At 65.7% G+C, this 113,864-nt stretch carries 110 protein-coding genes (2 of these 110 running past the window's edge); 40 read left to right on the top strand and 70 right to left on the bottom strand.

The features are described 5' to 3' along the window. Positions 1-137: the end of a DUF5319 domain-containing protein gene (locus tag AC4LGL_RS05800; protein WP_003882245.1), read on the top strand. It extends 268 nt beyond the left edge of the window; 137 of the gene's 405 nt are visible here — the last part of the coding sequence; its start codon lies off the left edge, out of view; its stop codon occupies positions 135-137. Here AC4LGL_RS05800 and AC4LGL_RS05795 read toward each other — a convergent pair. From AC4LGL_RS05795 to AC4LGL_RS05785, 3 genes are all read right to left on the bottom strand, one after another. Then, entirely contained in the window at positions 128-1,321 is a 1,194-nt protein-coding gene (locus tag AC4LGL_RS05795) for an anti-sigma-D factor RsdA (protein ID WP_491838016.1), read from the bottom strand. The two genes, AC4LGL_RS05800 and AC4LGL_RS05795, sit on opposite strands and share 10 nt — an antisense overlap. After that, positions 1,314-1,892 (bottom strand): sigma-70 family RNA polymerase sigma factor, encoded by a 579-nt coding sequence (locus AC4LGL_RS05790; RefSeq protein WP_055109741.1) that lies wholly within the window; start codon positions 1,890-1,892, stop codon positions 1,314-1,316. Before AC4LGL_RS05790 ends, AC4LGL_RS05795 begins: the two co-directional genes overlap by 8 nt. Before the next feature lie 100 nt (positions 1,893-1,992). Then, the gene (locus tag AC4LGL_RS05785) at positions 1,993-2,790 is read right to left on the bottom strand and encodes a hypothetical protein (protein WP_491838015.1); all 798 of its coding nucleotides are present in this window, start codon (positions 2,788-2,790) and stop codon (positions 1,993-1,995) included. A 437-nt stretch (positions 2,791-3,227) separates the two neighbouring features. Here AC4LGL_RS05785 and AC4LGL_RS05780 point away from each other — a divergent pair, with 437 nt between their 5' ends. Then, a complete protein-coding gene (locus AC4LGL_RS05780; protein ID WP_055111427.1) occupies positions 3,228-3,518 on the top strand; it encodes a WhiB family transcriptional regulator in 291 nt (96 codons plus the stop codon). Positions 3,519-3,607: 89 nt separating this feature from the next. On the opposite strand, the gene AC4LGL_RS05775 is transcribed toward AC4LGL_RS05780, so the two are convergent. Then, complete coding sequence (locus AC4LGL_RS05775; protein WP_491838014.1) at positions 3,608-3,970, bottom strand: DoxX family protein; 363 nt, start codon at positions 3,968-3,970, stop codon at positions 3,608-3,610. A 77-nt stretch (positions 3,971-4,047) separates the two neighbouring features. Between AC4LGL_RS05775 and AC4LGL_RS05770 the strand changes: the two genes are divergently transcribed. Continuing rightward, positions 4,048-4,914: a sigma-70 family RNA polymerase sigma factor gene (locus tag AC4LGL_RS05770; RefSeq protein ID WP_491838013.1), complete on the top strand. Its 867-nt coding sequence runs from the start codon at positions 4,048-4,050 to the stop codon at positions 4,912-4,914. Positions 4,915-4,921: 7 nt separating this feature from the next. Here the strand turns inward: AC4LGL_RS05770 and AC4LGL_RS05765 are convergent, their stop codons facing one another. Then, the gene (locus AC4LGL_RS05765; RefSeq protein WP_491838012.1) at positions 4,922-6,373 is read right to left on the bottom strand and encodes an amidase; all 1,452 of its coding nucleotides are present in this window, start codon (positions 6,371-6,373) and stop codon (positions 4,922-4,924) included. Between the two features lie 172 nt (positions 6,374-6,545). Between AC4LGL_RS05765 and AC4LGL_RS05760 the strand changes: the two genes are divergently transcribed. Beyond that, positions 6,546-7,010, top strand: a complete 465-nt coding sequence (locus tag AC4LGL_RS05760; protein ID WP_491838011.1) for an OsmC family protein — start codon at positions 6,546-6,548, stop codon at positions 7,008-7,010. A gap of 98 nt (positions 7,011-7,108) precedes the next feature. After that, on the top strand, positions 7,109-7,516 hold the full coding sequence (locus tag AC4LGL_RS05755; RefSeq protein ID WP_491838010.1) for a nitroreductase family deazaflavin-dependent oxidoreductase: 408 nt from the start codon (positions 7,109-7,111) through the stop codon (positions 7,514-7,516). Positions 7,517-7,535: 19 nt separating this feature from the next. Here AC4LGL_RS05755 and AC4LGL_RS05750 read toward each other — a convergent pair whose 3' ends face one another. Then, positions 7,536-8,084, bottom strand: a complete 549-nt coding sequence (locus AC4LGL_RS05750; protein ID WP_491838009.1) for a TetR/AcrR family transcriptional regulator — start codon at positions 8,082-8,084, stop codon at positions 7,536-7,538. Between the two features lie 137 nt (positions 8,085-8,221). Between AC4LGL_RS05750 and AC4LGL_RS05745 the strand changes: the two genes are divergently transcribed. After that, positions 8,222-8,623 carry a hypothetical protein gene (locus AC4LGL_RS05745; RefSeq protein ID WP_491838008.1) on the top strand — a complete coding sequence of 134 codons (402 nt, stop codon included), beginning with the start codon at positions 8,222-8,224 and terminating at the stop codon, positions 8,621-8,623. 13 nt (positions 8,624-8,636) lie between these two features. Here AC4LGL_RS05745 and AC4LGL_RS05740 read toward each other — a convergent pair whose 3' ends face one another. The 5 genes from AC4LGL_RS05740 to AC4LGL_RS05720 form a co-directional block, all read right to left on the bottom strand. After that, a complete protein-coding gene (locus AC4LGL_RS05740; protein ID WP_491838007.1) occupies positions 8,637-9,431 on the bottom strand; it encodes an enoyl-CoA hydratase in 795 nt (264 codons plus the stop codon). Next, the gene (locus AC4LGL_RS05735) at positions 9,428-10,462 is read right to left on the bottom strand and encodes a zinc-binding dehydrogenase (protein WP_491838006.1); all 1,035 of its coding nucleotides are present in this window, start codon (positions 10,460-10,462) and stop codon (positions 9,428-9,430) included. The genes AC4LGL_RS05740 and AC4LGL_RS05735 overlap by 4 nt, the downstream gene beginning before the upstream one ends. Positions 10,463-10,580: 118 nt before the next feature. Beyond that, positions 10,581-11,165 carry an HD domain-containing protein gene (locus tag AC4LGL_RS05730; protein ID WP_491838005.1) on the bottom strand — a complete coding sequence of 195 codons (585 nt, stop codon included), beginning with the start codon at positions 11,163-11,165 and terminating at the stop codon, positions 10,581-10,583. Positions 11,166-11,180: 15 nt separating this feature from the next. Continuing rightward, positions 11,181-12,632: an FAD-dependent oxidoreductase gene (locus AC4LGL_RS05725; RefSeq protein WP_491838004.1), complete on the bottom strand. Its 1,452-nt coding sequence runs from the start codon at positions 12,630-12,632 to the stop codon at positions 11,181-11,183. A 92-nt stretch (positions 12,633-12,724) separates the two neighbouring features. Next, entirely contained in the window at positions 12,725-14,350 is a 1,626-nt protein-coding gene (locus AC4LGL_RS05720) for a BamB-related PQQ repeat family beta-propellar protein (protein WP_491838003.1), read from the bottom strand. Between the two features lie 79 nt (positions 14,351-14,429). Between AC4LGL_RS05720 and AC4LGL_RS05715 the strand changes: the two genes are divergently transcribed. Together AC4LGL_RS05715 and AC4LGL_RS05710 are read left to right on the top strand one after the other, a co-directional pair. Continuing rightward, a complete protein-coding gene (locus AC4LGL_RS05715) occupies positions 14,430-15,095 on the top strand; it encodes a DUF6891 domain-containing protein (protein ID WP_491838002.1) in 666 nt (221 codons plus the stop codon). Positions 15,096-15,185: 90 nt separating this feature from the next. Continuing rightward, positions 15,186-15,707: a hypothetical protein gene (locus AC4LGL_RS05710; protein ID WP_491838001.1), complete on the top strand. Its 522-nt coding sequence runs from the start codon at positions 15,186-15,188 to the stop codon at positions 15,705-15,707. Here the strand turns inward: AC4LGL_RS05710 and AC4LGL_RS05705 are convergent. After that, positions 15,670-16,149 (bottom strand): SRPBCC family protein, encoded by a 480-nt coding sequence (locus AC4LGL_RS05705; protein WP_491838000.1) that lies wholly within the window; start codon positions 16,147-16,149, stop codon positions 15,670-15,672. The two genes, AC4LGL_RS05710 and AC4LGL_RS05705, sit on opposite strands and share 38 nt — an antisense overlap. An 85-nt stretch (positions 16,150-16,234) precedes the next feature. Continuing rightward, positions 16,235-17,731, bottom strand: coding sequence for an adenylate/guanylate cyclase domain-containing protein (locus AC4LGL_RS05700; RefSeq protein ID WP_491837999.1), 1,497 nt, complete (start codon positions 17,729-17,731; stop codon positions 16,235-16,237). A 293-nt stretch (positions 17,732-18,024) separates the two neighbouring features. On the opposite strand from AC4LGL_RS05700, the gene AC4LGL_RS05695 reads away from it, so the two are divergent. Together AC4LGL_RS05695 and AC4LGL_RS05690 are read left to right on the top strand one after the other, a co-directional pair. Next, positions 18,025-18,414: a CDGP domain-containing protein gene (locus AC4LGL_RS05695; RefSeq protein WP_491837998.1), complete on the top strand. Its 390-nt coding sequence runs from the start codon at positions 18,025-18,027 to the stop codon at positions 18,412-18,414. 146 nt (positions 18,415-18,560) lie between these two features. Next, positions 18,561-20,162, top strand: coding sequence for a recombinase family protein (locus AC4LGL_RS05690; RefSeq protein ID WP_491837997.1), 1,602 nt, complete (start codon positions 18,561-18,563; stop codon positions 20,160-20,162). Between the two features lie 598 nt (positions 20,163-20,760). Here the strand turns inward: AC4LGL_RS05690 and AC4LGL_RS05685 are convergent. The 4 genes from AC4LGL_RS05685 to AC4LGL_RS05670 all read right to left on the bottom strand — a co-directional run bounded on the left by AC4LGL_RS05685 (position 20,761) and on the right by AC4LGL_RS05670 (position 27,938). After that, positions 20,761-21,876, bottom strand: a complete 1,116-nt coding sequence (locus AC4LGL_RS05685; protein ID WP_491837996.1) for an SEC-C metal-binding domain-containing protein — start codon at positions 21,874-21,876, stop codon at positions 20,761-20,763. A 179-nt stretch (positions 21,877-22,055) separates the two neighbouring features. Continuing rightward, positions 22,056-25,190, bottom strand: a complete 3,135-nt coding sequence (locus AC4LGL_RS05680; protein ID WP_491837995.1) for a type I restriction endonuclease subunit R — start codon at positions 25,188-25,190, stop codon at positions 22,056-22,058. Continuing rightward, positions 25,187-26,356, bottom strand: a complete 1,170-nt coding sequence (locus tag AC4LGL_RS05675; RefSeq protein WP_491837994.1) for a restriction endonuclease subunit S — start codon at positions 26,354-26,356, stop codon at positions 25,187-25,189. The genes AC4LGL_RS05680 and AC4LGL_RS05675 overlap by 4 nt, the downstream gene beginning before the upstream one ends. After that, on the bottom strand, positions 26,346-27,938 hold the full coding sequence (locus AC4LGL_RS05670) for a class I SAM-dependent DNA methyltransferase (RefSeq protein WP_491837993.1): 1,593 nt from the start codon (positions 27,936-27,938) through the stop codon (positions 26,346-26,348). Before AC4LGL_RS05670 ends, AC4LGL_RS05675 begins: the two co-directional genes overlap by 11 nt. A 184-nt stretch (positions 27,939-28,122) precedes the next feature. Here AC4LGL_RS05670 and AC4LGL_RS05665 point away from each other — a divergent pair, with 184 nt between their 5' ends. Then, on the top strand, positions 28,123-29,088 hold the full coding sequence (locus AC4LGL_RS05665; RefSeq protein WP_491837992.1) for an AAA family ATPase: 966 nt from the start codon (positions 28,123-28,125) through the stop codon (positions 29,086-29,088). 441 nt (positions 29,089-29,529) lie between these two features. Here the strand turns inward: AC4LGL_RS05665 and AC4LGL_RS05660 are convergent, their stop codons facing one another. Next, positions 29,530-30,099 carry a recombinase family protein gene (locus tag AC4LGL_RS05660; RefSeq protein WP_491837991.1) on the bottom strand — a complete coding sequence of 190 codons (570 nt, stop codon included), beginning with the start codon at positions 30,097-30,099 and terminating at the stop codon, positions 29,530-29,532. 731 nt (positions 30,100-30,830) lie between these two features. Between AC4LGL_RS05660 and AC4LGL_RS05655 the strand changes: the two genes are divergently transcribed. From AC4LGL_RS05655 to AC4LGL_RS05635, 5 genes are all read left to right on the top strand, one after another. Continuing rightward, on the top strand, positions 30,831-32,141 hold the full coding sequence (locus AC4LGL_RS05655) for a hypothetical protein (RefSeq protein ID WP_491837990.1): 1,311 nt from the start codon (positions 30,831-30,833) through the stop codon (positions 32,139-32,141). Positions 32,142-33,111: 970 nt separating this feature from the next. Further along, on the top strand, positions 33,112-33,789 hold the full coding sequence (locus AC4LGL_RS05650) for a hypothetical protein (protein WP_491837989.1): 678 nt from the start codon (positions 33,112-33,114) through the stop codon (positions 33,787-33,789). Further along, entirely contained in the window at positions 33,782-34,456 is a 675-nt protein-coding gene (locus AC4LGL_RS05645; RefSeq protein ID WP_491837988.1) for a hypothetical protein, read from the top strand. Before AC4LGL_RS05650 ends, AC4LGL_RS05645 begins: the two co-directional genes overlap by 8 nt. Then, complete coding sequence (locus tag AC4LGL_RS05640; RefSeq protein ID WP_491837987.1) at positions 34,456-34,914, top strand: DUF7689 domain-containing protein; 459 nt, start codon at positions 34,456-34,458, stop codon at positions 34,912-34,914. Before AC4LGL_RS05645 ends, AC4LGL_RS05640 begins: the two co-directional genes overlap by 1 nt. 195 nt (positions 34,915-35,109) lie before the next feature. Continuing rightward, complete coding sequence (locus AC4LGL_RS05635) at positions 35,110-35,472, top strand: hypothetical protein (RefSeq protein WP_491837986.1); 363 nt, start codon at positions 35,110-35,112, stop codon at positions 35,470-35,472. 156 nt (positions 35,473-35,628) lie between these two features. Here AC4LGL_RS05635 and groL read toward each other — a convergent pair whose 3' ends face one another. Together groL and groES are read right to left on the bottom strand one after the other, a co-directional pair. Beyond that, positions 35,629-37,248, bottom strand: a complete 1,620-nt coding sequence (gene groL / locus AC4LGL_RS05630) for a chaperonin GroEL (protein ID WP_491837985.1) — start codon at positions 37,246-37,248, stop codon at positions 35,629-35,631. An 87-nt stretch (positions 37,249-37,335) separates the two neighbouring features. Beyond that, a complete protein-coding gene (gene groES / locus AC4LGL_RS05625; protein WP_036390082.1) occupies positions 37,336-37,638 on the bottom strand; it encodes a co-chaperone GroES in 303 nt (100 codons plus the stop codon). 258 nt (positions 37,639-37,896) lie between these two features. On the opposite strand from groES, the gene AC4LGL_RS05620 reads away from it, so the two are divergent. Continuing rightward, the gene (locus AC4LGL_RS05620) at positions 37,897-39,189 is read left to right on the top strand and encodes an HNH endonuclease signature motif containing protein (protein WP_491837984.1); all 1,293 of its coding nucleotides are present in this window, start codon (positions 37,897-37,899) and stop codon (positions 39,187-39,189) included. On the opposite strand, the gene AC4LGL_RS05615 is transcribed toward AC4LGL_RS05620, so the two are convergent. Genes AC4LGL_RS05615 through AC4LGL_RS05605 form a run of 3 tightly spaced genes read right to left on the bottom strand, consistent with a single transcriptional unit; the run spans position 39,124 to position 43,411 of the window. Further along, positions 39,124-40,791, bottom strand: coding sequence for a diol dehydratase reactivase ATPase-like domain-containing protein (locus tag AC4LGL_RS05615; protein ID WP_491837983.1), 1,668 nt, complete (start codon positions 40,789-40,791; stop codon positions 39,124-39,126). The two genes, AC4LGL_RS05620 and AC4LGL_RS05615, sit on opposite strands and share 66 nt — an antisense overlap. Further along, positions 40,788-41,147, bottom strand: coding sequence for a diol dehydratase small subunit (locus AC4LGL_RS05610; RefSeq protein WP_491837982.1), 360 nt, complete (start codon positions 41,145-41,147; stop codon positions 40,788-40,790). Before AC4LGL_RS05610 ends, AC4LGL_RS05615 begins: the two co-directional genes overlap by 4 nt. After that, a complete protein-coding gene (locus AC4LGL_RS05605; protein WP_491837981.1) occupies positions 41,144-43,411 on the bottom strand; it encodes a propanediol/glycerol family dehydratase large subunit in 2,268 nt (755 codons plus the stop codon). The genes AC4LGL_RS05610 and AC4LGL_RS05605 overlap by 4 nt, the downstream gene beginning before the upstream one ends. Before the next feature lie 263 nt (positions 43,412-43,674). On the opposite strand from AC4LGL_RS05605, the gene AC4LGL_RS05600 reads away from it, so the two are divergent. Both AC4LGL_RS05600 and AC4LGL_RS05595 read left to right on the top strand, forming a co-directional pair. Next, complete coding sequence (locus AC4LGL_RS05600; protein WP_491837980.1) at positions 43,675-45,117, top strand: APC family permease; 1,443 nt, start codon at positions 43,675-43,677, stop codon at positions 45,115-45,117. Between the two features lie 112 nt (positions 45,118-45,229). Continuing rightward, on the top strand, positions 45,230-46,264 hold the full coding sequence (locus AC4LGL_RS05595; RefSeq protein ID WP_491837979.1) for a PucR family transcriptional regulator ligand-binding domain-containing protein: 1,035 nt from the start codon (positions 45,230-45,232) through the stop codon (positions 46,262-46,264). Between the two features lies 1 nt (position 46,265). On the opposite strand, the gene AC4LGL_RS05590 is transcribed toward AC4LGL_RS05595, so the two are convergent. The 10 genes from AC4LGL_RS05590 to AC4LGL_RS05545 all read right to left on the bottom strand — a co-directional run bounded on the left by AC4LGL_RS05590 (position 46,266) and on the right by AC4LGL_RS05545 (position 55,284). Continuing rightward, positions 46,266-46,733 (bottom strand): nuclear transport factor 2 family protein, encoded by a 468-nt coding sequence (locus AC4LGL_RS05590; RefSeq protein WP_491837978.1) that lies wholly within the window; start codon positions 46,731-46,733, stop codon positions 46,266-46,268. Then, entirely contained in the window at positions 46,730-47,752 is a 1,023-nt protein-coding gene (tsaD, locus tag AC4LGL_RS05585) for a tRNA (adenosine(37)-N6)-threonylcarbamoyltransferase complex transferase subunit TsaD (protein WP_491837977.1), read from the bottom strand. The genes AC4LGL_RS05590 and tsaD overlap by 4 nt, the downstream gene beginning before the upstream one ends. Then, on the bottom strand, positions 47,749-48,210 hold the full coding sequence (rimI, locus tag AC4LGL_RS05580) for a ribosomal protein S18-alanine N-acetyltransferase (RefSeq protein ID WP_491837976.1): 462 nt from the start codon (positions 48,208-48,210) through the stop codon (positions 47,749-47,751). The genes tsaD and rimI overlap by 4 nt, the downstream gene beginning before the upstream one ends. Then, entirely contained in the window at positions 48,207-48,851 is a 645-nt protein-coding gene (tsaB, locus tag AC4LGL_RS05575) for a tRNA (adenosine(37)-N6)-threonylcarbamoyltransferase complex dimerization subunit type 1 TsaB (protein WP_491837975.1), read from the bottom strand. Before tsaB ends, rimI begins: the two co-directional genes overlap by 4 nt. After that, complete coding sequence (gene tsaE / locus AC4LGL_RS05570) at positions 48,848-49,315, bottom strand: tRNA (adenosine(37)-N6)-threonylcarbamoyltransferase complex ATPase subunit type 1 TsaE (protein ID WP_055109778.1); 468 nt, start codon at positions 49,313-49,315, stop codon at positions 48,848-48,850. Before tsaE ends, tsaB begins: the two co-directional genes overlap by 4 nt. Further along, positions 49,308-50,396 (bottom strand): alpha/beta fold hydrolase, encoded by a 1,089-nt coding sequence (locus tag AC4LGL_RS05565; protein WP_491837974.1) that lies wholly within the window; start codon positions 50,394-50,396, stop codon positions 49,308-49,310. The genes tsaE and AC4LGL_RS05565 overlap by 8 nt, the downstream gene beginning before the upstream one ends. Continuing rightward, on the bottom strand, positions 50,393-51,562 hold the full coding sequence (gene alr / locus AC4LGL_RS05560) for an alanine racemase (RefSeq protein WP_491837973.1): 1,170 nt from the start codon (positions 51,560-51,562) through the stop codon (positions 50,393-50,395). The genes AC4LGL_RS05565 and alr overlap by 4 nt, the downstream gene beginning before the upstream one ends. A 69-nt stretch (positions 51,563-51,631) precedes the next feature. Next, a complete protein-coding gene (gene gad / locus AC4LGL_RS05555) occupies positions 51,632-53,023 on the bottom strand; it encodes a glutamate decarboxylase (protein ID WP_491837972.1) in 1,392 nt (463 codons plus the stop codon). Between the two features lie 15 nt (positions 53,024-53,038). Then, positions 53,039-54,451 carry an NAD(P)H-hydrate dehydratase gene (locus tag AC4LGL_RS05550; protein WP_491839279.1) on the bottom strand — a complete coding sequence of 471 codons (1,413 nt, stop codon included), beginning with the start codon at positions 54,449-54,451 and terminating at the stop codon, positions 53,039-53,041. Between the two features lie 182 nt (positions 54,452-54,633). Continuing rightward, positions 54,634-55,284 (bottom strand): TetR/AcrR family transcriptional regulator C-terminal domain-containing protein, encoded by a 651-nt coding sequence (locus AC4LGL_RS05545; RefSeq protein WP_491837971.1) that lies wholly within the window; start codon positions 55,282-55,284, stop codon positions 54,634-54,636. A 65-nt stretch (positions 55,285-55,349) separates the two neighbouring features. Here AC4LGL_RS05545 and AC4LGL_RS05540 point away from each other — a divergent pair, with 65 nt between their 5' ends. Beyond that, positions 55,350-56,309 (top strand): PDR/VanB family oxidoreductase, encoded by a 960-nt coding sequence (locus AC4LGL_RS05540; protein WP_491837970.1) that lies wholly within the window; start codon positions 55,350-55,352, stop codon positions 56,307-56,309. Between the two features lie 11 nt (positions 56,310-56,320). Next, positions 56,321-56,989, top strand: coding sequence for an MSMEG_1061 family FMN-dependent PPOX-type flavoprotein (locus tag AC4LGL_RS05535; protein WP_491837969.1), 669 nt, complete (start codon positions 56,321-56,323; stop codon positions 56,987-56,989). 2 nt (positions 56,990-56,991) lie between these two features. On the opposite strand, the gene AC4LGL_RS05530 is transcribed toward AC4LGL_RS05535, so the two are convergent. After that, positions 56,992-58,071, bottom strand: coding sequence for a zinc-dependent dehydrogenase (locus tag AC4LGL_RS05530; RefSeq protein WP_491837968.1), 1,080 nt, complete (start codon positions 58,069-58,071; stop codon positions 56,992-56,994). A gap of 198 nt (positions 58,072-58,269) precedes the next feature. Between AC4LGL_RS05530 and AC4LGL_RS05525 the strand changes: the two genes are divergently transcribed. After that, on the top strand, positions 58,270-60,252 hold the full coding sequence (locus tag AC4LGL_RS05525) for a PTS mannitol transporter subunit IICBA (RefSeq protein WP_491839278.1): 1,983 nt from the start codon (positions 58,270-58,272) through the stop codon (positions 60,250-60,252). A gap of 35 nt (positions 60,253-60,287) precedes the next feature. Continuing rightward, the gene (locus tag AC4LGL_RS05520) at positions 60,288-61,046 is read left to right on the top strand and encodes a DeoR/GlpR family DNA-binding transcription regulator (protein WP_491837967.1); all 759 of its coding nucleotides are present in this window, start codon (positions 60,288-60,290) and stop codon (positions 61,044-61,046) included. Between the two features lie 15 nt (positions 61,047-61,061). Here AC4LGL_RS05520 and AC4LGL_RS05515 read toward each other — a convergent pair whose 3' ends face one another. Together AC4LGL_RS05515 and glmS are read right to left on the bottom strand one after the other, a co-directional pair. Further along, on the bottom strand, positions 61,062-61,982 hold the full coding sequence (locus AC4LGL_RS05515; RefSeq protein ID WP_491837966.1) for an alpha/beta fold hydrolase: 921 nt from the start codon (positions 61,980-61,982) through the stop codon (positions 61,062-61,064). A gap of 16 nt (positions 61,983-61,998) precedes the next feature. Continuing rightward, complete coding sequence (glmS, locus tag AC4LGL_RS05510) at positions 61,999-63,876, bottom strand: glutamine--fructose-6-phosphate transaminase (isomerizing) (RefSeq protein ID WP_491837965.1); 1,878 nt, start codon at positions 63,874-63,876, stop codon at positions 61,999-62,001. Positions 63,877-64,017: 141 nt separating this feature from the next. On the opposite strand from glmS, the gene AC4LGL_RS05505 reads away from it, so the two are divergent. Beyond that, positions 64,018-64,869, top strand: coding sequence for a dienelactone hydrolase family protein (locus AC4LGL_RS05505; RefSeq protein ID WP_491837964.1), 852 nt, complete (start codon positions 64,018-64,020; stop codon positions 64,867-64,869). A gap of 7 nt (positions 64,870-64,876) precedes the next feature. Here the strand turns inward: AC4LGL_RS05505 and AC4LGL_RS05500 are convergent, their stop codons facing one another. Further along, positions 64,877-65,593: an SDR family oxidoreductase gene (locus AC4LGL_RS05500; protein WP_491837963.1), complete on the bottom strand. Its 717-nt coding sequence runs from the start codon at positions 65,591-65,593 to the stop codon at positions 64,877-64,879. Positions 65,594-65,664: 71 nt separating this feature from the next. Here AC4LGL_RS05500 and AC4LGL_RS05495 point away from each other — a divergent pair, with 71 nt between their 5' ends. Together AC4LGL_RS05495 and AC4LGL_RS05490 are read left to right on the top strand one after the other, a co-directional pair. Further along, a complete protein-coding gene (locus tag AC4LGL_RS05495) occupies positions 65,665-66,549 on the top strand; it encodes a LysR family transcriptional regulator (protein WP_491837962.1) in 885 nt (294 codons plus the stop codon). Next, the gene (locus AC4LGL_RS05490; protein ID WP_491837961.1) at positions 66,549-67,160 is read left to right on the top strand and encodes a hypothetical protein; all 612 of its coding nucleotides are present in this window, start codon (positions 66,549-66,551) and stop codon (positions 67,158-67,160) included. The genes AC4LGL_RS05495 and AC4LGL_RS05490 overlap by 1 nt, the downstream gene beginning before the upstream one ends. A 16-nt stretch (positions 67,161-67,176) precedes the next feature. On the opposite strand, the gene AC4LGL_RS05485 is transcribed toward AC4LGL_RS05490, so the two are convergent. The 15 genes from AC4LGL_RS05485 to AC4LGL_RS05415 form a co-directional block, all read right to left on the bottom strand. Further along, complete coding sequence (locus AC4LGL_RS05485; RefSeq protein ID WP_491837960.1) at positions 67,177-67,407, bottom strand: biotin/lipoyl-containing protein; 231 nt, start codon at positions 67,405-67,407, stop codon at positions 67,177-67,179. 23 nt (positions 67,408-67,430) lie between these two features. Next, positions 67,431-67,622, bottom strand: a complete 192-nt coding sequence (locus AC4LGL_RS05480) for a ferredoxin (protein WP_491837959.1) — start codon at positions 67,620-67,622, stop codon at positions 67,431-67,433. 10 nt (positions 67,623-67,632) lie between these two features. Next, the gene (locus AC4LGL_RS05475; protein WP_491837958.1) at positions 67,633-68,778 is read right to left on the bottom strand and encodes a thiolase family protein; all 1,146 of its coding nucleotides are present in this window, start codon (positions 68,776-68,778) and stop codon (positions 67,633-67,635) included. Continuing rightward, positions 68,775-69,206 carry a Zn-ribbon domain-containing OB-fold protein gene (locus AC4LGL_RS05470; protein ID WP_491837957.1) on the bottom strand — a complete coding sequence of 144 codons (432 nt, stop codon included), beginning with the start codon at positions 69,204-69,206 and terminating at the stop codon, positions 68,775-68,777. Before AC4LGL_RS05470 ends, AC4LGL_RS05475 begins: the two co-directional genes overlap by 4 nt. Then, complete coding sequence (locus tag AC4LGL_RS05465; RefSeq protein WP_491837956.1) at positions 69,199-69,555, bottom strand: 2Fe-2S iron-sulfur cluster-binding protein; 357 nt, start codon at positions 69,553-69,555, stop codon at positions 69,199-69,201. Before AC4LGL_RS05465 ends, AC4LGL_RS05470 begins: the two co-directional genes overlap by 8 nt. Position 69,556: 1 nt before the next feature. Further along, positions 69,557-70,756 (bottom strand): acyl-CoA dehydrogenase family protein, encoded by a 1,200-nt coding sequence (locus tag AC4LGL_RS05460; protein WP_491837955.1) that lies wholly within the window; start codon positions 70,754-70,756, stop codon positions 69,557-69,559. A 1-nt stretch (position 70,757) separates the two neighbouring features. Further along, positions 70,758-71,816, bottom strand: a complete 1,059-nt coding sequence (locus AC4LGL_RS05455; RefSeq protein WP_491837954.1) for an acyl-CoA dehydrogenase family protein — start codon at positions 71,814-71,816, stop codon at positions 70,758-70,760. Then, positions 71,816-73,333, bottom strand: a complete 1,518-nt coding sequence (locus AC4LGL_RS05450; protein ID WP_491837953.1) for an AMP-binding protein — start codon at positions 73,331-73,333, stop codon at positions 71,816-71,818. Before AC4LGL_RS05450 ends, AC4LGL_RS05455 begins: the two co-directional genes overlap by 1 nt. 8 nt (positions 73,334-73,341) lie before the next feature. Then, positions 73,342-74,388, bottom strand: coding sequence for an alpha-ketoacid dehydrogenase subunit beta (locus tag AC4LGL_RS05445; RefSeq protein ID WP_491837952.1), 1,047 nt, complete (start codon positions 74,386-74,388; stop codon positions 73,342-73,344). A gap of 3 nt (positions 74,389-74,391) precedes the next feature. After that, positions 74,392-75,357 carry a thiamine pyrophosphate-dependent dehydrogenase E1 component subunit alpha gene (locus AC4LGL_RS05440; protein WP_491837951.1) on the bottom strand — a complete coding sequence of 322 codons (966 nt, stop codon included), beginning with the start codon at positions 75,355-75,357 and terminating at the stop codon, positions 74,392-74,394. A gap of 134 nt (positions 75,358-75,491) precedes the next feature. Continuing rightward, positions 75,492-76,946: a carotenoid oxygenase family protein gene (locus tag AC4LGL_RS05435; protein ID WP_491837950.1), complete on the bottom strand. Its 1,455-nt coding sequence runs from the start codon at positions 76,944-76,946 to the stop codon at positions 75,492-75,494. A gap of 33 nt (positions 76,947-76,979) precedes the next feature. Then, complete coding sequence (locus tag AC4LGL_RS05430) at positions 76,980-78,353, bottom strand: aldehyde dehydrogenase family protein (protein ID WP_491837949.1); 1,374 nt, start codon at positions 78,351-78,353, stop codon at positions 76,980-76,982. 6 nt (positions 78,354-78,359) lie between these two features. After that, the gene (locus tag AC4LGL_RS05425; protein ID WP_491837948.1) at positions 78,360-79,049 is read right to left on the bottom strand and encodes a TetR/AcrR family transcriptional regulator; all 690 of its coding nucleotides are present in this window, start codon (positions 79,047-79,049) and stop codon (positions 78,360-78,362) included. Continuing rightward, entirely contained in the window at positions 79,039-80,448 is a 1,410-nt protein-coding gene (locus tag AC4LGL_RS05420; RefSeq protein ID WP_491837947.1) for an aromatic ring-hydroxylating oxygenase subunit alpha, read from the bottom strand. The genes AC4LGL_RS05425 and AC4LGL_RS05420 overlap by 11 nt, the downstream gene beginning before the upstream one ends. Continuing rightward, positions 80,445-81,248 carry an SDR family NAD(P)-dependent oxidoreductase gene (locus AC4LGL_RS05415; protein WP_491837946.1) on the bottom strand — a complete coding sequence of 268 codons (804 nt, stop codon included), beginning with the start codon at positions 81,246-81,248 and terminating at the stop codon, positions 80,445-80,447. The genes AC4LGL_RS05420 and AC4LGL_RS05415 overlap by 4 nt, the downstream gene beginning before the upstream one ends. A gap of 134 nt (positions 81,249-81,382) precedes the next feature. Here AC4LGL_RS05415 and AC4LGL_RS05410 point away from each other — a divergent pair, with 134 nt between their 5' ends. Genes AC4LGL_RS05410 through AC4LGL_RS05355 form a run of 12 tightly spaced genes read left to right on the top strand, consistent with a single transcriptional unit; the run spans position 81,383 to position 94,199 of the window. Continuing rightward, on the top strand, positions 81,383-82,651 hold the full coding sequence (locus tag AC4LGL_RS05410) for a cytochrome P450 (RefSeq protein ID WP_491837945.1): 1,269 nt from the start codon (positions 81,383-81,385) through the stop codon (positions 82,649-82,651). Positions 82,652-82,710: 59 nt separating this feature from the next. Continuing rightward, positions 82,711-83,517, top strand: coding sequence for an MlaE family ABC transporter permease (locus AC4LGL_RS05405; RefSeq protein ID WP_491839277.1), 807 nt, complete (start codon positions 82,711-82,713; stop codon positions 83,515-83,517). Position 83,518: 1 nt separating this feature from the next. Beyond that, positions 83,519-84,373: an ABC transporter permease gene (locus tag AC4LGL_RS05400; RefSeq protein WP_491837944.1), complete on the top strand. Its 855-nt coding sequence runs from the start codon at positions 83,519-83,521 to the stop codon at positions 84,371-84,373. Next, the gene (locus AC4LGL_RS05395; protein WP_491837943.1) at positions 84,373-85,704 is read left to right on the top strand and encodes an MlaD family protein; all 1,332 of its coding nucleotides are present in this window, start codon (positions 84,373-84,375) and stop codon (positions 85,702-85,704) included. Before AC4LGL_RS05400 ends, AC4LGL_RS05395 begins: the two co-directional genes overlap by 1 nt. Continuing rightward, the gene (locus tag AC4LGL_RS05390) at positions 85,701-86,759 is read left to right on the top strand and encodes an MCE family protein (RefSeq protein WP_491837942.1); all 1,059 of its coding nucleotides are present in this window, start codon (positions 85,701-85,703) and stop codon (positions 86,757-86,759) included. Before AC4LGL_RS05395 ends, AC4LGL_RS05390 begins: the two co-directional genes overlap by 4 nt. Positions 86,760-86,767: 8 nt before the next feature. Continuing rightward, positions 86,768-87,889: an MCE family protein gene (locus AC4LGL_RS05385; RefSeq protein WP_491837941.1), complete on the top strand. Its 1,122-nt coding sequence runs from the start codon at positions 86,768-86,770 to the stop codon at positions 87,887-87,889. 13 nt (positions 87,890-87,902) lie between these two features. Continuing rightward, positions 87,903-89,009, top strand: a complete 1,107-nt coding sequence (locus AC4LGL_RS05380; protein WP_491837940.1) for an MCE family protein — start codon at positions 87,903-87,905, stop codon at positions 89,007-89,009. After that, on the top strand, positions 89,006-90,127 hold the full coding sequence (locus AC4LGL_RS05375; RefSeq protein WP_491837939.1) for an MlaD family protein: 1,122 nt from the start codon (positions 89,006-89,008) through the stop codon (positions 90,125-90,127). The genes AC4LGL_RS05380 and AC4LGL_RS05375 overlap by 4 nt, the downstream gene beginning before the upstream one ends. Beyond that, positions 90,124-91,413 (top strand): MlaD family protein, encoded by a 1,290-nt coding sequence (locus tag AC4LGL_RS05370; protein WP_491837938.1) that lies wholly within the window; start codon positions 90,124-90,126, stop codon positions 91,411-91,413. Before AC4LGL_RS05375 ends, AC4LGL_RS05370 begins: the two co-directional genes overlap by 4 nt. 14 nt (positions 91,414-91,427) lie before the next feature. Beyond that, positions 91,428-92,018 (top strand): Rv1363c family protein, encoded by a 591-nt coding sequence (locus tag AC4LGL_RS05365; RefSeq protein ID WP_491837937.1) that lies wholly within the window; start codon positions 91,428-91,430, stop codon positions 92,016-92,018. Further along, on the top strand, positions 92,015-92,719 hold the full coding sequence (locus tag AC4LGL_RS05360; RefSeq protein ID WP_491837936.1) for a hypothetical protein: 705 nt from the start codon (positions 92,015-92,017) through the stop codon (positions 92,717-92,719). Before AC4LGL_RS05365 ends, AC4LGL_RS05360 begins: the two co-directional genes overlap by 4 nt. 22 nt (positions 92,720-92,741) lie before the next feature. Next, complete coding sequence (locus AC4LGL_RS05355) at positions 92,742-94,199, top strand: carotenoid oxygenase family protein (protein WP_491837935.1); 1,458 nt, start codon at positions 92,742-92,744, stop codon at positions 94,197-94,199. Here AC4LGL_RS05355 and AC4LGL_RS05350 read toward each other — a convergent pair. Then, the gene (locus tag AC4LGL_RS05350; RefSeq protein WP_491837934.1) at positions 94,189-94,866 is read right to left on the bottom strand and encodes a DUF3298 domain-containing protein; all 678 of its coding nucleotides are present in this window, start codon (positions 94,864-94,866) and stop codon (positions 94,189-94,191) included. The two genes, AC4LGL_RS05355 and AC4LGL_RS05350, sit on opposite strands and share 11 nt — an antisense overlap. Positions 94,867-95,064: 198 nt before the next feature. Between AC4LGL_RS05350 and AC4LGL_RS05345 the strand changes: the two genes are divergently transcribed. Then, positions 95,065-96,105 carry an LLM class F420-dependent oxidoreductase gene (locus tag AC4LGL_RS05345; RefSeq protein WP_491837933.1) on the top strand — a complete coding sequence of 347 codons (1,041 nt, stop codon included), beginning with the start codon at positions 95,065-95,067 and terminating at the stop codon, positions 96,103-96,105. A 13-nt stretch (positions 96,106-96,118) separates the two neighbouring features. On the opposite strand, the gene AC4LGL_RS05340 is transcribed toward AC4LGL_RS05345, so the two are convergent. The 16 genes from AC4LGL_RS05340 to AC4LGL_RS05265 form a co-directional block, all read right to left on the bottom strand. Further along, positions 96,119-97,258: a 3-ketosteroid-9-alpha-monooxygenase, oxygenase component gene (locus AC4LGL_RS05340; RefSeq protein ID WP_491837932.1), complete on the bottom strand. Its 1,140-nt coding sequence runs from the start codon at positions 97,256-97,258 to the stop codon at positions 96,119-96,121. Positions 97,259-97,383: 125 nt separating this feature from the next. Beyond that, the gene (locus AC4LGL_RS05335) at positions 97,384-98,814 is read right to left on the bottom strand and encodes a hypothetical protein (protein WP_491837931.1); all 1,431 of its coding nucleotides are present in this window, start codon (positions 98,812-98,814) and stop codon (positions 97,384-97,386) included. 3 nt (positions 98,815-98,817) lie between these two features. Beyond that, positions 98,818-99,123, bottom strand: coding sequence for a type VII secretion target (locus AC4LGL_RS05330; protein ID WP_448445848.1), 306 nt, complete (start codon positions 99,121-99,123; stop codon positions 98,818-98,820). Positions 99,124-99,192: 69 nt separating this feature from the next. Beyond that, positions 99,193-100,533, bottom strand: coding sequence for a phosphoglucosamine mutase (gene glmM, locus AC4LGL_RS05325; protein ID WP_491837930.1), 1,341 nt, complete (start codon positions 100,531-100,533; stop codon positions 99,193-99,195). Positions 100,534-100,688: 155 nt separating this feature from the next. Beyond that, entirely contained in the window at positions 100,689-101,117 is a 429-nt protein-coding gene (locus tag AC4LGL_RS05320) for a hypothetical protein (RefSeq protein ID WP_055109821.1), read from the bottom strand. A 344-nt stretch (positions 101,118-101,461) separates the two neighbouring features. Continuing rightward, a complete protein-coding gene (gene rpsI / locus AC4LGL_RS05315) occupies positions 101,462-101,926 on the bottom strand; it encodes a 30S ribosomal protein S9 (RefSeq protein ID WP_413783679.1) in 465 nt (154 codons plus the stop codon). An 8-nt stretch (positions 101,927-101,934) separates the two neighbouring features. After that, complete coding sequence (gene rplM, locus AC4LGL_RS05310) at positions 101,935-102,378, bottom strand: 50S ribosomal protein L13 (protein ID WP_055109823.1); 444 nt, start codon at positions 102,376-102,378, stop codon at positions 101,935-101,937. Positions 102,379-102,572: 194 nt separating this feature from the next. Beyond that, entirely contained in the window at positions 102,573-103,859 is a 1,287-nt protein-coding gene (locus AC4LGL_RS05305; protein WP_491837929.1) for an HAD family hydrolase, read from the bottom strand. A gap of 13 nt (positions 103,860-103,872) precedes the next feature. After that, entirely contained in the window at positions 103,873-104,646 is a 774-nt protein-coding gene (eutC, locus tag AC4LGL_RS05300; protein ID WP_491837928.1) for an ethanolamine ammonia-lyase subunit EutC, read from the bottom strand. Continuing rightward, positions 104,643-106,058 carry an ethanolamine ammonia-lyase subunit EutB gene (locus AC4LGL_RS05295; RefSeq protein WP_491837927.1) on the bottom strand — a complete coding sequence of 472 codons (1,416 nt, stop codon included), beginning with the start codon at positions 106,056-106,058 and terminating at the stop codon, positions 104,643-104,645. Before AC4LGL_RS05295 ends, eutC begins: the two co-directional genes overlap by 4 nt. After that, positions 106,055-107,470, bottom strand: a complete 1,416-nt coding sequence (gene eat / locus AC4LGL_RS05290; protein ID WP_064933008.1) for an ethanolamine permease — start codon at positions 107,468-107,470, stop codon at positions 106,055-106,057. The genes AC4LGL_RS05295 and eat overlap by 4 nt, the downstream gene beginning before the upstream one ends. Positions 107,471-107,691: 221 nt before the next feature. Further along, complete coding sequence (locus AC4LGL_RS05285) at positions 107,692-108,075, bottom strand: glycerol dehydratase reactivase beta/small subunit family protein (protein ID WP_491837926.1); 384 nt, start codon at positions 108,073-108,075, stop codon at positions 107,692-107,694. Further along, positions 108,041-109,900, bottom strand: coding sequence for a diol dehydratase reactivase subunit alpha (locus AC4LGL_RS05280; protein ID WP_491837925.1), 1,860 nt, complete (start codon positions 109,898-109,900; stop codon positions 108,041-108,043). The genes AC4LGL_RS05285 and AC4LGL_RS05280 overlap by 35 nt, the downstream gene beginning before the upstream one ends. Continuing rightward, positions 109,900-110,496 (bottom strand): propanediol/glycerol family dehydratase medium subunit, encoded by a 597-nt coding sequence (locus AC4LGL_RS05275; protein ID WP_491837924.1) that lies wholly within the window; start codon positions 110,494-110,496, stop codon positions 109,900-109,902. Before AC4LGL_RS05275 ends, AC4LGL_RS05280 begins: the two co-directional genes overlap by 1 nt. A 1-nt stretch (position 110,497) precedes the next feature. Continuing rightward, on the bottom strand, positions 110,498-112,216 hold the full coding sequence (locus AC4LGL_RS05270) for a propanediol/glycerol family dehydratase large subunit (protein ID WP_491837923.1): 1,719 nt from the start codon (positions 112,214-112,216) through the stop codon (positions 110,498-110,500). 9 nt (positions 112,217-112,225) lie between these two features. Beyond that, on the bottom strand, positions 112,226-112,654 hold the full coding sequence (locus AC4LGL_RS05265) for a diol dehydratase small subunit (protein WP_491837922.1): 429 nt from the start codon (positions 112,652-112,654) through the stop codon (positions 112,226-112,228). Between the two features lie 125 nt (positions 112,655-112,779). On the opposite strand from AC4LGL_RS05265, the gene AC4LGL_RS05260 reads away from it, so the two are divergent. Continuing rightward, positions 112,780-113,490 (top strand): (2Fe-2S)-binding protein, encoded by a 711-nt coding sequence (locus AC4LGL_RS05260; protein WP_491837921.1) that lies wholly within the window; start codon positions 112,780-112,782, stop codon positions 113,488-113,490. A 4-nt stretch (positions 113,491-113,494) separates the two neighbouring features. Here AC4LGL_RS05260 and AC4LGL_RS05255 read toward each other — a convergent pair whose 3' ends face one another. Further along, positions 113,495-113,864, bottom strand: the 3' portion of a protein-coding gene (locus AC4LGL_RS05255) for a GlcG/HbpS family heme-binding protein (RefSeq protein ID WP_491837920.1). The gene runs 29 nt beyond the window's last position; the window shows 370 of its 399 coding nt (coding positions 30-399); the start codon falls outside the window, past its right edge; its stop codon occupies positions 113,495-113,497.

Here is a 113,864-nt window from a genome sequence, read left to right as displayed (position 1 = left end):
TCGTCGACGGCACGGTGCGCCCGCACGAGCCGGCCTACGACCCCGAGCCCGATGCCTACGTGACGTGGGACTACTGCCGCGGCTATGCCGACGCGTCCCTCAACGAGGCCACCTCGGACACCGACGGCTACCGCTGACCTCCGCCTAGCCCCGGTACCAGGGGCATTTCGATCCCCGGCACTGCCGGGGCCTCTCCGTTGTGATGTCCGGCCGACGGGCTTTCGTGACCTCCGCCACTGCCGGTCTCTGCTGGTGCGGCCGGTGTCGTGCGCGCCGGCGGCGCTGACGGCACAGATGTCGGCTCCACAGCCGAGACGACGGTCGTGGTGGTCACCGGCGGCGCTTCGGCCGCAGGCGCGGCCGAGGTGGTCGGAGCAGACGACGTGTGGGTCGACGACGGCTGTGAGGCCGGTGACGACGAAGGTGTCGCCGGGGCCGACGCACTCGTCGTCGGCTCGGCACTGCTCGACGGCGTCGGGGCCGTGGTTGACGACGGCGGCGTCGACGGCTGGGTGGTCGTCGGTTGCGACGTCGGGTTCTCCGAAGGGGACGTGGGGGACGTGGACGTCTCCGAACCCGGGCTGGGCTCGGTCGGCGAGGTCGACGGCCCGGTCGTCGGTGTCAAAGGCGTTGTCGGCGTCGTCTCCCCCGGCGTCGACGGGGACTGCGGCGTCGTCGTCACCGTCACCTCGGGTAGCACCACCGGCGGCGCATCGGGCGGCACGGTCGCGTTCGGGTCGCGGTTCTCCACCTTGACCGACAGCTGCTGCCACTGGTCGACGAGTTCCTGCTTGCGCTGCTCGTCGCCGACGGTGGCGACCGTGGTCGTGATGGTCTGCAGCTTCTGCTGGGCCTGCTCCCACTGCCCATCGTCGATCATCTGCTGAACCTGCTTGAGCTCGCTCGACGCCAGTTCGACGCCCACGTCGCGGGTCACCGGCGCGGACCCGAAGACCAGTCCGCGCACGCCGTACAGGGCATCGCCCGGGCCGGAGCCGTACACGGCCGCACCGAACCCGCCGAGGCACAGCACCGCGGCGGCCATGGAACCCACCAGCGCCATCGGGATGCGCACCCGGCCCTGCCCGGTCGCCTTGTCGAGTGCTTTGACGGCCTCACGCGGTGTCGCGATGCCCGTCATCGGCGTTTGTCGTGCGTCGTCGCGCCAACCGGCCAGCAGGACGGCCAGTTCGGCTTCCTCCCGGTCGGTCGCATAGACCTGCCGCTCGAGGGACAGCGCCTCGATGAATTTCTCGGACCGGTTGATCTCGTTGAGGGACGGATCACCACCATTTGAGGTCCAGCGGCCGAAGTCAGGCATGGTCGCGCCCCGTCGCCATGATCTCGTTCTTCAGCCGGGCCAGCGCACGGTGCTGCGCGACACGCACGGCGCCTGCGGTGCTTCCGACGGCCTCCGCGGTCTCCTCGGCGCTCATGCCGACCACGATGCGCAGGATCAGGATCTCGCGCTGCTTCTCGGGCAGCACGGACAGCAGCCTGGCCATCCGTTCGGAAGACTCGGTGTCGAGAGCGGTCTGCTCGGGCCCCGCGTCAAGGGAAAACCGCTCGGGCACCACTTCCGTGGGCTCGGCACGGTTCCTGGCTGCCGCGCGATGCGCGTCAGCAACCTTGTGCGCAGCGATGCCGTAGACAAAGGCCAGGAACGGGCGTCCCTGATCCTTGTAGCGCGGCAGCGCCGTAATGGCGGCCAAGCACACCTCCTGCGCAACGTCATCAGCTGATAGACCACTGCGCTCGGTCGCCCCCACCCTCGCCCGGACATACCGAACGACGATCGGCCGAATGATCTCCAGCACTTCTGAGAGCGCGTTCCGATCACCTGCCACTGCGTCAGCAACGACAATGTCGAGACGGTCTCCCGAACTTGTCATCGTGGGCGATCTCTCCAGCGTTACGTTGCACCGACACTCGGGGCGGATTGGCTCAGCTAAACAATAACGATCGATGAGGCAGGGCCTGCCGGTGCCGGATCTAGGCGCCGGCCCACACCCCGCCTCTGCGACGCACTGTATCGGCGCCGAGGTCCCGGATCCGGTTGATTTGGGCAGCGTCGTGTGAGTCGCTGCCGATGTCAGCCAGTACGCAGGCCAACGCCCAGCGCAGTGGGATCAGTCCGGATTTCTCGGTGGCAGGCAGTGCCGCGTCGGCGACCTCCCGCGCGGCATCGAGTTCGCCGGCACTGCACAGCGCCGCGGCCAGCACGACGTCGGATTTGACGGCGTGGCGCGTCGAACGGTGGCCGGCGGCGGCCGCGACTCCGCATCGGGCGTGTTCGACGGCCTCGGCGCCATGGCCCTGGACCATGGCCAGTTCGGCGCTCACCCAGGACAGCCGGATCCGCTGTCGCGAGTCGCCGGGGGTGTCGATGGCCCGCGCCCGGTCGAGCAGTCGGGCCGACACTCCGAACCGACCCATCCCCAGGGCGTCGGCGGCGAGCCCGACGAGCGCGTCAGAGGCGGCTTCGTCATCGTCACCGCGGTGAGCCCACGCCTGACCGTCGGCGCCGCGAGCGCGCGCGTGCCCGCCCAGCTGGCGAAGAAACGAGGCACGGGTGCTGTGGGCCAGCGACACCAACGGACCGGAGTCCTGGCACCGCAGGATCTCGGCGAGCTCGGTGAGCGCACAGGCGTAGCGTCCCTGCCCGCCGGCAGCGACCGCCCGCAGCCAGCGCTCGTGCGGGGTGGTCGCGCCGGGCAGCGGCCAGCGGCCGGGGTCGGCCCCGAAAGCGGCGTCGGCCAGGGCAGCGGCGGCCCCTGCGATTGCAGTCATCGGTCAGCGACGCTATCAATACCGTCGGTACCGCCGGGTTCGTGGGCAAGCCGGTACCGACAGATACGCCGAAATTCACGTTGCCGGCGACTATTAGTTAACAATTGATGGCTCGAATGTTAATGGCAAGTCAACTAACTATCGACCGGTCGGAATAACGTATGACGGCACCGCCGGTCCGAGCAGGGAAAATCCGAAGAGCTCTAGCAGATCCTTAACACTCATGTCTCGGTCACCGCGTCACAATGATGAACGTGATGTAAATTCTCGACCTGCGGTTATGTCCTTTAGCACATCGGCAAGGTATTGACTCGCTTTATCGGACCCCCCTAGTTTGTGTGCACGAGCGGTCATCGGCGACATGTGCTCAGTTCGGTTCCACCGACTCAAACCCGCCCACTTTTGGCGAAATGGGCGAGCAGAGAGGGGTTTTCCAAATGCCGCAGCCGCAGCAACTTCCCGGACCCAATGCGGATATCTGGGATTGGCAAATGCAGGGACTTTGCCGTGGAGTCGATTCGTCAGTGTTCTTCCATCCCGACGGCGAGCGCGGGCGCGCCCGGGCGCAGCGCGAGGTCCGCGCCAAGGAGATGTGCCGCAGCTGCCCGGTGATCACCCAGTGCCGCACCCACGCGCTCGCTGTCGGCGAGCCCTACGGCATCTGGGGCGGCTTGAGCGAGTCCGAGCGCGAGCTCTTGCTCAAGCGGGGCATCCGCCGCAGCGCCTGAATCCCACAGCAAACTTCACAAGCCGAACTGCAGAGGCTCCATTCCGCGAGGGATGGGGCCTTTGCAGTTCGTGGCAGGCACAGCCCGGATCAGCCCGCCAGGAAGGCGCCCAGCGCCAGGACCGCGAGCACGAGGAAAGCGGCGGGAAAGGCGATGTTGTAGAACACTCCCGCACGGATGTGGGTGAAGATGGCGCCGACAAAGAACGCGACCAGCCCGATCGCGGCGGCGATCCCCAGCGGCGGGAAGGCCAACAGGCCCACGAGCAGTCCGACCGCGCCGGCGCCCTTGAGCAGCCCGAGCGTCGGTACCCAACTCCGCGGGACACCGACCTCGGCGGAGTTCGCGAGGACGAAGCGAACCCCGGCGAGGTCCGCCACAGCCATCGCCGCATTGGCCACGATGGCGATCGCGACGATCACGGCCGCGATCATGCCGAGTTGTAGGGTCATGATGGTCGTCTCCCATGTTCGGTTGCTGCGGTGGTGGTTCACCTTGATGACGTTTCCGACGCACGGAAGGTGACGCTGTGACCGACCTGGAGACCCTGGCCGCCCGGTTCGAGGACGATCGGCACCACCTACGCGCGGTCGCCCACCGACTGCTCGGCTCGGTGCACGACGCCGACGATGCGGTCCAGGCCGCGTGGCTGAAGGTCAGCCGGCGCGGCATCGCCGAGGTGGCCAATCCGACCGGCTGGTTCACCACGGTGACGGCCCACGAATGCCTCGACCGGCTCCGGGAGCGGAAACGCCGCGCGGAAGTGCTCGGCGCCGACGAGCACGTTCCTGCTGCCGTGGCCCCGGCCGCCGACGAACAGGTGGCCATGGCCGAATCGGTGGGCCGCGCCCTGCTGGTGGTGCTCGACCGGCTCTCCCCCGCCCAGCGCGTGGCGTTCGTTCTGCACGACGCCTTCGCCGTGCCCTTCGACGACATCGCCGCGCTGCTCGACCGCACGCCGGCGGCCACCAAGAAACTGGCCAGCCGGGCCCGGGAGCGGGTGCGCGGTGCCAGCAGCGCGGCTCGCCCCACCGCCGAACACCTGGCCGTCGCGCGGGCTTTCCTGGCCGCCTCGCAGGAGGGCGACCTCGATGCCCTGCTGGAGATCCTCGACCCCGGCGTGGTGCGCCGCGTGGACCGCGTGCTCGTCGGCGGGCACATTCCCGTCGAGCTGCGGGGCGCCCGCGAGTTCGTCGAGGAGTCCAAGATGTTCGCCGCGACAGCACGCGGTGGCGAGGTCGCCGTTCTCGACGGTGCCGCGGGCATCGTCGTCGCGCCCGCCGGTCAGCTCAAGTCCCTACTGCGCCTTGATATTCGGGACGGGCGGATCCATGTCATCGACATCATCGGCGATCCGGATCGCTTGGCGTCGATCGACGTGACCCTGGCGGACTGAGCGCCTCCTACTCGGATGCCCGGAAGCCGCCGATCCGCTGTTCGAGCAGTTCGGCCAGCCTCAGCGGGGTGCGGTCCTCGAACATGGGACCGATGAGCTGCACTCCCACCGGCAGTCCCTCGGGAGACCGCCCCGCCGGTATGGCGGTAGCGGGCAGGCCGGGCATGGTGGCCAGACCCGCCCAGACGAGCTGGTCGAAGTACGCGTACTCGACACCGTCGACATCGATCCGCCGTTCCAACAGATCTGGGTTGTGGTCATGCGGGAACGCGGGAGTCGGCGTGATCGGACACACCACGACATCGAACGCACCGAACAACTGTCGCCAGCTCTGACGGTGGAGCTCACGACGGTTGTTCACCTCGATCCAATCGCGGTGGCTCAACACCATCCCGCGCAGCCGCGCAGCGTCGAGGCTCTGGTCGTCTGCGCTCAGACCGGCCGCACGGATCCGCAACTGCTCGTAGGCCTCGACGGGGAATCGCGCCGTGGAGCCCGAGAACAGCAACTGCGTGTACAGCACCGCGGCATCGGCCAGATCGGGAAGCAGCGGACTGTGTCGTTCGACGCGGGCACCACCGGCAAGTAGAGCATCGGCCACCCGGTTGATGCCGGCGCGCACCGCGGCCCCGGTCGCGAGGAACGGGTGCTCGTCGAGGACCAGGACCCGGAAGTCACCGAGGTTCTCGCGGCGCGGGGGCGGCAGCGTCACCCGGTGTGCCACACCGAGAGTCAGCGGGTCCGGTCCGGCCATCACGTCGAGCAGGAGTGCGAGATCGCGGGCAGTGCGCGCCATCGGACCGACGACGGCGAGATCGGCCTCGGTCGGCAAGGCCGGTCCGGGCGGCGGGGTCATACCGCGCGTCGCGGCCAGGCCGACGGTCGGCTTGTGCGCGTAGACGCCGCAGAAGTGTGCGGGGGTCCGCAACGATCCGGCGAGGTCGGAGCCGATGGACAGGGCGCCGAACCCGGAGGCCAGGGCCGCCGCCGAGCCACCGGAGGAGCCGCCCGAGGTGCGATCGGGATCCCACGGATTGTTGGTGGTGCCGTAGATCTCGTTGAAGCTCTGGATGTCTTGAAGTCCCAAGGGGACGTTGGTCTTACCGAGCACGACCGCGCCGGCGGCCTTGAGCCGCGACACCTGTACCGCATCCTCGGCCGGCAGGAAGTCCCGGAACTGCGGCATGCCCCAGGTCGTGGGCAGCCCGGCCATGTTGTAGGACTCCTTGACCGTCACCGGAATGCCCAGCAGCAGCCGATCTTCACCCCGGGCACGTGCCCGGTCAGCGTCCCGCGCAGCCTCCCGTGCCCGGTCGAAGTCGGGCACACAGATCGCGTTGATCACCGGGTCATCCCGCTCGATCCCGGCGATCGCCGCCTCGGTCAGTTCCACCGAGGAAACCTCACCGGCGCGCAACGCGACCGCCAACTCACCGGCCGACTGAAAATTCCACTCCATGAATCCGACGCTAAACGTGCGCCGCGGGAGCCATAAAACTCCGCGTCCCGCAATCACTTGATGAATACGCGAACCTCTCCGCGCGCCTGTCCGCAACCGCGGGTTGCGGGGCGACAACTCATGCGACGATCCGGTCTGGAAAGCCATCGATCGACTTGTTGAGGAGAGTGGGATGACATCTGACGAACCCGGGCGCGACACCGCGTCGCCGGTCGGTGTGGTGACCGTGGCCGAGACGGGCGCCGGTACCTACACCCAGCAGATCACCGCCGGACGCCACCAACTCATCGCCGACGAGCCCCTTCCGGTGGGCGACGATTCCGGCCCGAATCCCTATGACCTGGTACTGGCCGGCCTGGGTGCGTGTACGTCCATGACGGTGCGGATGTATGCCAACCGCAAAGGCTGGCCGCTTCAGCAGGTACGAGTGGCGTTGCGGCACTCCCGTATTCATGCCAAGGACTGTGCCGACTGTGAGACCACCAAGGGCATGATCGACCACATCGATCGCGAGATCGAGTTGGTCGGCGACCTCGACGACGCCCAACGGGAACGGTTGATGGGCATCGCCGAGCGCTGCCCGGTACATCAGACCCTCACCTCGTCGGTCCACATCACCACGACCGCGATTTCATGATCTGCACGAGACTCCGCGACCGTGCACCCAGATCGCGCATTCACGCGATTTTGTGATCTGAGTGCACCGTCGCGCCGCGCAGGCGTAGGAAGGAGGCCATGGCAGACAACTGGAATGACAACATCATCGCCGAGTTTCGCGCCAATGGCGGCAAGGTCGGCGGGCCGTTCGAGGGTGCGCCCCTGCTCCTGCTGCACACCACCGGAGCCAAGTCCGGTAAGGAGCGGGTCAACCCGGTGATGGCGTTCGACCTCGACGGGAAGCTCGCGATCGTCGGTTCCTACGCGGGCGCTGACGTCGACCCCGCGTGGTTGCACAATCTGCGCGCGCATCCCGATGCCCACATCGAGATCGGCACCGACGCCTACGACGTACATGCACGTGAAATGCCGCGGGCGGAGCGCGACGCCGCCTATCCACGCATCGTCGAGAAGGCACCGGGATTCGGGGAATATCAGACCAAGACCGACCGGGTCATCCCGGTCATCGAACTGCAGCGGCGGTAGCCGAAATCAGCGCCGCGGCCTAGTCGGGCGCCCGCACGGTCGGCCAGAAGAGCTGGAACAAGCGTTCGTCCCAGCCGTCCTTGACACCGCCGGTGCGGGCGCTTTCGGCTATGTAGGCACCGACCACTGCATCAATCAGTGTCACGGTGTCGACGTCCGCGCGCATCGAACCATCGGCTTTCGCAGCATCAACCACAACCGCCAGCGCGGCACGTTGGTCGACGAGGATTCGCCTGAAAACGGCAGTGAATTCGGGGTCATCCTCAGTGAGCATCGCCGCCAGCCCACCGAGGCCGATACCGTCCTCGACCATGCCGACCGCCTGGGAGATGAGCCACCGCAGCCGCTCGGGCGCCGTCGCATCGGGATCCACGGGACTCGGGGACGCGAGGCGCGACAGCGCGCTCGCCAGCATGTCGCGTCGATTCGGATGTCGCCGGTAGATCGTCGTTTTCGCGATTCCTGAGTGCGCGGCAACCGCCTCCACGGTCACGGCGCGCGGTCCGCCGCTTCGCAGCAGGTGCAGCGTCGATTCCGCGATACCGTCCTCGACCCGTCCCTGCGCCACCGCCCAGCCTCCTTCGCTCGCCAATTCGCCTGCCGGGAATATCTCAACCCAACTATGCGCTACGCTATACGTAGCGACCGATACGCTCCGCGTAGCGTTTCGTTCGTCGGCACATTCAATTCCTATGAGGTGATCCCATGCTGAAAGCTCTCCGTCGCATTCCGGTTTCCAACGTCGCGTACTTGCTGTTGCTCATCGCGTTCGTCTCACTCGGGCTGCTCGTCACGGCCATGGCTCTCGGTAGCAACCTGGCGCTCGTCGCCGGTATCGCGTTGATCGTGTCTTTCGGCGGCGCCGTCGCCGGCTTCCGAGCGAGCGCCCACAGGTTGAACGAGGCCCGACGCCCCGGGGCTCCGGCTCACAACGTGAGTATGTTCTCGACCCCCATCGCCCAGGACCAGGTGAACCGTTATCGCGAGATGTACCGCGCCACAGATCAAGACCGCACCACGGATCGGGCGGTGGCGGTACTTGGTGGCGGGGAGTCAAGGGATCTGGCGATATCCCAGGCGCGCGCCGACCACCGCCACGCTGCCTGACGCCCTGCCCGCCCTACCCCTGCGCGGCATGAGGTACCGACGCCCAAGCGGGAAGGCGCTTGTCTATGAAGGCCTGCACACCCTCGAGTGCGCTCGGATCCATCATGTTGCAGGCCATCGTCGTGCCCGCGTCGGTGTAGGCGGACTCTATGTCGACCTCGATCTGCCGGTAGAACAACGCTTTTCCCATCGCGACGGCGACCCAGGGCTTCGCGACGATGCTCGCGACCAGCGCTTCGATCTCGTCGTCCAGGGCGTCCGTTGCTGCCACCCGGTTGACCAGACCCAACGACCGGGCCTGCTCGGCAGTAACGAACTCACCGGTTACCAGCATCTCGAAGGCGGCCTTGCGAGGCACGTTGCGCGACAACGCCACTCCCGGAGTCGCACAGAACAGCCCGACATTGACGCCGCTGACCGCCAGCCGCGCATCGTCGCTCGCCACCGCGAGGTCGCACATCGCGACAAGCTGACAGCCCGCTGCGGTGGCAAGCCCGTGGACGCGGGCGATCACCGGCACCGGCAGGCGCTGGATCGACAGCATCACGGTGGTGCACTGTGCGAACAATCGCTCGTAGTACGCCAGCGACGGCTCGGACCGCATTTCCTTGAGGTCATGCCCAGCACAGAAGGCCTTGCCAGAAGCTGCCAGGATCACGGCCCGCACGGTCTGGTCTTCGGCCAGCGCGCCGAACGCGTCACCGAGCGCGGTCAGCATCGCCTCGGACAACGCGTTGAAGGCCTGCGGGCGGTTCAGGGTGAGCGTGACGACGCCGCGCTCGTCGCGGTCCTGGAGCAGCAGTGTCATGGCTCGATCAACACCTTGAGGGCCTCGCGGTCGGCCATGGCGCGATACCCGTCAGGGGTGTCGTCGAGGCCGATGGTCCGGTCGAACACCCGGCCGGGTTCGATGATGCCCTCGAGAACGTCGGGCATGAGTTCCTCGATGTAGGCGCGAGCGGGCGCGACACCGCCGGTGAGGGTCACATTGCGGAAGAACGTGCCGAAACCCATTGGCACTTCGGTGTATTGAGAAACGCCCAACCGGCTGACGCGCCCCCCGGCGCGGACCGCGTCGAGGGCGGTGGCCAGCGATGGTTCGGTCCCGACGCATTCGATCACCGCGCGCGTACCGTCGCCGCCGGTGAGTTCGCGGATCTTCTCGACGGCTTCGTCGCCGCGCTCGGCGACGACATCGGTGGCGCCGAACTCGCGCCCGAGGTCGGTGCGGACCGTGTGCCGGCCGTTCAGGATGATCTGTTCGGCACCCAGCCGCTTGGCGGCCAGCACTGCGCACAACCCCACCGCACCGTCACCGATGACGGTCACCGACGATCCCGGCCCCACCCCGGCCGTCACCACGCCGTGGTGACCGGTGCAGAAAACGTCGGACAACGTCAGCAGGGAGGGCATGAGCGCCGCGTCCTCCGCCACCGGAAGCTTCACCAGCGTGCCCTGCGCCTGCGGAACGCGCACGGCCTCGCCCTGGCCGGCATCGACGCCGGGCGCGCCCCAACCACCGCCGTGACGGCACGACGTCTGCAATCCCTCCTGGCAGAAGTCACACGTGTTGTCCGCCCACACGAAGGGGGCGACCACCAGATCGCCGCGCCGCAAACCGGACACGTCAGCGCCGACGTCATCGACGATGCCGATGAATTCGTGGCCCATCCGCCTGCCACCGTCCTTGTGCGGCATCGACTGGTAGGGCCACAGGTCGCTACCGCAGATGCAGGCCCGGGTGACCCGCACGATCGCGTCGGTGGGTTCCTTCACAACGGGGTCGGGTACGTCCTCGACACGCACGTCGCCGGCCCCATACATCACGGTTGCTCGCATGCTCGGTTCCTTCACTCGTCCGGGTGGCAGGTGAGTCCCAATGTTCCGAGGCTAAGCCCGCGGCAGCTGCTCTGTCTCGGGAGCACCTGATTGTTCGGTTCGTTGCAGCGACGGCGACCTAGGCGTCCATCGGGTTGGCCCGGATGCGTTCGGCGCCATTGTTGGCCACTGATGCGGCAGCGGCGCCACCCGGTTTGCGGCCGGCCTGGTCCTCGAAGCAGGCAATGAACTCGCGCCCGAACGAATGTCTGGGATAGCGCGCGAGGATGTCCGTCCTCACGTCGGCGGGAAACGCCTCCGGCCGGCGTCCGACGACGTCCCAGCCGGTGGCCACCTGCAAGAGGTGCGACTCAGGGTCGGCAGCCGCCGAAATGTCGTCGCGCATGTGCAACACGATGATCTCCGTCGCCCTGCCGGCCCGGTCGGCAGACCACCCGGCCGCCACGCCGAACACCCAGGCCAGGCCCCCACCCGCCTCCTCGAACGACACCCGGTGACTGTCGAACGGGTCGGTGAGACCGATGTCGTGCAGCAGTGCCGAAACGTAGTAAAGCTCGTCGTCGAAGGAGATGCCATGCGCCGCCGCATACGTCGCGCCCCACAGATATGAACGGATGCAGTGGTTGAGCAAAGCGGATGAATAGAAGCGCGTGGCCACCGCCAAGGCCGCTGCGGCCGCCGGCGTCTGCGGAAACTCCTCCATCGAGCCGTCCCTCCCTCAGAAGTTCAAGCCCGAGAACATGATCCGCCCCGGGTCATACTTCTGCCGGGTAGCGGCCAGGCGGGACAAGTTGGCGCCGAAATACCGAGACGCCGGTTGGTTCGTTTCGAGATAGTTGACGTAACCGCCCGCCGAATACGGCGCCACCGCCTGATGGGCGATAGCCAGCCAGTTGGCCGCTGCCGCAGGCGAACCGGAGGTTTCCACGTACCACTGCACCAATGAGGACTGCCGCCGCCACGGAAAGGCGGTGTCACCCGGGCCCACGGTGGCCAGCGCGCCGTCGAGCGCATGCATGATGACGATCGGGCGGCCGGCCCCAGCGGGGAAGGCGTTGAATGCCGCAGCGATGCCCTGAGCCGCGGCCGGGGTGATCGTCGGGAAGACGTCGGATCCGCCGACATAGCCGAGCGGTGACGGGTTGAGATTGTCGGCGGCCAGGAATTTCACCAGATCCAGGTAGTTGAACGTGCGGTTCTCGGTGCTGGCCGGCTGCAGCCCCACTGCCTTGATCACGGCGGCTCCCACGCTGCTGCCCGAGCCGGCCGGGCAGGTCGCCAGGATGCGACAGTGCGCGCCCTGCGGATCGGTGATGGTGTCGGCCAGTGCCCAGCTGCTGCGGTCGGCGGTACGCAGCCAGTTCTGCCAGCCCAGGAGGACCTGCGGGAAAGACTCCAGCGGGAAATGCAGCCCGACGACGTCCACGTCGCTGGTCGGGAACGTGGCGAAGGTCAGCGCCGTCGTCACCCCGAAATTGCCGCCACCACCGCCGCGCAATGCCCAGTACAGATCCGGGTTCTCGGTGGCCGAGGCCGTCACCCCGGCGCCGCCCGGCAGCACCACCGTCGCCGCCACCAATTGATCGCTCAGCAGGCCCGCATGCCGTGATTGGGCGCCCAGCCCACCACCCAGGGCGTGCCCCGCGACGCCGACCGACGGGCAGGTACCCGTCGGGATGCCCCGCCCGGCACCGGCCAGCGCCTGGTGAATCGCGTACAGCGAGGTCGCGGGCGTTACCGTCACACGCCCGGTCGCCGCGTCGTAGTTGATGTCACCGGGCAGTTGGCGCAGGTCCAGCACCATCGTGCCGTTGGCTGTCGACGCGCCCACATAGGAGTGCCCGCCGCCGCGCGGAGCGACCTTGAGGTTGTGCGTCGCAGCGAAGGCCAGCGCCCGTTGCACGTCCGCCGCCGATGCCGGGGTGACGACCGCCGCCGGCGTCAGGCCGTTGAAGTTGGTATTGAAAACACTTTTGGCCGAAGCGAATTGTCCACCGCTGTCCGGAAGTACCACTTTCCCGTTGATGGCAGCCGAGAGGTCACCCCAGCCGGCCGGATCCGCACTGGCCCGGCTCGACCCGAACACCGCGCCGACGGCCAACGCACCCACGGCGCCGCGCAGGAACGTCTGACGCGAGACCCCACGCGGCGACTCCCGCGGTTCCGTCATATCCGCATTGTGAGCTGCCCGGGATCAAAAACCCCGCTCATGCTTGGCGTGTCGCGTCAATGGTCGTTGCCGGGCGGAGCCGATGGCGCGTGTCAAATCACCCGAATCACGATGTTGCGATCGGAGATATACGCTCCGCCCGACACCCAGACTTGGTCAGAGCCATCGTCAAACTTCTTCCGCCACAACTCCTTCCCACTGGCGTCGACACAGATCACATCCCGTTGGTCACGGTACAAGTACCGCGCACCATCGGATCCGAGGAAGAAGGTCATCTGCACATTCGCGGTTGGCGCAACGTTGACATCCTGGCAACTACCAGCCTTCAGCTTGGCATCCGAGGTCTCCTGCACACCGATCACGCACAATTCGCCACTGCCGAATCCCCCGATCATGTTGGCAAGCACCGCATCTGCGCCGGCGGGATACGTCCAGAGAACACGTCCCGACTTCCCGTCGAACGCACGGAAGTCGCCGGTAGATCGGTTGTAGGCCAGCGGATAGTAGAAACCTGACGAGCCGTACCGGGTGTTTCCAGGACGACCCAAGGGAAAGTCGTACTTTCCGGAGCCCACATTGCCCATCAGGGTGTACCCCTCGCTGGCCACGGTGGCGGTGTTTCTGCCGCTGAAGTCAAAGAACTTGAACGAGTTTCCAAATTCCACCGCGAATCCCGATGCAAAAGCGGTATTTGAGGTGCTCGGTTCGCTCACGATGGGCTTTCCGGTGTTGGCGTCAAGCACCTCGTGCTCGGTGATGACGACCCCTTGATCGCCGAACACCGAGACGCCGTCATGCCGAACACGCCATGCTTCATTGCCATCCGCGCCATACGAGACCAGTTCATTGCGAAAAACGACAGCGATGCCGTCACCGCTTCCTTGAAGATTGGTTATCCGGTCCGACGGCAACGAAGGCTGGCTCAATATGCGTCCGGTTGCCACATCGAGGAACACCAGCACTTCGGGATCTCCACAGCAGAGATTCAGATTGAGTCCACATCCCATGGTCTTTGCCGAACGGGTGATGACGCACTTGGCGCTCCCGAAACGGTTGATATTGACCTTGGGCGGCTTGACCCCCTGTGACCAGCGCGGTTCGCCGGTCTCCTTGTCCAGGGCCATCACGCCCTGATCTGACCCGACCACCACGGTGTAGGCGTCGCCGCCGAGCACATACGCGTCAATGCCGGTCTCGTAGGTCCACCGCGGTTCGCTGATCGGTTTCTCCAGCGAGGGCAACGCAACATCGGCCGGCGGCCGTAGGTCACCCAGCGGCGGCACGGACGCCGGCAGCGGTCCTCCGCCCGCCGCAGTCACCTCGCCCGCTCCCCCGCCGCGGTTCAACCACCACAAGAGAGTGCCGATCCCTGCGGACGCGACGACGACGGCAGCCACCACGGTGAGCACCAACCACACCTTCCGCTTCTTGCGCGGCGGTTCTGGCGGTGGCCCCGCCGGTTGATACCCGGCCTGAAAGACCGGAGGAAATTGACCGAACGACGGGTCCGCCGGCGGGAATTGATGGCCACCACCTTGAAACGGACTCGCCGGTGGAGGCTGGTTACCGAAAGGGCTCGAGTAAGGGTTCGGCGCACCACCCGCCGACGAAAACGGGTCGTTCGGATAAGTCACCGTCATTCCGTACCATGCCGCCACGCCGGTAGCAATGTTGCGCCGTTTGCCGCACATGGCTGTCACCGCCCGCTTTTCGTGCACGCGTCGACGCGTAACCGCGGTTACGATCGCCCCGCCGGGCGGATTCGCCCGTCCCGACAACATCTGGAGGCCCAGCGCTGTGAGCGCACCGTCGAACCCGAACGTGATCCCCGCCTACGCCACGCTTCCCGACCTGCCATTGGACGACGAGGACCGCGCCAGTTTGACCTCAGAGATCTGGGGCATGCTGGTCACCGGCAACGACGACGCCGAGGACTTCCTCGACACCTATGCCGAGGACTACGAGCTCACCGAGGAGCAGCTCACGGCAGCCTTCGCGTCGCTACGCGAAGCGAGACTGCGCCAACAGACCGAGATCGGTGACTACCGGTCCCGGACGCAGGCGGCGTTCGAGGAACTCAACGCCAACGGCGTGATCGCCCGCGCCGACTTCTCCTGCTGCGGAACCTGCGCATCGGCCGAGATCGGCGACGAGCGCGACGACAGCCGACACTGGAACGGCTACATCTACTTCCACAGCCAGGACACCGACCGCCTGGTCGAGGACGGCTCCACCTACATCGGCTATGGAGCGTTCGAGCCGGAGAACTTCGACGAGGACGCCTACAACCGGCTGAGTGACCAGGCAAAGGAAGATCTGTACGTCGGCGACGTGACGCGGATGCTCGACGAGGTGGTGTTCCCCATCGTGCGGCGCCACGGCATCGAGCCCGACTGGAACCGCGACCTCGGAACGCGGGTGCTGCTCACCAACGCCGACTGGTATGCGCCGATCGAGAGCTGACGATCTGTAACTCCTGTGGCGGGCGCGCCGACATACAGTTCAGCGCGTCCGAAGGAGGATAGCCCGATGCCGAATCATCGTCGCCGCGCAATGACCGCTGTCGGTGCTGCGGCCGCTGCGCTTGCCGTACCGGCCGTCCTGAACATCCCTCCAGCCCACGCGAACCCGCTGCCCGGCTTCTGCGTTCCACCCAACGTGGTCGACGACGTGTGCACAGCGCGGCTGAAGTCGGTGACGGCCGATGTGATCGACGGGACGATCACCGGGACGCCGGTCGGCGGCAGCACGGCGATCACCCTTGCAGGACAAGCGGATGCGTACCTGAAATCGACCGGATTCGGCGATACACCGCCGGATCCGGTTCAAGAATGGGACACCCAGATCGACAAGGTCGGCAATCTCGACACCTCCCCCTCCAACCCCAATTGGTACGGCAATGCGAAGGCCAGGGTGTTCCTGCCCCGGACTCTGAACGACCTGGCCACCAAGTTTCCTCCCGACAGCCTGATCGTGCGGTTTGTGTCCGACGACGCCCGTCCGGACGCGTTGCGGCTGGTGTCCATTCAGCCGACCGCTACAACCGATCCTGTGCCAACCCGGCCAGGTGCTTGAGCGAGTTGTCCAGGTGCTGCCGGTCGAACGGCGGGAACTCGATCTCTTCGCGAAGTGCGGGCGGCACCGCCGACCAGTCGTACGTCAAGGTGACCTGCGTCCGGTCGTCCCCGCGCGGCTCAAGGTCATAGCGCCAGATCCAGCCGCCGAACTCGATAGTGGCGTCGTCGTCACCCTGGCCAGGCAGCCACGCAATCGCGCGCGAAGGCTCGAAAACCTCCACCCGGTTGGCCATTTCGTAGTGCATGCCGCCAAAGTTGTCGTGGTACATCGCCATCCGGAAGATCTGGCCCACTTCGGTCAGCGGCTTGCCGTCGAGTGACTCCCGGACCCAGCCGGTGCCGTCGATCGCCTGGTGGGTGGTCGGGTCGGCCAGCACCGCGAACACGGTTTCGGCCGGCGCGTTGATGGTGCACGCAGAGCTCATGGTTTCGTCAGACATACCCGTACCGACCATCGGCGGCCCAGAAACTCATCGAGCCTGCGCTCAGGTCGCTATCTCGCCGCTCAGACTCGGCGTGATGGAACTATGCGTCGAGCCCGAAGACCTTCACAGCCGCTGACTTTCCTTTCATCACGTGCGATCCGCGGTCGATCAGTCCGGCCGGTCGAGATTCCAGAGCGTCAACGGCCTGCTGGGTCAGCAGGATCGAATCACCAGTGGTCTTGGTGAGTTGCTCGACACGGGCAGCGACATTGACTGCATCACCGATGAGGGTGAATTCCAGCTTCCCTCCGCCACCGATTGTCCCGGCGATCACCACACCGGTGTTGATGCCGATCCCGATTCGTAGCGCGCCCTCGAAGCGTTCGGCGACCAGTCGCTGCATCGCGACCGAGGCGCTCACCGCCGCATCGGCATGGCCCACAAGGTCGTTCGGAGCGCCGAACACCGCCAGAGCACCGTCGCCGAGGAACTTGTTCACATGCCCGCCGGCGTTGACGACGGCAGGCACAACGATCTCGAATAGCGCGTTGAGGCGGGCGACAACATCCTCTGCGGGGTTCGACTCGGCGAACGGCGTGAAATCGCGTATGTCGACGAACATCACTGTCACCTCACGACGCTCGCCGGTGAACACGTCGTCGCCTTGCTCGAGCAGCCGGGCCGCCAAACCCGGGTCGACGTACGTGCCGAACGCCGCCTGGAGTCGTTGCCGCTCGGTCAATCCCGCTTGCATCCGATTGAACGATGCTGCCAGCGCGCCGAGATCGTCGTCCTGGACCACCGGGATGCGTCGGGTGTAATCGCCTGCCGCAACGCGTTCAGTACCTTCGGCGAGGTCGCGGATCGGCCGCATGTAGGGCGACATCGTCATGACTGCGACCGGCCCGGCAATCAGCGTCAACGCGCACCCGATCAGGACAGAGACGACAGGGTCCTCACGGGCGCGGTCGATCGCGGACGCTACAAGCGCGGTCCCCGTGCCGAACGCGAATGTCATCGCGAGCATGGTGATGTTGGACCACGCGGCGAAAGTGGGATGGGAACGCGGCAGCGTGTCACCAATTCCGGTGTCACCGGCGATCGCGGCCCGCACCGGCCGCAGCGATCCCTCACTGAAACTGTGCACGCCGACCACGCCAATGGCTGCTCCGTATGCGGCACCAAAAATCGCGTACTGGGCCAGTCGCCAACCGGTCGCTCCGGCGATCCCACCGACAATTAGCCCAAGGCAAGGCGCCCAAATCGCATCGGTTGCGAGCACTCGGGCAGTCGTTCTCCGCCCGTACGTGAAGGTGGCGCGCAATGCCTCCATCGGATCGCGTTGGCGGCCCGCCGCCCACCCTTCGATCAGGCGCAGCGGTTTTGAGCCGGGAAGAACCAGCAGGTAAACCCGCAACAACATGGCGATACAGGTGATGACCGCCGCCTCGACGTAGCGATCGGATCCTTCGAAGGCGACGATGACCAACGGGTAGGCGAGGTAGACGGACAGCCCAGCCAGGTAAACCAGGGCGCAGATCGCCCACGAGTACCTCGGCCCGTACCGATCCCACAACCACTGAAAGATCCGGTCCATGCCGAAACAAAACACCCCCCGGCCTGGTGACCGGGGGTGTTTTGCGAACTACTTAGTGAGCGTGGCCGTGGTGATCACCGGCCAGATCTTCTTCCTCGCTGTCGAAAGATGCCGCGTTCGGTTCGGACGCTATTCAACCCGTGGCTTGAAAGGGACAACCCGAGACTGCCGCCGTGGGTAAGCCGGTGGCGGTGGCCGATTTCGTTGCCGAGGTTGCAGCGTCCGGCATATGCGTCCGCAGTGTCGGCGGCATCGTTTACAGTTCCGTCAATTAATTCAGACAGGAGTTTTCCGTGGTTCGTACTTTCCTTGCCGCCGCGACTTTCGTGGCTGCGTTCGGGGCTCTCGCGGCGCCGCCGGCCCAGGCCGACTACAAGGGTGGCTGTGAGGTTATCCACTGGGGCCTCTTTGGCGGCGACCGCAGGATGATCTGCGACGGTCCCAAGCAGGCCGATGGATCGTGGGAGCGGAAGCGGATGTACTTCTCGCCGCCCTACCACCGGAACGCAAGCTCAACGTGCAGCGGAGGTAGGTACTCAAGCTCCTGCACCTACTACGAAGCCGCAGACGTTCCGTTGGAGATCCACGGCACCCCCGAGACGTACCCAGTGCGTGACGACAATGTGTTGCCTGACGAGCCGGGGTGGCTGCCGGCAGGAGCGTTGGTCGGCAACGCAACTTAAGCGGCAACGAAAACACCCCCGGCCCAACAGGACCGGGGGTGTTTTGCGAACTAGTTAGTGAGCGTGGCCGTGATGGCCGTGCCCGTGATCTTCTTCCTCGGCGGGCTTGTCCACGACGGCCGTCTCAGTAGTACATTATTACAGCCATGACCAAGCGAGCCCTGATAGTCACCCGGCTATCTCGTGTCACCGAGGCTACGACCTCCCCCGAACGCCAGCTCGAAGAGTGCCGGGACTATTGCGACCGCCGAGGCTGGGAAGTTGTCGACGTAGCCGAAGACCTCGACGTATCCGGCGCGGTTGATCCGTTCGACCGCAAGAAGCGCCCGAACCTGGCCCGCTGGTTGGCCGGCGAGGCAGAACAGTTCGACGTGATCGTGGCCTACCGCGTCGACCGGCTCACGCGGTCGATCCGGCAGCTACAACGGTTGGTCAACTGGGCCGAGGACAACGACAAGCTGGTGGTCTCAGCGACCGAGTCCCACTTCGATATGACATCACCGTTTGCGGCCGTGTTGATCGCGCTGATCGGCACTGTGGCCGAGATGGAGCTGGAGGCCATTTCCGAGCGCAACGCTTCATCTCAGCGGTTCCGGGTGTCGAAAGGTCACTACCGGGGTTCTACTCCCCCGTGGGGGTACAAGCCCCAGAAAGACGTGGAAGGGACCTGGCGGCTCGTGCAGGACGACGAGCAGACCAAAGTGATCCACGAGGTCGTTGCTCGCGTCCTTGAACAGGAGCCGCTGCAACAGATCGCACGAGATCTCACGGCTCGGGGTGTGCCCACGGTCAAGGATCGGGTAGCCCAGCTCCAAGGCAAGCCGATGAAGGGCACGGCGTGGAATGTCACGCCGTTGCGCCGGTCGCTGACGAGTGACTCGATGCTTGGGTACGCCACCAAGGCCAACGGCTCCGCTGTCCGAGGTGACGACGGGGCCCCGGTGATCAGGGCAACGCCGATTCTTGATCGGCAGATGCTGGAGCAGCTCCGCACAGAGCTTGACAGCCGGAGGCGCCGGGGCGAGCCCACAAAGCGGTCTTCATCGCTATTGCTGCGGGTGGTCCACTGCGGGAAGTGCGAGCAACCTGCCTACCAGTTCAACGGCGGCAGCCATTCCAAGACGCCCCGGTACCGGTGCCGTTCAGTGTCAAACACCAAGACGGGCTCGTGCGGCAACACGACACTGCGGATGGACTACGCAGACTCGACAGTTGAACAGCTGCTTCTAGCTCTCCTCGGTAACTCCGAACGCCTTGAACGCGTGTGGGACTCGGGTTCTGACAACTCGGCAGAGCTGGCCGATATCAGCGCCGAACTCATCGACGTAACCGGCCTCATCGGCTCACCGGCGTATCGGCCGGGTACCCCGCAACGGGCTGCGCTAGACGCCCGCATCGCTGCGTTGGCAGCTCGACAGGAAGTGTTGTCTGCGGAAGAGATCATGCCCTCAGGATGGACCTGGCAGGGCACCGGGGAGAAGTTCTCGGCGTGGTGGGAGCGTCAGGACGTGACGGCCCGCAATACGTGGATGCGCTCGATGGGTGTCCGACTTAGCTGGGTCGGCAAGCATCTCGATTTCGAGCTGGGCGAGGTATTCAAGATGGCCCAGGAACTCAAGGCAGTCGGCCCGTTCGCTGAGATCAACGATCTATTAACCAACATGAAGGCCAACGGGATTCAAGGAATCGAACTGGACGAGAACCACGACATTATGCGAGTCGAGTCGTACGCGTCAGGCGGCGAGTAGGTCATTCTCACTTATGCCAGGGCCATCGCAGGGGCATCCGCAGCGGAAACCACCGGCCTGTAGCCCGGATGATCTTCTCCGCTTCTTTGGGACGCAGATGCGTGATGAACGCAGAGAACCCAAGCCATGCACAAAATGAGAAAGCGGTAGTCGCAGACAAAGCGACTGCGAAGCCCAGAGCGGTCATGCCGCACAACGTAGACCTTGCCAGCGCCGGTTGAAACCACCCCTGTTGGCTAACTGTGGATAACTGGCGCACCACCTTGCTTATCACTGTGGATAACTGGACTGTCAACTACCCGAGTTATATGGATACTGAGCAATTTTGGAGGTGAACAAGGTTGTGGGTTCAACTTTGGAGGTTGTCTCGGCGTGTCGCCGGACGCGACCATCCTCGGAGTGTCACATCTGGCAATAATGCGCTAGCGAATAACTCCAGTTCCCACCGCACTAAATCTATCGCCGCGACCACGCCGGGGTCATCGGGGTCCAGACCATCGGCTCTCAGCGCTTCGCGCTCAATCTCGTCCATATGAGGTTAGACGCTGAGCGACTGCGTTCGGTTCCGGGGTTCTTCGGTCGACAACCCCATCGGCCATTAGCTGAGCGGTATCGCCCGTTCACCCCACCGATGAACGCATCGCTTGAACTTGCGCCCGCTGCCACACGGGCACATCTCATTTCGCTCGGGTGTAGTGCGAGCCAGTGTGACATCGAGCGTCAATGACGTGGCTAGTTCAGCTGTCAGGCAGAGATCTTCGACCACCCATCGGGCGCGAGCGAGGTCATCGCCGAGTACTTCCGTTGCGAGAATAACGGCGTCAGCCGCCTTCTGTGCAACTCTCGGTTGGAGTCCTCGGGATTTCGCCACCAGAGTTTCGAGCGGATACCGTTCATAGCGCTCGAGGATGTGAGTGTTGGCGTTATCGCGGAACGCTGTCGCAACATAGGTCGTTCTCGATCCAAGGCTGGGATGGACTGCGTCACAGAGCCATTCGTACGTATCCATCACATCGATGGATGTCTCACGTTTGGCGAGCTTCTGCATGTAAGTCATGACGTTCTTGCTGAGGATCTGAGGGGGACGTTTCTGAGATTGGCCGATCCGAGATGCGTACTCCAGGCCCGTAACCCTTTTGTTCAGATCGTGAACGAAGCTGTTTAGGCGTTCGATAGATGGGCTTCCCTGGCTTTTGAAGCCATCCCAGAGCTCGACGAGAACCGGCAGTTCTTCCGCTAAATAGGCCGCACCTTCAAGAAGTGATCGGGCGCAGGCAGCAGCTACCAACACGGTCCATTCATCTAACGCGCCACGAGCCGCCTCGGCTAACTCGGCAGCACGCCAGGTTTGAGTGAACCACCACGCTCCAAGTCGCATGAATTGCTCAGAAAGAGTGAAGGTGACGAACCACTCGGGCGAGCCAAGAGGACTTGTACGCCGCATGAATGGGTTGCCTCGGGCAAACTTTCTACCGTCGGGAGCGCCCAGCGTGATGTAGTTCCACTCAACCCTGGGGTCGGGATCAACCAGCTGTTGGATTTCGCTACCGTGAGCAGCTGGATTTGTTGACCTTAGCGGAATTAGAAGATGGGTCAAGCTCTCGGTAAATGCTGGCGCAGTGCGAGCAATTTCCAGAATGCGCTCTGTGCCCTCATGGAGCTGATGCATACGTTGGTCGCCAAGCGCCTTGGCCACGTCAGCAACATTCGACATGACTACTCCTAGTGCAAGTCATTGCTAGTTCCATGTCTGTTGGCTGGTCTTGCTACTTGGGCAGGTGTACTGCGTAGGCACAGAGGGATGCAATGACCAACGTAGTTGGCCCGCAAGCGTATTAATGTTCGCATTCGTTGACCATCGCAAGAAACACGGGAAGCAACGCCTATGCCGGCCTAGGCGTAGGGATCGCCTGCTGCGAATAGCTCTGCCTGCTGGAGCACCAGTTCGACGGCCTTCTCCTCGTGGTCAGGCGGGTAGTCGAAGCGGGCCAAGAGGCGGCGGACCTTCGTCCGCATCTCCGCCTTGACGCTCTCTTTGAGGTTCCAGTCGATCGTGGCACTGGAGCGCACCGCTTCCACCAACTTGTGCGCGATCTTCTTGAGCGTCTCGTCACCCATCTGCAGTACTGCGGCGTCGTTCTGTACGATCGCGTCGTAGAAGGCGATTTCGTCTTCGCGTAGGCCCAATTCCGTATGACGCTTCTTGTCGTCTCGCATCGCTTTGGCCAGTTCGACCAGGCGAGCGATGATCTCGGCGGTGGTCAGCGACCGGTTGGTGTAGCGGTTGATGGCTTCTTCAAGCTGTTCGGAGAACTTCCGGGCCTGCACGATGTTGGTGCGTCGCACGGTTTTGATCTCGTCGTTGAGGAGCCGGCGTAGCAGGCCCATCTGCAGGTTTGGCTTCTCCTTGCCCGCCAGCGTATCTAGGAACTCATCCGACAGCAGGGACAGCTCGGGGGTGTCCACGCCGGCGAGCTTGTAGATGTCCACTACCTCGTTGGCGGAGACGGCCTCGTTGACGAGTTGGGCGATGGCGGTGTCGATTTCGACTCGGCCAGGTCCCGGTGTGGCGTCTGGGTTCTGGATCTTGAGGATCGCCGAGCGCGCGTCGATGAACAGCCGTACATCGTTGCCGATCTCTGCTGCCTCATCTCGTGCCCCGCACAGGGCGAACACCTTGGCCAGTGCCAGCACCTGGTCAACGAACCGTTCCGTGCGATCCGGGTCGGCCATGACGAAGTCGATCACCTTGGCGTGCTGGGTGAGCCGCTCAGAAGCCGGCAGGTCCGGTGAGGAGTCGTAGTCGCAGCCGTGCAGCAGGCCGCACACGATGTCGTGCTTCTCCAACATGACGGCGACTAGATCCTCGATGGGTACGCCGGCCTGGTCACGGTCGCTGGGTGAGTACTCGGCGAGTGCCTTCTGGAGGTTGGAGAACAGCCCGATGTAGTCGACGATCAGCCCACCGGGCTTATCGCGGAATTTGCGGTTCACTCGTGCGATGGCCTGCATGAGGCCGGCGCCCTGCATGGGCTTGTCGACGTACATGGTGTGCAGTGACGGGGCGTCGAACCCGGTGAGCCACATGTCCCGGACGATCACCAACTCCAGCGGATCGTCGGGGTTCTTGGCACGAGCCTTGAGTTGCTTGCGAACGTCGTTGGTGTATACGTGCGGTTGGAAGTTCTCCGGGTCGTCGGTGGAGCCGGTCATGACGACCTTGATCTTGCCCTCGGCGGGATCACCGGAGTGCCAATCGGGGCGCAGGGCGCTGATCTTCTCGTAGAGGCGCACCGCGATGCGTCGCGACATGACCACGATCATGGCCTTGCCGAACAGGGCCGATCGGCGCTTCTCCCAGTGCTGGACGATGTCGGAGGCGATCAAGTCCAGGCGCTCTTCGGCCCCGACGATGGCCTCCAGGCGTGACCACCGTGACTTCGCCTTGGCGGCTTCGGATTCCTCCACCTTCTCGGTGATCTCGTCGGCGGCGGCGTCGAGGGTCTCGTAGTCGCCAGCGCTGAGTTCGACCTTGGCCAGGCGCGACTCGTAGTAGATCTTGACCGTGGCGCCGTCCTCGACGGCACGGGTCAGGTCGTAGATGTCGATGTAGTCCCCGAACACCGCCCGCGTGGACTTATCTGTCGATTCGATGGGTGTACCGGTGAAGCCAAGATAGCTGGCCCCCGGCAGGGCATCCCGAAGATGCTTAGCCAAGCCAGCTTTCAATCGTCCTTGACTGTCCAGGGTCTCGCCGAACCCGTACTGGCTGCGGTGGGCTTCGTCAGCGACGACCACGACGTTGCGGCGGTCGGTCAGGACCGGGTTGCGGTCGCCGTCCTCGCCAGGTGCGAACTTCTGCAGTGTGGTGAAGATGATTCCACCGGAGTTGCGGCGCAACAGGGTTCGTAGTTCGGTTCGGGTGTTGGCCTGCTGCGGTGATTCAGGCAGGATCGTGGCCGGTGCGAAAACCTCAGCGAACAACTGGTCGTCGAGGTCGTTGCGGTCGGTGATGAACACCAGGGTCGGGTTGCTCATCCGGGGGTCACGCATAATCTTGGCGGCATAGAACACCATCTCCAGGCTCTTCCCGGAGCCCTGGGTGTGCCAGACGACCCCGCCACGGCGGTCACCATCGGGTGAGGCAGCGGTGACGGTGGACTCCACTGCAGCGTTGACCGCCCAGTACTGGTGATACTTCGCCACCCGCTTGATTAGGGCACTGGACTTCTGGCCGGTCTTCGGGTCGGTGACGGTCTCGTTGCTGAACACGACGAAGTTGCGGAGGATGTCGAGGAACCGCTTCTGATCGAACACCCCTTTGATCAACACCTCCAGCGCAGGCAGGTTGGTGATCACCTCGCGGCCCTCGATGGTCTTCCACGGGGCGTAGTGCTCGAACCCGCCGGCGAAGCTACTCATCGCCGCGCTGGTGCCATCGGAGATCACCGTGAGCGCATTGGTGGTGAACACCGAGGGGATGTCGGTGCGGTAGTTCTGGATCTTGGTGTACGCCTTCTTCAGCGTGGCGGCCTCAGCAGCAAGATTCTTCAACTCCAACAGTGCCAGCGGCAGTCCGTTGACGAAGACCAACACGTCGGGTCGCCGGTTCTTACCGTTCTCGACGATCGTGTACTGGTTGACCGCCAGCCAGTCATTGTTGGCTGGGTCGTCGAAGTCGATCAGCCACACACTCGTGGTCCGCACCGACCCATCGGCGGCGCGGTACTCAACCGGGACACCCGCTGTCAGCAGCTTGTGTACGCGGGCGTTTTCGTCCACCGGGCTCTGCGACTCAGCCCGGTCCAGGCGCTTGATTGCGGCGTCGACCAGGTCGGGATCGAGGTCGGGGTTGATCTGTCGGACAGCGTCACGCAGACGCCCGTACAGGTACACCTGCTCGAAGGAGTCCCGCTCCGAACTCGACTCTCCCGGTGCTAGATTCGGACCGAACGCTCGCTCGTAGCCGAGGTGGGCAAACCACTCCAGAGCAGCTTCCTCGATCACCGATTCGTCGACGGCAGTCATGCCACGCCTTCCTCAGCTTCAGGCACCCGGATACGGCCCGCGAGCAACTCTGGGAGCAGAGCGTCGCGTAGTTCAGCGAGACCGGCACTCTCTGAACGCAACTGCTCCACTTTTTCTAGTAGCGCCAGCGCCGATGATGTCGTTGACTCAGCGAGCTTTCTGACGTCGGGAACCTCGATGTCCAGAACGTCGTCAGGGCGCACGCGCTGGTGACTGCCGGACGTTCCGGTGACGCGGCGGGGAAGCCCCGATAGGAATAGCTCACTACGAAGCGCGAGCCATGCTGCTGCCAAGGCGTTGTCGTCGCCCGCTGCCATACAGAGAAACTCCGTCGAGGCCAGCGCCGTTGTCGTCGGATCGGGCGTAACCCACCAGGTCCGGTTAAAGCGCGGGTTTAGTCGGGACAACAGTATCGACCGATCGGCCACCTTGAGCTTGTTGCTCATGATCGTCTCGGCGGCAACTCGTTGTGGCCGTGCTCCGGCATCGAAGGCCGGGAGACTGAAATGGTCGACTGCTTCACGTCCGAGCTTCGATGGATTCACCGTGTCTTTAGTAACCACAACAAGATCGCCCAACCTCGCCAAAGGCACGTCTGAAGCGACCTCGGCAGCTATCGCGTCAAGCAGCTCGGACGCGATAGTGACCGCTGACTGGTTCGAAGCGATCTTGTCGTCGAGCGCGGCGAGCGTTGCCGCGATACCACGCTGGGCCTCTATCGGTGGTACAGGAAAGACTTGAGCGCCAAAAGTATCGCGCGTGAGCGAAGGGTTCGAAGTGCCGTCCTTCAGGTGATCGAGGCCGACGTAGAGGATTAGATAGTAAGCGAATCTCAGATCAACATTGGCGATCGGCAACAAGGAATAAGCAGTGTCAATCACCCAGTAATCCCGGTCTACCCACTCGACACCTAAGTGCCCCACACCCTTACGTCCAACAACGACTCCTGGCCCTTCGAACAATGGGGTGTCATGTGTGCCGGTCTGACCATTAGTGCCGTAGACAGGGACGTTGCCCGGACGACGGGTGGATGCGACTAACGCTTTTCCGTACTTCAACTCGAAGAGTTCATCCGACCTTCTGAGTGGCCATCTAATTTCACTCTCCTGTCCAAGTCCACGTGCAATCGAAGCTCCGCGGTATGAATTGGCTTTGTCAGTCGACATTGATTGATTCCAACCGCTCCCGCACCTGATCTTCGAGTTCATTCCCGCGGTCGAACTCAGCAATCAGCGCCTTGGCCAGCCGCTCGATCTTGTCGGCGACTGGTTCATCGTCGACCTCGGCTTCTTCTGTGCCGACGTAGCGACCAGGGGTAAGGACAAAGCCGTGTTGCTTGATCTCTTCCACGGTTGCGGATTTGGCAAATCCGGGTATGTCCTTGTATCCACCGTCGTGGTTGCGCCACGCGTGATAAGTGTCGGTGATCTGGGCAATGTCGGATTCGCTCAGGTCGCGGAGACGACGGGTGACCATGGTCCCGTCGAGCCCGCGAGCGTTAATGAACAACACCTCGCGTTGACGCTGACGGTGTCCGTTGCCCTGCCGGTCCTTGGACACGAACCACAGGCTGACCGGGATACCGGTGTTGAAGAACAGCTTGTCGGGCATTGCCACGATGCAGTCAACTAGGTCGGCTTCGACGAGCTTGCGTCGAATCTCGCCCTCGCCACCGGTCTTGGACGACAGCGCCCCGTTGGCTAACACGAAACCCGCAGTGCCGTTGGGTGCTAGGTGGTAAACGAAGTGCTGAACCCATGCGAAGTTGGCATTGCCCTGAGGCGGGATTCCGTACTTCCAGCGGGGGTCATCTGCGAGCTTGGGGTCCCACCAGTCCGACACGTTGAATGGGGGGTTAGCGAGCACGAAGTCGGCTCTCAGGTCCGAGTGCAGGTCTTGGGTGAAGCTGTCCGATGATCGCTCGCCGAGGTCTGCCTCGATGCCGCGTAGGGCGAGGTTCATCTTGGCCAGTTTCCAGGTGGTGTCGGTGAACTCCTGGCCGTAGACGGCGATGTCGGTGCGTTTGCCGCCGTGGGCTTTGACGAACTCCTCCGACTGCACGAACATGCCGCCGGAACCGCAGGCCGGGTCGAACACCCGGCCCTTGTACGGCTCCAACATCTCGACGAGGGTCTTGACCACCGAACGAGGGGTGTAGAAGGCACCGGCATCCTTGCCGGTCTCCTTGCCGGCGAACTGACCGAGGAAGTACTCGTAGACCCGGCCCAGCACGTCGTCGGAGCCGTGGTCGTCGGTTTCGGTGAACCCGATGCTGCCGATGAGGTCGACCAGCTTGCCGAGTCGGCCCTTGTCCAGACCTTCGCGGGCGTAGTTCCGTGGCAGCACGCCCCGCAGACTCGGGTTCTCCTTCTCGATCAAGTCCATCGCGGTGTCGATGTCCTGGCCGATACTCGGCAGCTTGGCCCGATCCTGGATGTACTGCCAGCGGGCGTTGAGTGGTACCCAGAACACGTTGTGGCTGGCATACTCGTCGCGGTCCTCGATGAACTGTGCCCGCCGCTTCTCGTTGGGGATGTAGTCATCGGAATCCGGGTCTGACAGTGCGGCCTCGATCGCCTGCCGGCGTTCCTCGAACCGGTCGGAGATGTACTTCAAGAACACCAGGCCCAGGACAATGTGCTTGTATTCGGATGGCTCCTGGTTTCCCCGCAGCGCATCTGCGGCCTCCCACAGACGCTGCTCCAACGTCTTGGTCTCAGCCTTTGCCTTCGTCCTCGGACGAGCCATCGCCACCTGCTCTCTCTCATCGCAAAACTCCGGCCAGTATTGCAAGCCAGCGCGTGATCGAACGGCATTCGGCGAGGTAGCGATTCGGAGCGTCTGCAGCTGTCGCCTCGACCACCCGCTGGATCGCGGGTCTCGATCGCTAATCTCGCATCCGACCGGTTAGCGCAGAGCAGGAAATGAGATCTTGAGCCAGAACAACGATCACGAACTGACGCCCGATGAAGAACGGGGTCTGCTCCGATTTCTCGCAGGGGCAGAGAACATCAGCGAGGTGCTGGCATCGAGTGGACCCGATTGGCTAATCGAGGGCTGGCTGGCTTCGTCGGCCACGATGGTGGCTGGTTCGCCCGAGAGCGGGAAATCAACGCTCGTTGCCGGCATGGCGGCGTCGGTCGCAAACGGGGAGACTTGGCTCGATTCCCCGGTCACAACCGATAGGACCGGGCCGGTGGTCATCATCACGACAGACCCATCTGACCGTGGCCAGTGGGCCAGCAAGGGCCGCGACCTCAAGGTTGCTGACGATGCCTGGGAACTAATTGCCTTCACGTCCGAGCGGTGGGGGTATTACGCAGATCTCGCGGATGGGCTGGATTCCCGATTGCTGGTGTTCGACAACATCACTAGCGGCCTGGAGGGGCCGATCAACGAGGCAGACCCATCCTCCATTCTGGGACCATTGGGGCAGATCGTGAGTACTGGGACTCCCGTGGTTGTGATCGCCCACAGTGGTAAGGGTGGCAGCAAGGATCCGATGGGCCCGACCGCCTACAAGGCTTGGCGGCGCCACGGGATTCACGTCTCCGGATTTGGCGAGCGTCGAACACTCACAAGGGCGGGCAATCTAGGTCGCTGGCCCGACGTGGTTGTAAACGGCACACCCGAAGGAGCCGCCGTCCAGTACAAGCTGGCAGAGGAGCAGCCGAGTCAGAAAAGGTCACCAGAACGACTTGACCAGAACGCTGAGATCGCTCGATGGATTGTGGCCAATTGCCAGAACAAGGGTGTCAACGAGGTTGGCAAGCTGGTGGCCGGCGAGTTCGATGGGACCCCAGGTGCGCGTACGACGTCGCTGAAGACCGGTGCGCTGTCCAAGCTATTGAAGCGTCGCGGTGAAGGCGATCGCACCCGATGGACTCTGATCAAATAGCCGCAGTAGGTAGTAGGGCCTGCTACCACCTAGGCCCTGTTTCCGCAGTTCACAGGCGGTAGTGGTAGCCCCCTATAAGAGTCTCTCTATCGTTCGACTCTTACCCCCGCTGAGCAAATGGCATTTTGCGATTGGGCGCGGGGTAAGAGCTCATTACCAAGGGGACCGCTCCGCGGCGGTCCCGACCACGGGTGTGGCATCGGTTCGGCCGATGCCGTCCATCGACCGGCCTGCAACGCCGGTCACGATCACCCATGGGGTTCGCTCAACGGCGAGCCCTAAGGTGGGCCAGCTTCACGGCTGGCCCACAATGAGCCGCTTCGAGGTAGGGCGGCTCCTCACGGTGACCGGCCTACGAGGCCCGGTCAGGACAGACGACAGTTCGGTAGCTGCCGCATTCGGGAGGGGCCGGATCTTCAGGGCCCGGCCTGTCCTCAGACGTCAGGCGTTTTTTGTAGTTCGTAGACCTTTGTAGTTGTAGACCGACTGGCGGCTGATCCCGTATTTACGGGCTAGTCCCGAGACGGACTCGCCCACTGCCAGACGAGCACGAAGCTCGTCAGCCTGCAGGTCAGTGAGGGCCGCTTTCCGGCCCTTGTACTTGCCTGCAGCCTTAGCGAGGGCAATTCCCTCGCGCTGGCGTTCGAGGATCATCGACCGCTCGAACTCAGCGACTGCTCCGAGCATCGAGAGCAGGAGCGTGTTCATCGGCGAGTCATCGCCGGCAAAGGTGAGGTTCTCTTTGGTGAACTCGACTTTGACACCTTGGCCGGTGAGTTCCCGAACGATCCGGCGCAGGTCTTCGAGATTGCGTGCCAGTCGGTCCATCGAGTGGACGACTAGCGTGTCACCCTCCCGGACGTAGTCCAGGCACGCAGCCAACTGTGGCCGGTGGGTGTCCTTGCCGCTGGCCTTGTCGGTGAACACCTTATCCAGCTCGACCCCATCGAGCTGACGATCAGTGTTCTGATCGACGGTGCTCACTCGCTGGTATCCGACGCGCTGCCCCATGTGTTCTGCTCCCCAATCGTCGATCTGTCAATCTGGACTCTAGATAGTTGATTGACATAGTGTCAAACAATTGAACTGAGGCTCTAGTTGGACATCTGACGGCAGTTTTTGAAGTGTCCACTATGGGTGTACCCCAGATGGACATTCGTCGACCCAGGGGCATGCCGGGGGCCAGTACGACGGCCTTCGGACGCCGAATCGCCGGGATCAGGGTGAAGGCCAGGACGTCATGATGTCTGTCTGCTCAGCCGCGATCCGACCCGATCGCGGAACTCGTGGTGTGCCCTGTGAGAGGCCTCAGGAGCCCGTGGGAAAACCGTCTCCGGCCCCTGACACAGGGGGCATGCGGATCGGGCGCCTCCGGGGCAAATAGCGAATCGACCCCTTGAAAAGCACAGGTCAGAGACATCGAGAAAAATGATGTCTATCGAGACTGGGTCTGGGTTTGAGCATGTGCCAGGAACGTTGATCCGGCACCCGGTTGGGCCTCCATCTCGCCACCGGACAGCTGGCCGGCGACCACACGTTCGCCCGCCGAGGGGCGGCCTCCCTATATCCAACGGAGCGTCGGCACGTCGTGTTTGGATGCACCCATGAGTGTGTGCAAGAGGTGTGCGGCAGGTGAGCCCTGCGAATTTGAGCACGGTAGGGCGGGGTATATGCGGCATCGGTGCAGATGCGCGGCCTGCAGCGCGGCGCAGCGCGAGTACAGCACCGGCTATCGGGCGCGGGTGAGCGCGCAGCAGTGTGCGCGCCGTTACGCCGTCGAGAACAACCTGGCTGTCAGCGATGCCGGGGGGATATCGGTCGATACACCCATGCCCACGCCGACCGGATGGACCACAGTGGGGCAGTTGCAATCCGGAGACTTGATCTTCGGATCCGACGGGTCGCCCGTGCGGGTGGTGGACGCGCCCCCAGCGGCGCTTGGCTATGACTGCTACGAGGTCATGTTCGCCGGTGGGCAGCGGGCGGGCCGCGTTGCGACATCAATCGTCGTGAGCGGTGACCACCTGTGGCAGACCGAGGTGGTGGCATCCGACGCCCAGTCGAGGATTAGAACCACCCGCGAAATGGCAGAAGACGGCCGCAAGCTCGCGATTCCGCGCGCGGGTGCCAGACAAACCCCGCCAGTTGAGCTTCCGATCGACCCGTACCTATTGGGGGCATGGCTCGGCGATGGGTCGAGCGGCGATTGCAACGTCACATCCGGCTGGGACGATGTCGAGGAGATGGAGCGTCAACTCACATCTCGGGGAATCCACACCCATCGACTTAGATCTGGGCAAAATGCTGCCCGACTGTCGTTCTCGGGCGCCGTGGGGTATCAGGCGACCAACCGCCCGGATCCGGCGATCCGGTTGCGGAATATGGAATGCTTCCGCAGCAAGCACATCCCAGTTGAGTACTTGCGCGCAGGGACCGAACAACGACTGGAACTCCTCCGCGGACTGATGGACACCGACGGTTGCGCCACGACGAATCAGCAGTGCGTGTTTGTCGGCAGAAAGCGTCTGGCCGAGGGTGTCGTCGAACTCCTTCGCGGTCTGGGGCAATTGCCGACCATCTGCTTCGTGAAAGACGCAAGGAGCCGTGACGGCGGGTCCCATCGGGTGACGTTCGTCCCATGGCGCATACAGCCGTTCGCCTTTGTACGCAAGGCAGTCCGAGTGGGCAGCAGTTCCCGAGACTGGGTCACGATCGCAAGCATTCGTGCAGTCAAGACCGTGCCAACCCGGCGGATAGAAGTGGATGCCACCGATCGCCTATATCAAGCCGGCCCAGTGGGGCATGTCATTCATAACACCGAGGAGGCCGACCATCGCCAGGCGTGGCGAGATGCCGGCGGGCAAACGACGCGCTGGAAGAAGCAATTCACACCCGAGGAGGACGCCGTCATTCTCGACAAGCTCGGCCACCTGAAGCGCTGTCTCGACGAGCCGACCAGCGCCGTCGCGAGTGAGCTTCACCGCTCGGTCAAGTCGATCCGCAATCGCCGACGTCAACTCGTTCGCCAGACGGGCACCCGGTTACTTGCGTAATAGTGACGGTGACTTCGCCCTCGATGCTGAGAACCGGTCCAGACCCTTTTCAACGGTAGGCGGGCCACGCTGCGTTTCCGCTGGTCACGTCCTGCCGTCCCCTGGTCTCGTCGCTGGTCGCCTGCCCTGGCGTGCACCGTGTTCGCGCTGGTGAGATGACATATCGCCGCCCTGGACTGCCTACGCCCCGATATCGGTCACGGAGTGAGCAGCAGATGTTCTCGCACTGTGTCCCCCCGTCGCCTCTCATCCCCTGTGTGTGTCTGCCTTGCCCTGTGGGTGAGCGCATGCCCACGATGTCCTGTGTGCCGTGGTCAGCGCATGGCATTGGTATGCCCTGGTGTGCGTCCACCACGTCCTATGCGCTCTGCCCTGTGCTTGTGGGCAATCAGGTGAGCGCGCGCCGTCAGAGCCCGTGCTCTGCGCGTCTGCCCTGCGACACGCCCTTGGTTGTCGGTCAGGACATTAGCTGCCTGACCTGTCGTCACCGATCAGATACCCCCAGGGGGTTGCCCCCATACCCCCTTCCTGACCGGTCGGTTATGCGGCTGAGCCATCCAGTACGGGTTTTCAAGCTGCAGAAGCCGCAGAGAAGGAAGGTCATCGTCAGAGTTTGCCACAAAACCAAAACCCTGTGTTCATGAATCCTTGGCTCATTTGCCACGTAGCGAATTACAGGATCATTTCATTACTAGCGCCGATCGAGACTCAGACCGGAACTCGCGAAGAGTTGCCTGACGTCCGACTTGATGTCAGGGTGCAGCAAGGAATATTGAGGCCGGGAAACGAGTTGATTACGCGACGGAAGCATTGTCACTGGTCAGCGCGCCGTTCACAGAATTCCCAGGGGCAAGGTCCATGATGGAGGGCATTATGTTTCCGAGAGCGCAGCTCGTGCTAGGGGGCGCGCCCAAGGGCAGGGGCGCCGTGCCATGCTTATGGGCTTGAGGAGCACAAGGAGTTGCCGCACGTGGCTAGCCTGAGATCGATTCGCATCCCGAAATCGGCGGTGCCGGTTCTGACGCAGATCGCTGACCTCGGCGACGAGCCGGCCAAGAATCTCGCCGAACGGTTGGCCGAGGGAAACATCAGCAGCGTAGCCAGTCTCGTGAAGGCTGTCGAAACCTCGACCGGAGAGGTGTGGAGCGAAGAGCAGTCTAACGAATTCGTTACCCACCTCATCTCCTTGTCTACGCTGGCCACGAGTCAAGGTTTCACCGTCGCCGAGCTGGCAGCGACCGTCGCCGAGCAAATCGTCGATGACGTCCAGGATGCGGGGGCACTAGCTGACCGCTTAGCTGGACTACTCGGCGCGCCAGGCTTCGCGGCCCTTGGAAAAGCGATTGACATCGCGCAAGAGTCCGATCGCCTTCTGCATTCGTCGAGGATCGTGACCGACCTTCGGCCGGTTTTTGGTGAAGACACATCCGTCGAACCTTTTGGCGCAGTCGTTGTACACACATTGCGGCTTGAGTATTTCGAGCAGGGCGAAGTGAGGACTCTCAGCTTTGCCCTTAATGCGAGTGATGTTGCGGAGCTAAAGCGGACCGTCGAGCGGGCGCAATCGAAGGAATTGTCGATTTCGAAGTTGTTGGATCGGGTAGAACTGACGGAGTTCGCTCTATCGCAAGGAGATGGCGATGACTAGCGCGGAGACCGATCGGTTGCACATGACACGTTCAAAGGCCCTAGTTGCTTCCAGCTCTGCGGCTCGCGCGGACAATAATCGCGTCGCCTGGATCGAGAACGAGCTTTACATCACGGCTGGCGGGGAAAAATACCTGTGCGGGACGCATCGAACGCAGTCGGACGCGATCCAATATGGTCGCGCCAGCACGTTCCCTGCAATACCTGGGTGTTCGTTCGACGCCATTTATGATGCCGCGATTTCAAACCTCCGTGCTTACGTAGACCGTGGAGCGCGGACGTACAAGATACTCCTCGTGGAGCCCTCGGGTACCTACGAACAGGCTCGTCCTATCCTGAGTTTTCACGATGAGCCGCCCGGCAGCGATCGACGTTCCAGTGATGACCGCCTCCGCGAGGAGTTCGAGGAACTCAAGGCAGCGTGGGAAGACAAGAGCGAAATGATGTCAACCGTTGCTGACATGGTGCTCATTCCCGAGTACCAGAGGATCATTGGTTTGGGTTGGCCAGTAGTTCCGTTGATTATCGAATCGCTCCGCCAGGACGGCGACGACTGGTTCTGGGCTCTGGTGGCTATTACTGGACGCGATCACGCTGCAGGCGCTAAGACTGCGGCGGAAGCAATTGATCGGTGGATCAACTGGTATGAGGCCAATTACGACCGGTGATGAGATCTGACCGGCTCGAACGCACCCTGTCGGTGTTGCGATACGCCAACTACAGCGTCACATCTGATCCTGACAAGTTTTACAACTGTGCTGCCTGGGCTGCAGGTGATAACAAAAACCGTTGGGATCCGGTAGGCATCGCGCCTTACGTGTGGCCTGAGAACGTACCCAAGAACGACTGGACCCCCGCTAACTATGCACGCGCATACCAGACCTTGGGTTACGAATTTTGCAACGATCCCACACATGAAGCGGGAATCGAAAAGATAGCAATCTACTCACTCGAAGGACGATTCACGCACGCAGCCAGACAGTTGCCGGACGGGCGATGGGCGAGCAAATGCGGAAAGTCGCACGACATTGAGCACGATAGCCCTCGTGAGCTCGAGGGGGATGACCGCGGATACGGTGCCGTCCAGTTCTACATGCAGCGCCCGCGATCTGCGTCTGACACCTAGACTCCGGCAAGCGATACGGGCCGATAGTCCCGGTTATTTGGGCAGTAGCCTTCCGTCATCTTTCGTATAATTCGTGCAGGCTGGCAAGTTGCTGGGTGCGTGAATATAGGAGGAGATGAATTGGCAGTACACGAGGGTCTCTGGGTGTTGATAGGCACTGCAGCTCCAGTGATTGCAATCGGAAATACTGTCACCGTGACGCGCGGCATGAAGCTCGTCAATAGCGTCAGAATGGTGCGTAAACAAAAACCTGAGTTATGGCCGATGGCACACAAGTTTAGCTACCTGATGCTGGGGACGGCATTAGTTAGCCTCGTGATTTGTGTTGAGGTTCTCGGCGTATCCGCGCTGTCGCTATCGACAGACCGTGACGTGGCCTCAGCACTAGTCCATGCAATCCTGACGGCAATCGCGCTAGGCTTACTGCTCCCCCAGTTAATCGGTGAGGCGTGGATAAGTGGAATGAACTTCTTTGATGACGAAATCAGCAAGGCGAGAGCGAATCTCGAAAGATCGACCGATAGAACCTATCTGAACGTCGATCCTGATCTTGCCTAGTCGGCTTCAGCGATAAATCGTTGACAAATGGCTCGGCGAGCCAACTCCACTGCCCCCGCGCAGCATGAAGCACCATACGAGATTCAGATAACTACCCACACAGCAGAGAACGCCCCCGGCCTCAGATGACCGGGGGCGTTTTCGCTATTCAGACTGCTAATGAGCGTGGCCGTGATGATGACCGGCATGCTCATCATCTTGGCTTACATTCTCGACAACCGCGGTCTCGGTCGTCAGGATCATGCGCGCCACGGATGCGGCGTTGAGCACCGCCGAGCGGGTCACCTTGGCCGGATCCACGATGCCCTCGGCGACCAGGTCACCATAGGTCAGGGTGGCGGCGTTGAAGCCCTGCCCGTTGGACTGCTCGCTGACCTTGTTCACCACAACGGAGCCGTCCAGGCCGGCGTTGGTGGCGATCCAGTACAGCGGGGCCGACAGTGCCGACGAGAACACCTCGACACCGAGAGCCTCGTCGCCCTTGACCTCGCCGCGCAGCTTGTCGAGGGCCGCACGGGCCTGCACGAGCGCCGCGCCACCACCGGTGACGATGCCCTCCTCGACGGCAGCCTTGGCCGCCGCGACGGCGTCCTCGACCGCTTCCTTGCGCTTCTTCAGGTCGGTCTCGGTGGCCGCGCCGACCTTGATCACCGCGACGCCGCCGGACAGCTTGGCCAGCCGCTCCTGCAGCTTCTCCCGATCCCAGTCGGAATCGGTGGTCTCGATCTCGGCCTTGAGCTGCTTGACGCGGTCGGCGACCGCATCCTTGGATCCGCCACCGTCGACGATCACGGTGCTGTCCTTGGTGACCACGACGCGACGGGCGGAGCCCAGCACGTCCAGGCCGGCCTCGCGCAGCACCAGGCCCACGTCGGGGTTGACGACCTGGCCACCGGTGACGATGGCGAGATCGTCCAGGAACGCCTTGCGACGATCGCCGAAGAACGGCGCCTTGACGGCGACGGCCTTGAGCGTCTTGCGGATGGCGTTGACCACCAGCGTGGACAGGGCCTCGCCCTCGATGTCCTCGGCGATGATCAGCAGCGGCTTGCCCGATTCGGCGACCTTCTCCAGCAACGGCAGCAGGTCGGGCAGCGAGCTGATCTTGTCGCGGTGCAGCAGCACCACCGCATCCTCGAGCACCGCTTCCTGCGAGTCGAAGTCGTTGACGAAGTAGGCCGAGATGAAGCCCTTGTCGAAGCCGACACCCTCGGTGACCTCGAGTTCGGTGCTCAGCGTCGAAGACTCTTCGATCGTGACCACGCCGTCGTGACCGACCTTGGTCATGGCCTCGCCGACCAGCTGACCGATCTGCTCATCGCGCGAGGACACCGTGGCGACCTGGGCGATGGCTTTTTCGTCCGACACCGGGGTGGCCGCGGCCAGCAGGGCCTCGGACACGGCGTCGGCGGCCTTGCTGATGCCCTGACCCAGGGCGATGGGGTTGGCACCGGCCGCGACGTTGCGCAGGCCGGCCTTGACCAGGGCCTGAGCGAGGACGGTAGCGGTGGTGGTGCCGTCGCCTGCGACGTCGTTGGTCTTGGTGGCCACCGACTTCACCAGCTGGGCGCCGAGGTTCTCGAACGGGTCTTCCAGGTCGATCTCGCGCGCGATGGTCACACCGTCATTGGTGACCTGCGGGCCGCCGAAAGCCTTGGCGAGCACCACGTTCCGACCGCGCGGACCCAGCGTCACCTTGACCGCATCGGCGAGCTTGTCGACGCCGGCCTCCATGGCACGGCGCGCAGTCTCGTTGAACTCAATCTGCTTGCTCATAAGTCTCTTTCATGACTCCTAACGCATACCGCCCCGGAAACCGCCCGCACTGAAACGCGGGGATCTCCGGGGCGGACGCACGAGTACTTACTTAGCGACGACAGCCAGCACGTCGCGGGCGGACAGGATCAGGTACTCCTCGCCGTTGTACTTGATCTCGGTGCCGCCGTACTTGCTGTAGATGACGGTGTCGCCCTCGGCAACGTCCAGGGGGATCCGCTTCTCGCCATCCTCATCCCAGCGGCCGGGGCCAACTGCGACGACGGTGCCTTCCTGCGGCTTTTCCTTGGCGGTGTCGGGGATAACCAGACCGGAAGCGGTCGTGGTCTCGGCCGCGTTGGCCTGAACGAGGATCTTGTCCTCGAGTGGCTTGATGTTGACTGCCACGATGGAAGCCCTCCACTTGTTTGGGTATTGAGCTCCGGTGTGCTCCGGGGCCCTCGGGTTAACCAGGTGTTCGGCATGCGCCCGTGCCCCTCGCTCCGTCGTCGCGGGTGCCGGCGCTGGGGGTTGGCCGCGTGCCACCTAGCACTCTATACATGCGAGTGCTAGCACTCAAGGGTGGGTTGTGCGCCGCCCGAGAACTCATCCGTGGGCTGAAACCCTGTCGAAGAGACCGAGTCAGTGAACGGTGCTACACTCGAACACATGTTCGAAGATAGTTGGAACATCGACCCCGACGCCACGGAGGCGGCGTTGGTGGAGCAGCTAGCCGCGATGACCCGCGCGACCGCCGGCATTGCCGCGGCACAGGCCAGAGTGACGACGATGCTGGAGGCCAAGCGCCTCGCCCGTAAGGCCGCTGAGGGTGTGCCCGCCGCAAGACGCGCTCAAGGGCTGGCATCCGAGGTGGGGCTGGCCCGCAAGACCTCCCCTTGGCACGGGGCCAAGTATCTGAAGATGTCCAGGATCCTGGTCGACGACATGCCCTACACGCTCGCGGCTCTGCAGTCCGGCGTGCTTACCGAAGACCGGGCGATGATCATCGCGGACCAGGCCGCCTGCCTCTCACCAGCAGATCGACACGCGATGGACGCCGAACTGTGCGCGGATCCCGCAGTGCTGGATGGTCTTGGGGACAAAAAGGTTGAGGCTGAGGCCGGGCGGGTGGCTTTTCGGCTCGACCACGACGCGGTGATGGCGCGCATCAGCCGCCATCAGTGCGATCGCGCTGTCACGCTGCGTCCGGCCCCGCACGGAATGGCGTACGTGACGGCGCTGCTGACCTCCGCAGAAGGCGTTACGGCCTATCAAGTGCTGCAGGCGGAGGCCGCCGCCGCCAGGGCCGCCTCGATCGCCGCCGGAAGTGGATGCCAGGGGCGAGGCCCGTTGATGGCCGATGCCTTCTACCGACGGGTCACCGGGCGTGAGGTCGAAGCCGCGGTCCCGGTCGCGCTCAATCTGGTGGTCTCCGACGAGAGCTTGTTGGCCCAGGGTTCCGAACCGGCGGTGCTGCAGGGATACGGCCCCATCCCGGCAGAGGTGGCCCGGCAGATGACCTTGGCGGCGCTGCTGGACCGCCAGGCCGAGGCCGCGGTGCGCAAGCTCTACGCCGATCCGGCCACCGGCAACCTGGTCGCCATGGAGTCCACCGCCCGGGCGTTCCCCAAGGGGCTGCGCTGGCTGATCGCCATGCGTGACCAAAAGTGCCGCACGCCGTATTGCGACGCCCCCATCCGGCACATCGACCACATCACCCGGCACGCCGACGGTGGCGCGACCACCTCCGTCAACGGGCAAGGGCTTTGCGAACGCTGCAATTACGCAAAGGAAAGCCCCGGGTGGCAGACCGCGACCACCTACGACGGTTACGGCCGGCACACCACAGAACTCACCACGCCGACCGGTCGGACCTATCGAAGTACCGCCCCGCCGCTACCCACCGGCGCGCGGGTGTTCACCAGCGACATCCACGTCGTGCGCATTCACGCTGCCGCCTGACCGGTCGACCCGGTCCAGCTCTTCATCCCGCGGCTGACCGCCCGGCATCCGCGCCGCCATGGCCACCAGTCCATAGGCCACCGCGAACCGATGCCCCAGCTGACCGGCCACATTTCCCCGGCCCACACTCACGTCGTGGCCGAGCTGCTCACTGACCGCTCGGACCAGTTCGTCGTCACTGGCGCCGCCTCCGACGAGCAGCACTCCGGTTACCCCGGGGGCCGCCCGCTCGATACCCCGCATCACGTTGCCACCGATCACCTGTCGTTTGGCGGCCAGGCGCCAACTGCGCCACTCGGCACCCGACAGCCGCGACGTGAAGGGCAACCACCCGCTGGGGGCCGCGGTCAGCAACCATCCGCTGCACCGGCCGCTGACCGGCGTGTCCAAGAACTGTCGCCGACCGTGTTCGTCCTCGATGATCTGGACGGTGACAGCCGTGACCGCCTCCGCCCGTTTGGCGTATTCGGCGGCGCTTCGGGAGATGTCCAGGGCGGTGGCCGTCGCCGCCGTCAGCAGCTGTCCGGCACCCGGCAGCACGACGCGGGATCCGTCGGACACGACATCGACGGTGCCCCCGCCGACATCCACCACCACGACCTCGGGAGTGATCCCGGGAGTGGTGAGAGCGCCGACGCGGGCCGCTGCAGCCTCCGAGGCAACCCGTGTCACCGGCACGCCCAATGCCTGGGCCAACTCGTCGGCCCCGGCCGGCGGTTCGTGCTCGCCGGCCATGTTCGCCATCACCAGGCTGTCCACGGTGACCGACCCGCGCCGCGAATTGGCTTGCGCCGCGATGTCAGCGAGGTAAACCACGTGGGCGCTCTCCCCCACGGGCCGGACGACGGGTGCGGCAGCCGAGGGTTCGGCATCGCCGAGGCTGACCACCGCACAGGCACTGTCGAAGAGCTGGTCGGCGATCACGCGCGCGTCGGCCCGCTCGGCCTCGCTCAGCCCGAACACATCGGCGAGCCAGAAGGGATCGGTGAGACGTTGCAGAGGCGCGACGCCCTGGCGGACTTCGACGGCGACGCGGGTCGCCGGCAGCAACGACTTGATGTCGACGTCGTCGACGACGGGCAGAGCAGTGTTCAGCCGATTCGACACCAGCACGGCCTCGTCGTTGGCCGTCAACACCGCGGTGACGTTGCATCCCTGGGCTACAGCGTCATTCACTCGCTGCGCGACCTCACGGTATCCCCACTGCGCCGTCGCGCAGGCGACGACCGGGCGGCCGGGATCCACGTCACCGAGGCACTCGACCGGAACCGGCTTCCCCACACCGACCGCATCTCCCGCGGTGGTGGCGGCCGACCGGGTGACGATCGTCAGCCTGCCTGTCCGTCGGGTTTCGAGTTGAACCTGTTCGACGGTGGACTTCACAGGCGGTGTCGGCGCAAACGCTGCCCGGTCGATCACCAGCCCGTGCGACTCGGCCAGGCGCCGCACCAACTGCGCGGCGCCCTGCAGCGCCCGGGGCGATCCCTTGCCACCACGGGTCGGCGTGCGGGCACTGGCCAGCACCGTCAGTTCGGTGTCCATCCGGCAGAGCACCACCTCGGTGGTGGAATTGCCGATGTCGACACCGGCCCAGACGGTCACCGCAGCAGGCCGCGCCGCTGGTAGGCCGTCGCCGCCTCCCGGACCAGTGCCGCGCAGGCGGGCGCATCCCGGTCGGCGAGACGTTGCGCCAGTTCCTCCAGCTCGGCGAAGGTCGACCGGCGGGGCCGCAGCGCCTCGTAGGCGTCGAGCATCTCCTCGGAGCTCAGTGCGGTCATCTCAGCAGCCCGCCGCAGGTTCATCCCCAATTGCAGGGAGCCGGAGCGCTCCGCGATATCTGCTTGGGACAGAAGGGTTTCACGGCTGATCCGGATGTCGTCGAGAACCAGTTCACCGTTGCGGGCGGCCTCGACCGTCACCTCGGTGAGGCTGCGGCCCGAGTGTGCGGTGATCGTCATCGCTTGAGCTCCAATTCCATGTTCGCGCCCTGGTTGTCGCATTCGGACCGCTCGATCGCCACCATCGACACCACTCTGGTGTGGTACCGGGCGGTGATCGCCTCGTCGGTGTACGCGTTGCGCATCGGGGCAGGCGTCGCACCCTTGGCGTGCCGGCCGGCGTTGATGCCGATCAGCCGGTACATCTCTGGGGTGATCAGCGGTGCCACACTGAGCAATTCGAGGTTGGCCAACGGCGGGAGATCGCGGCGGTGGATCAGTGTGGTCCCCTTGGCCTGAAGCCCGACGCCGATCCCGGAACCGGACAGCCGGGCCGCGGACTTGCCGATCACCCCGAGATCCACGGAGTCGGCGATCCGAACCAGGCGCGGCACACACTGCTCCTCTTCCAGCCCGGCCAGGATCTGTTCCAGCGCGTCGTAGACGGTCATCCCCGACAGGGTGCGAAACAGCTTGACGCCGAACGCGGGAGACACACCGATGACAACTTCGCGGGGATCTTCTCCCACGCCCGCGGCCCCACTGACGATCAGCCGGTCCGGATGAGCGAAGGTCGCCTGCTCCTTGACCAGGTCGGTCACCGACCGCGCCTGACGCACGGCGTCGATCTGAGCTTGACGCTCTGGCGTCGGCCGGTACCCGGTGCCGGGACCGCGGTAGTCGTTCGGATCCTGCAGCGCTGACAGCACATTCATCTGTTCGTCGAAGATCGCCGCGGTCTGCAGGTAGTCACCGGTGACGCGGGCCTTCGCCATGTTCAGGACCCGTTCGGCGATGTCGGTGAATCCCGTCTCGGCGAGCGCGGCGACGATGTCGAGCACCGTCAGACCCGACTGCTCGATCATCCGGGCGGCGCTGAGCACCTTGACCCCGTCGGTGGGCGGCAGGTCCTTGGAACCCGCCGCCCCGACAACGGTTTCCACATGCTCGTCGTCGAAATCGGCGAGCCCCAGATATTCGAATACCGCCCGGGTGGCCTCGGCCGCCTGACGGCGCATGGCTTCCAGCGTCGTCGGGTCCACCGACCGCAGCCCGCCGTCGACGCCCCAGTCACGCTGCATCACCAGATAGTCATCGAGGTCGGCGGCATTGAAGTTGGACGGGCCGAACATGTTGTCGTAGGCCACCACCGAACCGAAGCCGGAGAAGATGAAGTCCGATCCCGACAACAGAACCGGCAGCGTCCGGCTGGTTCGGCGCATCGTGGACTCGGAGACCAGCGAGTCGTTGCCGCTGCACGATTCCAGCCCGCGCAACATGACCATCAGGTTCTCGGCGATGAGTTCGCGGACACCGCCGGGCACCGACGCGGTGATCGAGGCGCCGTCGATGCCGCCGTTCTGAACCCCCTGTGCACCAATTCCTTTGGCCAGGGCGACGCAGCGGGACTCCAGGTAGTTCATCGACTTGCGCTCGGCCTGGCCCATCAGGACCTCCGAGCCCGCCCCGCTGGACAACCGCATCTTGATACCGCGGGAGGCGTAGGACGACGTGAGAAACGCCTTCGACCACGGGGTGTCGTCACCGTCGGTGAACACCTGCTCGGTGCCGTACACCGAGACCGTCTCGGCGTAGGACACCAGGCCGCGCACGCCGAGTTCCAGCTCGCGCGCCTCCTCGACCGAGCACTGTGTCAGCGCCCCGGGCGCGGGTACCTGCGACCCGATCAGCAGACCGACCGCGACGGCCGGGGCGTCATCGAGCACCGGGACGGTGGCTTCGAGTTCGCGGAACCCGTAGACGACGGCAGTGGCGGCATCGGCCGCGATGAGCAAGGGGTCGTCGAGGCGGTTGGTGACATGTGCCTGGTTCGCGGGCGTGCGGCGGGCCCGCATCTTCATCATCGCCATCTGGATCTCCACGGGCTGCAGCAGCGCCACCACCCGGGCCATCTTGGCCGGGGTCAATCCGCTGCAGACGCGCAGCACCTCCTCGCGCGGCACACCCGAGTCGACGATCATCCGGGCCAGCTCGACGTCACTCATCGCCATCGATCGCGGTGCCTCCGCGGGATCGACGGCGTAGCGCACGATGAACTCGTCGATGGTGTCGAAGTCGGCGACGGACTTCGAATCCATCTCCACCACGGTGCCGTCGTCGGCCACCTTCCAGGACGGTTCCGGATCGTAGGGCGACAGATGGGAGATCATGCCCAGCTCCGGGTCCGCCTGGGCGAATCCGTCCAGGTTGACGCGCTGCTCATCCAGCAGTCGGATGCGTCCCAGCCGGTGATCCTGCTCGGTTTCGCTGCTGTCCGGGTTCATTGCAGTCGTCGTACCTCTCTGTCGGCGTGACGGGTGTGTCGCGTAACCGGCCAAGCATCGACTGGATGCCGCGGTGGAAACAACATCCTCCCGGCACCTTCCAACAAAGTGTGTGACTGCGGAGCGGCCGATGTGAACTGGCTTACAACAAGGTGTTGGAAAGTGATCAACTGCAGTGGCGAAGCGGCCTGTGATTCTCGCAAACTTGCCCCGGACTTCACCCAGCCGCCAACTGCGGCGGGCAGTTAGGAGGAATCAACCCAATGACCGAGGTTGTCAACGCGGGCCAGAAGACCCCACCTGATACGTCATCGGACGGCCGTCCGGCCAAATTGCGCGGCCACCTCGGCGTGCCCGCGATCGTGCTGATGGTCGTGGCGGCCTCGGCGCCGCTGTCGACCATCGGCGGCAATGTGCCGATCGCGATGGCGTTGGGCAACACCACCGGCATCCCGGTCGCCTTCATCGTCGCTGGCGTCATCTTCGGCCTCTTCGCGGCCAGCTTCGTCGCGATGTCGAAGTACGTCACCGACGCCGGGGCCTTCTACGCCTACATCCGTGAGTCGCTCGGCCGGGCGGCCGGCACCGGTGCGGCCGTGCTCGCGCTCCCGGCCTACATGGCGACTCTGATCGCCGTGGCCGCCTACGACGGCGTCATCCTCAACGAGCTGATCACCCGGTTCGGTGGACCTGATCTGCCCTGGTGGTTGTTGACCGGCGTGGTGCTGGCAGCCGTCGGTTGGCTCGGCTACCGCGACATCGATCTCAGTGCCAAGGTGCTCGGTGTCTTCCTGGTGTCCGAGGTCGCGATCCTCATGGTGGTGGATCTGGTCATCGTGGTGCGCGGCGGCGAGCACGGTCTCACGGGTGACTCGTTCACCCCGCAGGGCATCGCCGGCGGATTCGGCATCGCCCTGCTGTACGCCCTGTGGGGATTCGTCGGCGTCGAAGCGACCGCGGTTTTCCGGGACGAGGCCAAGGACCCTGACCGCACCGTGCCCCGGGCCACCTACTGGGCGGTGGGCATCGTCGCGGTCTTCTACGCCTTCACCAGCTGGGCCCTCGTCGAGGGCAACGGCGGGCACGACGCCATCCAGCTCGCCACCGACGACCCCGACAACTTCATGGTGAACACCGCGGGCAAGTACCTCGGCATGGTCGGACGTGACCTGAACACCATCCTGTGGTCTGTCAGTGTCTTTGCGTGTGCCCTCGCGTTCCACAACATCGCGTCGCGCTACGCGTTCGTGCTCGGACAGAGCGGCGTGTTCTCGAAGAAGATCGGCAAGGTGCACGAGCGTCATGGTTCACCGTCGAACGCCTCGCTGGTCATCACCGTGGCCTCGTTCGTCGTGATGGGTATCTGTGCCGCGCTTCAGCTGGACCCGGTGTTGCAGATCTTCGGACCGGGTGGTGGCCTCGGCATCCTGGCCCTCGCGCTGCTGTGGCTGCTGACCACGATCTCGGTGGTGATTTTCTTTGTCCGGCGTGGCAACTCCACCGGCAAGGTGGTGCTGGCCTCGTTCGCGACGCTCGCCCTGGCAGCGGCCCTGGTGCTGGTGGTGTCCAACCTGACCCTGGTGGTCGGCGGCACTCCCGCGCTGGCGGCGATCTTCGGTGTGATGCCACTGATCTTCTTCGCAGTGGGCATGCTGCTGAGCCGACGGTCCACCGGGGAACTGGCCTCGATCTCGTCCGTCGGCTGACCGAACCCCGACGTCGGTGGCCACCTACCGGGCAGGTGGCCACCGACGTGACTGGTCGCTGATACCGTCGGCTTCGACGCACCGCCGAGCAGTTGATCAGAAGGGAAGCGGCATGTCCGAGGACTCGTCGCTGAGTGTGGCGGCGGTCTTGACGATTCCACCCCTGGACCAGGGTTCAGTGGTCGCGGGCCACCGGGGACTGGCCCGCGAGGTCCGCTGGGTGGACATCATCCACGCACCCGCCGAGGACTTCGTCCGACCCGGCGACCTGGTGCTCACCACCGGCGCCGACCTCAAACAACCCGGTGTGCGCGAATTCCTGGTTTCCCTGGTGGCCTCACCGGCCGCCGGCATCATTCTCAGCCCACCCCCCGATGTGGACGCGCGCGACCTCCTCGAGCTGCTGATCCCGCTCGCCGACCAGCATGCGTGCCCATTTGTCCTGCTGCCCTGGGAAATTGCCTTCGCCGATGTCCAGAAGACCATCCTGCCGCTGATCGGTCCTTCCCCGCCGGACACCGGGGTTCAGATGGTCATCGGGCGCCGCGTGCGTGACGATCCCCAGTGGGGCGAGGCCGCCGACAGGTTCGCCAACGCATTGCACGAATTGGCGCTCGCCGCCGGCCTCACGGTCACGTCATCGGTCACCGATGATCTGGTCATGGGCCATTTCTCTTCGGCCCCAACGGAATCCACGGTGTCCGGATTGGTCGATTCCGCACAGCGACTCAGCAGGCTCCCCGACGACCTCGTGACCTGGGCACTGCTGGCGCCCGCGCCCGGCCATGCGGTCACCGTTGCCGCCCCGGTTTCGCCCGCCCTACCCGAAGGCCCGGTCGGTCCCATGCAGTTCGCCGAGGTGCTGCGTCAGCACCCGCGCAGCATGGCGTCCGTCCTGCAAACGCTTCAGCCGCTCATCGACTACGACAAGACCCGGCGTGGACAACTGGTGCACACCCTGGAGATCCTGCTCGACGAAGCGACGAACACCAGTGCGGCGGCGCGGGCGCTGTTCCTGAACCGCCACTCGCTGCTGTACCGGATCAAACTCATCGAGGAACTCACCGGGCTGTCACTCAAGAACCCCGCCGACCGTTTCCAGCTGGAGGTCAGCGTGCGGGTTCACCACATCAACGAAGCGCGCTGACCTAGCGTTCGTACTGTCGCGGGTCGACGTTCAGGTGCGCCGAGACGTCACCCACCATCTCCACGTCGACCTTGCGTTCGGTGAAGTGCCAGCCCTCGTCATCCCGCGCGAACGTGTCGAAGTACCGCCCGACGACGATGGGCTGTAGCGGAACGGCTTTCGGGCCGTCCGGGACGTGTTGCACGACGCAGAACGTCGAGCGGGCTTCGGCCCGGTCGCCGTCGAGTTCGACGATCGGATTGAGCACCAGGTGACGGGTTCGGGTGCGGTTGCCGTGCTCGGGGAACCGGCGCGTGGTGTGGGCGAACAACTTCGCGATGGTCTGGGCTCCAGAGACGCTGCCGGAAGCCGGGCCGCCGAAGGTGGCCCGGCCCAGTAGCTCCCCGACCCCGTCGAAGTCGCCGGCGTCGATCAGCTCGGCATAGCGGTACAGCAGCTCTGTGACGTCAAGCTTGTCCGCGAAACTCATGCAACCTGTCCCTTCACCACCGGTAGACCCGGGTCACTGGCCGCATCCAGCGGCGACGGTTCTGCCCCGGCCGCGATCAGGTGTGCCGCGAACGAGGCGATCATCGCGCCGTTGTCGGTGCACAACCGCGGCCGCGGCACCCGCAGCGCCAGACCCGCTGCCGCGCAGCGTTCCTCGGCGAGTTCACGCAGCCGCGAGTTGGCCGCCACCCCGCCCGCGATGAGCAGGGTGGAGACCCCGAGATCGGTGGCGGCGCGGACGGCCTTGGCGGTCAGCACGTCGGCAACGGCCTCCTGGAAGCCGGCCGCCACATCGGCCTGGGAGGCCTCCGGATGAGCTTCCACGTAGCGGGCGACCGCGGTCTTCAGTCCCGAGAAGCTGAACACGTACGGGTCGTCACGCGGCCCGGTCATGCCGCGGGGAAAGACGATGGCGTCACGGTCCCCGGTGCGGGCCAGCTCGTCGAGCACCCGTCCACCCGGATAGCCCAGCCCGAGCAGCCGGGCCACCTTGTCGTACGCCTCACCCGCGGCGTCGTCGACGGTGCTGCCCAACTCGATGATCGGCTGCCCCAGCGACCGGACATGCAGCAGATGGGTGTGCCCGCCCGAGACCAGCAGGCCGACACTTTCGGGCAGCGGCCCGTGGTCGTACACGTCGGCGGCCAGGTGCCCGCCGAGGTGATTGACCCCGTAGAAGGGAACGTTCCAGCCGGCGGCGTATGCCTTGGCGGCGGCCACCCCGACCAGCAGCGCCCCGGCCAGACCGGGGCCGATGGTCGCGGCAACGACGTCAGGCCGCTCGATGCCTGCGGCGTCCAGCGCCCGGCGCATGGTCGGGCCCAGCGCTTCCAGGTGCGCGCGCGAGGCGATCTCGGGAACGACGCCGCCGTAGCGGGCGTGCTCGTCGACGCTGGAGGCGACCTCGTCGGCGAGAAGCTTGACGGTTCCGTCTGCGGCGAGATCGGCGATGCCGACTCCCGTTTCGTCACAAGAGCTTTCGATGGCCAGGATGATCACGTCGGGCCCCCTTGGGGAAGGCGTTGCATGGTGTAGGCGTCGGCGCCGCTGGCGCGGTAGTACCGCTTGCGCAGGCCGATGTTGACGAATCCGACGCTCTCGTACAGCGCGATGGCCGGTTCGTTGTCGGTGCGGACCTCCAGGAAAACCGTTCCGCCCGAAGCGTAGTCGAGCAGGCCGTCGAGCAGCCTGCGCCCGATCCCCTGCCCCTGGAACTCGGGATCGACACCGATGGTGTGGATCTCGTACTCGTACGGGCGCATCCGTCCCAGCCGGGAGATCCCGGCATAGCCGACCAGAACGCCGTCGCTGCGGGCCGCGATATACCGATTGTGCTTGGCGTCGAGTTCGGCCAGGAACGCCCGGGCCGGCCATGGGTCGTCGCCGACGAACAGCTTGGCTTCCAGCTCGGCACACCGCGTGGCGTCGGCACGGGTGAGTGCGTCGTACACGGTCACTTCCGCACCGCCGCAGAAGTTTTGGGCACAGAGGGTTTCGCGTCGGGCCGACGCAGATACAGCGGCACCAGCGGCTGCGGATCGCCCCAGTCGCCCACCGCCAGCACCAATCCCGCCGGCGTCGGGTACACCACGTCGAGCCGGGGCAGCGCGAACAGGGCCGCGTGATCGGGTGAACCGGCCACCGCGGCCGAAGGCTCCAGTGCCACATCGGCGGGTGCGTTGACGGCGGGCCCGTCGACCCGAACTCCGTCGCGGTAGCGCGCCCAGTACACCTCGCGCCGCCGCGCGTCGGTGACCACCAGCACGTCGCCGTCGGTGTGAACACCGATGGCGTCCAGGCTGCACACCCCGTGCACCGGAACACCCAGTGCGTGGCCGAAGGCGGCGGCACTGGCCATCCCCACCCGCAGCCCGGTGAACGGACCTGGTCCGCAGCCGACGACGACCGCGTCGAGCTCCGCGACAGTAATACCGGCATCGGACACTGCACCGAGCACGTTGGGCGTGAGCTGCTCGGCGTGGGCCCGGGCATCCAACGTCACCCGTTCGGCGACGGTACGCACGGCGCCGTCCTCGGCGCGGTGGACCACGCCGGCGCTGACCGCCGGGGTCGCGGTGTCGATGGTCAAGATGTTCATGGGGCGCTCCACTGCCAGATCACCGTGCGCGTCTCGGTGTCGGTGTCGCGCTCGATGCGGATGTCCAGGTGATGATCGGAGAGCCGTTCGGCCAGGCCCTCGCCCCACTCGACCACCACCACGGCGTCGTCGAGATCGGTGTCGAGGTCGAGCGCATCGAGCTCCCCCAACAGGTCGACGCCGGGATGGTCGAGCAGCCGGTACATGTCCACATGCACCATCGCCGGTCGGCCGGCCTGCCGGGCGGGATGCACCCGGGCCAGCACGTACGTCGGGGAGACCACCGGCCCGTCCACGTCCATCGCCGCCGCGATGCCCTTGGCCATCACCGTCTTGCCCGCCCCCAGCGGACCCGACAACACCACCACGTCACCGGCTTTCAGCCCCGCGCCCAGTGTCGCGCCCAGGGCGATGGTGTCCTCGGTGGTGGCGAGCTCGGCCGTTCCGGCGCTGCGCTCAGCCACGGAACCGGACCCGATCGCGGACCCGGCGGGACAGCGTGACCAGTTTGGAGGGCGTAGCCCGCTCCACCAGACGGACCAGTGCGTCGTCGATCACCACGGGCTCCTCAAGCTGGACCAGATGGCCGGCTCCCCCGACGATCACCAGTTCGGAACGGGGTAGCTGTGCGGCCATGGCCTTTGAGTATTCCATCGGGGTGAGCAGGTCCCGGTCACCGCAGGCGATGAGTGTCGGCACCTTGGCCAGTACCCGCAGCGCCCCGGCCTCGTCGTGGACCTCGAGGGCGTGCAGGAATTCGACCAGCGTGGTGATCGACGTGCCGTGCATCATCCGCTGGGAGAACTCGACGACGCTGGGGCTGACCGACTCGTCGCCGTAGGACGCCGCGCGCAGGATCGGCCCGATCACCGACCGGGCCGCGCCGCGGGTGCGGTGCACAGCACCGGGGGCATAGCGGGCCAGGAACCGCACCGCCTCCAGCGCCGGGTTCCGCAAGATCTCCCCCAGCGGTGAGCGCGCCACACCTTCGACGGCCGAGGAGATCACCGCGGCGCCGACGATCTGTTTCGGGTAACGGTGCGGGAACTGCCGGGCATGCGAGAGGACTGTCATGCCGCCCATCGAATGGCCGACGAGTACCGCGGGTCCACGTGGGACTGTCACGGCCAGAACGGCTTCCAGGTCGCGCCCGAGTTGTTCGACGGTGTAGGTGTCCGGCGGCGCCGTCCCCGACTGTCCGTGGCCACGCTGGTCGTAGAACACCATCCGCACCTGCGGGCCCCACTGATCGGCCAGCCGGGTGCGCTGAAAGTAGAAGGCGCCCATGCGCAAACAGAATCCGTGGGCGAACACGACCGTCAGCGGTGCGTCGTTGGGGCCGACCTCACGCACGGCCAGCGGCACCCCGTCAGCTGTCGTCACCACGGAACTTCGGTCGGCGTCCAGACGCTCGAAATCTTCACCCAGGTAGGGATCCTCGCCGGTGCTGCGCCGGGTCAGGGACCGCGCCACCGACCTGCCCGCCACCGTGCCCACGGCGGTGAGCCCGGCGGCACCGGCCAGCCACTGAGCATTGCGACTCAACGCTCGCGACCTGCCTGCAGATAGGTGCGGGTGATCCGGCCACGTGGGCTGGTGGCCACCTCGTAGTTGATGGTGCCGAGCAGTTCGGCCCAGTCCTGGGCGGTCTGTTCGCCCTGGGCGCCGGGACCGAACAGGATCGCGTCGTCCCCTTCGGCCACGTCGGTGGCATCCGGGCCGAGGTCGACGACGAACTGATCCATGCAGATCCGCCCGACGGCCGCGCGGCGCCTGCCCTTGATCAGCACCTCGATTCTTCCGCTCAACGAGCGGAAGATGCCGTCGGCGTAGCCCACCGGCAGCAGCGCCAGCGTGGTGTCCCGGTCGGCGATCCACCGGTGACCGTAGGACACCCCGTCGCCGGCATGCACCGAACGGACCAGTGCGACAGGGCATTTCAACGTCATGGCGGGAATCAGACCCATGTCGCCACGCTCGGGGATGGGGCTCAGCCCGTAGACCGCGATCCCGGGTCGCACCATGTCGAACGCCAGATCCGGCCGGGTCATGGCGGCGGGCGAGTTCGCGATGTGGGCCACCTCGAACACCACACCCTGCTCGGCGGCCTGCTCGCGCATCGCGGTCAGGCGCTTGCCCTGCAGCTCGTTGAACGGGTTGTCGGGCTCGTCGCCGTGCACCAGGTGACTCATGATGCCGCGCACCCGGATCGCGCCATCGGCCTGGGCCCGGGCCAGCGCGGTGACCATCGCGGGGAAATCTGCCGGGCTGACGCCGTTGCGGCTCAAACCGGTGTCCACCTTCACCGTGACCGTCGCAGCGCGGCCGGTCTGGCGCACGGCGGCCAGCAAGTCGTCGAGCTGGCGCACCGAGGACACCGCGACCTGCACATCGTTTTCCAGTGCCGGCGTGAAGTCGGCGCCCGGCGGGTGCAGCCAACACAGCACCGGAGCGGTGATCCCGCCAGTCCGCAGCGCGACCGCCTCGGCGATGGTCACCACCCCGAGCTCGGCGGCCCCGGCGGCCAACGCGGCCTTGCCCACCTCGACGGCACCGTGGCCGTAACCGTCGGCCTTGACCACAGCCATCACCCGGGCGGCGCCGGCATGTTCACGCAGCAGGCGGACGTTGTGGTCGATCGCGCCGAGGTCCACCACCGCCTGCGGCGATGCGTGTGGGGTCAGCGAGGTCGCGCGTTCGGTCGTCTGCATGTCATATCACCGCCGACCATTGTCCCAGAGGCACAAATCCGGCCTGATCAGCGGACCGGCCCGGCCCATCTAGTGCGCAAACGGCTGCAGGTCGTTGAACGCTCCACGCGGCTTGAGGGCATCGAGGCGCCCGAGCACCGTGATGGTGTCCTCCTTGAGCGCCCGGGCCAGATCGGCCGAGAACCCCTCGCGCACGACCACCCGCAGCACCACGACATCCGTGGCTCCCTCGGGCATGGTGTAGGCCGGCACCTGCCAGCCGAAGGAGCGCAAACCCTCCGACACGTCGAACTCGGTGTAGCCCGGCTTTCCTTTGAGCCGGAAGCTGACCACGGGAATGGCCGAACCATCGGTGATCAGCTCGAAGTGTTCACTGTCGCGCAGCTCGTCCCCCAGCCAGCGCGCCGTCTGCGACAGGCACTGCATCACCTGGGTGTACCCGGCCCGGCCCAGCCGCAGGAAGTTGTAGTACTGACCCACCACCTGGTTACCGGGCCTGGAGAAGTTCAGGGTGAACGTCGGCATGTCCCCACCGAGGTAGTTGACCCGGAACACCAGGTCCTCGGGCAGGTACTCCTTGCTGCGCCACACCACGAAGCCGATGCCCGGGTAGGTCAGCCCGTACTTGTGACCGCTGACGTTGATCGACACCACCCGCGGCAACCGGAAATCCCACTCCAGGTCGGGGTGCAGGAACGGGACGACGAACCCGCCGCTGGCGGCGTCGACGTGGACCGGGATGTCCAGGCCCTTGTCTTGCGCGAGCTGATCCAGCGCCGCACAGATCTCGGCGATCGGCTCCAGCTCCCCGGTGTAGGTGGTGCCCAGGATCGCGACGACACCGATGGTGTCCTCGTCGACCGCGTCGAGCACCTGCTCGGGGGTGATCACGTAGCGCCCGTTCTCCATGGGCAGGTACCGCGGTTCGACGTCGAAGTACCGGCAGAACTTCTCCCACACCACCTGGACGTTGGAACCCATCACGAGGTTGGGTCTTCTGGAATTCCAGCCGTCCTTTCCTGACCCGACCTTCTCGCGCCACCGCCATTTCATTGCCAGGCCGCCCAGCATCACTGCCTCGCTGGAGCCGATCGTCGAGACTCCACATGCGGCCGAAGCGTCATCGTCGCTCAGTCCTTCGGCGTGGAACAGGTCGGCGACCATGCTCACGCAGCGCGCCTCGATCGCCGCGGTCGCCGGGTACTCGTCCTTGTCGATCATGTTCTTGTCGAACGTCTCGGCCATGAGCTTCTCGGCCTCGGGGTCCATCCACGTGGTGACGAACGTCGCGAGGTTCAACCGTGAGCTGCCGTCGAGCATGAGCTCGTCGTGGATGAACCGGTAGGCCGCACCGGGTTCCATCGCATCGTCGGGCAGGCGCAGCGACGGAACCGGGGCCATCGCCAATCTGCCGGTGTAGGCGGGCGAGATGTGCGGGGCGCGATGGTGCTTGTGCGGCATGGAATTCCTTTTCTTCTACAGCGCAGCGATTGCCGCGCGGACATGAGCGAGGATGCGTGACGCCGAGGTCGGCGCCGGGTTGGGACCGGGATCGGCCGCCGACAGGTTGGCGGCGCGGGCATGGACGAAGGCGGCTGCGGCCGCGGCTTCGCCGGGAGGCAGTCCGGCGACCAGCAGGGATCCGATGATCCCGGACAGCACATCTCCGGAACCGGCTGTGGCGGCCCATGATTGGCCCGCGGGGTTGAGATACGTGGTGTGCCCGGGTGAGGCGATGACGGTGACGTTGCCTTTGAGCAACACGGTGGCACCGAGTCGCTCTGCCAGACCGCGGGTGGCGGCGACGCGGTCGGCGCCCGGTGGATCTCCTGCCAGCCGTTCGAATTCCCCGGCATGCGGGGTGAGCACGGTCGGTGCGCCGCGACCGGTCAGCAGGCCGGGGTCGGCGGCCAGCAGGGTGAGACCGTCGGCGTCGACGATCACCGGCAGATCGGTTTCGAGTGCGAAACGCAGCGCGGACTTGGCCGTGTCATCGGTGCCGAGCCCCGGCCCGACCACCCAGGCCTGAACCCGCCCCGCCTCCTGAGGACTGGGTGCGGCGATCACCTCGGGCCAGTGTGAAAGCACCTGCGGTCCGGCACTTCCCGCATAGCGGACCATGCCGGAGGTGGCGGCCACCGCAGCTCCGGTGCTCAACACCGCCGCACCGGGATAGGTCGCCGAGCCGGACACCACGCCCGTCACACCTTGGGTGTACTTGTCGTCGTGTGGTCCCGGTATCGGCCAGATCTCCCGGACGTCGGCTACCTGCAGGCCGGCCAGATCGGTGGGCGCCAGATCCAGACCGATGTCGACGAGTTCGACGCGACCGCAATCGCCCAGTGCGTGTACCGGTTTGAGGCCGCCGAACGTGACGGTCAGGACGGCATGCACATGGGGGCCGTCCGCGGCCCCGGTCTGCACGTCGAGGCCGCTGGGGATGTCGACGGCGACCACGGGTGCGGTGTTGGCCTCGAACACCGCCGCGGCGTTGGCGCGCAGCGGACCGCGCCCGGAGATGCCGACAACGCCGTCGATCACCAGATCAGTTGCCGCAGAGATGCCGGACACCACCCGTCCCCCGGCGCGCCGGAACGCCGCCAGGCCCTTGGGGTGAGTCTTCTCGGGATTGAGCAGGACGGCATCGGCGGCTGCTCCGCGTCGGCGCAGGAACGTCGCCGCCCACAGTGCGTCGCCGCCGTTGTCACCGGAACCGACCACCGCACAGATCCGTCGACCGGCCACACCACCGGCACGCAGCTTCAACTCGGCCACGATCGCCGTTGCCAGGCCATAGGCGGCGCGGCCCATCAGCACCCCGTCGGGCAGCGATGCCAGTAGCGGCGCTTCGGCGGCACGGATCGCATCCGCCGAGTAGTAGTACCGCATCCGCTCCGCTCCGCTCGATGTGTCGTCGACTTTGCCGCGCGCCAACAGGTTACGTGTGTTTGCTGTCAAGCGTCACCGAAAGTGACGTCACGGCTGCTACGGAGTCTCTGCAGCGACCGCTGGGTCACGTTCGCGTGATCCGGGCGATCGTGGCCGGGACTGAGCGACAACCGCGTGACGGCTCAGTCGCGTCCTTCAGCGGAGCGCATGCCCGACATGAGCAGGTTCAACCCGAACTCGAACCGCGCGTCGAAGTCGAGCAGTTGCTCGACGGGGCTTGACGCGAGGTGTGGATAGTCGCCGGCACGAACCACACCTTCGAGCGTCTCGGTCTCTCCCCCGGCCGCGCCCTGTTGTTCCAGCACTTCACCGAGGACGTAGCAGAACAGTGAACTCGCCGCCCACAAGGCGTATTCACGGGCCAGACCGCCGGCGCGGATACTGCCGACGAGTGTGTCGACGAAGGTCAGGTTGGCCCGCTTGGCGGCATAGTTGCCGCCGACGATCCGAGCTCCGTCGCGCTGTGCCAGCAGAGCCGAACGGAGGCCCACAGCAAGGCTTTTGACGCGATAGGTCCACTCCGGTTCGGCAGTGTCGGCGTTGTCGAGCGCCTGCGCCAGAATCGTCTCGGCCATCTCGTCGATGAGGGCATCCTTGCCGTCGACCAGTCGGTAGATCGTCGGCAGGTGCGCTTGCAGCCGATCGGCCAGCCGGCGCATCGTCAGCGATTCCAGCCCGCCGTCGTTGACCAGCGCCAGGGCCTCCCCGACCACGCGGCCCACCGACAGGTTGGCCAGCGCCACACGATCGCGGCCAGTCGAGGCGGTTGACACGTTAACGATGTTAACACTACGCTCTGACCTGCAATTAACATTGTTAACCACGAGGAGGGCGTGACGTGGGCAGCGAACTGACAGCCGACGGGATCGGCGTCGCCGTCCGACAACTCCGGTGGGAGGCCGACGGTGTGGTGTCGGTGCAGTTGCAATCGCGGTGCGGCGAGCTACTCCCGGCCTGGAAACCCGGAGCGCACATCGACCTGCTCCTGCCGACCGGCATCCAACGTCGGTACTCGTTGTGCGGACCAATCGGTGAGCGGTCGTACTACCGCATCGGAGTGCGGCGGGAACGCACCAGCCGCGGCGGTTCCGAGTACGTGCACGCGTTTCTGCGGCCGGGGCAGCAACTCACGGTTGCCGGGCTACGCAACACCTTCGAGCTGCATCGGGCCACCTCATATGTATTCGTGGCCGGCGGGATCGGGATCACCCCCATCCTCCCGATGATCCGTCAGGCCGAAACCTGGGGCCTGGACTGGAAACTGCTCTACGCCGGGCACACCGCGACCTCGATGCCGTTCTCGGACGAACTCCGCGGATACGGAACGCGCGTGAGTTTCTACGCCTCCGACACAGACGGTCGCATCCCTCTCGATGAGCAGTTCGCGCAGGTCCGGCGCGGTGCGAAAATCTATGCGTGCGGCCCCTCGGCGCTGCTGTCGGCACTGCAGGACGCCACCGCCCACTGGCCGGCCGACAGTCTGCATCTCGAGCGCTTCAAACCACGCAAGCGGGCGGCATCCGCCGAAGACAAACCGATCGAGGTGGTGTGCGCCGCTTCGGACAGGACCGTCAACGTCGAAGCGGGCCAGAGCATCCTCGCCGCGCTCGAAGGCGCCGGGATCAATATGCCGTCGTCGTGCCGATCCGGGATCTGCGGTGCCTGCGAGACCGCTGTCGTCGAGGGCGTGCCCGACCATCGGGACGACATTCTCTCCGAGTCCGAGCGCGCCGCCAACGATCGCATGTTCGTCTGCGTCTCCCGGGCGCAAACTCCCCGGCTGGTTCTCGACATCTAGGGAATTCGATGATGAAAACCACAGGCACAGCGGCAGACTCGTACTCCCCCATCACCATGGACCGCGTCAGGGAGATCGTCGGGTACCCGGAACGGTTCATCGCCGAGAAGAAGGAGCCGAAGCTCGGGGAATTCTCGGCTCGGTTCATCGCGCACAGCCCGTTCTTCTGCGTGGCCACCGTGGGTGCCGACGGACAGTTGGACACCAGCCCGCGCGGAGACCCACCGGGATCGGTACGGATCCTCGACCCGTGGACGCTCGCCATCCCCGACCGGCCGGGCAACAAGCTCGCCGACACCCACGAGAACATCACCAAGCATCCCGCGGTGGGACTGGTCTTCTTCGTGCCTGGTATCCGTGAGGTGATCAGGGTGAACGGGGACGCGTTCGTCACCGACGAGCCGGAGCTACTCGAAATGCTCAGCGCCGACGGCAAACCCGCGGTGCTGGCCACCATCGTGCGCATTCGCGAAGTGTTCGGGCAGTGCGGCAAGGCCGTGATCCGGGCCAAGCTCTGGGAAGGCGACAGCCGGGGCCTGGCCGACGCCGTGACATTGGGCGGGGACTTCTACACCCTCTCGATCACCGAGAGCGCGGCGAAGATGGCCGAGAAACTCGGCGACCTGGCCGGCTCGCTTCATGCCGTGATCGACGACCACTACGAGAACGAGCTGTATTGACCTCAGACTGCTGCGGTCGCAGCGGCGGGTTCAACCGTCACCTTGATGGCCTCACCGTTCTGCACGATCGAGAACGCGTCGAGCACATCATCGAGCGGGATGTGGCGCGTGATGAGGTCTTTCACCGGCACCTGACCGGTCGAGATGTACTGCAGCGCACGCTTGTTGTGCTCCGGTGCGGAACCGTTGGCACCGTGGATGTGCAACTGCCGGTAGTGCACCACGTTCGAATCACAGGTGATGGTCGGGTTGGTCTTGGGCAGTCCGCCAAAGAAAGAGATTCGCCCGTTTCGGGCCGCCATCGCGATGGCCTGTTCCTGGGTGATGTTGGCCGCGGTGGCGGTGATGACGACGTCGGCACCGCGGCCACCGGTCAGTTCCATCACCTTCTCGACGACGTCGACCTCCGCCGCGTTGATCACCTCGTCGGGATGGACAGCGTCGGCCGAGATCTTGAGCCGGCTTTCGTTCACGTCGACGAGATAGACCGGGCCGCAGTTGTGCACGCCGCGCGCGATCCGGGTGTGCATGCAGCCGATGGGTCCGGCACCGAACACCACGACGGTGTCACCTTCTTCGATCCCGAGCAGATCCTGCGCGTTGATCGCACACGCGAAAGGTTCGGCCGCCGACGCCTCGTCGTAGCTGACATTGTCCGGAATCCGGTTCAGCCCATCGACCTTGAGCACCTGGCGCGGAACGATCATGTACTCGGCGAACCCGCCGTCGTACTGGTAGCCCATCGATGTCTGGTTCTGGCAGACGGCCATCCAGCCCTTGCGGCACTCGTGACATTCTCCGCACGGGACCGCCGCGATGACCTGAACCCGGTCCCCCTCGGCCCAATCGGTGCCATAGGTGGAATTCACGTCAGCACCGACTTCCACGATGTCACCGGCGATCTCGTGGCCGATGGTGCGCGGCGGGGTCAGGTTCTGATGTCCGTTGTGCAGGATCTTGACGTCGGTGCCGCAGGTGGAGCAGTTGCGCACCCGGATCTTCACCTCGTCGGGACCGCACTGGGGCTCCGGCACATCCTCGAGCCGGACATCCTCGGGGGCGTAGAAACGCAGGGCTTTCATGACGGTCCTCTCGACGGCGGGCAGGGACTGGCGATAACCGGGTTGGTATCAGCACCCTAACGCCAATGTGGTCATAAAACCACACTTTCTGATGCCCATTTAAGCCCAATTGCTTGCGCATGTGCCCATTTGTGCGGTGTACTGGGAGTTCATGTGACCGGCGTCACCCAGCAGGCCGGCCAGATCGGAGGTCGTCAGATGTCCTTTGTCGAAGCGCCACGCACCGGAGTTCGGGTGTACGTGCAGAAGCTGGGCACCTCGCTGTCGAACATGGTGATGCCGAACATCGGCGCCTTCATCGCCTGGGGCCTGATCACCGCACTTTTCATCGAGCAGGGCTGGCTGCAGGCCATCTTCTCCGGGCTCAGAGACCCGGACGGCTGGGTGGCCAGGATCGGCGGCTGGGGCAGCTACGACGGCGCCGGGATCGTCGGCCCGATGATCACCTACCTGCTGCCCGTCCTGATCGGATACACCGGTGGCCGGATGATTCACGGCAACCGTGGTGCCGTCGTCGGCGCGATCGCCACCATGGGGGTGGTCGCCGGTGCCGACGTCCCGATGTTCATGGGCGCGATGATCATGGGCCCGCTGGGCGGCTGGGCAATGAAGAAGGCCGACGCACTCTGGGACGGCAAGATACGGCCCGGCTTCGAGATGCTCGTCGACAACTTCTCCGCAGGCATCCTGGGCATGCTGCTGGCCATCTTCGGGTTCTTCGGTATCGGGCCGATCGTGTCGTCGTTCACCCGCGCCGCCGGAAACGCGGTGGATTTCCTGGTCAACAATGACCTGCTGCCCCTGACCTCAATACTCATCGAGCCGGCGAAGGTGCTGTTCCTCAACAACGCCATCAACCACGGAGTCCTGACACCACTGGGGACCACCCAGGCGCTGGAGACCGGCAAGTCGATCCTGTTCCTGCTCGAGACCAACCCCGGCCCCGGCCTGGGAGTCCTGTTGGCGTTCATGGTGTTCGGGCGCGGCGCTGCCCGCGCCTCCGCTCCGGGCGCCGCGATCATCCAGTTCCTCGGCGGTATCCACGAGATCTACTTCCCCTACGTGCTGATGAAGCCCAAGCTCATCGCCGCCACCATCCTCGGCGGCATGACCGGCGTCTTCATCAACGTGCTGTTCGGTTCCGGACTGCGCGCACCGGCCGCACCCGGTTCGATCATTGCGATCTATGCGCAGACCGCCGGCGGCAGCTTCCTCGGTGTGACGTTGTCGGTGCTCGCGGCCACCGCGGTCTCGTTCGCCGTCGCCTCACTGCTGCTCAAGACCGATCGTGCCGATGCCGAGCCCGATCTGGCTGCGGCCACCGCCGAGATGGAGGCACTCAAGGGCAAGAAGTCCAGCGTGGCTTCCGCCCTGGTCGGTGCGCCCAAGGGGCCGGTGTCCAGCATCGTGTTCGCCTGTGACGCCGGTATGGGGTCCTCGGCGATGGGTGCGTCGGTGCTGCGCAAGAAGATCCGGTCCGCAGGCTTCGCTGACATCGCGGTGACCAACCAGTCGATCGCGAACCTCACCGACACCTACGACTTGGTGGTCACCCATCGCGATCTGACCGATCGTGCCCGCCTGAAAACCGCCTCCGCCGTTCATGTCTCGGTCGAGGACTTCATGAGCTCCCCCCGCTACGACGAGATCGTCGAAATGTTGCGGGACACGAACGCGGCTGCCGGTGCGGTCGCCACGGATGAGCGCTTGCGCGAAGACCAGAAAGCTTCGGAACGACCCGAGAGCACCGGGGCCGAGGTTCTGCCCCTCGAATCGATCGTCCTGGCCGGCTCCGCGACCTCGGCGGACGCCGCCATCGACGAGGCCGGTGCTCTATTGGTGGCAGCGGACTCCGTCGAGCCGGCCTACGTGGACGCCATGCACGAACGCGAGAGGTCGGTGTCGACCTACATGGGCAATGGCCTGGCCATCCCGCACGGCACCAACGAGGCCAAGACCGCGATCCGCCGTACCGGGATCTCGTTCGTGCGCTATCCCGAACCCATCGACTGGAACGGCAAACCCGCCGAGTTCGTCGTCGGCATCGCCGGGCTGGGCAACGACCACATGGCTCTGCTGACCAAGATCGCCCATGTCTTCCTCGACAAGGACGAGGTGGCCCGGCTCCGCGCGGCGACCACCGCAGATGACGTGCGTGCCGTGCTTTCCGACAGCAAATAAGCGACGCCACACCCGGGTGCCCCAGAATGGCAAGCGTGGATTCAGATACCCGCCAGAGTCGCATCGTCGAGTTCGCGCGCAGCCGGGGCCGTGTCGAGGTGCTGACGCTGGCCGACGAACTCGACGTCGCGGCCGAGACCATCCGCCGCGACCTCAAGGCGCTGGCCGGGCGACGACTGCTCAAACGGGTGCACGGCGGGGCGATCCCACTGGAGACCGCCGCGTTCGAGTCCACCGTCGAATACCGCAGCCAGGTGGACCTGGCCCAGAAGCACCGCATCGCAGCCGCGGCAGCACAGCTGTTGCACGGCGCCGAAACCGTCTACCTGGACGAGGGTTTCACACCACGGCTGATCGCCGAGCAGCTCGCCGACCAGGAACTGACCGTCGTGACATCCTCGCTGCTTGCCGCCGAAGCGCTGGCGCACAGCGAAACGGTGACCGTCCTGATGATCGGCGGGCGCATGCGCGGACGCACCCTGGCGACCGTCGACCACTGGGCGGTGGAGCGTCTGAACAGCCTGGTCATCGACATCGCATTCCTGGGCACCAACGGGATCACCGCTGAGCACGGCCTCACCACACCGGATCCCGCGGTGGCCGCGGTGAAGCAGACCGCGGTGAAGGTCGCGCAGCGGTGCGTACTGGTGGCCGCGCATTCCAAGTTCGGGGAGACGAGTTTCTGCCGGTTCGCAGACGTCGCCGACTTCGAGTCGATCGTCACCGGCGCCGAGTTACCCGTGGAGGAAGCACAGCGTTATGAAGCGCTGGGGCCGTCGGTGCTCCGCGCCTGAAGACGGTTCCGAGGCTCACACCTCGTCCCAGAATCGGCCCGTCCGCTGCGCGATCTCCTCGGGGTACTCACCGTTGATGGCGTGAGAAGCATCGGCCCAGAGTTCGACTTCCCCGCGCGCCAGCACCTCTCGCGCCCGCGCCACGGCTCGCTCCGGGTCGAGCATGACGCTGCGGCCCGCGATCAACGCCAGCACCGGCACGTCGAGACTCCGCAGTTCCTCGTCGCTGAACAGTTCCGGCATCGGAGTATGCAGCGTGAAATCCTTTGCCCCGGCATCGATCAGTGCAGATTCGCTCGCGGCGCCCTCAAGGTCGGCACCACCGGCGATCCAGCTGTGCACCCTCCGGCGCCAGCTCCTCGGTACGCCCGGGGCGAACAGCGCCACCGAGGCCACAATGGCCTTGGCCGGGATTCCGGTGAAGGTGAAAACCGGGTCGAGCAGGGTCAGCGAGGCTATCCGGCCGGGCCGGTGCACCGCACAGTTCGCCGCCGTCCAGCCGCCCATCGATACCCCGAGTAGATGCGCCAGATCCAGCTCGAGACCGGCCAGCACCTCATCGAGCCACTGTGCCGTATCCGCGCCTCCGCGAACCACCTTGTGCTGCACCGACAGACCGGCCTCACCGAGTAGGTCGATCGCATACACCGTGCGCTGTTGCAGCAACGGCCCGAGGTTGACCCGGTACATCGGCGTCGACGCGTTGCGGCCCGGCAGCAGCACCACCGGCGCACCCGAATCCGGTCCGGCGAACCGGTAGGCCCGGACCGTTCCGAACGAGGTTGGCACATCGAATGATTCGAATGGTGGCAGGGTCGCCATCCCGGCTCGGTAAGCGTCCAGGAAGTGCTCGAACGCCGACTCGGAGACGAAGGCCCCCAACCTGCCCCGGGCCCACCGTCGGGCAATGTTGACCTTGGGAACCCGCAGATCCATCAGACGGGGCGACGGCCTACTCGACGGTGACGGACTTGGCCAGGTTACGCGGCTTGTCGACGTCGTAACCCCGCGCCCGCGCCACCCCGGCCGCGAAGACCTGCAGCGGGATGGTCGACAGCAACGGCTGGAAAAGCGTTGACACCGCGGGGATCTCGATCAGGTGATCGGCGTAGGGGCGCACCGTGTCGTCCCCCTCCTCGGCGATCACGATCGTCACCGCACCACGCGCCTGGATCTCGCGGATGTTGGAGAGCAGCTTGGCATGCAGCATCTGCGCGTTCTTGGGTGACGGCATCACCACGATGACCGGCAGGTCCTCGTCGATCAGCGCGATCGGGCCGTGCTTGAGCTCGCCGGCGGCGAAGCCCTCGGCGTGCATGTAGGCCAGCTCCTTGAGCTTGAGCGCACCCTCCAACGCCACCGGATAGCCGACGTGCCGCCCCAGGAACAGCACCGTGGGCGACTTCGCGAAACGCTGCGCCAACTGCGCCACCGGCTCGATGCCGGCCAGCACCCGGCCGATCATGTCCGGCATGGCTTCCAGATCGTGGTACTCGCGCTCGACCTCGTCGGGGTACTTGGTCCCGCGGGCCTGCGCCAGCGCCAACCCCACCAGGTAGTTCGCGGCGATCTGGGCCAGGAACGTCTTGGTGGCGGCCACGCCGATCTCCGGCCCGGCCCGGGTGTAGAGGACTGCGTCGGCCTCGCGCGGGATCTGGCTGCCGTTGGTGTTGCAGATCGCCAGCACCTTGGCCTTCTGAGTCTTGGCGTGCCGCACCGCTTCCAGGGTGTCGGCGGTCTCGCCGGACTGCGAGATGGCGATCACCAGGGTGCTGCGGTCCAGCACCGGGTCCCGGTAGCGGAACTCGCTGGCGAGCTCGACCTCGACGGGCAGCCGGGTCCAGTGCTCGATGGCGTACTTGGCCAGCAGACCCGAGTGGTAGGCGGTGCCGCAGGCGACGATGAAGACCTTGTCGATCTCGCGGAGTTCCTGATCGCTCAGGCGCTGCTCGTCGAGCACGATGCTGCCGTCGACGAAATGGCCCAGCAGGGTGTCGGCGACCGCGGCGGGCTGCTCGGCGATCTCCTTGAGCATGAAGTAGTCGTAGCCACCCTTTTCGGCGGCGTCAAGATCCCAGTCGATGTGGAACTCGCGGTAGTCGCGGCCGGCCTGCAGGTCATCGCAGCCGAAGAAGTCGGTGATCCGGTAGCCGTCGGCGGTCAGCACCACGGCCTGGTCCTGGCCCAGCTCCACGGCGTGCCGGGTGTGCTCGATGAACGCCGCCACATCGGAGCCGACGAACATCTCGCCGTCACCGATACCGACCACCAGTGGGGTGGACCGACGCGCGGCCACGATCGTTCCCGGATCGTCGGCGTTGGCGAATACCAGGGTGAAGTGGCCTTCGAGGCGCTGAAGCACGGCCAGCACGGAGGCCGGGAAATCGCCGGCGGTGGCGCCCTGTGCGTACTGACGGGCCACGAGGTGCACCGCCACCTCGGAATCGGTGTCGCTGGAGAATTCGACCCCGTCGGCTTCGAGCTCGGCACGCAGAACCGCGAAGTTCTCGATGATGCCGTTGTGGACGACGGCGATCTTGGCCGCCGCGTCACGGTGGGGGTGGGCGTTGCGGTCGGTGGGACGGCCGTGGGTGGCCCAGCGGGTGTGGCCGAGGCCGGTACTGCCGGTCAGGATGCCATCGTCGGTCTCGGCGAGGGCGGTCTCCAGGTTGGCCAGCCGGCCGGCGCGTCGACGCACCGTCAACCCGCCGTTGCCGTCGATCAAGGCGATTCCCGCGGAGTCGTAGCCCCGGTATTCCATCCGCCGCAGCGCGTCGACCACGATGCCGCGGGCCGGGCGCGCCCCGACGTAGCCGACGATTCCACACATAGGGTCCCAGGGTAGTGCAGTCGGCCGCCTGACCCGATTCTGCGGCGGCGGGGTTTGACGCAGATCACCGTGTCGGCACATGGACGCGACTCAGGTTCAATCGGCGCTCACGCGCCACGCGCCCTGCGCTACGGTCAACGCGTGGCCAGCACAAAGAAGCTCTTCGCAGGGTTGACCCGCCGCGGACCGCATCGGGTTCTGCGCGGTGACCTGGCGTTCGCCGGCATGCCAGGAGTGGTGTACACGCCCGAGTCCGGCCTGAATCTGCCCGGCGTGGTGTTCGCCCACGAATGGATGACGCGAGCGGAGAACTACACCGGCACGCTCGAACATCTGGCGTCGTGGGGCATCGTGGCGGCGGCGCCCGACACCGAGACGAGCGTGGCCCCGTCGGTGCTCAATTTCGCCTTCGACCTGGGTGCAGCCCTGGAGATCATCACCGGGGTGCGGCTGGGGACGGGCAAGATCAGCGTGCACCCGGGCAAGCGTGGTGTGGTCGGGCACGGTTTCGGCGGATCGGCCGCGGTGTTCGCCGCCGCGGGAATGGGAGGTGACCCGGCCCGCCCGAAGGCCGTGGTGTCGCTGTTCCCGACGGTGACCAAGCCGCCCGCCGAACAACCGGCATCGACGCTGCAGGTGCCCGGCCTGGTCCTGACTGCCCCCGGCGATCCCATGACACTGCGGTCGAACGCCGTGGAACTGGCTCGCGCCTGGGAGGGTGCGACGCTACGGACGGTCAGCAAGGCCCAGGCCGGTGGCCTGGTCGAGGGACGCCGTCTGGCCCGGTTCATCGGGCTGCCCGGCGCCGACAAAGACACCCAGAAGATCGTTCGTGGCCTGCTCACCGGGTACCTGCTGGCCACCCTGGCCGGCGACAAGACCTACCGCGATTTCGCCGATCCCGAGTCCACACTGCCCCATACCGAGACGGCCGACCCGAACGCCGATCCGGTTGCTCTCGAAGACAAGGTCGTCGCGCTGCTCAAGCCGTGATCGGGCGTCACACCAGGGTCGTGCCGCCGTCCACTGTCAGCACCACCCCGGTACCGAACTCCTGTTCCATCAGGTAGGTGTACGCCAAGGCGGTGTCGGCCGGTTCGCCGATCCGACCCACCGGCAGATTGCTGGCGAACTGCTCGTAGACGGCTTCCCGGTCCGCCTCACCGAGCGCCGACCACAACGGCGTACGAATCGGGCCCGGGGCAACCCCGTTGACGCGTATCGGCGCGAGTTCAACAGCCAGCGCCCTGGTCATCGCGTTGATCGCGCCGCAGATGGCGGTCGGCAGCACGCCGAGGCCGGGTTTCTCCGCGGCCGTACCGCTGGTGAGGGTGATCGATCCGCCGGGGGCGATCTGGGGGGTAAAGGCCCGGATGATCTGCAGCTGGCCGGTGAAGCGGGTGCCGAGGAAGTCGTTGATCACCTCGGCGGTCAGGTCCGCGAGGCGGACGTGGGTGAGCGATTCGCCGGCAGTGAACACCAGATGCTCGATCTGGCCGACCTCGTCGACGAGGTGACCGAGGGAGGCCGGGTCACCGAGGTCGACCGTCATCCCCCGGGCGTTCTCACCCAGTTCGGCGACAGCTCGATCGACGTTGGACTGGCTCCGCGACACCACGATCGGGACGCCGCCACGGTCAGCCACCACTTCTGCCACCCCGAGCCCGATGCCGGAGGTGCCGCCGATGATCAGGACGCGTGCGTTCTTGAGATTCATGAGTCCACTGTGAGTTCGCCACGGGGCACTCGTCCAAGACCCTTTTCGTCGTGCGGCGATACCCTCAAGGCATGAGCACGCCGGACCTCGATCTGCGAAAGCTGCGGTATTTCGTCGCCGTCGCCGAGGAGCTCAACTTCGGCAGGGCGGCGCAGCGTCTCCACATCGCCCAACCGGTGCTGTCACGGCAGATCCGGGCGTTCGAAGGTGAACTCGGCGTGACGCTCTTGGACCGCAATTCGGGTGGAACCCAGCTGACCGCGGCGGGCGCCCAGCTGCTCCGGGACGCCAAAGTATTACTCGATGAAGCAAAAGCACTGCGGCAGCGGCTGTCCCAGACCGCCGGGCTCAACGTGACGTTGACCGTGGGGGTCATGGCCGGACTGCGCGCCACAGCGGCCGCCGCGGTGTGGGAAGCAGTCGACCCTCGCCGCCGTGCGGTCGTGCGTCAGATCCCTTGGCACGAACAAGCAGAGTTGGTCCGGGCCGGCGAGGTCGATGTCATCTATGCGCGGGAACCCGTCGACCACCGCGGGTTGGGAAGCATCCCGCTCCTGGAAGAGCCGATGGACGCGGTACTGCCCGCGGATGATGCCCTTGTGACGCGTGCGTCGGTGCGCCTGGCCGACCTTGCGTCACGGATGTTGTTGCTGCCGGACCCCGCGATGATTCCGGGTTGGCAGTCCGCAATCATCTCGCCCGGTCAGCGTTGGGCACCACCCCGCGAGGAGTTCCGCACTCTGGAGGACAAACTCGAACATGTCGCCGCTCGTGAGGGTTTCGTCATCCTGCCGCATTCCACGACTACCTACTACCGTCGCCCCGACGTCAACGCCGTTCCGATCGAGGATCTCGCCCCATCCCGGGTGACGCTCATCTGGGACGCGGCGACAGACAACCCGGTACGGGATGAGTTCGTAGCGGCGGCGCTGGCGTGCCGGGACGAGACGATCTGATGGCCGACGAAGCCACCTGGGTGAGAGCGGCAGAACCCATCATTCCGCCGGCGCTGGCAGTCCAGAAGACAGTCGGTGTACCGGACTTCGAGGTCTACCAACTGATGACGATGAAGTGGGGAATGATCCCGAAGCGCGCCATGATCGAATGGACGTTGGCGGAGTTCGGAATCCCGCTCGACGACGCGCAACGTATCCATCGGCAGGTCGCCGGATTGCTGGAAGTGGAATCGTCCCGCTTCGACAACCTGAAACAGGTTGTCGGCGTATCAAAACAAGACCCGACGTCATTGACCTTCAGTAGTGTGCTGTGGCCGGGATTCGAGTTCACCGCTCGCCAAGGAGCTGACGGAACGCTCGAATCGGCGCAGTACCGCCGCGCCGGGGGATGCGTACGGCCCGCCAAATCACCCCGTGAGCAGCCCCCGTGGAGTATGGACACCGTCGAGTTCGTCGAACATTTCGGCCCCGCCACCCTCACCCATCGCAATTCCCTCACCGACGATGTTCTTCCCGCGCACGAGGTGTACGACTTCGAGTGGAACGGCAGGCGGTACGGCGCCGGCTTCAGCTGGGGCCTGTTCCTGCTCGCAGGCCAGTACTGGGAATGAGACCTCGGCTCCGCGGCTACGTTTCCAGCGTCCCCAAACTCGCTCCGACCGGGTAGGTTTCGTCCTCCTCGGCCGAACCGTAGCGCAGCACCCCGGCGCTGGGCGCAGGAATGTCCGCGGACACCTTGTCGGTACCGACGGTGTAGAGGTCCTCCCCCTCCTCCACCACCGTCCCGTCGGGTACCAGCCAGCCGAGAAAGGTGCCCTCGGTCATCGTCACGTCGAGTTTGGGCATCTTGATTTCCATCGTGGATCAGCCTTTCAGTTTGGTCAGCGGACGATGCGCAGGGCCAGCGCAGGGCACGACTCAACCGCCCTCTGCGCCAATTGCACTTTTTCCGGCGGGATTTCATCGACCACCAGTTCAACCTGACCGCTGTCGCCGACCTCGAACAGATCGGGAGCCACGGCCTCACAGATCCCGTTCCCGACACACCGATCCGGATCGACGGTCACCTTCATCACTGCACCCCTATCTGGTGAGGATCGTGCAGCCACTGAGGCCCGGGGCGCCGTAGACGTGCGACAGTGCCACCTTGGGTTCTCCCGGGACCTGGCGTTCACCTGCGGTACCACGCAGTTGCAGGACGTTCTCGTGGATCTGCCGCAGCCCTGAGGCCCCGATCGGTTCGCCATTGGCCAGGCATCCGCCGTCGGTGTTGATGGGCAGTCGTCCGGTGAGTTCGGTTGCACCGGCATCGATCAACTCGGTCTGTTCACCGTCAGAGCACAGTCCGGTCTCGGCCAGGTGGATGATCTCCGCGCCGGCGTCGGTGTCCTGCAGCTGGGCCAGGTCCACGTCGGCGGGACCGATGCCGGCGAGCTCGAACGCCGCAGCCGCAGCCTCGACGGTCGGGCTGACCCCGCGACGCACCGACAGCGACGGGCTGAGTACCTCGAACGAGCCAGGCCGGCGCGTCCGTACCGCCGAGGAAGCGACGTACACCGGATGCGGACTGAACTGCTTGGCTTTCTCGGCATTGCACAGCACCACCGCGGTGGCTCCGTCACCCGGCGAGCACAGCATGTACTGGCGCAACGGATCCGACAGCATCATCGATGCTTCGATGTCGGCTTCAGACAACGGTTTACGGCGCCAGGCGTTGGGATTGAGCGAGCCGTTGCGGAACGCCTTGGCCGCCACCTTGGCCAGCAGCCGTTCCGGCAAGCCGAACTCGTGCAGGTACCGCTGGATCTTCAGTGCGAAGAACTGGGACGTGAGGGCGAGGCCGGATGGGCCGTACCACTTTCCGAGTCCCATCGCGGCGGGGTCGATCGCGAATGCTCCGCGCGGATGCGAGTCGAAACCCACTACCAGCGCCAAGTCCGCCGCCCCGGCCTCGATGGTGTGCACCGCCGAGATCAGCGAACTGCTGCCGGTGGCACAGCCGTTGAACACGTTGACGAAAGGAACACCGGTCAACCCCAGATCGGACACCAGCGTGTCGGCCGAACCCGCCGACATGCTGCCGCCCACGGCGTACTCGATCTGCGGCCAGGTCACCGACGCATCGGCCAGTGCCTGTCGCACGGCCGCCGCGGCCTCCTGCCGAACCGAAGTGTCTTGATAACGTCCGAACGGTCGACACCCGACCCCGATGATCGCCACCTCGTTCATGATGGATCCCCTCCCTGCGCAATTGGCGCGAACGCGAAAGTCTGTCGGGTTTCCCCGGTTTCGGTGACCATATCGACGCTCACCAGGGTCATCGGCATACCGATCCGCAACCGGTCCGGATCCGACTCGGTCAGCCGTGCCTCCACGATGACCTCGCCGGGCAGTTCCACGTAACCCACGCCGAACGGCTCGAAATCGTCGGCCGCGCCGAAATACGGCGGGCTCGGCGGCGGGAACCGCTGCACGGTCCAACTCCAGAGGACTCCCTGAGCTGCCAGCGGCACCGTCGTGATGTCGACAGCGCCGCAGTCCCGACACGACTGCTTGTGCGGGAATTCGATCTCACCGCAGGCCTCGCAGCGGCCGCCGACCAGGCTGAGCCGTCCGTCGGTGATCTCCATGATGCCCGGATCGATGACCTCAGCCACCCGACTCCTCCTGCCCTGCTTGGTGTTCTGGTTGGGAGCTCAGTGTGCGCACGCCACGTTTCTCCACCGTCACGTCTCCCAGCACGCCCGCCTGACAGGCCAACCGCACATGCTCGCCGCGCCCACCCTGATCGCCGCTGAGGTTGTGTACCGCCTGGATCTCAGACGCCGACGGCTCCGACAGGTTCTCCGGCCCCTCCAGCACGCCGACGTGGCAGACCAGGCAGTCCCCGTTTCCCCCGCACACCGTCGGCCACCGAACATCCGCCGCCCGCGCGGCGGCCATCACCGTCTGCCCGTGTGCCGCCTCGAAAGTGATCCCGGAGGGCCGGACGGTGACGGTCGGCATGTCAGCTGCGCCGCAGTTCACGCCACGGCTTGCCACGCCCCGGGTCGATCTCGCGTTCCAGGCCCAGCACCCGCTCGCCGACGATGTTGCGCTGCACCTCGGACGTGCCGCCGGCGATGGTGAAGCGGCGGCTGTCCAGCAGGTTGTGCGTCTCGGGAGGCATCGTGTCGTCCCAGTAGGCGGCTTCGGCACCGCCCACCTCGAAGCCGAGTTCACTGATCGCCTGGGACAATTCGGACAGCACCAGCTTGGTGATCGAACCGGTGGGAGATCCGCCGGACGTACGGGACTCGGCGATCGAACGCAGGTTGGTCAGCGCCAGGGCATGCTCGACGGCGTACAGGTCCACCAGCCGATCCCGGACCACGGGGTCATTCCAGCGGCCGTTCCGACGCGCCAGCTCGAGCACGGGCGCGAGCGGCACACCGCTGGCACCGGAGGTTTCCGAGAGTCCGGAACGTTCGGCGTTCAACGTCGTCATGGCCACGCGCCAACCGTCGTTGACCTCCCCGAGCAGCGTCTCCGGACCCAACAGCAGGTCCTCGAGGAACACCTCGCAGAAGTGTTCGTCGCCGGTGAGTTGACGCAGTGGCCGCACGGTCACACCCGGTGAGGCCATATCGACCAGGAAGCAGGTGATCCCGGCGTTCTTCGGCTGGTCCGGATCGGTCCGGGCCAGCAACATCCCGTAGCGGGATCCGGTGGCGAACGAACTCCATACCTTCTGCCCGTTGATCCGCCACGACGCGCCTTCGGGCACGGCTCGGGTGGCCAGGCTCGCCAGGTCCGATCCGGCTCCAGGCTCGCTGAACAGCTGACACCACATGTCGGCACCAGCCACGATGCCGGGCAGATACCGCTGTTTCTGTTCCGGTGTACCCCAGTTCATGATGGCCGGACCGATCAGCATCAGCGGCACGAAGTAGTGGTCCGGCAGGCCGGCGCCGTGCTCGATCAGCACCGATCGCACCACAGCGGCCTGCTGTTCGGTGTAGCCCAGGCCGCCATGCTCGCGCGGCCAGTGCGGCACGGTGTAGCCGCGCTCCCCGAGTGCCGCGTACCACGCTCCGGCGGCGTCATGGTCTATGTCGGAAAGCAGCACGTGTCTACCGGATGCCACTGCGCCACGGAACTTCTCGGGAAAGTGTTCGGCGACCCAGCGGTCGACCTCGCCGCGAAGTTCGTCATCGCGTTCAGCCACTTCACGCATCCCGTCGATCGATGAGGCCGGCGAGGCGACTTCGGTATGCGCTGGGCGGACCGGTCAGCGCGACAACAGAATTGGTCCTTCGCAGGTAGCGGTGCGCCCAGTGCTCCCAGGTGATCGCGATACCCCCGTGCAACTGGACTGCAGCCTTGGTGACCGCGAGTGCGGTTTGCCGCGACAGCAGTGCCGCCACCGTCAGGTCGATGTCGGTGCCCAATGTCTGAGGTTCGCTGCCGAGCCGCCAGGCCGCCCCGTAGACGGCCGAGCGGGTGAGTTCGACGGCTGCCAGCAGATCCACCAGGCGGTGTTTGACCGACTGGAAGGAACCGATTGTCCGACCGAATTGGACTCGCTTGTCGACGTACTGCACGGTCGCGTCCAGCACGTGCTGTGCCACACCGAGCAATTCGGCCGAGATGACCAGGTCGGCCCGGCGGGCCAGGGCGGTACGCACGGCGTCGGCCTGCGCGCCGTGCAGCAGCACGGCCGGTCGCGCCGCACTGGCGGTCCACCGCCCCAGGGAGCGGGACAGATCGAGCCCGGACAGCTCTTCGGTGAGCCCGGCCGCACTGTCGAGGAGAGCCACCGCCGGTGTGCCGTCGAGTGTTCCGGTGACCACCACGACATCGGCTCCGGCGGCGTTCCACACCGGAACCGCGGTCACGTCGGTGCCACCGGACAGGTTCGTGCTCAGTTGTGCGTCCGCAGCGGCCGCGACTGTTCGCGTCCCGTTGCGGAGCGGTGTCACCAGCGTGGTGTCCCCGACCTCCGCTGCCAGCACGCCCGCCGAGACGCTGGGCAGCAGGGGGCCGCCGAACAGGGCTGCGCCGGCACACTCGGCGAGGATCGCCAAGTCGACGGCTGTCGCCGAGGAGTCTGGCAGACCGGTGTCGAAGACGATCTCGTCGGCACCGACATCGGATAACAGTCTGTGCCAACCGTCTTCGCCGGAGTTCTCGAAGAACTCCCCGAGCACGTCGCGCAGGGCGGTGTGCTCCTCGGTGAATGCGAACACCGCAGGGGCGGATTCGCGCGCGAGTTCGGCGGTCTCCATCAGGGCCTCCCGGCCGGCGTCGGAGCAGCGCCCGTTCGGGCCAGGTACCGGGCCCGCAGCTGCCGCTTGTTCAGTTTTCCCATCACCGAACGCAGATCGAAGTCGACGATCTCGATCAGATTCGGACATTTGTAGTGCGCCAGTCGTTCTCGCGTCCAATCGACCAGTTCCTCCGGTGTCACCTCGGCTTCGGTGCTCACCACGAGGGCACACAACTGTTCGCCGAGATCGTCGTGGGGAATGCCGATCACGGCCACGTCGGTGACGGCGGGGTGCCGGCACAGCACGGCCTCCGACTCCGCCGGATACACATTGACCCCGCCGCTGACCACCATGTCCGAGGCACGATCGGTGAGGTACAGATAACCGTCAGCATCGAGATAGCCGATCTCGCCGAGTGCGAACACCCCGTCGGCCACGTAGCTGCGCCGCGTCTTCTCCGGATCGCCGTGATAGGCCGGATGATGTCCGACCGTGGACTGCACGCACACCAAACCTTCTGTGCCGGTGGGCAGAAGCTCGCCGTCCTCGGTGCGGATGGTCAGGTCGTGCCCGGGCATGGCGCGCCCCACCGAACCCGGGTGCTCAAGCCACTCGGGCGACGTGATCAGGGTGACCGTGCCGGCCTCGGTCGAGCCGTAGGCCTCGATCAGGATCGGGCCGAACCACTCGATCATGGCGCGTTTGACCTCGATCGGGCAGGCCGCGCCGGTGTGCACGATGCTGCGCATGCTGGAGATGTCGTAGCGGTCGCGCACCGCGGCGGGCACCTGCAGCAGTCGGGAGAAGTGCGTGGGCACCATCATGGTGGCCTCGACGCGCTCACGAGCGATGGTGGCCAGCACCTGCTCGGCGTCGAAGCGCGGGAGGATGACCAGTGGCTGCGCGGCCAGGATTCCGCGCACCCCGGCCATCGGACCGGTGTGGTGCATGGGCGCCACCACGAGTTGCCTTCCCGGGGTTCGGATCGGCGAATCGACCACTTGCGCAACATATTCAACCATCGAGGCGCCACCAGGGAACATCTGGTCCGGCAGCTCCACCCCTTTGGGATATCCGGTGGTCCCGGAGGTGTAGTAGAGCGGCTTGGCCGGCGCGATGTCTGCAGACGGTTCGGAAGCCGGATACTGCGCTGCCACGGAGTCCAGATCCTCCCAGGAGACCACCTGAACTCCGGAGTCGGCGGCGCGCACGGTGGCGGCGGTATCGGTGCTGCACAGCACCGTGTGCACCGCCCCGTCACGCAGGATGTAGGCGATCTCCTCGGCGGTCAGGTGATAGTTCACCGGAACCGTCGACAATCCCGCGTACGTGACGGCCAGGTGCGCCAGCACCACGTGCACACTGTTGACACCCAGCACCGCCACCCGCCCGCCTGACGGAATCTCCTGGGCCAGAAGCCAATTGACGGTGCGGTTCAGCCGCTCGTTGAGCTCCGGCCAGGTCCACGAGGTGGCACCGTCGGAGAGGGCGAGGGCTTGTGCGTCCCGACGAGCGTAATGCTCGATCGCGTGCACCACGAAGGTTAGCCGTTCGATCCGGCCGCGGCCCGCGACCGCGAGACTGTCTGCTTGGCGGCTGCCACGATGTCGCACTCGCCCGGGACGAAGGCGTCCTCGAGCACTTTGGCGAAGGGGATCGGGGTGTCCGGACCGGCCACCCGAGCCACCGGTGCGCCGAGTTCGTGGAAAAGGTTCTCGGTGATCAGCGCAGCGAGCTCGGCACCGAATCCACCGCGGCGCACGGCCTCGTGGATCACCACGGCGTGCCTGGTGCGGGCCACGGATTCCAGCACCGTGCGCTCGTCCAACGGCACGAGCGATCGCAGGTCGATCACCTCGGCGTCGATCGATTCGTGCGCCAACTGCTCGGCAGCGGCCACAGCGGTGTGCACCTGCCTGCCGTAACTGATTAGGGTGATGTCGCGGCCCGGACGCACCGTTGCCGCCGAACCCAGCGGCACCACGTGGTGGCCGACCGGAACCGGCTGTGGCGGAGCGAAGTACAGCAGGCTCTGCTCGACTACCACCACCGGGTCAGGGTCGAAGATCGCCGCGGTGAGTAACCCTTTGGCGTCGGCGGGATTGCTGGGCACGACGACCTTGAGGCCTGGAACGTGGGTGAGCCAGGCCTCGAGCATCTCCGAGTGCTGTGCCCCGAACTGCATCCCGGCGCCGGCCGCGCAACGGATGGTCAACGGCACGGTGGTCTGCCCGCCCGACATGTAGCGCAGCTTGGCGGCGTGATTGGACACCTGGTCCATGCACACGGCCAGGAAGTCCATCAGCATGATCTCGGCAACCGGCTTCATGCCGGCGATCGCGGCGCCCACCGCGGCGCCGACGATGGCCTGCTCGCTGATCGGGGTCGCGCGCACCCGATCAGCGCCGTACTTCGTCGACAGCCCGGCGGACACCTTGAACACCCCGCCGCTGGGGTCGGCGATGTCCTCGCCCAGCAGGATCACCGACGGGTCCCGGGACAGTGCGTCGTCGAGCGCGCTGCCGAGAGCCTGGAACCCGAGCATCGGAACGGTCTCCACTGTTTCTGCGGTCACTGTTGCGGTGGCCATACCTCACACCCCTTCGTAGACATCGGTCAACAGCTCGGAAAGCTCCGGAACCGGGCTGGATTCGGCGAATTCGAAGGCGTCGTTCACCTCGGCCTTCGCCTGCGCCTCGATGGCCGCGGCAGTATCCTCGGTGAGCACCTGCTCCTCGATCAGCTTGGCCCGCAACCGAAGCACCGGGTCGGCAGCACGTTCGGCATCGAGTTCGCCTGGCTTCATATACTCGTTCTGATCTGACATCTGATGGCCGTAGAACCGAAAGGTCATGGCTTCCAAAAGCGTTGGCCCTTCACCCGCGCGGGCCCGATCGATCGCGATGCGTGCCGCACGGTACATCGCCACCGCGTCGTTGCCGTCGACCCGTACGCCGGGCATCTTGTAGGACACCGCACGGTCGGCCACCCGGTCCACGCTGGTGCCGCCCTCGAAGGAGGTGTGTTCGGCGTAGCGGTTGTTGTGGCAACAGAACACCACCGGCAGCTCCCACAGCGATGCGAGGTTGCAGGCCTCGTGGAACGCGCCGATGTTGGTCGCGCCGTCACCGAAGTTGACGATCGTGACGCGGTCACCGCCTTGCAACTGGGACGCCAAGGCCAGGCCGTTGGCGATGGGCAACCCGCTGCCAACGATCCCGGTGGTGACCATCAGCCCGGATTCGGGGTGGGTGATGTGCATCGGACCGCCCTTGCCCTTGCAGGTACCGGTGGCCTTGCCGAAGAACTCGGCCCACAGTTCCCGCATCGGCACACCTTTGGCGAGCTGATCGTGCAGACCGCGATAGGTGGTGACCAGATAGTCGTCCGGTCGCAGCAGCGCACCGATCGACGAGGACACGATCTCCTGCCCACGCGGCGAGTAGTACTGGGCGCTGACCTGGCCGGTGAGGATCAGAGACCGGAACTTCTCATCGCAGATCTTGATGCGCGTGGCGGTGGTGAAGATCTGCGTCAGCTCGGCGGTTCCAGGCGTCATCAGGTTCCGATCTATTGGTCGGTCAGATAATTAATTAGTAACAGAGATCACTTCTCGGTGTCAACGGAAGTTCTTGCGGTTCACTCTGCGGGTAGGGCGCAAAAGTACGAGAGGCCCGCACCCTCAGCGCAGAGTCAACGTGGAACGAAGGCCTGCCGGTACAGCGGGCCGTCCACGCTGTAATAGCTGCAGTGGAAGCCGCTCGGCACGCGGAACGGGATGACCGCGCTGGCGATCGGCCCGGCGGCGACATCGGCGGCATCGAAGACCACCAGCTCACTCTCCGCGGCGCCGGCGCGATGCACCAATGTCACGGCATAGCCGTCGAGTTCGTGCTCGCTTCCGACCCGCGGCGCGAAGATCAGCTCCCCGACCGCGGTGCCGGCGCCGAAGTGGTAGAGATCCTCCGCCCCGGTCACCGTATCCACCCGCAGGGCCGAATCCATGCCATCCACCCGCCCATCGCACGACTGCAGATTGCTGTTCGCAAACGCGTGCCGGCTGCGGCGGGCCATCAAACGGTCGTCAGGCCGCGGGAACTGGATGTCGCGGTCGTTGATGATCTCCTCGTTGAGGGTGTCCGACGGTGCCAGCGGATCAATGGTCCAGCGCCGCAGGCTCTGTCGGGTTTCGGCGTGGCCGGCCCGATTTCCGTGGATGTCGGGAAACAGTGCGGTGCCCTCGGCGGCGGCGACATCGGCGACGATCTTGCCGTCCTGCTCCCACACGTTGGCCTCGTGCAGCATGTGCCGGGCCTCTACCTCGATCCAGCGCACGTCGGCGGCAGTCCCCCGGCGCGGCATCAGGCCCAGCTTGGAGGGCCGGCCGGGCACCCAGGCCGTCATCGGCCCGCCGCTCATGGCTCGCTGCAAGCTCAGTTCCAACGGCATCACCGGGAACACCACCCAGTTCTCGGTGGCGAAGAAGGTGTGCAGCATCGTCATGTGCGGCACCGGGATGAGTTCGGTGACCACCGGCACGCCGTCGAAATCGATGACGTCATAACGGATCACCGCATCGCCGCCCAGCCCGTGCACCGCATTGCCGATGTTGATCAGCTCGCCGGTGGCGTAGTCGACCTTGGGGTGAGCCGAGAAGGTCGTGGAGATGAGGCCGTCGTAGGTCTCCTCGCCGAGGGTGTCCAGAGTTCGCGGGTTCAACGCCACCGGCGGTGCGCCCTCCATCAGTGCCAGCAGCTTGCCGCCGTGGATGACGACGTTGGTGTTGGCGGTGTTGTAACGGGTGCCCACCGCCCCCGGATCCGTAGTCATCGGGTTTCCGAGCACACCGAACATGCGGCGGCCCTGCCCCTGCTCAAGCAGGAACTTGTCGGTGCGCACCCAGCGGTTGCGCATCGACACCCTGCCGTTCTCGATGAAGAACGCATAGACCATGCCGTCGCCGTCGAACCAGTGGTAGTCCTCGTCGGACGGCGGGTACAGCGGCTCGGCGCCATTGCGGTAGAACACCCCGGCCAGATCGTCCGGGAGCTTCCCCCGAACAACGAGATCCGGAGCGTCCACCTCCATCCGGTTGGGCTGGTGATGACCCGTCAGAAAGGGGCTGTCCCGGACAAGGCTGGCATCCATGGGTTCTCCGAAATTCGTTTGTACAGACAGGCGTCACGCCAACCGGCGCAGTAGCCGTAATCTCTTGTCGGTGTAGGGCGGATAGAACATGGCCGTCAGATCGGGGCGAGTCGGCTTGGTAAGCACCGATTTACGGTGACTGAACTCCTCGAACCCGAACCTGCCGTGATAGGCGCCCATACCCGATGGCCCGACACCGCCGAACGGCATCTTCGCCGTCGCCACCTGAAGCAGCAGCTGGTTGATCACCATGCCGCCCGCCGGCACCCGACGGACCACCTGTTCCCGGGTCTGCTTGGACGCGGTGAACAGATACACGGCAAGGGGTTTGGGCCGCCGTCGGACGAATTCGATCGCGTGGTCGACCGATTCGACAGTCAACACCGGCAGGACCGGGCCGAAGATCTCGTCGGTCATCAACGGTTCGTCTGCACTGGGATCGACGACGACCGTGGGCTGGAGCTCCAATCGCCCGGCATCGCTGTCGCCGCCGACCACGACGTCACCGGCGGTGGCGGTCAGCGCGGCGGTCAGGCGGGCGAAGTGACGCTCATTGACGATCGGCAGCCCCGTCGGCGCTCCGGCCCGGAACTCCTCGATGGCCGCGCGAATCTCTTCCAGGAACCGATCCCGCACGGCCGCGTGCACCAGGACGTAATCGGGAGCGATGCAGATCTGGCCGGAATTCATCACCTTGATCCAGGCGATCCGCCGTGCAGCGGTCTTCACGTCGGCGTCGGCGGCGATGATCACCGGGCTCTTACCGCCCAGCTCCAACGTGACCGGGGTCAGGTGATCGGCTGCGGTCGCCATGATCTTGTGACCGATCGCGGTGCCGCCGGTGAACAGCACCCGGTCCAATCCCTGCGCGATCAACTGCTGGGTAGTGGCTCCGTCGCCCTCGACAACGGCCACCGCATCGGGGTCGAGGTAGCGCGGTATCAGCTCGGACATCAACTTCGACGATGCCGGTGCGAGTTCGGATGGCTTGAGCACCACGGTGTTTCCGGCGGCGATCGCCCCGATCGCGGGCGTCAGGGTGAGTTGGAACGGGACGTTCCACGGACCGATGATCAACACGGTGCCGTACGGCTCGTATTGGATCCAGGCCCGCCCCGGCAATTGCGTCCACTCCAGTAACCGGTGCCTGCGCCGCGTCCAGCGGCCGACATTGCGCGCTGCGTGACGGGCCTCCTTCACCGTCGCGACGATCTCGGCCAGCCAGGTCTCGAACGGTGGGCGGCGAAGATCCGCCGACACCGCGTCCACGATGGCATCGCCGTTGTCGGTCAGCATCGCGATGAGTGCCCGCAGTTGAGCGCGGCGCCAGTCGAGGTCGAGAGTCCGTCCGGTGTCGAAGGTCTCACGTAGCCGAGCGACGGTCGCCGGGAGGTCGGGTGCGGGCATCGATTACTAAGCGCCGTCCGATTCGAGGAGCAGCCTTCCGAACAACTGGTTCATCGAGTCCATGACCGCGACGTCGGTATTGGCCGCGGCGTGAGCGAAGCCGTCGACGATCGCACTGATCATGCCTGCGACGGCGACCGGGTCCAGCTCATCCGGGATCAGGGCAGCCTGTTGGCCGGCGGTCACCGCCTGCGCCAGCGTCGTGGTCATGGCCTCCGCCTGCTTGCGGAACGCCTCGGACAGCTCGGGATGGCGCCGGGCATCGATGGGTGCGGTGGCCACGAACCCGGCCAGCTCCGGCGATTCGTGGTTGATCCGCATCGATTCGGCGAGCACCGCCCGTAACAGGCCGCGCACCGAGTGCGGGCCGGCCAGCGCCTCGACCGAGCGCGCGACGATCTTGCCGTACACGTAATCGCAGACCGCCTCGAAGAGATTGCTCTTGGACCCGAAGTGGTAATGCAACGAGCCCGCGGTGACCCCGGCCATCTCCGCGATCAGATTGTTGGTGGCCGGTCCGTACCCATACTGCGCGAAACATTGACAGGCGGCGTCGAGCACTCGCTGACGGGTGTCCACACTGTCGGTGCCCGCCGGCCGGCCCGGACCCGATCGGTTGCTGGTGACCTCGCTCATGCCGCCATCATTGCGCAGCACGGTGCCCGACGGGGCGTTCGCCGACAGTTCAGTTGTCACTGGCGAGGTACCGATCCAGGTCCTGGTGGAACTGACGTATCCGGACTTCCTGGTAATTCGCCAGCGTCACACCGGGTTTGGTCATCGACCGCAGACCGCGCTGCACTCGGGGCAGATTCGCCAGGTCCTGGTTGAAGACCGCGCACAATCCACCGAGCTCGGGCGCGGCACTGTAGTCCTCATCGGCGTCGAGCCAATGCGGCGGCGCCGTCTTGGGTTTGGGCACTCCCGTCGGTAGCGGGATCAGCATCATGATGTCGAAGATGCACCGATCGGGATCGTTGCCGTACGGCCGGAACCGGTATGTCAGCGGTGCACCGACGCCCGCCCAGGGCACCATGTTCGGAAACACGAAGTACTGGATCGCATCGACGATCTCCGAATCGCTGGTGCCGGAAAGATCGGCGCCGGTGGTCTGCGCGAGATTGTCACGCATGGCCGCCGCCACGATCGGCCGGGCCGACTGACCATCGGGAACCTCGAAAGCGCCGACCCCCTCGGGGAAGAAGTCACGGAACATGGCATCGAGTACGTCCTGGGGTTCCAACGGCTCCAGGTGCGGGCTGCTTGTCGCCTGCGGCGTGATCATCCGATTGAACCCGGGCTGACCGTCGGTCCGGGTGTAGATGTCGTATTGGGTGTTGGCGTCCCCGAGATACTCCAGCAGTTGGGGGTGCGTGGCGATGACGTGGTAGGACTCCAGGAACGCCTCCATCCCCACCTTCCAATTGCAGTCGATGACCTTGGCGACGTGGATCGCCTTGAAACGGTCCTGCAGATGGAACGGCGCGAAGTGCTTCTCGAGATCGCCCAGGTAGTCCGACAGCGGAGCCGCTTCCAGGTCGGGGTTGACGAAGACGAATCCGGCCCAGGTCCCGGTCTGGGCTTCCGGCAGGGCAAACGTCGTGTCGTCGACATGCGGGAAATCCCACCGCCCGGGCACGTCGGTGAGCTTGCCCTCCAGACTCCAGGTGAAGCCGTGGAACGGACAGCGCAACTGGTTGACCCGGCCGGCGTCGTCGCACAACCGCGTGCCGCGGTGCAGGCAGGAGTTGTGGAACGCCCGGATCGCACCGGCAGCGGTACGAACCACGATCAACGACATGTCCGCGACGTCGTAGACGTGGTAGTCGCCAGGTTCGGGGATATCCTCCTCGCGGCAGGCGAACTGCCAGACCTTCTTCCACATTCGATCCACCTCGAGCCGGTGGAACTCGGTGGTGAAGTAGCGCTCCTTGTCGATGTCGGCCGACCCGAGGAACTCGTAGGACTCCTCCAGCAGTGGCGGCGGGACCTCCCGGGTGTCCTCGGCGAGCAGACTCTGCACTGTCGGCCCCGAGGACCGCGCCTCACCCGGCCTGCTCACCTCGTTGTCCGTTCTGTCGGTTGCCCGGGTCACACCGTCTCCTCTGCCAAAGCCGCTTTCAGGGGCGTTGCGGACAGCCCCGCGATGTACTGCTGGACGGCGGTCCCGATGAAGGCCGATCCGTTGATTCCCCATCCGCCGTCGACGTAGAGCACCTGGCCGGTGATGTAGCCGGCCTGGGCTGAGGCCAGGAAGGCCACCGCCGCAGCGACGTCGTCGGGTTCACCGATGCGCCCCAACGGCATCGACTCACCGATGGCCGACCGCAACCCCGGATCGGCGAACTCACCCGCGGTGCCGTCGGTGAGGACCAGGCCGGGGCCGACCGCGTTGACGCGGATACCGCGCGGCGCGTACTCGGTCGCCATCTGCTTGGTCAGGGCGACGAGCGCGGCTTTCGATGCCGGATAGATCCCGCGGCCGGCGCCACCGAGTTCGGCCAGTACCGATGTCAGGTTGACGATCGCGCCGCCGGCTCCGAACGTGTCGAGCAGCGCGCGGGTGACCAGCCAGCTGCCGAGCACGTTGACCCGCAGCACCGTGTCGACCTCATCGACGGTGCTCTCGGCCAGAGTGCTCGAGCGCCAGATACCGGCGTTGTTGACCAGCACGTCGATCGGGCCGACCTTGCCGACGTAGTCGGCCAACGCTGCCACCGACGCCTCGACGGTGACATCGCACTGGACCGCTCGACCGCCGATCAACCGCGCCACTTCCTCGGCTGCGGCCGCATCGATATCCACCACGACCACGTCTGCGCCGTCGGCCGACAGGCGTTCCGAGATCGCTCGACCGATACCTCTGCCGGCTCCTGTCACGACTGCTGTTGGCACCGATTCGCCTCGCTCTCCCGGCTGACTTCCGAGCCTTGATTATGATCCACCTCACTATTATATTGGTCCACCAATTAGTCAAGCGGACATTCAAAAGCCCCGAGCAGCCCTGACCACCAACTCTGGAGACGGCCTTGACCGACATCAGCAGCCCACCCACCGCCTGCCCGATCGCCTCGTTCGATCCGCTGGATCCGCAGACGATGCAGGAGCCGCACCCGTGGTACCAGGCGCTGCGGAGCCAAGCGCCGGTTCAGTTCGTCGCCGAGCGGGGCATGTGGTTCGTGACCTCACGGGAACTGGTTTCCGCCGCGTTGACCAACCACGAGGTGTTCTCCTCGGCTTTCGGCCTGCCGCAGATGCCGCCGCCGGAGTCGGTGGCCGCCGAGGTCGAGGCACTCAAGGCGCAGGGATGGGACATGATCCCGACGCTGTTGACCGCCGACCCGCCCGACCACCACTACTACCGACGCATGGTCGCCCGCGCATTCACCCCGCGCTTCGTCGCTCAGCGCGAACCCGGGATCCGCGCGATCGTCGACGAACTGCTCGACACGCTGCCGACCGACAAGCCGGTGGAGATCGTCGAGCAGTTCGCCGCGCCGTTGCCCTTGCGGATCATCGCTGCCGCACTCAACGTCCCCGACGATCGCATCGACGACTTCCGGCGTTGGTCCGATCAATTCGCGTTGACCATCGGCGCCGAGATCGACGATGCCGGTGCCCTCGAGCAGGCGCGCAGCCTGCTGGAGTACCAGCGGTACTTCGCCGCCGAACTCGAAGACCGCCGCACCAACCCGCAGGACGACCTGATCACCGGTCTGGTCCAGGCATCCAACGCCAACGACGACGAACCACTCACCACCGGCGCGGCATTGAGCATCATCCAGCAGATCCTGATCGCCGGTAACGAAACCTCGCGCAAGCTGATGACGGGCACGTTGCACCAACTCGGCCTGAACCCGAAGTGGTGGCGCTGGTTGCAGGAGGATCCCCCGGCCCATTCGGAGCTGCTGGTGGAGGAAGCACTACGCTTCCTCACCCCGGTCCAGTCGATGTTCCGGATCACCAAGGCCGAGGCGCAGCTCGGCGAGTACACCATCCCGGCCGGCTCGCTGGTGGTGCTGGTGTTCGGATCGGCCAACCGCGACGAGGCCCAGTTCGACGACGGCGAGGAGTTCAACCCACAACGCCCGAATGCCAAGACGCACTTGGCCTTCAGCCAGGGCATCCATGCCTGTCTGGGCGCCTCGCTGGCGCGTCTGCAGGCACGGCTCGCGTTGGAGGCCATCGCCCGTCGGTTTGGTTCCGTCGAGCTGGCTCCCGACAACGACTACGAGTACGAACCCAGCTTCATGCTGCGCGGCCTCAAGCGGCTCGACCTGACATTCCGGGCCCGCTGACCGTGCCGCACACGCCGTCGGACGCAGACGCCGCTGACACCGCAGCGACCGATCGGGTCCTGCGGTGGGGGCGGGGCTACCTGGATCGGCACCCCCTCGCGTCGCTGCGCACTGTGGGTGGACAGTGCGTCCTGGCGGTGCGCGCAGTCCAGTACCTGTTCAGCGATGTCGTGCGAGGCCGCTTCCCGTTCTGGGAATTCGTCGAGCAGGCGGTCTTCATGGCCCGCACCGCCGTGGTGCCGACGCTGTTCATCGCGATACCCATCAGCGTCACCCTGGCGGTCCAATTCAGCCTGCTGGCAGGACAACTCGGCGCCACGGCGTTGGCCGGTGCAGCCAACGGACTGGCGGTGATCAAGCAGGGAGCCCCACTGGTCGCCGCGATCCTGATGGCTGCCGCCGTCGGTTCCGCCATGAGCGCCGATCTCGGTGCGCGGACCATCCGCGACGAGACGGACGCGATGGAGGTCATGGGCATTTCGGTGATCCAGCGGTTGGTGGTCCCCCGCCTGGCCGCGGCCGTGATCGTGTCGGTGGCGCTCACCGGATTCACCTGCTTCATCGGGTTTTTGGCCGGCTACGCCTTCACGGTCATGCTGCAGGGCGGCACCCCGGGCAGCTACACCACGACGTTCTCCTCGTTCGCCACGGTCGACGACCTCGTCCTCACCTTGATCAAGGCCGTGGTGTTCGGTGTCATCGTCGCCGTCATCGCCTGTTACAAGGGACTGGACACCCGAGGCGGGCCCGCCGGCGTGGCGAATTCGGTGAACGCCGCTGTCGTGCAATCGATCCTGCTGTTGTTGTTGGCTAACACCCTGATCAGTCAGATGTACCTCGTGCTCTTCCCGAAGACGAGTTTCTGACATGGCCGCCACATACCTGCCGACCGGCGCCCGACCCGTCGTCGCCGTCGCCCGCGCCACCGAATACCAGATGGCCCGCAACGGCCACATCGTGGCGTTCTTCTTCCGCACGTTGGCCGGTATCCCGATCGTCGTCAAGAAGTACCCCCGCGAATTCCTGCGGCTGTCTTCCGATGTCACCTGGGGCAACGGGTCGATCGTGGTCGGCGGAGGTACCGCGGGTGTGGTGCTGGTGGTCGGTGCGGCCGCCGGCGCCGTGGTGGCGATCGAGGGCTACAACGCACTGAACCTGCTCGGTCTCGGTCCCGCCACCGGGCTGTTGACCGCACTGGCGACCGTGCGCGAGCTGGCGCCGATGATGGCCGCGCTGGCCTTCGCGATCCAGGCCGGGTGCCGATTCACCGCGCAGCTGGGCTCGATGCGCATTTCCGAAGAGATCGACGCGTTGGAATCCGTTGCCATCCGCCCGATCCCGTATCTGGTGACCACCCGGGTACTGGCCTCGGCAATGGCTGTCATCCCGCTGTTCGTCGTGTGTCTGGCGCTGAATTTCGTGGTGTGCCAGCTCGTGGTGTACCTGGCCAGTGGCCAGGCCTCGGGGACCTACCTGCACTACTTCGCGCTGATGCTCTCGGGCCGCGACATGTTCTTCGCGGTGATCAAGGTCGCGGTGTTCGTGGCGATCATGTCGACGGTGCAGTGCTACTACGGGTTCTACGCAGCCGGCGGCCCCCAAGGCGTCGGCATCGCCGCCGGACGCGCCATGCGGTTGTCGATCACGCTGATGGTCGTCACCAACATGATGCTCACCATGGCGTTCTGGGGCGTCGACGCCGGCGGAAGGTTGGGGGGCTGATGCCCAACCAGTTCGAGATGGACGGTCGCGGCCCCTCCGAGCGGGCCCTGCTCGTCACGTGCCTGGTGTTCCTCGTGGTCTGCGCCATCGCCGGCACCCTGATGTTCGCCAAATCCACCGGATCACTGGATCGTCGCGTCGAGATCATTGCGCGTCTGCCGAGCGTCGGTGACGGGCTGCCGCCGAAGTCCGACGTCAAATACCGCGGCGTTCTGGTGGGCGCGGTGCGGTCTGTCACGCCCGCACTGGGCGGCGGCGACAACATCGTCAACATCGACCTGCGCCCCGATCACGTTGCCAACATCGCCAATACCGTGACCGCCCGTATCGTTCCCGGCAATGCCTTCGCGGTGTCCACAGTCCAACTCGTGGACCACGGCACCGGTGGCCGGCCGATCCGCGCCGGAGACGTCATCGGGCAGGACACCACCCTGCCGACCCAGCTGTTCCAGACGACGCTGGCCAAGGTACGCGAGTTGGTCGACGCGGTCGGTCGCCCCAACACCGACCACACGCTGGGCGTGATGCGGGCGATCGCAGATGCCACCGCGGGCAAGGGATCTGAATTAACCTCGGCTGCACAGGGTCTCAACCGGATCGTGACGGAGATGAACGGACTGCGCACCGACGAGACCGGGCCGCCGACCCTGCAGACCTGGAACTCCGCACTGAGCGCCCTCGGGGACACCGCCCCCGATCTGCTGGACTCACTGCAGCATGCGGTCAAGCCGATGCGGACCGTCGCCGAACAACGCGCGGCCTTGACAGACCTGCTCACCGGCGCCGGCCACACCGTCGGAACCGTACGCACCGCCATGGACAACCATGCCGACGAACTGGCGGGAATCACCACCAACCTCACCCCGGTGATCGGGGTGCTCGCCGACCGCTCGGGGAAGTTCCCCGCCGTCGCCGTCGGCCTGCACAACGTGGTCAACGGCTTCTTCGACGAAATGTGGACGCGCACCAATCAGAAGGTGACGTTCACGTTCAAACTCGTCGTCGCGCTCGCACCGCTGCGGCTCTACAGCCGTGCGGACTGTCCCGTGTACGGAGAGCTGCGGGGCCCGAGCTGCCAAACCGCACCCGAGGGCATCCCGATCGTCGACACCCACGGCCTGCCCGATCCGCGCGCCTACGTTCCGCCGCCCGGGATCACCCTGCCCGCCCCGGCCAACTCCGCCGACGAGGTGCTCCAGAGCCCATTGCAGATAGCACCTGCCCCAGAGGAATTCGTACCAGCTCCGGCGGACCCCGCTGCCCAGGACCCCGCTCCCAAGAGCACAGCCACGCCTCCGCTTCCCGCCGAACACCCCGCGGGAACACCATGAACGCACGCGCCCGCATGTTGATCTGGCTCGCCCTCTTCATGACGGTCTGCCTGGCGCTCACCTGGACCATCCTGGTGACGCTGCGTCGGGGTGTCCAAGGCGAAACATTCACCTATACCGCGCAATTCACTGATGTCACCGGGCTCCGGGCCGGGTCGGACGTGCGGGTGGCGGGTGTGCGGGTCGGCCGGGTCGACTCGATCGCGCTCGAGGATCCCGGCTCGGGCGAGGGCACCCTGGCCACCGTCCGATTCCGGGTGCAGCGCGACCAGCCGCTGTACGGAAACACCAAGGCCTCGGTGGTCTACCAGAACATCATCGGCCAGCGGTATATCGGCCTGACCCTGGCCGACTTCGGTCGGCCCGAGCGGCTGACCGACGGCGCGACGATCCCCGTCGCGCACACCGAGCCGTCGTTCGACGTCACCAATCTCCTCAACGGATTCGAGCCCATGTTCACCCTGCTCGATCCGACGAACCGCGGAAATCTCTCCAATGCGTTGATCAACGCGCTCCAGGGTGATTCCGACTCGGTCGTGGTACTGGTAGCGCAGACCTCGCAGTTGGCGCAATCGATGGCCGGTCCGGACCAGGTCCTCGGCCGGGTAATCGACAGCCTCAACGCCGTCACCGAGAACCTGGCCTCCCGTGGCACCCAACTGCAGACCACTCTTGTCCAGATGCGCTCGGTGATCGCGGGACTCAACGCGCACCGCGACGAGCTGGTCAACTCGACGGGCTCGATCGCGACGGTGGTATCGCGGCTCTCGGCGATCACGACCGCGGTGCAACCCGACCTACACGATCTGCTGAGCCGCGAACCCGGGATGTTGTCGACGATGTTGGCCAACCGTGACGGCTGGGCCACACTGGGCTCGAATCTTCCTGCGGTGTTGAAGGGATTGTCGCGGATCACCGGCGACTCCACCGCGATGAGCGCGATGCCGTGCGACTTCAACTTCACCCTGTTCAACTTCCTCAAGCCGATCGTGCCGAGCATCGTCAACGCGGCCACGCCAGGTGGGCAACGCAAGTACACAGCGAAGTGCAGGTGATGAGTCAGATGAGCGGACCCACCCAGAACCGGTCCTGGTGGCGACGAAACGTGAAGTGGCCCAGTACCTCTGTCGACAGTCCGGCCGAGCAGACCGCCCGCCGGCGGCCCCGCACACTGGAAGACCGCAACACGGCGGTGATCGGCACTTTCGCGCTGTTGGCCCTGACCGTGGTGATCGTGGCAAGCACGGCCCTGAGCTCGATGCACCTGGGCAAACGTACCTACACCGCGGATTTCCTGCAGGCGGCCAGCCTGCGCGCCGGCGACCAGGTCAACATCGCCGGTGTCCCCGTGGGCGTGGTCGCGACCACCAAGCTGGCCGTCAACCGTGTCGTCGTAACCATGAAGCTGGACAAGAACATCCGCCTGGGCTCCGACAGCAAGGCCTCGATCAAGCTCACCACGGTGCTGGGTTCGCGCTACGTCGAGTTGCAGCCCAAGGGCGGCGGCACATTGGTCGACGATCGAATTCCTTTGAAGAACACCACGGTCCCCTACGACCTGCAAAAGTTGCTGTCTGATTCGACCACGACATTCGAGGACGTCGACGCCGTCAAGTTCGCCACGTCGATGCAGACGCTGTCGCAACAGCTCACCGGGCTGCCCACGGTACTCCCGGACGCGTTGGCCAACGTCGAGAACCTCTCGACGATCATCTCCGAGCGACGCGGCCAGATCGCCGATCTGCTGCGGAACACCGCCACCGTCGCCGACGTCCTAGGCGGACAACAGGACGATCTGGCCGCACTGGTCGTCCAGGGCCGCGAGCTCACCGGCGAGATCATCCGTCGCCGAGCGAGCGTCGAGCGACTGCTGCAAGCCGCCACCACCCTGATCACCACCGCCGACGACGTAGTCGGCACCGACAGCGCGCACATCGACAAGATGCTGGCCGATCTGCAGCAGTTCACGTCGATGCTGGGTGACCATGACGCCTTGCTGCGCAACCTGTTCCAGATCATGCCGGTGGCCATGCGCAACGCCGCCAACGCCACCGGATCGGGGCCGTTCTTGGACTTCATGTTGCCCGGCGGGCTGATGGTGGATTCCTGGATGTGTGCCATCAGTGGCCGCGCCGAGCAGTGGAAATGGCCGGAGCGTTACCAATACTTCAAAGACTGCGAGTGAGGCCCGGATTGCCATGACACGCAAGACCGCAATCGTGACGGTACTGATCACCGTGGTGGCGCTCGCCGTCACCGGCGCCTACCTGCTACGTCCGGGCCCCACCGCACCGCTGCGCTTCACCGCCCAGTTCGACAACGCCATCGGCCTCTACGTCGGGAACGACGTGTCGGTGCTGGGCCTGCCCGTCGGGCGGGTGACCTCGATCGACAACCGGGGAAACCACGTCGACATCGGCATCGAGGTCGATCCCGGCACCAGCATCCCGGTGGGCGTGTCGGCCGTCACCGTCGGAACCTCGATCCTCACCGACCGGCACATCGAACTCACACCCGCCTACTCCGGCGGCCAGCTCCTGGCCGAAGGAGCTGTTCTGGGACCGCAATCGACCAGAACTCCAGTCGAATTCGACCGGGTCCTGAAGATGGTGGACAAGCTCGGTGGTGCGATGGGTGGCGACGGCAAAGGCGGCGGGCCGTTGACCGACCTGATGTCGGCCACCTCCGCGATCACCTCCACCAGCGGACCCGAGATCAAGAACGCCCTCGCCGGGATGTCGGATGCACTGCGCACCGGCGCCGACGGCGGCGCCGCGACCAAGCAGAACCTCGAAGCCATCGTCACCAACCTCAGCAAGCTCACCGACTCCGCGGCGCGCAACGAGGGACAGGTCCGTGAATTCGGCACGTACGTCCGCCAACTCACCGACCTGCTGGCAGCCGAGAACGTCGGCCGGGGCGATACCGGCCGACGACTCAACGGCCTGCTCAACGAGCTCAACGAACTCCTGGGCCACAACGGCGACAACCTGAGGAACAGCATCGCCAGCAGCGCCAGGCTCAGCCGCGCCCTCGTGGACTACCGCCGTGAACTCGCCGAGGTGTTCGACGTGGCACCGTTGGCGATCGACAATGCGGCCGCGGCCATCGACATGCAGAACGGAATGCTGCGCGTCGGTGCCCATTTCGACAACGTGTTCTTCGACAGCTCGATGACCAAGGAAGTCTGCAACATCCTGGGTCTGCGCCAGTTGGGCTGCCGCACCGGATCCATCAAGGATCTGGGCCCCGACTTCGGGATGACCACCATGCTTGACGCGATGACCAAGCTGGAGGATCGATGAAGCCTGGCCTCCAGATCGGGCTCGCCACCCTGGTGGCGACTGCGACGGTCGGATGTTCTGCCGGAGTGGAGCAACTGCCTCTTCCCGCCCCCGGGCTCAGCGGTCCGACCTATCAGCTCGACGCGGAATTCTCCAACGCGCTCAATCTCCCCGACCGCGCGAAGGTACGTGTCGGTGGTGCCGACGTCGGCGAGGTGGTCGGCATGAGCGCCAAGGACTACACCGCCGTGGTACAGATGCGCATTCTGGACGGAATACATCTTCCCGAGGGGACCACAGCCGAATTGCGTTCGGCCACACCACTCGGCGACGTGTTCGTCGCCCTCACGCCGCCCGCACCGGGATCAGCCGGCACGAAGCTCCTGACGGACGGGGACCGGATCGGCCAGCAGTCCACCACCGCTGCCGCGACCGTCGAACAGGTGCTGGCCACCACGTCGCTGATAGTGAACGGCGGCGTGATCCGGAACCTGACGCGAGTGCTCAACGGTGTCGGCGGGGCCCTCGGTAAGGACGGCGAGGGACTCACCAGCCTGATCCACGAGTCCCGTGCGCTGGTGTCCACGATGGCAGATCGCTCCGACGAGATCCGGACCATGCTGGATCAGACCGCCAGGCTGGCCGACGACCTCAACGCGCGCCGCGACACCATCAACGACGTCCTGGACACCGCCACACCCGCACTGCTGACCCTGGCGGACAACACCTCCGCGATCGTGGACCTGGTCAACGAGATCGGTGCGGTGACCGCGCAGTTGCAGAAGTTCCCGGCCATCCAGGGCACCGACGCCCGCAGCTGGATCCACGACCTGAACATCCTGTCGGCCGCCTTCAACGAGGCCTCCACCGACCCCCGGGTGACGATGGCCAACTTCCTACGGCTTCTTCCTGCCGCGCTGAAGTTGTTCGGCAGCAACGCGGCCGCCGCCGATGTCGACCTTCAGCAGATCGCGATCGGCCACATGCCGGACATGAACCACTACGCCGACCCGGGATTCACCGGTCCCAAGATGGCCAACTGGGACAACATGGTCGGCTCGATCCGCTTCGTCTTGACCCAGCTCGGCGACCGGGTGTGGGGCCCCGGCCGCGGACAGATCTGGGGGCCGCCGAGATGAGCCTGCGTACCGCACTGAACCCCCTGTCGGCCTTGGCCATTCGCTGCGTTCAGTTCATCTCCGCGCGAAAGCTGGTGCTGTCAGTCGTCGGTCAGCTGCTCCTCGTGGTGGTAGGGGTCGCGTACCTGACATTCGGCGCCCTGCGGGTGAACCCGTTCGATCGCCAGATCACCGTCAAGGTGGACCTGGCCGAATCCGGCGGACTGCTCGCCGGCCAGGATGTCACCGTCCGGGGGATCCCGATCGGCCGGGTCAAGTCGGTGGACGTGACGGGCAACGGGGTGGTCGCCACAGCGATGATCGACCACAGTGCCCGTATTCCTGTGCTCGACACCGGTGTCCGGGTTTCGGGGCTATCCCCCGCCGGAGAGCAGTATCTGGACTTCGCCCCGCAACGCACCGATGGCCCGTTCCTGTCCGACGGAACGGTGATCGACCGCAGCCAGACCGAGACCCCGGTCCCGCTGTGGCGTCTGCTGACCAATGTCGACGGCGTCCTCGCCCAGGCCGACGCCGATCAGATCCGATCGGTCATCGACGAACTCGGCGTCAGCGAACAGGGGCCGGAGAAACTGCGTGAACTGTTCAACGGTGCCCAGGTGTTGCTCAACACCCTCGACGGTGTGCTTCCGCAGACCATGACGTTGCTACGCAGCAGCCGCACGGTGTTCACGATCATCGACGATTCCTCGGGCGGCCTGGATGCCGTCTCGCACAACCTGGCCGGAACCTTCGACGGCATCGGCGAAAAAGACGCAGGCATAAGGACGTTGCTCGACAGGACCCCGGACCTGCTGAAGACCGTGGATTCCGTGATCGAGAACAACTCGCCCACCATGGTGCAGTTACTCGGCGACCTGACAACGGTGGCGCAGTTGTCCCAGGTTCGGGTTCCCGCGCTGGACCGGATGTTCAACGACGAGCGACCACCGCTGCTCGACGGCATCCGCTCACTGATGCACGACGGGGCGATCTGGGCGATCGCCGATATCTATCCCCGGCCGGTGTGCGACTACCCGCACCCGCGGGACGTGCCGTTCATCCCGAACTATCCCGAACCGTACCTGTACACCTACTGCCAGAACCAGGACCCCAATCTCCTGGTCCGTGGCGCCCGCAACGCCCCACGCCCGCCCGGCGACGACACCGCCACCCCTCCGCCCGGCCTGGACCCACTGCGCCGCGCCGACCCGACACCGATAACCGAACACAGCATCCAATTGCCCTATGGCGGACCGGCTCTCCCCCCGGAGTCTCAGCCGCATCGCCAGGGTGGGCAGTGGTAGGAGAGAGGAGCACCATGAGCACGGAACTGGCTGAACGCGTCGACAGCGAGGACACCGACGAGCCCGATGACACCGAGACGCCGGGCTCTGCCGCGGAGGAGCCGGAGCCCGTCGTCAACCACAGCACGTGGCGACGACGTCTGATTGCCGCCGCGATCGCTGTGCTGGTGCTGGCGCTCGGCGGTGTCGGCGGATTCTTCGGCTGGCAATACGTCGGCGAGCGACAGATCGCGAATGCCGGTGCCGCAGCGTTGAATACCGCGAACTCCTACGCGGTGACGCTGACTTCGGTGGATACCGGCAATCTGGATGCGAACTTCGCGGCGGTACTCGACGGGTCCACCGGCGAATTCCACGACATGTACGCCAAATCCAGCAGCGAACTGCGCACGTTGCTGATTGACCACAAAGCGACCGGCCATGGTGTGGTCGTGAACTCTGCGGTCAAGTCGGCCACCGCCGACGAGGTGGTGGTGCTGCTGTTCGTCGACCAGACGGTGACCAACACCGAGGTTCCGGACCCGCGGGTTGATCGCAGCCGCATGGTCATGACCATGCAGAACATCGACGGCCGCTGGAAGGCCGCCAAGGTGGAACTCCCATGACCGCGTCCCAGGAGGTACCCGTGACCACTGCCGGCATCAAACCCGGTCCGATCGCCGCACTGCGCGACGAGTGGCTGATCCATTCCATGATCAAGCGCGTCGGCGACCTGCCCGAGACGGTGTTCCTGCCGATGTTGCGGATCGTCGCCGACAACCGACCGGCGGTGGAAAGTCATTGGGCCACAATGGTGGAGCGGCGTAAACGTCGACGTGGACTGTTCGAGAGCCCCCAGCACTCCTGGCGGCGCCAGTACGGCCAGTTCGTCGCTGAGCTCGAGTGGGTGACCGCCGAGCTGCTACGAGACCTGCCGTTCGAAGCAGTGGAGGAGCTGGTCTCCGACGCCGTCGCGCGCAGGCTGCGGCATTGGCTCCGGTTCCTGCTGCCGATGTTCCACGCAGTCAAGGTCGTACCGAAAGCCTGGTACGCACGGGTGATGGACATGGGCGTCGGCCTGTCCACCTTCCTGGTGGGGCCGATCCACCGCACCGGCGAGGAACCGGACGGGACGCTGGTCTACGAGATCCCGGAATGCGCAATGCATGTCGTTGTCGGGACCAACACCGCTCAGCAGAACTCCTGCCGGATGGGCTGTAAGGCCGCCTGCGAAAAGGTCTTTCATTCCGGTGGGCCCATGCCGCTCGAATTCGATCCCCATCTCCCGGGCCTGGGCTGCACCCTGCGCGTCCGCACTGCCCACTGACCCGACACGAAGGAATCCCCACATGACCAGCGTCGACAACGACCCCATCCAGACCTATGCCCCGCTGTACGAGGAGTACGACTACACGATCGACGACGTCACAGGCGAGTTGCCCGCCGCCCTCCGAGGGACGGTGTATCGCAACGGCCCCGGCAAGATGGAGGCCGGCGGAGCGCCGCTCGGCCACATCTTCGACGGCGACGGAATGCTGACCATGTATTCGATGTCCGACGGTGTGGTCCACTTCCGCAACCGGTTCATCCAGACCAAGCACTATCAGCGTTCGGTCATTTCCGACGGGGCACCGTTTCGCGCCTTGGGCACCATGCGCGACGGTGGCCTGCTGGCCAACGCTCTGCGGTTTCCCGCCAATGTCGCCAACACCGCCGTCGTCATGAACGCCGGAAAACTCCTCGCCCTGTGGGAAGGTGGCCGGCCCAACGAACTCGATCCCGACACCCTGCGGACCAAAGGTGAGTACGACTACGACGGTGAGCTCAAGTGGCTGGGCGCGTTCTCGGCACATCCCAAGTGGGACTGGGATACCGGCGAGATGTACAACTTCGGAATGGCGATGGCGCCGGTCCCGAAGCTGATCTGCTACCGGGTCGACCGCAGCGGCAAGATGCACAAACTCGGTCATGTCCGCCTGCCCGGACCGATGTTCAACCACGACATGGGCCTGACCAAGCGGTACCTCGTCTTCGTGATCCCGCCGCTCGTATTCCCGCTCAAGAAGTTCTTCGGGGCGGCTTTCGGTTTGCTCAACTACATCGACGCCATCGAGTACGACGCCTCGCTGGGCACCACGATCGCGTTGGTGCCCCGCGACGGCGGCAAGCCGCGGATCTTCCACACCGACCCGATGCTGCATCTGCATTTCGCCAACGCCTACGACGACGAGAACGGCGACGTCGTGGTGGACGTGCTGAACTACCACGCCACGTGGGAACAACTCAACGGCCAGCTCGCCGGCGTCGAGACCCTGATGGAAACCTCCACGATGCCCTTCGGGGGTCTACCCACCCGGGTCCGAATCCCCCGATCAGGACACGTCTCGATCGACGAGTTCTCCGGAGTCCACGGTGAATTCCCGATGATCAACGTGTTCCACATGGCCAAGCCGAATCGCTACTTCTACATGTCGGCGGCCACCGACGGCAGCTTGTTCCCGAACGCACTGTCCAAGATCGACAACGAAACCGGCAAGGAGACGATCTTCAAATTCCCCGACGGTCACCTGCCGCACGAGGCGATCTTCGCTGCCCGGCCCGACGCGATCGAGGAGGACGACGGCTGGCTGATCGAACCCGTCCTGGACGGAATCAACAACACCGCCAATCTGTCGGTGTTCGATGCAAAAGACATCGAAGCGGGGCCCGTATACGTCGGCCGGTTGCGGCACCATCTGCCGCTGAGCTTCCACGGCTGCTACACCCCGCGGATCGCCCAGCCGCATTCACCGTCGGTTACGCGGTGATCACCTGGAACTCCGGGGCGATCAGGTCCCGGAGTTCCCCCCAGCCGACGGTGATCACCGGCAACCCGCGGCCGAACTGCCAGTCCGGGAAATGCAGTTCGACACCCGCGTCGGTGGGGATCCAATACCGGAAGTTGTCGTCGACCGGGGCGACCTCGCTGCCGAACTGCCACACCCCCGGACGACTGGGCGGCGCGTAGACCGTCGGGAGGATCCGCTTCGTCTGGTCGGACAGCCGCGCAAGCCCCGCCTTTTTGTCCGTGAACAGATTGTCCCAATCGATCAGAATTCCGCTACGGCAGTCGAAAACTCGGGTCGCCACTGTGTGGAACGGCATATTGGGCTGATCGGAATTGTATTCGCCCGTGAACAGCGCAGAAATTGTCACCGGCCGCTTGACGACATGCCCATCGATATTCAGTGTCCACGGATTCGTCTTCGTCGCACTCGGCTCGTACGTCGCGACCTGGCCACGCGCCTCGGCATCGATCACCTGGTTGACCTCGTCGGCGATCGCGCCGTCGCCGCCACCTATCCGCTCGTAACGAACACTCCAGTCGCCCAATCGATCCGAACTCTCACCGGCGATGGTGTCGGCGACGGGTACATACGGAGCGCACGGAGGTTCCGACGCGGCTGTACCGACACCCGAGCCTAGCGTGGCCACGCCCGCGCCGACCGTGACAATTCCAAGAATTCTCGTGAGCATTTCGAACCCCCGCGCACGCATCGGTTATTCTAGTTCCGGTTACCGCAAATCATGCCACGCCATAATTGGGTTGCGGGGGTGAATTGTTGGCCTTTCCACGCAATTCACGAGATCCCTTGATTTTACCCAACCAACTGGTTGGTGTAGTCTCTCGCCATGCGGACAGGCATCTTCCTGAGTTATGCCGGCGGCTTCAAAGAGGCAGCCGACCAAGTCGTCGAGCTGGAGAAGGTGGGCGTCGACATCGCCCTCGTCGCCGAGGCGTACTCCTACGACGCGATCAGCCAGCTCGGTTACCTGGCCGCCAAGACCTCCACCATGGAGCTCGGCACCGGCGTGGTGCCGATCTACACCCGCACGCCGGCCCTGATGGCCATGACCGCTGCCGGTGTCGACTATGTATCCGACGGCCGGTTCCGCCTCGGTATCGGCACCTCCGGACCGCAGGTGATGGAGGGATTCCACGGTGTGCCGTTCGACGCGCCGCTGGGCCGTACCCGCGAGGTGGTCGAGATCTGCCGCAAGGTGTGGCGGCGCGAGAACCTCGACTACGACGGCAAGTACTACCAGCTGCCGCTGCCGGCCGACCGCGGCACCGGGCTGGGCAAGTCGCTGCACCTGATCAATCACCCTGTGCGTGAGCGCATTCCGATCATCATCGCCGCCCTGGGCCCCAAGAACGTCGAACTGACCGCCGAGATCGCCGAGGGCTGGCAACCGGTGTTCTACCTCCCGGAGAAGGCCGACGACGTATGGGGCGACGCCCTGCGGGCCGGAACCGCCAAACGCGATCCGGAGCTGGGCCCGCTGGACGTCATGGTCAGCGCCAGCCTGGCCATCGGCGACGATGTCGACGACCGGCTGGCCTGGGCGAAACCCCAACTGGCGCTGTACATCGGCGGCATGGGTGCCCGCGGACAGAACTTCTACCACAAGCTGGCCACCCGGTACGGCTACGGCGAGGTCGCCGACCACATCCAGGACCTGTTCCTGGCCGGCAAGAAGGCCGAGGCCATCGCTGCCGTCCCCGACGACCTGGTGCGCAACGTGTCACTGGTCGGGCCGAAGGGATTCGTCAAAGAGCGGCTCGCCGCCTACGCCGAGGCCGGGGTGACCACGATGCTGGTGCATCCGATGGCCACCGACACCGCCGAGACCATGAAGTTCTGCGAGGAGCTCGTCTCGCTCACGAGCTAGGTCCCGCCGCCGGTCATGGGACGGATTGCGCGGTGGCGCGGGCAACGATGTTGTCTTCTATCTCCTGTGCCCACGCATCCTGAGCGCTCGTGGTGTCGATCTCGTACTCGAACCGGTCGACCATGTCGGCCGCGACATCGTCGGCGTCGACGTAGAACTGTTCGTACCAACGGCGCAGTTGGTACACCGGCCCATCCTCTTCGCACAACAACGGGTTGTCGATGCGCGCCTTGGTTTTCCAGATCGCCACGTCCTGCTCGAAGCCGATCTTGACCCAGTCACCCAGGGCGATGGCGTTCTGCATCGCCAGCTCCCCGGACAACCCCTCGGCCTTCTTGACGATGATGCCGTATTGCAGGACAAACGAATTCGCGTCGATCGGATAGTGGCAGTTGATCAGCACGCTGTAATGGTCGGCGTCGGGATAGTGGTAGGTCAGGTCATCGATCATGAAGGCCGGCCCGTAGTACGACGCCACCGAGGTGGTGCCGAGCATCGTCGAGCCGCCGACATCGTCGCGGTCAGCACGGGTATCGGCGTTCATGTACTGGGTCGCGATGTGGCCCTCGAAGATGTTCTTGAAGTACGTGGGCATCGATCCGTGCACGTAGAAGAAGTGCGCCATGTCCACCACGTTGTCCACCAACTCCCGGCAGTTGGCGTCGACGACCGTTGTGTACCAATGCCAATCGGTCCACTCGTCGCTGGTGGCACCTTCGATGCGCGGAATCGTCACATCGGCGGGTGGGGTTTTGCCCTCGGGATCGTTCCAGACGAACAGCATCCCGTCCTGCTCAAGGGTCGTCCAGGTGGCGGTCCGGGCCAGGCGTGGGGCGCGCTTGCCGTACGGCACGGTCTTGCAGCGTCCGTCGCCACCCCAGCGCCAGTCATGGAACGGGCAGGCGATCTCGTTCCCCTTGACCTGACCTTGGGACAGATCGCCACCCATATGCCGGCAGTACCCGTCCAGGACGTTGATCTTGCCGTCCCCGCTGCGGAATACGACAAGTTTCTGACCGAAGACGTTGATCGCGTGCGGTTCCCCGTCACCGAGGTCGCGAGTCAACCCAAGGCAGTGCCAGCCACGGGCAAAACGCGCCGGTGGTGGGTCGGCTGCGATCTCCCGTACCTCGCACTCGGATTCCATTTCCATCAAGGACCCCCTCCGAAGGTTCGCGGTGACTGTGGTTCACGTCACAACCAGGTCTAACACCCGGCTGCCCACGACTGGGCCCGAAGTCCCACTGGCAGGGATCGAAATGCGATTCAGTGCGGGAGCTAGCCGCCGACCTGCGGGAGCGCATCCGCGGCGATCTCACACGGGGTGCCACCCACAGGCTCAGCAAGCGGTGCGGCAGCGGGCACGGCCGGCGGGGTGAGGGCCTCGGGCACCTCCGTGGCCGCAGGCGGTGGATCCGGTTGAGATTCAGTCACTTCCGCAGCCGGATCCTCCAGCCCCGCAGGTTCGCCCTCGGCGGCGTCATCGGTCTCGTCCTCGTCGGTCTCGACCCCATCAGGGTCGTCCTCGTCGGTGCCGTCCTCGTCGGTGCCGTCCTCGGCCTCATCGTGGGCGTCGTCGTCTGGCACCGGATCGATGTCCTCGTCCGGCAGGTCAGCGATGTCCCCGGGTAGATCGTCGGCCGACGACCCGATCAGCCCGCCCAGCAGATCGGCCAGTTGCGGCCCGGTACCGGCCAGGCCGGAACCGATGTCGGGCAGACCACCCAGACCGGGCAGGCCACCGCCACCGAGGCTCTGGCCCGATCCTGCCGGTGAGGCCAAGGCGGGTGCCGCCGACTCAACGGGTGCCGCCGCCGGGAGGGCTGGCTCAGGGCCTGCCGCCGCTCCGGACGCAGCCTCGGCGGGCAGCACAGCCGCGGGGGCCGGAAATGATGGCGCGCTCGCCGGAGCCGCGGTGGATCCCCCGACCGCACCGGCTGCCGAAGACCGCTCAGCTGCATCAGCAGCCAAGGCCAGGGCGGGGCCACGGGGTGCGCCAGTGGGAAGCCAGACCGGCCCCAGCTCCCCCGGAATGCCGAATACCGGGTGCGCCTCGGCTCGCAGCGCCGCGACGGCCTGCGCGTACGCATCGGCCACCGCTCGCGTCGTGCTCCGCATCGCCGTCAACCAGTCCCCGCCAATATCATTGGCCACAAAGGGTTTCACCTGGGTGTCGATCAGCTCGCTGGCCGCCGAGCGGTCCCCCACCCCGCCGCTCACGGTTCGCGCCGCTGCGAGCCAGCTGCCCCGCTGCCCGGCCCGGCTCTGCTCGATCTGCAGCACGGCGGAGACCTTGGCGTCGACCGCCGCCCACAGATTGTCACGCAACCGGGCCAATGTGGCTGCAGCTCCGCGGATCCCGGCGGCGACCTGCGCCGCCGACGTCGCATGCCGGCCCAGGAAATCCGTCGACGCCTGAGCCCCGGTGCCGTGCCAGGCCTGCGTCAGACTCCGAAACTGAGTGTCCTGCAGCTGCAATACGTGCTCAACCGCGGCCGCAGCCGCCGTCAGTGAGGCACATTCGGTGTCCAGCGCCCGCAGGTCCAGGCCGTCCTCGGCGGCATACCAGTCGCGTACCTGATAGCGATATCGGGTCAGATCGGGATGATCGAAGCCCAGCAGGTGGCAGGCCCAGACGTACTCGGCGACCGTGTCGACGGCGGCCTGCCCCTCATCCAGGCGGGCCGCGACGTCGAGGCTTGCCACCACGGCTCAACCCACCCGGGCCGCGGCACGCGCGTCGGCAACCGCATACCGATCGATCGAGCCGCGCAACACGGCCGCGATCTCGGCACTGGCCCGGGACCATTGCCGCAACCCGTCCGTCACCTCGTCCACGGCGGTCCGCACGGCGTCGCCGTCGGCCACGTGGGCATGCCCGGCGGCGGCCCCGTCGAAAACCGGGCCACGCAACCGGTCGCGCACCAGTGAATCGAGATCGGCGGCAACGGCGTCGTATCCGGCGGCCACCGCGGACAGCGCCGCCCCGTCGAGACGGACGGCTGTTACATCTCCCATGCCCGGTTTAGACGCAGCCAACCCATATCGGGTTCCCTCGGGGCTGAATGTTCCTCGCGCGAGCGCTCGTCAGGCCGACTGGCCGCTGACCGAATCGGCCACCCGAACCGCGACCATCCGGGCCGTGTTCTCGTCGGCGGCCTCGACCATCACCCGAACCACCTGTTCGGTGCCCGAGGGCCGCAACAGGATTCGGCCGGTGTCACCCAGCTCGGCCTCGGCCTGGGCTACGGCGGACTGCACCGAAGGCGCCTTGGCCACCGCGGCCTTGTCGTCCACCGCCACGTTGATCAGAACCTGCGGCAACGTGCGCATCGGCTCGGCCAGCGCGGCCAACGTGGCGCGGGTCTGAGCCATCCGAGACATCAGCCGCAGCCCGGTGACGATGCCGTCTCCGGTCGTGCCGAAGCCGGGCAACACGATGTGACCGGACTGCTCACCGCCGAGCGAGAACTCACCGGCCCGCAGTTCCTCCAGGACGTAGCGGTCCCCGACACCGGTGGTGCGGACCTCGATACCGGCCGCCCGCATGGCCAGATGCAAGCCCAGGTTGCTCATCACCGTGGCCACCAGCGTGTCCGAGGCCAGCTCGCCGGCCTCCTGCATGGCCAGCGCCAGCACCACCATGATCGCGTCACCGTCGATGACGGCGCCCGCGGCGTCCACCGCCAGGCACCGGTCGGCATCGCCGTCGTGGGCGAGGCCCAGATCGGCGCCGTGCTCGAGAACCGCGGCCTGCAGCACATCCATGTGGGTGGATCCGCAGCCGTCGTTGATGTTGAGGCCGTTGGGCGCGGCGTTGATCGCGATGACGTTGGCTCCGGCGGCCCGGTAGGCCCGCGGAGCGGCCGCCCATGCCGCGCCGTGCGCGCAGTCGACGACGACCGTGAGGCCTTCGAGGCGGGTGGTGACGGCCTTGGAGGCGTGGCGCAGGTAGCGGTCCAACGCGTCCTCGGCGTCGAGAACCCGGCCGATGCCGGCACCGGTGGGCCTGCCCCCGGGACCCGCCTGCACGAGCTCCTCGATACGGTCCTCAGCGGTGTCGTCGAGCTTGTGCCCGCCGGGGCCGAAGATCTTGATGCCGTTGTCCGGCATCGGATTGTGCGATGCGGAGATCATGACACCGAAATCCGCGTCATAGGCGCTGGTCAGGTACGCCACCGCAGGCGTCGGCAAGACGCCGACCCGCAAGGCGTCGATACCCTCGCTGGTGATGCCTGCAATCACCGCGGCTTCCAGCATCTCGCCGCTGGCCCGCGGATCTCGGCCCACGATGGCCACCCGACGGCCGGGGCCTGTGGAATTGCCGAGACGCCGCGCAGCCGCCGAACCGAGTGAAACTGCCAGTTCGGCAGTCAGATCGCGATTGGCGACCCCGCGCACCCCATCGGTGCCGAACAGTCGACCCATGCCCTTAAACTTCTCATAATTGGCAGCCGTAAACACAACCGACGAGGTCAGCGACCATGTCGGGGCCGAATCGAAACCCCATCGTGACGGCCGGTGACGCTCACCGGATCACCGCCTGCGGGTCGGCGCAGGCGGTGATCGTCGGCGGCAAGCTCTTAGCTGGAGCCGGTGTCAGACGACGAATGGCTGCCACCCGGCGTCATCGGAGGTGCCGTCGTCGGCGCAACGCTGTGCGGCGCCGTGCCCTGGGCCACCCCGCCCGGGCGCTCAGTGGTCCCGTTCTGGCTGAAAGAGATGGTGCCGAGGTTGTTGGTGCACACCACGTGGTCGGTGCTGTTCGCGTCGACCCCCTGAACGGCAGTGGTCAACGATGCTGTGTCCGTGTTCTCGCACACGCCAGCTGCGATCTGGGCGGCCGCGGCGTCGTCGATGTTCTCCAGGACCGAGACGTTGCCGAGGGTCAGGTTGACCTTGCCGTCACCGGCAGTCTCGGGCGCCGCCTGGGCGATACCCAGACCCACGGTAAACAGCAACGACCCGCCGAGCATCGCGCCCGCAGTCGCTGTCTTCACGAAGTTCCCCACAATTACTCCTTCCGATGGGACAGCGGCACCCGGTCCCCCGACGTCAGAACGACGTCCACCGGCGGCAGGAAGGTCCTGCGGGCACAACCCTGCTGACACAAAGCGGCCCCCTGCTCTCCGCCAAGTGGGCTTCCACGAAGGATCCACCTTCAAACCCGAATCCAGGAAAAAGTTGTGTGAGGCGGGGCCGCGCAGATTTCGACGCCAGGGTCGTCGCCGGGCGGCCAACCACAGCCCTGAGGTAGAACTCGGCGAGGTCGAGCCCAGCTCAGCAGGGAAAAACAAACCCGCCGGGCGTGTACATGACACACCCGGCGGGTTCGTTCGGCCGCAATGGCGACAGATCAGCGCTTGCTGTACTGAGGCGCCTTGCGGGCCTTCTTGAGGCCGTACTTCTTGCGCTCGATGGCACGCGGGTCACGGGTCAGGAAGCCCGCCTTCTTCAGTGCGGGCCGGTCCTCCGGCTGCACCAGAATCAGCGCACGGGCGATCGCCAGACGCAGAGCGCCGGCCTGACCCGAGGGGCCACCACCATCGAGGTGGGCGAAGATGTCGAACTGCTCGAGGCGGTCGACGGTCACCAGCGGGGCCTTGATCAGCTGCTGGTGCACCTTGTTCGGGAAGTAGTTCTCCAGGGTGCGGCCGTCCAGGTTGAACTGGCCGGTGCCGGGCACCAGGCGCACCCGCACCACGGCCTCCTTGCGGCGGCCGACGGTCTGGATCGGACGGTCGATGATGACCGGCTCGCGGTGCTCCTGCTCCACCTCGACGGTTTCGGTCACGGCTTCGACGACGTCGCCGTTCTCAATCGTTTCGGTCACTGGGCCACCTGCTTGATCTCGTACGGAACCGGCTGCTGCGCGGCGTGCGGATGATCCGGACCGGCGTACACCTTGAGCTTCTTCTGGATCTGCCGACCGAGCTTGGTGTGGGGCAGCATGCCGATGATCGCGTTCTCGACGACGCGGGTCGGGTGCTTCTGCAGCAGGTCACCGATGGTGCGCTTGCGCAGACCGCCCGGGTAACCCGAGTGGCTGTAGGCGAACTTGTTGGTGAGCTTGTTGCCGCTGACGGCAATCTTCTCGGCGTTGATGACGATGACGAAGTCGCCACCATCGACATTCGGCGTGAATGTCGGCTTGTGCTTGCCGCGCAGCAGCTTGGCTGCTTCGACGGCGAGCCGGCCGAGCACCACGTCCTGGGCGTCGATGACATACCACTGACGTGTGGTGTCACCCGCCTTCGGCGTGTACGTAGGCACAGCGCTTACCTCTATCTTTATTCGAGCGCTAGCTCGGGTTTCGGGTGCCGGTCAGGTGAGTGCGCTACGACGTTCCGGCGACCGACGTTGACCCGGACCCGCATGCCCATGAGGGCAGCACACACCAACGGAGCAGCTTACCGGTCGGCATCCGCGCAGGTCAAAACGCGGGTTCCCAGGTCGAGCGTCGGGCCTTAGGACACCGAGTCCTGCTGGTCAGGCACCACACTGCCGTCCGGGCGGTGAAGCGGGGCGTCCTTGCCGCTGGGCTCTATGTAGCCCTCCGTCGTGCACTCGTACGGGTCGGCCTGCTTCTTCTTCGGATCGATGAACATCGGATTGACCACCCACCGACCGTCTGCGTTGTCGTAGGCAGTGCACATCAACTCGGTCTTGTTGCGGTTGAGGACCAGCCGCAGCGCGGTGGCATCAGTGAGGAACGTGACGTCGGTGTCGGAGTCCCCCGCGCCGAAGGCCGCCCGCTTCGGCTCAGCCTGCTGCTCGAACGCGGCGGGCCCCTTGACGCCGAAGACGTCCTCGTTGACCCGGCACCGCTTGCCCTCGATGTACGGGATGGCCGTCTCGCCGCCACACGGCACCAGCCTCGACGTCAGGACATCACCGTCGCGCTCGGTCCGCACGCCCATCACCTTGTCCGGGGTGAAACCGAGATCTGCCGCCCACACCCGCACCACCGGCTCGGCCGACGCCGAGATGATTCGAACGTCGAAACCGTTGGCCCGCAAGGTTTCCACCAGATCGCGCATCTGCGGGTAGTAGCGAACCCAACCGGTCTCGTCACCGCTGCCGACCTTCTGCTCGGTGCCCTCGGGCGCGTCGAGGTTCTCCTTGCGTGCCGCCTCGGCGAAACCGGTCAGCTCGGATTCGGGCCAGCCGGCCAGCATCTGGGCGGCCCAGGCATACGAGGGCTCGAACCGGCGGGCGTTGAACCCGGCGAACGCCGGCTCGTCGGCACGTGTCTCACCGTCGGTGTAGACCGACAGCAGTTCGTCGGCGCAGCCCAGGTCAGTGTTCGTCGGCATCGGCTGACCCGGAGTGGTTGCGGCGCAGGCCTTGCCGAGCGCAGCCGTAGCCTGCGGGGTGAGGTACGGGCTCGTCGTCGACCAGTCGCCGCCTGCGGGCGCCCGCAGCTTGCCGTTGCGCACCATCCAGAAGAACGTCGCATCCCCGATGTCGTTCTTGACCACGGTGTTGTCCCAGTCGAACAGCGCCAGCGGGGCGCCGTCGGCCACCGAGCCGTCCGCCCCGCAGGTGCCGAGTTCGGCGAGCATCGCGTCGATCCGGTCCCGGTTGTCGCCGTACCAACCCGGGTTCTCCGCCAGGGTGCGACAGTTGGCGGCCGGTGTCTCGGTGCCAGTTTGTGTGCCGGCCGACGGCTCCGCCGATTCGTTGCTGGCACCGCAGCCCGCGACGGCGACGGTCGTCGCGGCGAGCAGGGACAGGACGGCACGCACGGTCATTGAGACTCCTGATTCAGTTGAGCGGGGTCATGCTGGTCGGGTCGAGCGTGGAGGTTCGTGAGGTGTCCTTCAGGTCGACGCCGGAGCGGCCGAGCGCGAGGGCGCCGTCGACCAGGCCTGCCGCCACGCGCGCGGCTTCGGTGTATCCCAGGCCGTCGGGCGGGTGGATGTTGGAGATGCAGTTGCGGTCGGCGTCGGTGCGGCCGGGCATCGGCAGGTGGGTCAGGTAGATGCCGAGGCTGTCGGCGACACTCAAGCCCGGCCGTTCTCCGACGATGACGAGCACGGTCCGCATGCGGGCCTGAGCTGCTATGTGGTCGCCGAGTGCGACGCGGGCCTGCGTCGCGATCACCGGCGGGGCCAGGGTGTAGCGGTCCTTCAATTGCGCCACCAGAGCGGCCAGTAACTCAGCGCCATGACGATCCAGTGCGGTCGGCGACAAACCGTCGGCCAGCACGAAGCCGATGTCGGCCGGGGTTTCGGGCACAGCCATGCCGGCTGCGGGGGCCCGGCCCAGATCGGGACGGCGAAGGTACTCGTCGCGCGAGGTGGCTTGACTGGTCACCACGGTCGGCTCACCGATACCGACCTCGAGGACAGCTTGACTGAGCCGATCCAAGTCCAGCGGCACGTGCACGGCGTCGCGCGCCGCAGCGTGGGCAGCGGCCAGTTCGAGCACCCGGCGCGTCGGCAACGCGTTACCGGCCCGGCCCAGCCCGATCCTGGCCTGCGTGGTTTTGCGCAGCTCATCCCAGAACTCTTGAACCGCAACCTCGTTCGGGCTCATCGCACCTCCCCCGAAGTCAACGACCGCAGCGCCGAGCGCTCCAGGTCGAACGGAGTCAGCTTCCCGGAGTCGTCGACCATGCCGACGCTGCGCAGCCACGCCTCGAACTCCGGAGCCGGTCGCAGTCCCAGCGTGCGCCGAGTGGTCAGGACGTCGTGGAACGACAAGCTCTGATAGCCCAGCATGACGTCGTCGGCGCCGGGCACGGTGATGACGAACGCCACCCCCGCGGCAGCCAGCAACGTCAGCAAGGTGTCCATGTCGTTCTGGTCGGCCTCGGCGTGGTTGGTGTAGCAGACGTCCACCCCCATCGGCAGGCCGAGCAGCTTGCCGCAGAAGTGGTCTTCCAGGCCGGCCCGGATGATCTGCTTGCCGTCGTACAGGTACTCCGGCCCGATGAAGCCGACGACCGTGTTGACCAGCAGCGGCTGCAGGTCGCGGGCCACCGCGTAGGCGCGGGCCTCCAGGGTCTGCTGGTCGACGGGCTTGCCGCCGACGCCCAGGTGCGTGCCCGAGCTCAGCACCGAGCCCTGCCCGGTCTCCAGGTACATGACGTTGTCGCCGACCGTGCCGCGGTGCAGGCTGCGGGCCGCTTCGTTGCCTTCCCGCAACAGCTGCAGGTTCACCCCGAACGCGGAGTTGGCGCCCTCGCTGCCGGCGATCGACTGGAACATCAGGTCCACCGGCGCACCGGCCTCGATCAGGCCGATCGTGGTGGTGACATGCGAGAGCACACAGGACTGGGCCGGAATGTCGTAGCGGGTGCGGATCGAGTCGAGCAGATACAGCAGATCGGCGGTGGCCTGCGGCGAGTCGGTGGCCGGGTTGATCCCGATCACCGCGTCGCCGCACCCCAGCAGCAGGCCGTCGAGCACCGCCGCGGCGATGCCACGGGGGTCGTCGGTCGGATGGTTGGGCTGCAGCCGGGTGGCCAGGGTGCCGCGGCCGCCGACGGTGGTCCGGAACGCGGCGGTCACCTCGGCGGCGGCCGACACCGCGATCAGATCCTGGTTGCGCATGATCTTGCTGACCGCGGCCACCATCTCCGGGGTGAGCCCCGGTGCGACGGCGGCCAGCCGCTCGGCGCTCTGGTCATGGGCCGTGACGTCCATCAGCCAGTCCCGCAGCCCACCGACGGTCAGATGCGAGATCTCCGAAAAGGCCTGGCGGTCATGGCTGTCCATGATCAGCCGGGTGACCTCGTCGGTGTCATACGGCACCAGTTCCTCGTTGAGGAAGAGGTCCAGCGGCAGGTCCGCGAGCACCCAGGCGGCCGCGGCGCGTTCACCGTCGTGCTCGGCCGCGCAGCCGGCGAGTTGATCGCCGGAGCGCAGCGGGGTGGCCTTGGCCATCACCTCGACCAGACCGTCGAAGCTGTAGGTCACCCCCGAAACCTGCTGGTGGTACTTCATTTCAGGGCACTCTCCGCTTCCGCGAGCATCGCGAACTCCTCGTCGGGCGAGTTGGCGACCAGGCGGTGGCGGCTGTAGAGCGCGAAGTAGAGCATGAACGCGCAGAACACAGCCAGGCACAGGCCCGCGGCCACGGGGCTGACCACGAAGGTCGCGATGAGCGCGACGATCGCGACGACGAGGGCGAAGCCGGTGGTGACGATGCCGCCCGGGGTGCGGTACGGCCGCTTCATCTCCGGCTCACGCACCCGCAGCACGATGTGGCTGATCATCATCAGCACGTAGCTCAGCGCTGCGCCGAACACCGCCATGTTCAGGATCAGATCACCGTGACCGGTCAGCGACAACAGGAAGCCGACGATGCCGGGGACGATCAGCGCGAGCGTCGGGGCCTTGCGCTTGTTGGTGACCGACAGCCTCGTGGGCAGGTACCCGGCCCGCGACAGCGCGAAGGTCTGCCGCGAGTAGGCGTAGATGATCGAGAAGAAGCTCGCGATCAGCCCGAACAGACCGATGTAGTTGACCGCCTTGGCGGCGAACCCGGTACCACCGAGGGCCTGCACCAGCGGATCGTCCACCGTCGACATCGCGTCGGCACCGCCGGCACCGGCCGTCAGGAACAGCACGGTGACGCAGGTGATGATCAGCACCGTCATCGCGGCGATGATGCCGCGCGGCACGTTGCGCTCGGGGTTGGCGGTCTCCTCCGCTGCCAGCGGGACGCCCTCGACTGCCAGGAAGAACCAGATGGCGAACGGGATCGCCGCCCAGATGCCCAGGTAACCGTGCGGCAGGAAGCTCGAGGCGCCCACCGCGGCGGCATCGGGGGCGATGTCGGTCAGGTTGGCGACGTCGAAGTGGCCGATGGCGCTCACGGCGAAGATGACCAGGCCCAGCAGCGCGATCGCGGTGATGACGAACATCAGCCGCAGCGCCTCACCGACTCCGGCGAGGTGGATGCCGATGAAGATGACGAACGCCGCCAGGTAGACCCACCAGCCCTTGTGAATACCGAACAGCCCGAGCGATTCGACATAGCCGCCGATGAAGGTGGCGATGGCCGCGGGAGCGATCGAGTATTCGATCAGGATCGCGGTACCGGTGGCGAAGCCGCCCCACGGGCCCAGCGCACGACGGGCGAACGTGTAGCCGCCGCCGGCCGCGGGCAGCGCCGACGACAGCTCGGCCAGGCCGAGGACCATGCAGAAGTACATCGCGGCGATCACCACCACGGCGATCAGCAGACCACCGAAGCCGCCGTGGGCGAGGCCGAAGTTCCAGCCCGAGAAATCACCGGACACCACATAACTGACGCCCAGGCCGGCCAACAGCAGCCACCCCGCGCTTCCGGATTTGAGCTGACGTTTCTGTAGATAGTCAGCGCTCTCCAGGTGTTCTTCCACACCCGCCATGTCAAACTCCTTCATTTACAACGTTTTCGTATGTCTCGTATGTGATGCCGTCAGCTGATGACGGTCTTCGCAGGCGGTGGCCCACCTTTACCCCGGCAACACCGCCGGTCCGACGCCGGATCTCCGGCGAGTTCACCTTCCAAAGGTATGAAAATCAACCTTTAATCGAAGATTATTACCCCACTCTGCGGCGGTGTCTACCCCAACGGCCAGTTTCGTTGTCAATCGTCGGGTTTGAGCGGAACACCGACCACGATCCGGGCCGCGTTGTGCCCGCGTACCCGGACAACCGACGAGCCCGCGCTTGCACCAGACATCAACTCGGGCAACGGATCTGACAGCTTGGCATGTTGCACGCACACTTCACCGCCGGGGCCGACGCCCACCCCGACATGCAGCGGCGACCTGAGCGCCGCGCGACGCGCAAGTTCGGTCGCAGGCACCTCGGCGTCACCCGGAACCAACAGGTACGGAACACCTTCTTCCTCGATGCCCGCGAGCACGTCGCGTTCGACATCCCCGCTGCCCGAGCTCAAGACCACGATCGCAGGACGATCGGGTTGACCACCGCTATGCACTGAGACCCGCTCCGACCAGCCGAGCATGCGACGCCACCAGACCCGTGGCCACGGCGTTCCGCGGCCCCTCTGACCCGCGCACATTTCCTGTGCCGCAGACGATTCCGAACGGAGCAACAGCATCCGCGATGAGTTCGGGGATCTCGAAGTCCAGTGCGCACCCACCGAGCAGCACCACGAACCCGATCTGTCGCAGGTCACCGCCGGGCGCGACAGCCCGCAGTGCGCGCAACGCATTGACCACGAAGACCCGCTCCTTGGCTGCGCGGCGCACCAGCCTGACCCGGTCCATGGAATGCCGGGTGGGGATCGCATTCATGCCGTATTCAGCAAGCGTGACCACTCGCGCGAACGACGCAGCGGGCAGCGGCTTCTCGAAGAACATCACGGTGCCGTTCTCCAGCCGGACATGAAAGAAGCTCTCCGCCTTGCCCAACGGTGATCGTTTGATGTCCTCGGCCAGTTCCAGGTTGTCGAGACCGAGCTCGGCGTCGATCAGCTTGGTGACCAGATCGCCCGCACCGGCCAGATGCACGGTACTGATCCCGCCGTCTACCGCTATCAATGCGGCATCGGTCGACCCACCACCCAGATCGAGCACCACGAGCGGCTTGTCGGTGCCCGGCGTGGTCAGCGCACCCAGCGCCGCCATCTCGGCCTCGACACCACCGACCATTACCTCGACACTGTCGGCCCCGGCGGCCCGCAACCGGGCCCGGACTTCGTCGGCCACCGCTCGCATTCCGCTTTCACGCGTCCGGACCATGGCCGCCAACGCAACCGCGTTCTCTAGGGCCACCTCACCGGCCACCCCGCCACGAACCTCCTGGGGCACAAAGGTATCCACCGCGAGCAGATCCTGGATACAGACGTCGTCCAGCGCGTGTCCGGAGAGCTCGGCCATGCTGTGCCGGACGTTGGCGATCATGCCGCCGGTGTTGGTGCCGGCCTCCCCCGCCACGTCCGCCAGTGGAGCGACCCGCTCGACCGCGCTCATGATCTCCTGCGCACCGCGGGACACGTCGACGGTCGCCCGCTTGTGCACACCGGACAGCTCGAGCGATCCAGCCGGGATACTGCGATCGGCGACATCGCCTGCGGGAGTGCGCACCACCACCGCCGAGCGGTTGCCGGTCAACGCCCGAGCCACCGGCGAGATCACCTTGGTGGCAGCCGCGTCCAGGTCGAAGATCGTCGCCAGCCCATAGGCATTGGACAGGGTACGGATCGAGTTGCCGGGTGCGGCCACCTCGACCGCGGCCAGCATGCCCAGCGGCACCGCATCGATGCGCGACACCTCGTCGATCACCGGGACCACGGAGTCGAGCCGGTTGGCCACCAGCACCGCGTCGTCGTTGCCCAGGATCACCCCGCACACCGTCAGACCTTGCGCCGTTGCCGCATTGATCCCGCGTGCCGCGTCCTCGAAGTCCACGTCCCTGGGCACCACCAGGATCACTTCGGTGCCGGACGGCGTTCGGTCGAGGGCGTCGAACGCCACGGTGACGCCCACACCGAGACCGCGTCCGCCCGGGGTGCGCGGGTCATGGCCGATCATCGTCGACTCGGTGATGATGGTTTCGGTGATGGTTTCCATCGCCATACCACTGATCACCGGCGTGGCCTCGTTCAGCAGGACGAGGTCCAGGTCGGCCAGCCGCACCGTGCTCGTCTCCAGCGCTCGAACCACCGCCCGGGCAACACCGTCCACATTTCGAGGCGTGCCCTTGACGCCCGTCGTCGCGGTCAGTGCCGCGCCACGGAACCTGGTCGAGCCGTCAGTCGCGACGACCGCGGCACTGGCCTCGGTCGTCGAGTTGCCGATGTCGACACCGACAACAGTCAACGCCATCAGGTACCCAGTGCCTCGGGGGTCAGCTCGCCGAACTCCGGCGTCACCTCGACCGGGCGATCCTGCTTGCGGATCTGCTGGGTCTCTTTCAGGTGCAGCAGCGCCGCCTTGGCCTGCCAACGGGGCCGTGCCATCTGATCGTTGAGCGTCGGAACCGGTTCGGGTGACTCGCCTTTGGCGTACTGGGCGGCGTTCGACCCGATACGGCGATAGGTCTCCAACGTCATCAGCGGACTCTGGGGGAAAAGTTCGAGACTGGACAACCTCGGCAGGTCACGCTGATGGATCATCGACGTGCCGCGAGACAGGATGCCGATACCGATGCCCGACCCGCTGAGCCTGGCCGCCGCGTGTGCGACCACGGCGAGGTCGCTGCTGTGCCGGATCCGGATACACCGGGCGGCCACTTCCTGCTCCTCGATACCGGCCAGGATCTGGCGGATCACGTCGGCATGGGACAGGCCGACGATGGTCTGGCTGAAGAAGTCGGCGAACGCCGGCGAAATCGCCAGCACCACTTCATCAGAGCGCTTGCCGGGTTCTGCGGGTCGCTCGCCGGTGAAACTCAGTGTCCGCTGCCCGGTCACTGCCGACATGTCACTCGACCTCCAGTTCAGGGTTCTCGGCGCTGGTCACGTGACGTAGCCGCTTCATCTCTTCCCAGCGTGCGCCCGTGGGGCGGTAGCCGGTGCCCGGGCCTGCATAGTCGTTGCGGTCGTTGACCGCGGACAACGGCTGGAGCTCGCGCGTCATGATCGCCGACGTCTGCAGCAGGTCACCCGAGACCCGTTGTCGCAGAACGGCCAACAGATTCTCGGCGACATCGGAGAAACCGGTCGATTCGAGCGCCTTCACCAAGTCCAGTCCCGTGATGTTGCGGTCCATCACCTGCTGAGCGCCCTTGAGGTCTTCCAGGACGTCACGCGGGATCAACTCGCGGCTGCCGTGCGCATACACGGCCGTCTCGATCTCGGCGTCGGAGATGGCGGGCAGATCGAGGTAGGCGAACACCGCCTGCAGAGCCTTGGCCGCACGATGCCGGACTGCGAGAATCTCGGCCTCGTTGACGTGGCGCAACCCGCCGTCGATCTGCAGGTCCCGCTGGATGGTGTTGAAGTCGTCGTAATCCTCGGCGTCGAGGTTGGATCCGGCGAACATGTCGTCGTAGTTGGGTGGCGCCGAGTAACCCGAGCAGATGAAATCGGTGCCCGGCATCAGCTGCGGTAACAACCGCGCCACCCGGCGCATCGGCGAGTGGGAGAACGACTGGTCGTTGCCGGAGGCGCATTCCAGGTCCACCGCCGAGGCAATCAGATTCTCCGCCGCCACCGCCCGGATCCCCGCCGGTACCGCACCCGGCACGCCGATGCAGGAGATCGAACCGTTCTGCAGGCCTTGCACGCCTGCGCCTTTCGCGACCAGGATGCACCGGATCTCCAGGTACAGCATGGAGCGGCCCTCGGCGTTGCCCATCTGCACCTCGGAACCGGTGCCCGAGGTGAACCGCATCTTGATGCCACGCGAGGCATAGGCCGCGGCCAGGAAGGCCTTCGACCACGGGGTGTCGTCGCCGTCGACGAACACCGACTCGGTGCCGTAGACCGAGATGGTCTCGGCATAGGCGGTGATGCCGCGCATGCCGAGTTCGAGCTCGGTGGCCTCCTCGAGGGCGCACTGGGTCAGGCGGCCACCACAGCCGACCTGGCTGCCGATCTGCTGTGCCATCGCCACCAGCGGTGCGTAGCGCACCACACCCAAAGTGGTTTCCACTTCCGAGAATCCGCGCAGCGAGGCCTCGGCGGCTTCACACGCGACCTGCAGCGGGTTGTCCCGAGCACTGGTGCAGTGCGCCTGGTTCGCCGGGGTGCGACGGGCCCGCATCTTCTGCATCCCCATCATGATCTCGACGATGTTCAGCGTCTTCGCCACTTCGAGCAGCTTGGCCGGGGTCAGTGCCGTGGTCACCGCGATCACCTCGTCGCGGGACACGTGCGGGTCGACCAGCATCCGGGCGATGTCGGCTGCCGGGATCGCCATCGCCTGCTCGGTGGTCGCGGTGTCGATGGCGTGATCGGCGATGAACTGGTCGATGAAATCGAAATCGGCGCGGCCCCGGCCGTCCATCTCGACGATCACCCCGTCGACGACGCGCACGCTCGGCGCGGGATCGAATGCGCTGTCCAGCGCGACCATGCCCACCTCGGGCCATTCCTCGACGAAGCCGTCGAGGTTGACCGGCCGGCCCTCAAGGACCTTGGTGCGCTCGGACTGCCTGCGCCGGCCGGCCGTGGATTGTTGTGGCGATACTGCCGTCACCGGTGTCTCCTATTCGCTGGTGGCCAGGATGTCGCGGCGCTCGTACACGTCGGCGGCCTCACGCACGAGGCCCGCCAGCAACGCCGCGTCGTACTGCCTCTCCAGCTCGTCGGCAATCGAGTCCAGCTCGGCCTTGGTGGAGGCGTTGGGCCGCAGCGCGTTGTAGATCTGCAGCACCCGCTCGTCGCTGATCGCGGTCATCTCCGCGGCGCGGCGCAGGTTCGAGCCGAGCTGGCGGCGTCCGACCTTTTCGGCGATTTGGGCCTGCAGCCGCAGGGTCTGCGGGGTGATGCGCAGATCGGAGGCGGCGATCTCACCTGACATCACCGCATCCATGGTGATACCGCCGATCGGCGTGCCGTTGGGGGTGAACAGCAGATCCTCGCGATGGATGCTCAGCGGGTAATCGGCCGAAGGATCGAGAATCGGTTCCGTCATTCACTACTCCAACTGACTCGGGGCGGATCTCCCACCGACGTGCGACACAACGCGAGCCAATTGTGCGCTGCATCACGTTGCATCAGGGTTGCGCCGCAGGTCAGTGCGGCTAACCTGACCCGACGATGGACGCCGGAAAATCTGACCCGATCGCCGCACTGGGCGAGTTCTTTGCCCTCCCGACGGTCGATCCCGCCGGCTGGCGGCCGATCGCGTCCCTGTGCGGCGAGCAGGCCGCCCTGCACGAGTACACGATGCGCACCCGGGCGGCGACGGCCGCCGGCTTCGCGATCGACGTAGCCGACGTCCCGGTCAAGGCCGCGGCCTCCTCTGTGCACCTGTCGATCACCGCACGCCTGTTGTCCCCCGCGCTCGGCGCCGCGGTGTGCTTTGGCAGCGTCCCACTGCTGACAATGGATTCGCTGTTCTGGCAAGAGGATTCGTCGCACCGACCGAACCTCGGAAAAGCCGGAGTCGAATGGGTGACCGAAACCGACCCGCGGCGGATCGCCGTCACGATCGCCGACTCCCTGATCGAAAGCGTGTTGCGCCCGCTGAACGACACCATGGGGCTGGCGGAATCTCTTTCGCCACAGGTGATGTGGGGCAACATCGCATCGGCGGCCAACGGCGCGGTCACCGTACTGGCCATGTCCCACCCCGACGCGGAGCGCCGCGGCCGTGAGCTGGTCGCCGAACTGATCGCGATCGAACCGCTGCGCGGTACCGCAGACGTTGTGGGAGAACAGTTCCGGCGGCGCAACTGCTGCCTGTTCTACCAGGTGCCCGGGGGCGGCTACTGCGGTGACTGTGTTCTGACCGGCGGGCCCGGCTAGATCCCTAGAGGGCCGCTGCCCCTGCGGTCGCCACCGCCACGTCCTGCTCGACACTGCCCGCACTGACACCGACCGCGCCGATCACCACCCCGCCGGCCTCCAGCAGCACCCCGCCGCCGAACACCACCAGGCCGCCCGCGGTCTGCTCCAGGCCGTACAACTCACCGCCTGGCTGACAGATGTCCATCAGCGCGCTGGTGGGCAGGTTCATCATGACCGCGGTGCGCGCCTTGCGGATCGAGATGTCGATGCTGGCCTTGATCGCACCGTCCATACGCACGAAGGCCACCAGATGACCTCCGTCGTCGACCACGGCGATGTTCATCGGCTGGCCGACCTCCTCCGCCTTCACGACGGCGGCGTCGATCACCTTC

This window comes from Mycolicibacterium arcueilense (genome assembly GCF_058536225.1).
This window is presented reverse-complemented; position numbering and strand designations above follow the sequence as displayed.

Coding starts and splice junctions, on each gene's coding strand:
- AC4LGL_RS05795 (WP_491838016.1), bottom strand. CDS start 1,321: ATGCCTGACTTCGGCCGCTGGACCTCAAATGGTGGTGATCCGTCCCTC.
- AC4LGL_RS05790 (WP_055109741.1), bottom strand. CDS start 1,892: ATGACAAGTTCGGGAGACCGTCTCGACATTGTCGTTGCTGACGCAGTG.
- AC4LGL_RS05785 (WP_491838015.1), bottom strand. CDS start 2,790: ATGACTGCAATCGCAGGGGCCGCCGCTGCCCTGGCCGACGCCGCTTTC.
- AC4LGL_RS05780 (WP_055111427.1), top strand. CDS start 3,228: ATGCCGCAGCCGCAGCAACTTCCCGGACCCAATGCGGATATCTGGGAT.
- AC4LGL_RS05775 (WP_491838014.1), bottom strand. CDS start 3,970: ATGACCCTACAACTCGGCATGATCGCGGCCGTGATCGTCGCGATCGCC.
- AC4LGL_RS05765 (WP_491838012.1), bottom strand. CDS start 6,373: ATGGAGTGGAATTTTCAGTCGGCCGGTGAGTTGGCGGTCGCGTTGCGC.
- AC4LGL_RS05760 (WP_491838011.1), top strand. CDS start 6,546: ATGACATCTGACGAACCCGGGCGCGACACCGCGTCGCCGGTCGGTGTG.
- AC4LGL_RS05755 (WP_491838010.1), top strand. CDS start 7,109: ATGGCAGACAACTGGAATGACAACATCATCGCCGAGTTTCGCGCCAAT.
- AC4LGL_RS05745 (WP_491838008.1), top strand. CDS start 8,222: ATGCTGAAAGCTCTCCGTCGCATTCCGGTTTCCAACGTCGCGTACTTG.
- AC4LGL_RS05740 (WP_491838007.1), bottom strand. CDS start 9,431: ATGACACTGCTGCTCCAGGACCGCGACGAGCGCGGCGTCGTCACGCTC.
- AC4LGL_RS05735 (WP_491838006.1), bottom strand. CDS start 10,462: ATGCGAGCAACCGTGATGTATGGGGCCGGCGACGTGCGTGTCGAGGAC.
- AC4LGL_RS05730 (WP_491838005.1), bottom strand. CDS start 11,165: ATGGAGGAGTTTCCGCAGACGCCGGCGGCCGCAGCGGCCTTGGCGGTG.
- AC4LGL_RS05725 (WP_491838004.1), bottom strand. CDS start 12,632: ATGACGGAACCGCGGGAGTCGCCGCGTGGGGTCTCGCGTCAGACGTTC.
- AC4LGL_RS05710 (WP_491838001.1), top strand. CDS start 15,186: ATGACCGCTGTCGGTGCTGCGGCCGCTGCGCTTGCCGTACCGGCCGTC.
- AC4LGL_RS05705 (WP_491838000.1), bottom strand. CDS start 16,149: ATGTCTGACGAAACCATGAGCTCTGCGTGCACCATCAACGCGCCGGCC.
- AC4LGL_RS05700 (WP_491837999.1), bottom strand. CDS start 17,731: ATGGACCGGATCTTTCAGTGGTTGTGGGATCGGTACGGGCCGAGGTAC.
- AC4LGL_RS05690 (WP_491837997.1), top strand. CDS start 18,561: ATGACCAAGCGAGCCCTGATAGTCACCCGGCTATCTCGTGTCACCGAG.
- AC4LGL_RS05685 (WP_491837996.1), bottom strand. CDS start 21,876: ATGTCGAATGTTGCTGACGTGGCCAAGGCGCTTGGCGACCAACGTATG.
- AC4LGL_RS05680 (WP_491837995.1), bottom strand. CDS start 25,190: ATGACTGCCGTCGACGAATCGGTGATCGAGGAAGCTGCTCTGGAGTGG.
- AC4LGL_RS05675 (WP_491837994.1), bottom strand. CDS start 26,356: ATGTCGACTGACAAAGCCAATTCATACCGCGGAGCTTCGATTGCACGT.
- AC4LGL_RS05670 (WP_491837993.1), bottom strand. CDS start 27,938: ATGGCTCGTCCGAGGACGAAGGCAAAGGCTGAGACCAAGACGTTGGAG.
- AC4LGL_RS05660 (WP_491837991.1), bottom strand. CDS start 30,099: ATGGGGCAGCGCGTCGGATACCAGCGAGTGAGCACCGTCGATCAGAAC.
- AC4LGL_RS05645 (WP_491837988.1), top strand. CDS start 33,782: ATGACTAGCGCGGAGACCGATCGGTTGCACATGACACGTTCAAAGGCC.
- AC4LGL_RS05640 (WP_491837987.1), top strand. CDS start 34,456: ATGAGATCTGACCGGCTCGAACGCACCCTGTCGGTGTTGCGATACGCC.
- groL (WP_491837985.1), bottom strand. CDS start 37,248: ATGAGCAAGCAGATTGAGTTCAACGAGACTGCGCGCCGTGCCATGGAG.
- AC4LGL_RS05620 (WP_491837984.1), top strand. CDS start 37,897: ATGTTCGAAGATAGTTGGAACATCGACCCCGACGCCACGGAGGCGGCG.
- AC4LGL_RS05610 (WP_491837982.1), bottom strand. CDS start 41,147: ATGACGATCACCGCACACTCGGGCCGCAGCCTCACCGAGGTGACGGTC.
- AC4LGL_RS05605 (WP_491837981.1), bottom strand. CDS start 43,411: ATGAACCCGGACAGCAGCGAAACCGAGCAGGATCACCGGCTGGGACGC.
- AC4LGL_RS05600 (WP_491837980.1), top strand. CDS start 43,675: ATGACCGAGGTTGTCAACGCGGGCCAGAAGACCCCACCTGATACGTCA.
- AC4LGL_RS05595 (WP_491837979.1), top strand. CDS start 45,230: ATGTCCGAGGACTCGTCGCTGAGTGTGGCGGCGGTCTTGACGATTCCA.
- AC4LGL_RS05590 (WP_491837978.1), bottom strand. CDS start 46,733: ATGAGTTTCGCGGACAAGCTTGACGTCACAGAGCTGCTGTACCGCTAT.
- tsaB (WP_491837975.1), bottom strand. CDS start 48,851: ATGAACATCTTGACCATCGACACCGCGACCCCGGCGGTCAGCGCCGGC.
- alr (WP_491837973.1), bottom strand. CDS start 51,562: ATGCAGACGACCGAACGCGCGACCTCGCTGACCCCACACGCATCGCCG.
- gad (WP_491837972.1), bottom strand. CDS start 53,023: ATGCCGCACAAGCACCATCGCGCCCCGCACATCTCGCCCGCCTACACC.
- AC4LGL_RS05550 (WP_491839279.1), bottom strand. CDS start 54,451: ATGCGGTACTACTACTCGGCGGATGCGATCCGTGCCGCCGAAGCGCCG.
- AC4LGL_RS05535 (WP_491837969.1), top strand. CDS start 56,321: ATGAAAACCACAGGCACAGCGGCAGACTCGTACTCCCCCATCACCATG.
- AC4LGL_RS05530 (WP_491837968.1), bottom strand. CDS start 58,071: ATGAAAGCCCTGCGTTTCTACGCCCCCGAGGATGTCCGGCTCGAGGAT.
- AC4LGL_RS05525 (WP_491839278.1), top strand. CDS start 58,270: ATGTCCTTTGTCGAAGCGCCACGCACCGGAGTTCGGGTGTACGTGCAG.
- AC4LGL_RS05515 (WP_491837966.1), bottom strand. CDS start 61,982: ATGGATCTGCGGGTTCCCAAGGTCAACATTGCCCGACGGTGGGCCCGG.
- glmS (WP_491837965.1), bottom strand. CDS start 63,876: ATGTGTGGAATCGTCGGCTACGTCGGGGCGCGCCCGGCCCGCGGCATC.
- AC4LGL_RS05500 (WP_491837963.1), bottom strand. CDS start 65,593: ATGAATCTCAAGAACGCACGCGTCCTGATCATCGGCGGCACCTCCGGC.
- AC4LGL_RS05495 (WP_491837962.1), top strand. CDS start 65,665: ATGAGCACGCCGGACCTCGATCTGCGAAAGCTGCGGTATTTCGTCGCC.
- AC4LGL_RS05490 (WP_491837961.1), top strand. CDS start 66,549: ATGGCCGACGAAGCCACCTGGGTGAGAGCGGCAGAACCCATCATTCCG.
- AC4LGL_RS05485 (WP_491837960.1), bottom strand. CDS start 67,407: ATGGAAATCAAGATGCCCAAACTCGACGTGACGATGACCGAGGGCACC.
- AC4LGL_RS05480 (WP_491837959.1), bottom strand. CDS start 67,622: ATGAAGGTGACCGTCGATCCGGATCGGTGTGTCGGGAACGGGATCTGT.
- AC4LGL_RS05475 (WP_491837958.1), bottom strand. CDS start 68,778: ATGAACGAGGTGGCGATCATCGGGGTCGGGTGTCGACCGTTCGGACGT.
- AC4LGL_RS05465 (WP_491837956.1), bottom strand. CDS start 69,555: ATGCCGACCGTCACCGTCCGGCCCTCCGGGATCACTTTCGAGGCGGCA.
- AC4LGL_RS05455 (WP_491837954.1), bottom strand. CDS start 71,816: ATGGAGACCGCCGAACTCGCGCGCGAATCCGCCCCTGCGGTGTTCGCA.
- AC4LGL_RS05445 (WP_491837952.1), bottom strand. CDS start 74,388: ATGGCCACCGCAACAGTGACCGCAGAAACAGTGGAGACCGTTCCGATG.
- AC4LGL_RS05440 (WP_491837951.1), bottom strand. CDS start 75,357: ATGACGCCTGGAACCGCCGAGCTGACGCAGATCTTCACCACCGCCACG.
- AC4LGL_RS05435 (WP_491837950.1), bottom strand. CDS start 76,946: ATGGATGCCAGCCTTGTCCGGGACAGCCCCTTTCTGACGGGTCATCAC.
- AC4LGL_RS05430 (WP_491837949.1), bottom strand. CDS start 78,353: ATGCCCGCACCCGACCTCCCGGCGACCGTCGCTCGGCTACGTGAGACC.
- AC4LGL_RS05400 (WP_491837944.1), top strand. CDS start 83,519: ATGGCCGCCACATACCTGCCGACCGGCGCCCGACCCGTCGTCGCCGTC.
- AC4LGL_RS05395 (WP_491837943.1), top strand. CDS start 84,373: ATGCCCAACCAGTTCGAGATGGACGGTCGCGGCCCCTCCGAGCGGGCC.
- AC4LGL_RS05390 (WP_491837942.1), top strand. CDS start 85,701: ATGAACGCACGCGCCCGCATGTTGATCTGGCTCGCCCTCTTCATGACG.
- AC4LGL_RS05385 (WP_491837941.1), top strand. CDS start 86,768: ATGAGCGGACCCACCCAGAACCGGTCCTGGTGGCGACGAAACGTGAAG.
- AC4LGL_RS05380 (WP_491837940.1), top strand. CDS start 87,903: ATGACACGCAAGACCGCAATCGTGACGGTACTGATCACCGTGGTGGCG.
- AC4LGL_RS05375 (WP_491837939.1), top strand. CDS start 89,006: ATGAAGCCTGGCCTCCAGATCGGGCTCGCCACCCTGGTGGCGACTGCG.
- AC4LGL_RS05370 (WP_491837938.1), top strand. CDS start 90,124: ATGAGCCTGCGTACCGCACTGAACCCCCTGTCGGCCTTGGCCATTCGC.
- AC4LGL_RS05365 (WP_491837937.1), top strand. CDS start 91,428: ATGAGCACGGAACTGGCTGAACGCGTCGACAGCGAGGACACCGACGAG.
- AC4LGL_RS05360 (WP_491837936.1), top strand. CDS start 92,015: ATGACCGCGTCCCAGGAGGTACCCGTGACCACTGCCGGCATCAAACCC.
- AC4LGL_RS05355 (WP_491837935.1), top strand. CDS start 92,742: ATGACCAGCGTCGACAACGACCCCATCCAGACCTATGCCCCGCTGTAC.
- AC4LGL_RS05345 (WP_491837933.1), top strand. CDS start 95,065: ATGCGGACAGGCATCTTCCTGAGTTATGCCGGCGGCTTCAAAGAGGCA.
- AC4LGL_RS05340 (WP_491837932.1), bottom strand. CDS start 97,258: ATGGAAATGGAATCCGAGTGCGAGGTACGGGAGATCGCAGCCGACCCA.
- AC4LGL_RS05330 (WP_448445848.1), bottom strand. CDS start 99,123: ATGGGAGATGTAACAGCCGTCCGTCTCGACGGGGCGGCGCTGTCCGCG.
- glmM (WP_491837930.1), bottom strand. CDS start 100,533: ATGGGTCGACTGTTCGGCACCGATGGGGTGCGCGGGGTCGCCAATCGC.
- AC4LGL_RS05305 (WP_491837929.1), bottom strand. CDS start 103,859: ATGACCGTGCGTGCCGTCCTGTCCCTGCTCGCCGCGACGACCGTCGCC.
- eutC (WP_491837928.1), bottom strand. CDS start 104,646: ATGAGCCCGAACGAGGTTGCGGTTCAAGAGTTCTGGGATGAGCTGCGC.
- AC4LGL_RS05295 (WP_491837927.1), bottom strand. CDS start 106,058: ATGAAGTACCACCAGCAGGTTTCGGGGGTGACCTACAGCTTCGACGGT.
- eat (WP_064933008.1), bottom strand. CDS start 107,470: ATGGCGGGTGTGGAAGAACACCTGGAGAGCGCTGACTATCTACAGAAA.
- AC4LGL_RS05285 (WP_491837926.1), bottom strand. CDS start 108,075: ATGCTCGGCTGGTCGGAGCGGGTCTCAGTGCATAGCGGTGGTCAACCC.
- AC4LGL_RS05280 (WP_491837925.1), bottom strand. CDS start 109,900: ATGGCGTTGACTGTTGTCGGTGTCGACATCGGCAACTCGACGACCGAG.
- AC4LGL_RS05275 (WP_491837924.1), bottom strand. CDS start 110,496: ATGTCGGCAGTGACCGGGCAGCGGACACTGAGTTTCACCGGCGAGCGA.
- AC4LGL_RS05265 (WP_491837922.1), bottom strand. CDS start 112,654: ATGACGGAACCGATTCTCGATCCTTCGGCCGATTACCCGCTGAGCATC.
- AC4LGL_RS05260 (WP_491837921.1), top strand. CDS start 112,780: ATGGACGCCGGAAAATCTGACCCGATCGCCGCACTGGGCGAGTTCTTT.